Origin of the sequence: Paenibacillus sp. FSL H8-0283 (assembly GCF_045040675.1) — a bacterium.
Classification (GTDB): domain Bacteria; phylum Bacillota; class Bacilli; order Paenibacillales; family Paenibacillaceae; genus Paenibacillus; species Paenibacillus amylolyticus.
Genome location: NZ_CP150295.1, coordinates 4,725,671 through 4,841,013, shown reverse-complemented (window position 1 = coordinate 4,841,013; position 115,343 = coordinate 4,725,671). Strand labels below are relative to the sequence as shown.

Annotated in this window: 81 protein-coding genes, 3 tRNA genes and 1 other annotated feature (2 of these 85 running past the window's edge); of the genes, 78 read left to right on the top strand and 6 right to left on the bottom strand. The window is 46.9% G+C overall.

Going from position 1 to position 115,343, the window contains the following annotated elements:
* From MHI52_RS21500 to MHI52_RS21325, 36 genes are all read left to right on the top strand, one after another.
* On the top strand, positions 1-455 hold the 3' end of the coding sequence (locus MHI52_RS21500; protein ID WP_253501961.1) for a ketopantoate reductase family protein. The gene continues 505 nt to the left of window position 1, outside the view; only the last 455 of its 960 coding nucleotides appear in the window; its start codon lies beyond the left edge, outside the window; its stop codon occupies positions 453-455.
* Entirely contained in the window at positions 455-829 is a 375-nt protein-coding gene (locus tag MHI52_RS21495) for a DUF3397 domain-containing protein (protein ID WP_047843759.1), read from the top strand. The genes MHI52_RS21500 and MHI52_RS21495 overlap by 1 nt, the downstream gene beginning before the upstream one ends.
* Positions 830-982: 153 nt before the next feature.
* A complete protein-coding gene (locus MHI52_RS21490) occupies positions 983-2,680 on the top strand; it encodes an ABC transporter substrate-binding protein (RefSeq protein WP_076328093.1) in 1,698 nt (565 codons plus the stop codon).
* 189 nt (positions 2,681-2,869) lie between these two features.
* Positions 2,870-3,802, top strand: a complete 933-nt coding sequence (locus MHI52_RS21485; RefSeq protein WP_036614893.1) for an ABC transporter permease — start codon at positions 2,870-2,872, stop codon at positions 3,800-3,802.
* Between the two features lie 47 nt (positions 3,803-3,849).
* Positions 3,850-4,731 (top strand): ABC transporter permease, encoded by an 882-nt coding sequence (locus MHI52_RS21480; protein ID WP_370511422.1) that lies wholly within the window; start codon positions 3,850-3,852, stop codon positions 4,729-4,731.
* A 17-nt stretch (positions 4,732-4,748) separates the two neighbouring features.
* Positions 4,749-6,518 carry an ABC transporter ATP-binding protein gene (locus MHI52_RS21475; RefSeq protein WP_091028470.1) on the top strand — a complete coding sequence of 590 codons (1,770 nt, stop codon included), beginning with the start codon at positions 4,749-4,751 and terminating at the stop codon, positions 6,516-6,518.
* Between the two features lie 157 nt (positions 6,519-6,675).
* Positions 6,676-8,307 (top strand): bacillithiol biosynthesis cysteine-adding enzyme BshC, encoded by a 1,632-nt coding sequence (gene bshC / locus MHI52_RS21470; protein WP_405157602.1) that lies wholly within the window; start codon positions 6,676-6,678, stop codon positions 8,305-8,307.
* 44 nt (positions 8,308-8,351) lie between these two features.
* Complete coding sequence (locus MHI52_RS21465; protein WP_405157601.1) at positions 8,352-9,617, top strand: adenosylhomocysteinase; 1,266 nt, start codon at positions 8,352-8,354, stop codon at positions 9,615-9,617.
* A 273-nt stretch (positions 9,618-9,890) separates the two neighbouring features.
* Positions 9,891-10,328, top strand: a complete 438-nt coding sequence (mraZ, locus tag MHI52_RS21460) for a division/cell wall cluster transcriptional repressor MraZ (protein WP_017687291.1) — start codon at positions 9,891-9,893, stop codon at positions 10,326-10,328.
* 18 nt (positions 10,329-10,346) lie between these two features.
* A complete protein-coding gene (rsmH, locus tag MHI52_RS21455; RefSeq protein WP_036614882.1) occupies positions 10,347-11,297 on the top strand; it encodes a 16S rRNA (cytosine(1402)-N(4))-methyltransferase RsmH in 951 nt (316 codons plus the stop codon).
* 27 nt (positions 11,298-11,324) lie between these two features.
* The gene (locus tag MHI52_RS21450) at positions 11,325-11,753 is read left to right on the top strand and encodes a hypothetical protein (protein ID WP_036674831.1); all 429 of its coding nucleotides are present in this window, start codon (positions 11,325-11,327) and stop codon (positions 11,751-11,753) included.
* Between the two features lie 12 nt (positions 11,754-11,765).
* Entirely contained in the window at positions 11,766-14,108 is a 2,343-nt protein-coding gene (locus MHI52_RS21445) for a penicillin-binding transpeptidase domain-containing protein (RefSeq protein ID WP_405157600.1), read from the top strand.
* Positions 14,109-14,202: 94 nt separating this feature from the next.
* Complete coding sequence (locus MHI52_RS21440) at positions 14,203-16,155, top strand: stage V sporulation protein D (protein ID WP_036614879.1); 1,953 nt, start codon at positions 14,203-14,205, stop codon at positions 16,153-16,155.
* A 140-nt stretch (positions 16,156-16,295) separates the two neighbouring features.
* The gene (locus MHI52_RS21435) at positions 16,296-17,783 is read left to right on the top strand and encodes a UDP-N-acetylmuramoyl-L-alanyl-D-glutamate--2,6-diaminopimelate ligase (RefSeq protein ID WP_405157599.1); all 1,488 of its coding nucleotides are present in this window, start codon (positions 16,296-16,298) and stop codon (positions 17,781-17,783) included.
* A complete protein-coding gene (gene murF / locus MHI52_RS21430) occupies positions 17,783-19,195 on the top strand; it encodes a UDP-N-acetylmuramoyl-tripeptide--D-alanyl-D-alanine ligase (RefSeq protein WP_405159409.1) in 1,413 nt (470 codons plus the stop codon). The genes MHI52_RS21435 and murF overlap by 1 nt, the downstream gene beginning before the upstream one ends.
* Before the next feature lie 12 nt (positions 19,196-19,207).
* Complete coding sequence (mraY, locus tag MHI52_RS21425; protein ID WP_405157598.1) at positions 19,208-20,176, top strand: phospho-N-acetylmuramoyl-pentapeptide-transferase; 969 nt, start codon at positions 19,208-19,210, stop codon at positions 20,174-20,176.
* Positions 20,177-20,179: 3 nt separating this feature from the next.
* The gene (murD, locus tag MHI52_RS21420) at positions 20,180-21,601 is read left to right on the top strand and encodes a UDP-N-acetylmuramoyl-L-alanine--D-glutamate ligase (RefSeq protein WP_405157597.1); all 1,422 of its coding nucleotides are present in this window, start codon (positions 20,180-20,182) and stop codon (positions 21,599-21,601) included.
* 48 nt (positions 21,602-21,649) lie between these two features.
* Positions 21,650-22,747: a stage V sporulation protein E gene (gene spoVE, locus MHI52_RS21415; RefSeq protein ID WP_074095851.1), complete on the top strand. Its 1,098-nt coding sequence runs from the start codon at positions 21,650-21,652 to the stop codon at positions 22,745-22,747.
* Between the two features lie 7 nt (positions 22,748-22,754).
* Complete coding sequence (murG, locus tag MHI52_RS21410) at positions 22,755-23,864, top strand: undecaprenyldiphospho-muramoylpentapeptide beta-N-acetylglucosaminyltransferase (RefSeq protein WP_315372160.1); 1,110 nt, start codon at positions 22,755-22,757, stop codon at positions 23,862-23,864.
* Between the two features lie 149 nt (positions 23,865-24,013).
* Entirely contained in the window at positions 24,014-24,919 is a 906-nt protein-coding gene (murB, locus tag MHI52_RS21405) for a UDP-N-acetylmuramate dehydrogenase (protein ID WP_405157596.1), read from the top strand.
* 17 nt (positions 24,920-24,936) lie between these two features.
* Positions 24,937-26,220 (top strand): UDP-N-acetylglucosamine 1-carboxyvinyltransferase, encoded by a 1,284-nt coding sequence (gene murA, locus MHI52_RS21400; RefSeq protein WP_036614867.1) that lies wholly within the window; start codon positions 24,937-24,939, stop codon positions 26,218-26,220.
* A gap of 58 nt (positions 26,221-26,278) precedes the next feature.
* Positions 26,279-27,046, top strand: coding sequence for a cell division protein FtsQ/DivIB (locus tag MHI52_RS21395; RefSeq protein ID WP_017687304.1), 768 nt, complete (start codon positions 26,279-26,281; stop codon positions 27,044-27,046).
* A 293-nt stretch (positions 27,047-27,339) separates the two neighbouring features.
* Positions 27,340-28,626, top strand: a complete 1,287-nt coding sequence (ftsA, locus tag MHI52_RS21390; protein ID WP_127545343.1) for a cell division protein FtsA — start codon at positions 27,340-27,342, stop codon at positions 28,624-28,626.
* 150 nt (positions 28,627-28,776) lie between these two features.
* Positions 28,777-29,892: a cell division protein FtsZ gene (ftsZ, locus tag MHI52_RS21385; RefSeq protein ID WP_017687306.1), complete on the top strand. Its 1,116-nt coding sequence runs from the start codon at positions 28,777-28,779 to the stop codon at positions 29,890-29,892.
* A 261-nt stretch (positions 29,893-30,153) separates the two neighbouring features.
* Positions 30,154-31,134 carry a sigma-E processing peptidase SpoIIGA gene (gene spoIIGA, locus MHI52_RS21380; protein WP_036614861.1) on the top strand — a complete coding sequence of 327 codons (981 nt, stop codon included), beginning with the start codon at positions 30,154-30,156 and terminating at the stop codon, positions 31,132-31,134.
* An 11-nt stretch (positions 31,135-31,145) separates the two neighbouring features.
* Positions 31,146-31,868, top strand: coding sequence for an RNA polymerase sporulation sigma factor SigE (sigE, locus tag MHI52_RS21375; protein WP_017687308.1), 723 nt, complete (start codon positions 31,146-31,148; stop codon positions 31,866-31,868).
* A gap of 111 nt (positions 31,869-31,979) precedes the next feature.
* Positions 31,980-32,762 (top strand): RNA polymerase sporulation sigma factor SigG, encoded by a 783-nt coding sequence (gene sigG / locus MHI52_RS21370; protein WP_017687309.1) that lies wholly within the window; start codon positions 31,980-31,982, stop codon positions 32,760-32,762.
* Between the two features lie 174 nt (positions 32,763-32,936).
* Positions 32,937-33,329 (top strand): YlmC/YmxH family sporulation protein, encoded by a 393-nt coding sequence (locus MHI52_RS21365; RefSeq protein ID WP_017687310.1) that lies wholly within the window; start codon positions 32,937-32,939, stop codon positions 33,327-33,329.
* 51 nt (positions 33,330-33,380) lie between these two features.
* Positions 33,381-34,280, top strand: coding sequence for a peptidoglycan editing factor PgeF (pgeF, locus tag MHI52_RS21360; protein WP_405157595.1), 900 nt, complete (start codon positions 33,381-33,383; stop codon positions 34,278-34,280).
* Positions 34,281-34,286: 6 nt separating this feature from the next.
* A complete protein-coding gene (locus MHI52_RS21355; RefSeq protein ID WP_036614854.1) occupies positions 34,287-34,988 on the top strand; it encodes a YggS family pyridoxal phosphate-dependent enzyme in 702 nt (233 codons plus the stop codon).
* The gene (locus MHI52_RS21350) at positions 34,979-35,446 is read left to right on the top strand and encodes a cell division protein SepF (protein WP_017687313.1); all 468 of its coding nucleotides are present in this window, start codon (positions 34,979-34,981) and stop codon (positions 35,444-35,446) included. The genes MHI52_RS21355 and MHI52_RS21350 overlap by 10 nt, the downstream gene beginning before the upstream one ends.
* A gap of 7 nt (positions 35,447-35,453) precedes the next feature.
* On the top strand, positions 35,454-35,723 hold the full coding sequence (locus tag MHI52_RS21345) for a YggT family protein (RefSeq protein ID WP_017687314.1): 270 nt from the start codon (positions 35,454-35,456) through the stop codon (positions 35,721-35,723).
* A 239-nt stretch (positions 35,724-35,962) separates the two neighbouring features.
* On the top strand, positions 35,963-36,745 hold the full coding sequence (locus MHI52_RS21340; protein ID WP_405157594.1) for an RNA-binding protein: 783 nt from the start codon (positions 35,963-35,965) through the stop codon (positions 36,743-36,745).
* Between the two features lie 240 nt (positions 36,746-36,985).
* Positions 36,986-37,495 carry a DivIVA domain-containing protein gene (locus MHI52_RS21335; RefSeq protein ID WP_017687316.1) on the top strand — a complete coding sequence of 170 codons (510 nt, stop codon included), beginning with the start codon at positions 36,986-36,988 and terminating at the stop codon, positions 37,493-37,495.
* A gap of 57 nt (positions 37,496-37,552) precedes the next feature.
* Positions 37,553-37,845, top strand: a binding site (T-box leader).
* A 597-nt stretch (positions 37,846-38,442) separates the two neighbouring features.
* Positions 38,443-41,541 carry an isoleucine--tRNA ligase gene (gene ileS / locus MHI52_RS21330; protein WP_405157593.1) on the top strand — a complete coding sequence of 1,033 codons (3,099 nt, stop codon included), beginning with the start codon at positions 38,443-38,445 and terminating at the stop codon, positions 41,539-41,541.
* Between the two features lie 165 nt (positions 41,542-41,706).
* Complete coding sequence (locus MHI52_RS21325) at positions 41,707-42,066, top strand: DUF5665 domain-containing protein (protein ID WP_017687319.1); 360 nt, start codon at positions 41,707-41,709, stop codon at positions 42,064-42,066.
* A gap of 38 nt (positions 42,067-42,104) precedes the next feature.
* Here the strand turns inward: MHI52_RS21325 and MHI52_RS21320 are convergent, their stop codons facing one another.
* Positions 42,105-42,842, bottom strand: a complete 738-nt coding sequence (locus MHI52_RS21320; protein ID WP_076250774.1) for a TraR/DksA C4-type zinc finger protein — start codon at positions 42,840-42,842, stop codon at positions 42,105-42,107.
* A 221-nt stretch (positions 42,843-43,063) separates the two neighbouring features.
* Here MHI52_RS21320 and lspA point away from each other — a divergent pair, with 221 nt between their 5' ends.
* From lspA to MHI52_RS21280, 8 genes are all read left to right on the top strand, one after another.
* Positions 43,064-43,558, top strand: a complete 495-nt coding sequence (gene lspA / locus MHI52_RS21315) for a signal peptidase II (protein WP_017687321.1) — start codon at positions 43,064-43,066, stop codon at positions 43,556-43,558.
* Positions 43,551-44,513, top strand: a complete 963-nt coding sequence (locus MHI52_RS21310; protein WP_371129030.1) for an RluA family pseudouridine synthase — start codon at positions 43,551-43,553, stop codon at positions 44,511-44,513. The genes lspA and MHI52_RS21310 overlap by 8 nt, the downstream gene beginning before the upstream one ends.
* 110 nt (positions 44,514-44,623) lie before the next feature.
* Positions 44,624-45,877, top strand: coding sequence for an LL-diaminopimelate aminotransferase (locus tag MHI52_RS21305; protein ID WP_405157592.1), 1,254 nt, complete (start codon positions 44,624-44,626; stop codon positions 45,875-45,877).
* A 203-nt stretch (positions 45,878-46,080) separates the two neighbouring features.
* Entirely contained in the window at positions 46,081-46,971 is an 891-nt protein-coding gene (locus MHI52_RS21300; protein WP_074096975.1) for a decaprenyl-phosphate phosphoribosyltransferase, read from the top strand.
* 18 nt (positions 46,972-46,989) lie between these two features.
* Positions 46,990-47,622 carry an HAD-IB family hydrolase gene (locus MHI52_RS21295; RefSeq protein ID WP_036614827.1) on the top strand — a complete coding sequence of 211 codons (633 nt, stop codon included), beginning with the start codon at positions 46,990-46,992 and terminating at the stop codon, positions 47,620-47,622.
* 26 nt (positions 47,623-47,648) lie between these two features.
* Positions 47,649-47,939 carry an EamA family transporter gene (locus tag MHI52_RS21290; RefSeq protein WP_301291408.1) on the top strand — a complete coding sequence of 97 codons (291 nt, stop codon included), beginning with the start codon at positions 47,649-47,651 and terminating at the stop codon, positions 47,937-47,939.
* Positions 47,929-48,246 (top strand): EamA family transporter, encoded by a 318-nt coding sequence (locus MHI52_RS21285; protein ID WP_081746037.1) that lies wholly within the window; start codon positions 47,929-47,931, stop codon positions 48,244-48,246. Before MHI52_RS21290 ends, MHI52_RS21285 begins: the two co-directional genes overlap by 11 nt.
* A 31-nt stretch (positions 48,247-48,277) precedes the next feature.
* Positions 48,278-49,582, top strand: a complete 1,305-nt coding sequence (locus MHI52_RS21280) for a DUF6080 domain-containing protein (protein WP_282320768.1) — start codon at positions 48,278-48,280, stop codon at positions 49,580-49,582.
* Positions 49,583-49,680: 98 nt separating this feature from the next.
* On the opposite strand, the gene MHI52_RS21275 is transcribed toward MHI52_RS21280, so the two are convergent.
* Positions 49,681-52,356: a YhgE/Pip family protein gene (locus MHI52_RS21275; protein ID WP_405157591.1), complete on the bottom strand. Its 2,676-nt coding sequence runs from the start codon at positions 52,354-52,356 to the stop codon at positions 49,681-49,683.
* 710 nt (positions 52,357-53,066) lie between these two features.
* Between MHI52_RS21275 and pyrR the strand changes: the two genes are divergently transcribed.
* From pyrR to MHI52_RS21170, 21 genes are all read left to right on the top strand, one after another.
* The gene (gene pyrR / locus MHI52_RS21270) at positions 53,067-53,630 is read left to right on the top strand and encodes a bifunctional pyr operon transcriptional regulator/uracil phosphoribosyltransferase PyrR (protein ID WP_017687330.1); all 564 of its coding nucleotides are present in this window, start codon (positions 53,067-53,069) and stop codon (positions 53,628-53,630) included.
* Complete coding sequence (locus tag MHI52_RS21265) at positions 53,630-54,541, top strand: aspartate carbamoyltransferase catalytic subunit (RefSeq protein ID WP_390926083.1); 912 nt, start codon at positions 53,630-53,632, stop codon at positions 54,539-54,541. Before pyrR ends, MHI52_RS21265 begins: the two co-directional genes overlap by 1 nt.
* Positions 54,542-54,667: 126 nt before the next feature.
* The gene (locus MHI52_RS21260; protein ID WP_036614813.1) at positions 54,668-55,972 is read left to right on the top strand and encodes a dihydroorotase; all 1,305 of its coding nucleotides are present in this window, start codon (positions 54,668-54,670) and stop codon (positions 55,970-55,972) included.
* A gap of 429 nt (positions 55,973-56,401) precedes the next feature.
* On the top strand, positions 56,402-57,544 hold the full coding sequence (carA, locus tag MHI52_RS21255) for a glutamine-hydrolyzing carbamoyl-phosphate synthase small subunit (protein ID WP_047843735.1): 1,143 nt from the start codon (positions 56,402-56,404) through the stop codon (positions 57,542-57,544).
* Between the two features lies 1 nt (position 57,545).
* On the top strand, positions 57,546-60,764 hold the full coding sequence (carB, locus tag MHI52_RS21250; RefSeq protein ID WP_036614808.1) for a carbamoyl-phosphate synthase large subunit: 3,219 nt from the start codon (positions 57,546-57,548) through the stop codon (positions 60,762-60,764).
* 103 nt (positions 60,765-60,867) lie between these two features.
* Positions 60,868-61,608 (top strand): orotidine-5'-phosphate decarboxylase, encoded by a 741-nt coding sequence (gene pyrF / locus MHI52_RS21245; RefSeq protein WP_076250785.1) that lies wholly within the window; start codon positions 60,868-60,870, stop codon positions 61,606-61,608.
* Positions 61,605-62,246: an orotate phosphoribosyltransferase gene (gene pyrE / locus MHI52_RS21240; protein WP_036614805.1), complete on the top strand. Its 642-nt coding sequence runs from the start codon at positions 61,605-61,607 to the stop codon at positions 62,244-62,246. Before pyrF ends, pyrE begins: the two co-directional genes overlap by 4 nt.
* A gap of 290 nt (positions 62,247-62,536) precedes the next feature.
* On the top strand, positions 62,537-63,466 hold the full coding sequence (locus tag MHI52_RS21235; RefSeq protein ID WP_253501909.1) for an ABC transporter ATP-binding protein: 930 nt from the start codon (positions 62,537-62,539) through the stop codon (positions 63,464-63,466).
* Positions 63,429-64,538 (top strand): efflux RND transporter periplasmic adaptor subunit, encoded by a 1,110-nt coding sequence (locus MHI52_RS21230; RefSeq protein WP_036614803.1) that lies wholly within the window; start codon positions 63,429-63,431, stop codon positions 64,536-64,538. Before MHI52_RS21235 ends, MHI52_RS21230 begins: the two co-directional genes overlap by 38 nt.
* Entirely contained in the window at positions 64,538-67,459 is a 2,922-nt protein-coding gene (locus MHI52_RS21225; protein ID WP_405157590.1) for an ABC transporter permease, read from the top strand. The genes MHI52_RS21230 and MHI52_RS21225 overlap by 1 nt, the downstream gene beginning before the upstream one ends.
* A 2-nt stretch (positions 67,460-67,461) precedes the next feature.
* On the top strand, positions 67,462-68,325 hold the full coding sequence (locus tag MHI52_RS21220; RefSeq protein ID WP_405157589.1) for an ABC transporter ATP-binding protein: 864 nt from the start codon (positions 67,462-67,464) through the stop codon (positions 68,323-68,325).
* Between the two features lie 20 nt (positions 68,326-68,345).
* A complete protein-coding gene (locus MHI52_RS21215; protein WP_036614797.1) occupies positions 68,346-69,797 on the top strand; it encodes an ABC transporter substrate-binding protein in 1,452 nt (483 codons plus the stop codon).
* 106 nt (positions 69,798-69,903) lie between these two features.
* A complete protein-coding gene (locus tag MHI52_RS21210) occupies positions 69,904-70,095 on the top strand; it encodes a hypothetical protein (RefSeq protein ID WP_047843730.1) in 192 nt (63 codons plus the stop codon).
* A gap of 71 nt (positions 70,096-70,166) precedes the next feature.
* Positions 70,167-70,240 (top strand) — tRNA-Met (locus MHI52_RS21205).
* A gap of 56 nt (positions 70,241-70,296) precedes the next feature.
* Positions 70,297-70,370 (top strand) — tRNA-Ile (locus tag MHI52_RS21200).
* Positions 70,371-70,558: 188 nt separating this feature from the next.
* A complete protein-coding gene (locus MHI52_RS21195) occupies positions 70,559-70,981 on the top strand; it encodes a hypothetical protein (RefSeq protein WP_036614795.1) in 423 nt (140 codons plus the stop codon).
* 236 nt (positions 70,982-71,217) lie between these two features.
* A complete protein-coding gene (locus tag MHI52_RS21190; protein WP_405157588.1) occupies positions 71,218-72,774 on the top strand; it encodes a tetratricopeptide repeat protein in 1,557 nt (518 codons plus the stop codon).
* 139 nt (positions 72,775-72,913) lie between these two features.
* A complete protein-coding gene (locus MHI52_RS21185; protein WP_405157587.1) occupies positions 72,914-73,093 on the top strand; it encodes a hypothetical protein in 180 nt (59 codons plus the stop codon).
* A gap of 176 nt (positions 73,094-73,269) precedes the next feature.
* Positions 73,270-73,944, top strand: coding sequence for a hypothetical protein (locus MHI52_RS21180; RefSeq protein WP_405157586.1), 675 nt, complete (start codon positions 73,270-73,272; stop codon positions 73,942-73,944).
* Positions 73,945-74,060: 116 nt separating this feature from the next.
* Positions 74,061-74,174 carry a YjcZ family sporulation protein gene (locus MHI52_RS21175; protein ID WP_081746033.1) on the top strand — a complete coding sequence of 38 codons (114 nt, stop codon included), beginning with the start codon at positions 74,061-74,063 and terminating at the stop codon, positions 74,172-74,174.
* A 159-nt stretch (positions 74,175-74,333) separates the two neighbouring features.
* Positions 74,334-74,663 carry a DUF1904 family protein gene (locus MHI52_RS21170; protein WP_036614785.1) on the top strand — a complete coding sequence of 110 codons (330 nt, stop codon included), beginning with the start codon at positions 74,334-74,336 and terminating at the stop codon, positions 74,661-74,663.
* Positions 74,664-74,704: 41 nt separating this feature from the next.
* Here the strand turns inward: MHI52_RS21170 and MHI52_RS21165 are convergent, their stop codons facing one another.
* Both MHI52_RS21165 and MHI52_RS21160 read right to left on the bottom strand, forming a co-directional pair.
* The gene (locus MHI52_RS21165; RefSeq protein ID WP_405157585.1) at positions 74,705-75,928 is read right to left on the bottom strand and encodes an MFS transporter; all 1,224 of its coding nucleotides are present in this window, start codon (positions 75,926-75,928) and stop codon (positions 74,705-74,707) included.
* A 140-nt stretch (positions 75,929-76,068) separates the two neighbouring features.
* The gene (locus MHI52_RS21160) at positions 76,069-76,257 is read right to left on the bottom strand and encodes a DUF6199 family natural product biosynthesis protein (RefSeq protein ID WP_051447369.1); all 189 of its coding nucleotides are present in this window, start codon (positions 76,255-76,257) and stop codon (positions 76,069-76,071) included.
* Between the two features lie 313 nt (positions 76,258-76,570).
* Here MHI52_RS21160 and MHI52_RS21155 point away from each other — a divergent pair, with 313 nt between their 5' ends.
* Positions 76,571-77,719, top strand: coding sequence for an ATP-binding protein (locus MHI52_RS21155; protein ID WP_405157584.1), 1,149 nt, complete (start codon positions 76,571-76,573; stop codon positions 77,717-77,719).
* A 109-nt stretch (positions 77,720-77,828) separates the two neighbouring features.
* A complete protein-coding gene (locus tag MHI52_RS21150; RefSeq protein ID WP_315372938.1) occupies positions 77,829-78,311 on the top strand; it encodes a NucA/NucB deoxyribonuclease domain-containing protein in 483 nt (160 codons plus the stop codon).
* Between the two features lie 194 nt (positions 78,312-78,505).
* Here MHI52_RS21150 and MHI52_RS21145 read toward each other — a convergent pair whose 3' ends face one another.
* Positions 78,506-78,730: a hypothetical protein gene (locus tag MHI52_RS21145; RefSeq protein WP_017687353.1), complete on the bottom strand. Its 225-nt coding sequence runs from the start codon at positions 78,728-78,730 to the stop codon at positions 78,506-78,508.
* A 207-nt stretch (positions 78,731-78,937) separates the two neighbouring features.
* Here MHI52_RS21145 and MHI52_RS21140 point away from each other — a divergent pair, with 207 nt between their 5' ends.
* On the top strand, positions 78,938-79,387 hold the full coding sequence (locus tag MHI52_RS21140; protein WP_127550767.1) for a general stress protein: 450 nt from the start codon (positions 78,938-78,940) through the stop codon (positions 79,385-79,387).
* 236 nt (positions 79,388-79,623) lie between these two features.
* Positions 79,624-79,709 (top strand) — tRNA-Leu (locus MHI52_RS21135).
* Between the two features lie 331 nt (positions 79,710-80,040).
* Here MHI52_RS21135 and MHI52_RS21130 read toward each other — a convergent pair.
* The gene (locus MHI52_RS21130; protein WP_390925961.1) at positions 80,041-80,259 is read right to left on the bottom strand and encodes a helix-turn-helix domain-containing protein; all 219 of its coding nucleotides are present in this window, start codon (positions 80,257-80,259) and stop codon (positions 80,041-80,043) included.
* Positions 80,260-80,546: 287 nt separating this feature from the next.
* On the opposite strand from MHI52_RS21130, the gene MHI52_RS21125 reads away from it, so the two are divergent.
* From MHI52_RS21125 to MHI52_RS21085, 9 genes are all read left to right on the top strand, one after another.
* Complete coding sequence (locus MHI52_RS21125) at positions 80,547-80,864, top strand: PadR family transcriptional regulator (RefSeq protein WP_127550772.1); 318 nt, start codon at positions 80,547-80,549, stop codon at positions 80,862-80,864.
* Positions 80,861-81,403: an HAAS signaling domain-containing protein gene (locus MHI52_RS21120; RefSeq protein ID WP_405157583.1), complete on the top strand. Its 543-nt coding sequence runs from the start codon at positions 80,861-80,863 to the stop codon at positions 81,401-81,403. The genes MHI52_RS21125 and MHI52_RS21120 overlap by 4 nt, the downstream gene beginning before the upstream one ends.
* A 144-nt stretch (positions 81,404-81,547) precedes the next feature.
* Positions 81,548-82,195, top strand: coding sequence for a DUF4097 family beta strand repeat-containing protein (locus MHI52_RS21115; protein WP_405157582.1), 648 nt, complete (start codon positions 81,548-81,550; stop codon positions 82,193-82,195).
* A gap of 23 nt (positions 82,196-82,218) precedes the next feature.
* Positions 82,219-82,995 (top strand): ABC transporter ATP-binding protein, encoded by a 777-nt coding sequence (locus tag MHI52_RS21110; RefSeq protein WP_127550779.1) that lies wholly within the window; start codon positions 82,219-82,221, stop codon positions 82,993-82,995.
* Between the two features lie 2 nt (positions 82,996-82,997).
* Positions 82,998-85,409, top strand: coding sequence for an FtsX-like permease family protein (locus tag MHI52_RS21105; protein ID WP_405157581.1), 2,412 nt, complete (start codon positions 82,998-83,000; stop codon positions 85,407-85,409).
* Positions 85,410-85,766: 357 nt separating this feature from the next.
* A complete protein-coding gene (gene fabD / locus MHI52_RS21100) occupies positions 85,767-86,990 on the top strand; it encodes an ACP S-malonyltransferase (protein WP_405157580.1) in 1,224 nt (407 codons plus the stop codon).
* 44 nt (positions 86,991-87,034) lie between these two features.
* Positions 87,035-102,895, top strand: a complete 15,861-nt coding sequence (locus MHI52_RS21095) for an amino acid adenylation domain-containing protein (protein ID WP_405157579.1) — start codon at positions 87,035-87,037, stop codon at positions 102,893-102,895.
* A 70-nt stretch (positions 102,896-102,965) separates the two neighbouring features.
* Positions 102,966-110,741: an amino acid adenylation domain-containing protein gene (locus MHI52_RS21090; RefSeq protein ID WP_405157578.1), complete on the top strand. Its 7,776-nt coding sequence runs from the start codon at positions 102,966-102,968 to the stop codon at positions 110,739-110,741.
* Positions 110,742-110,765: 24 nt separating this feature from the next.
* Positions 110,766-115,343, top strand: the 5' end (the start) of a protein-coding gene (locus MHI52_RS21085) for an amino acid adenylation domain-containing protein (protein WP_405157577.1). It continues 6,474 nt past the right edge of the window; only the first 4,578 of its 11,052 coding nucleotides appear in the window; it begins with the start codon at positions 110,766-110,768; its stop codon lies off the right edge, out of view.

Sequence of the window (115,343 nt, the reverse complement as noted above, 5' to 3'; positions counted from 1 at the left end):
AGAAGAGAACATTTACTCTGTCGGGATCGTTGCAGCAGGCAGGATTTGACTGTACAGTGTCGAATGAAATCGATAAGCTGATATACAGGAAACTATTGATTAATTCAGTCATTAACCCGCTCACGGCACTATGGCGAATCCCTAATGGAGAATTGATCGTCAAGGAAGAACGAAAGAGGCTAATGCGGCAGTTATATGATGAAGTATTGTTAATCTACTCTGCAAGTGGAATATGTTTGGATCAGGATATGTGGGATCAACTGATATCGGTCTGCCGTTCTACTGCCACGAATACTTCCTCCATGCTTGCAGATGTTCTCGCTGGACGTGGTACAGAAGTAAGGTCAATTAACGGTCATATTGTAAAGATGGCACAGAAGTTGGACCTTGTTGCACCTACACATGAAATACTGCTTCATCTGATTGAAGGAATGCAACCGGAAGGAGTGAATTAATGGGACTTTTTATTGTGTTGAGCATATTGCCCTTTTTTCCGTTCTTTCTTGTCTATTGGGGCATGTACGTATGGAAAAAAGACAAACGGAACGCCATGCGGATGGCAATGGATGTAACCACTTTTTTTCTTGTTTTTTCAGTATCGGCGTTATTCAACTTAACATTTGATTCGAATTTTGGTTTTTATCTGACACTATTACTCATACTACTAGCACTTGGATTTATCGGAGGTGCGCAAAATCGACTAAAGGGGAAGGTCGATGGGGGGAGAATGTTCCGGGCCGTATGGCGCATGGCCTTCATCATTATGAGTTTCGGGTATGTTTTGTTTACTTTATTTGGATTATTTAGATACTTCATGAAACAGATGTGAGGTTACATAACGCAAAAGAGGCAAAAAATGTGTCGATTTTGTCGAAAACTGAAAAAAACATTACTTTCTGAAAAAGTAATGTAGATTTTTTTGACCGGTGGTTGTATAATCTATAAACATATAAACCATATCAATTTAGGGGGAACGTGTTAGATGAAAAGGAAAAGTCTATTAGTCCTTTTGACGCTGATTTTGGCGTTCGGTACCGTACTTGCAGCGTGCGGATCGAAAAACGAAGGCACAGGTAACACCGATACTGGTTCTGCAAACGAAGGAAATGGTCTTGCAAAAGATCAAATTCTGAAAATCAACCTGTCAGCTGAACCTCCTACGTTGGACCCGGCTCAAGCAAAAGACAGCCAAACCAACACAGTTCTGAAATTCTTGTACGAAGGTCTTGTACGCATTGATGCTGATGGTAAAGAACAAGCAGGCGTAGCTAAAGACTGGAAAATTTCCGAAGATGGTTTGAAATATGTTTTCAACCTGAACCCGGAAGCTAAATGGAGCAACGGTGATGCAATCACTGCCGAAGACTTTGTTCGTTCTTGGGAACGTGCTTTGAAACCGGAAACAGCTTCTCCATATGCATACCAATTGTACTACATCAAAGGTGCTGAAGGTTACAACCTCAGCAAAGATGAAACATACAAAGGTACTAAAGTCACAGATTTCTCACAAGTAGGCGTTAAAGCTACTGATGAGCACACATTGGAAGTAACTTTGGAAAACCCAACACCTTACTTCTTGGGTCTGACAGCATTCTACACGTACTACCCAGTACATGCATCTGCTGACACCAATGACAAATTCTTCACAGACTACAAAAACATGATCGTTAACGGACCATTTGTAATGGATCAATACTCTAAAGGTCAAAAAATTGTTGTGAAGAAAAACGATGGTTACCATGCAGCTGCCGATATTAAATTGGCTCAAATCGATATGTCTCTGACAAACAGCAGTGCTTCCGAACTGCAAGCTTACAAATCAGGACAATTGGACTACACTGGTGCACCTAACGGTGAAATTCCATCCGACCAAATTCCTTCTGTAAAAGCGGAATTGCCGGACGAGTTCAAAGCTACTGGTATTGCAAGTACGTACTACTATCAGTTCAACGTAAACGAAGCACCATTTAATAACGTAAAAATCCGTAAAGCATTTGCAATGGCAATTCAGCGTCAACTGATTGTTGACAAAGTTACACAAGGTGGACAAATTCCAGCATTCGGCTTTGTACCTCCAGGTATCCGTGGTGAAAACGGCGAATTCCGTGATGAGCACAAAGACGACTACTTCACAGAAAATGTTGAAGAAGCTAAAGCATTGCTTGCTGAAGGTATGAAAGAAGAAGGTTACACAACATTGCCAGCTGTTACGTTGATCTACAACACTAGTGATGGTCACGCGAAAATCGCTTTGGCGGTTGCTGACATGTGGAAACAAAATCTTGGTGTTGATGTAAAAACAGAAAACCAAGAGTGGGGCGTATTCCTTGAGAACCGTCAAAACCAAAACTTCCAAGTAGCTCGTGCAGGTTGGTCTGCTGACTACAACGATCCATACAACTTCTTGGAAATGTGGACTACTGGAAACACAAACAATGATTCCAAATTCAGCAACGAACAGTATGACAAAGATGTTAAAGAAACTGTAAAATCTGCTGATCCAGCTGCACGTATGGCTGCATTTGCTGACGCTGAGAAAATCCTGATTCAAGATGAAATGGGCGTTATGCCAATCTATTATTACACTAACGTATCTTTGACTAAGCCTTACCTGAAAGGTGTACAACTTGATTTCAGTGGAGCTATTGACTACACTCGTGCATATCTGGAAGAGAAATAAGTTGTTCTGAAGTCTAATATGAATACTTCGGGATATATATGTGGAATTCCATATATATCCCGATTTTTTGTATGTGCACCGATTTTCCTTATAATTCTTGAAATTTCCGATAAATGGATTGGACTTTATTTCTGTCTAATTCTACAATCGATTTGTATACAAAATATTGTTTGTGGAGGTGTGCAAGGGTTGGTTAAGTATGTGTTGAAAAAACTATTATTTATGCTGCTATCGCTTTTCATACTCGCATCTGCAACCTTCTTCCTGATGAAGGCTATTCCGGGTGACCCTTTTACATCTGAGAAAAAAGTATCGCCTGAAATTCGGGTCTTGCTGGAACAGAAGTATGGATTGGACAAACCGATGTATGAACAATACCTGAAGTATATGGGTGGAATCATTAAGGGAGATTTCGGAGTCTCAATGAAATATCTCAATCGAGATGTAGCCGGAATGATCGGCGAAACATTCACCGCTTCGCTGAAGCTTGGAGTGTTTGCAATTGTTATCTCCATTATCGTTGGTGTTCTGCTGGGCCTTATTGCTGCAGTTTACCATCGTAAACTCATTGATGATATCACGATGATCCTGGCTGTCATAGGGATAGCTGTTCCGAGCTTCTTGCTTGCGTCACTATTGCAGTACCTCTTTGCTACTAAATTAGGCTGGTTTAACGTTATGGGCTTTGATGGTCCATTGGATTATGTTCTTCCGGTTGCAGCGTTATCTGCATCTCCGATTGCTTTTATCGCTCGTTTGACGCGTTCGAGCATGCTTGAAGTCTTACATGCAGATTATATCAAAACAGCTAAAGCCAAAGGTCTGAAGTGGCCTGCAATTATGTTTAAACACGTTGTAAGAAACGGTATTCTACCAGTAGTAACTTATGTTGGTCCAATGACAGCGAATATCATCACAGGTTCCGTTGTAATTGAACAGATCTTTAACATCGGGGGAATTGGTAAAGTATTCGTAGAGAGTATCACAAACCGTGATTACACTATGATCATGGGGATTACGATTTTCTATGGTATCCTCCTGATGTTGGCTCGTTTCTTTACGGATATCGCTTACGTGCTGATTGATCCTAGAATTAAGCTGGAAAGCCGGAAGGGGGCATAACGTTGTCTGGCACGAATAATAAAAAGAATGAAACGGCGAACACGAACCTGACTAGTCAGGCAGCGGTTAAACCGCAAGAAAGTGTATCCCTTTTTAAAGATGCCATGTACAGACTTGCAACCAATAAGGCTGCAATGATCAGTCTGAGCGTGTTGGTTCTTGTCGTGATTTTCTCTTTGATTGGTCCAACTTCTTTGTTTACAAGTTATAATTATTATTCCAATGATTTGTTGAATGCCAATGCAGCACCGAGTGCGGAGCACTGGTTCGGTACGGACGAGCTTGGTCGCGACGTGTGGGTAAGAACTTGGGTAGGAGCACGTGTATCCCTTACTGTAGGTTTGGCCGCAGCCTTGATTGACCTTGTTATCGGGGTTATTTATGGAGCGATCATGGGTTTCTATGGTGGACGTGTAGATGGAATTATGAACAAGTTTTCCGAAATCCTCTACTCCTTGCCGTACATGCTTGTTGTAATTTTGTTGCTGGTTGTACTGGAACCAAGTCTGACAACGATTATCATTGCCCTCACCATCACAGGCTGGATCAGCATGTCATGGATTGTGCGTGGTGAAATTATGCAACTCAAAAACAGAGACTTTATTCTTGCTGCAAGGTCCATGGGAGCAAGCACAGGGCGTCAATTGTTCCGTCATTTGTTGCCCAATGCAATAGGACCGATTCTTGTAACATTGACGTTGTCCATTCCAAATGCAATCTTTGCTGAAGCGTTCCTGAGCTTCCTTGGATTGGGTGTATCAGCACCAAGATCTTCACTTGGTTCTATGATCAATGATGCACTTACAGGCTGGACGCTATTCCCGTGGCGGATGTGGTTCCCAGCAGGTCTGATGGTTCTTACAATGCTTGCATTTAACTTGCTCGGAGACGGTCTGCGTGACGCACTCGATCCGAAATTACGTAAATAGAAACAGGAGGTGGGATTATGGAGCCGATTTTAACTGTCAAAGACCTGAGTGTGTCGTTCTCAACACGTTCTGGTGAATTTGATGCCGTTAAACATGTGAGTTTTGAACTTGGCAAAGGAGAGACGCTGGGGATCGTAGGTGAATCGGGTAGTGGTAAGAGTGTTACCGCCCAAACCATCATGAAATTGATTCCCTCCCCGCCTTCGAAGGTCAAAAGCGGAGAAATTACTTTTCACGGGCAAGACCTGCTGAATAAGACAGACAAACAAATGGAAGCGATTCGTGGTAAAGATATCGGTATGATCTTCCAAGATCCAATGACTTCATTGAATCCTACCATTAAAATTGGTAAACAAATTACCGAAGTATTGCGCAAGCATCAGAACATGTCCAAACAAGCGGCGAATAAAGCGGCTTTGGAGATGTTGGAACTTGTAGGTATAAAGAATGCGGCTATCCGCATGAATCATTATCCTCACCAATTCTCTGGTGGTATGCGTCAGCGTGCTATGATTGCGATCGCGCTTGCATGTCGTCCATCCCTCCTGATTGCGGATGAACCGACAACTGCACTTGACGTTACAATTCAGGCTCAAATTCTGGATGTCATGAAAGACATGCAGCAAAAGCTTGGAACATCGATCATGCTGATTACGCATGACCTTGGTGTCGTAGCGGGTATGTGTGACCGTGTTGTTGTTATGAAGGAAGGCGAAGTTGTTGAAACAGGAACAACTGCTGAAATCTTTAGTAACCCTCAACATCCATACACGATTAAATTGCTGAATGCCTTGCCTCGTCTGGACGAGCCCAAAAAGGAAAAACCAGCTCCGGCTGGTATTATCAAAGGTAGCAATAAGCCTCTGGTACAAGTGAAAAACTTGAAACAGTACTTTAATTTGGGTAAAGGTAACATTCTCAAAGCGGTCAATGACGTAAGCTTTGATATCTTTGAAGGTGAAACACTTGGCGTTGTAGGCGAGTCTGGCTGTGGTAAATCGACAACAGGTCGTACCATTCTGCGTCTTTATGAGCCAACTGGCGGAAATGTTAACTTCAACGGAACGGATATCTACAAATTGTCTCCGCGTAAAATGAAAGAAATGCGTAAAGATATGCAGATGATTTTCCAAGATCCATATGCATCTCTTAACCCGCGTTTCAATGTTATGGATATTATCGGGGAGTCCCTCGATATTCATGGTCTGGCTTCCAGCTCTAAAGAGCGCAAGAGACGAGTGGAGGAATTGCTTGATCTGGTTGGTTTGAATCCAAGTCATGCTCTTCGTTATCCACATGAATTCTCCGGTGGTCAAAGACAACGGATCGGGATTGCGCGTGCACTTGCTGTAGACCCTAAATTCATCATCTGTGATGAGCCATTGTCTGCACTGGATGTATCCATTCAGGCACAGGTCGTTAAATTGCTTGAAGAACTTCAGCAACGTCTCGGCTTGACTTACCTGTTTATCGCGCATGACTTGTCGATGGTTAAACATATCAGTGACCGTGTCGCTGTAATGTACATGGGTAAAGTGGTTGAGCTCGCAGAAAGTGAAGAACTGTATGCGAACCCTATCCACCCTTATACCAAAACATTGCTCTCAGCAATCCCTGTACCTGATCCGGAAGTGGAAGCGAACAAACGTCGCATCTTGCTGCCGGAAGAGCATATGAGCCCGATTCAAAATGGATCTGGTGGTCCTGCAAATGACCCGTACAACCTGGAAAATGCTCAATTGATTGAGGTTTCCAAAGGTCACTGGGTTGCAGAACCTTACGTATAATAGGAATATTAATGCGATATGCTATTATTGATGTATTAAATGCCGCCGACTCGTTCGGCGGTTTTTTTCGTATTTTAATCACTTTCTTTTGACGAAGCGGCCTTGAATTCGGTACAATCAAGAAAGGCTCTTTGAAGCAGAATAGGAGGCAGACCTCATGAACGGTATTACCGAGGCACTCCGCAGCGGATCAAGACTTGCAGAAGATTATATCTGTTCAAGAGATGCTGCGCGTGGCCTTTACGAGTATGACATTCGCTGGGAATCAGGACTTCAGGCGCGTGCCGAGTGGCTGGACCAATCGGAAAACACACGTATTGATCGTCGTGATCTGGCAGAGTATTTACGTATATATAATAAGAGGGTGAACGACCATGGAGAGGTTCATGCGTCCATCACACGTCTTGCAGAACAAGATGCACTAGTGGTTACAGGAGGACAGCAGAGCGGTCTGCTCACCGGACCACTGTTCGTCATATACAAAGCCGCCAGCGTAGTGGCAGCTGCGCGTGAAGCGGAAGAAAGACTTCAACGCCCGGTAGTCCCAGTATTTTGGATTGCCGGTGAAGACCATGACTGGGATGAGGTTAACCACACATATCTTCCTGATCATCAGGGAGACATGAAGAAGGTTAAGTTACAAGGGCGATTCGCAGGAAGGGATTCTGTGAGTAATGTTCATGTGGATACGCAGCAGTGGATGAATGTACTCGAACAGGTGGAACATCTTTTACCTGATACGATACATAAACCAGGACTGATGAAATGCATCACAGAGATCCATCAATCCAGTTCAAATCTGAGTGATGCATTTGCCCGCATGATATCTGCCTTGTTTGCGAGTAGTGGACTTGTTCTAATGGATGCATCGGATCCAGATTTACGCAGGTTGGAACAGCCCGTGTTTGAGATGTTGATACGAAAAAATGAAGTGCTGCGCAGCGCATACACACAAGGTGCTTCGCTGGTACAACAAGCTGGTTATGCTATGCCTGCCGAAGTAGCGGAGGATGGAGCCAATCTGTTCTACATTCATGAAGGTACGCGTCTGCTCTTGTTGTTGAAGGACGGTTTATATAGTGATCGCAAAGGTTTGGTTTCTTTCACAGAGGAACGTTTGCTTCAGGAACTGGGTGAACATCCGGAGCGCTTCAGTAACAACGTATTGACACGACCATTAATGCAAGATTCCGTGTTGCCGGTAGCCGCCGTTATTCTGGGGCAAGGTGAAATTGCATATTGGGGTTTGACACGGGAAGCATTCCGTCAGTTCGGACTGCAAATGCCCATTTTGTTGCCGCGGTTGTCTTTCACCATTATGGAAGATATTCATCACAAACATATGAAACAATATGGACTTTCTTTTCAGGATGTTCAATATCATATGGAAGAAAAGAAGGAGCAATGGCTCGCACAGCAGGAGACGTTCCAGGTAGATGAACAATTTGACAAGGTTCAGGAGGCGTTTCTTGATCTGTATGGACCGTTGCTAGATGAGATCGCGGAGATTCATCCGGGGCTGGAACGAATTGGCGATACCAATTTGAGTAAAATCAACGAGCAAATGCAGTATCTGAAACAGCAGACTCACAAAGCTATCGAAGATAAACACAATGTGAGTCTAAGGCACTGGAACGGCATTCAGAACTCCTTATTCCCAACGGGCAAACCACAGGAACGAGTACATAATGCACTCTTTTACCTGAATCGTTATGGCACCGAGTGGATCGATGAACTGATTAAGGCCTCAAGTGAATTCCTTGGAGAGCACAAGGTTATTGCACTATAGAGCCCTTTATAATAGAAGAAACACCAAAACGAGGAGGATATGATATGACTACACCTGCATTGCAAAACAGTATTGTTAAAGATATGGGACTCGCTTCAGAGGGTCACCTGAAAATTGATTGGGTAGAAGCGCATATGCCGGTACTAAACCGCATTCGTCGCCAGTTCGAACAGGATCTGCCCTTCAAAGGTCTGAAGGTTGCCATTTGTCTTCATCTGGAAGCGAAAACAGCTTACTTGGCAAAAGTGATCCAAGCGGGTGGTGCAGAAGTAACAATTACGCATAGCAATCCATTGTCTACACAAGATGATGTTTGCGCAGCATTGGTGGAAGACGGCGTTACGGTGTATGCGAAGTACAACCCGGAGCCTGCGGAATTCAAATCACTGCAACTGCGTGCGCTTGAGGTGAAGCCTGATCTCATTATTGATGATGGTGGAGACTTTGCAACCATTATTGCATCCGAGCGCCCTGACCTCGCAGCAACCATTCGCGGAGGAGCAGAAGAAACGACAACGGGTATTATTCGTTTGAAAGCATTGGCGAAAGAAGGCCAATTGAAGTTTCCGATGGTTGCGGTTAATGACGCATACTGCAAGTATCTGTTTGACAATCGCTACGGTACTGGACAATCTGCATTCGACGGGATTATTCGTACAACTAACCTGGTTATCGCTGGTAAAAACGTAGTGGTAGCAGGTTATGGCTGGTGTGGTAAAGGTGTAGCGATGCGCGCCAAAGGTCTTGGTGCAAATGTGATCGTAACCGAGATCGATCCAATCAAAGCGGTAGAAGCACACATGGACGGGTTCCGGGTCATGACGATGGTGGAAGCCGCCAAATTGGGCGATTTCTTTATCGCAGTTACAGGCAATAAGGATGTTATCACAGGTGAGCATTACGATGTGATGAAGGACGGAGCGATCCTGAGCAATGCAGGTCACTTTGATGTTGAAGTGAATAAACCTGAACTGGCTAAACGTTCCGAATCGATTCGCACAGTTCGTCGCAACATTGAGGAATATCGTTTCAAAGACGGTCGTAAAATGTACCTTCTTGCAGAAGGTCGTCTTGTGAACCTGGGTGCAGCAGATGGTCACCCTGCCGAAATCATGGATACGACGTTTGCTCTGCAGGCGCTTGGTCTGCGTTATGTAAGTGAGAATTATGAAAACTTGGGTAAAAACGTTGTTAATGTACCTTATGATATTGACCAGCAGGTTGCCAGCTATAAACTTGAAAGCCTGCATATTGGCATCGACTCCTTGTCAGCTGAGCAAGAGAAATACCTGGATAGCTGGAAATTTTAAGCACTATCCAATAATTACAAGCTGATGAAATGATTCAATAGGTATAGAATGGTTTATTGATGATATGGCTCATGTGCGGGTAGACATACGATTGCCCGTTTAAGGGAAGCGTCTTTGATCCTGAGTGACAGGATCAAGGACGTTTTTTTATGCTGAAAAATTAAAAAATCAAGTCATGCAAGAAGGGTTTTGATTTTTTTGTGCGAATCTATTATGCTTAGGTGGTGGAAAGTGGGGCAAAGTGGGAGAAACGGGTGAGGAGTGAGTGGGCCAATGTTTATGGGGGAGTTCCAACATAGCATTGATGATAAGGGTCGGGTTATCATTCCGGCTAAATTCCGCGAATCTCTGGGACCGTCTTTCGTTGTCACACGGGGTTTGGACCAGTGTCTTTTCGTGTACCCCATGGAGGAGTGGGGGGTCATGGAACAGAAGCTCAAAGCACTGCCATTGATGAAATCTGATGCACGTGCGTTTACCCGTTTTTTTTTCTCGGGTGCAACCGAATGTGAACTGGACAAACAGGGCAGGGTAAATCTGCCGGGCAATTTAAGAGAGTATGCCAAGCTGGACAAGGATTGTGTTGTTCTTGGCGTGTCGAACCGGGTGGAGATTTGGAGCAAAGGCATATGGGAGAGTTATTTCAATCAATCCGAAGAAGCATTCAACGACATTGCCGAAAAGCTGGTCGATTTTAATTTTGATTTATAAAGTCAGGAGGGGTGCAGGTTGTTTCACCACATAACCGTACTCAAAGAAGAGGCAACAGAGGGATTAAACATCAAGCAGGACGGTATATACGTGGACTGCACTTTAGGCGGTGGCGGACATAGCTCCGTGATTGCTTCCAAGCTCGGTCCAGGGGGACGTCTGATCGCACTTGATCAGGATGATTGGGCTTTGGATAATGCTCGCGAGAAGCTCGCGGCTTATGGAGAACGTGTAACATTGGTGAAAACCAATTTTCGAGATCTGGAACAGGTACTCAAGGATCTGGATGTACCAATGAAGGATGGTGCACCACAGGTCGACGGTATTTTGTACGACTTGGGTGTGTCATCCCCGCAATTTGATGAAGGAGAACGTGGATTCAGCTACAATCACGATGCTCCGCTCGATATGCGAATGGACCAGGATGCAATGCTGACGGCCAAAGAGATTGTGAATGAGTGGCCAGAAGAAGAGATTGCTCGAATTTTGTATCGCTATGGTGAAGAGAAGTTTTCGAGAAGAATTGCCCGTGTTATCGTGGGAAAACGAGCGCAATCTACCATTGAGACGACAGGTGAACTCGTGGAACTGATCAAGGAAGGCATCCCGGCGGCAGCTCGCCGTACAGGTGGACATCCTGCCAAACGCAGCTTCCAGGCATTACGCATTGCCGTCAACGATGAGTTGGGTGCCTTTGAAGAAGGCTTACATCAGGCTGTTCGTTGTCTGGCACCAGGAGGACGTGTATCTGTTATTACCTTCCACTCCCTTGAGGATCGGATATGTAAACAGATTTTCAGCAGTTATCTGGAAAAATGTACATGTCCACCCGATTTTCCGTTGTGTGTATGCGGCGGCAAGGGGACCCTGCGTTTAGTTAACAGAAAACCGTTGATTCCAACGGAAACGGAATTGACCGAAAATTCACGTGCTCGTTCAGCCAAGCTGCGCGTAGCCGAGAAATTGTAGATCAAGAGTGGAGGAGAGAATCGGAGTATGGCATATACACGTGGTAATCTCGCTGTAAAAGAAAAAGCGTCCCAGGAACGTGTGACCCAGCAACGATACAAAGAAACCACCAAAGTGGTGACCCGTCGTACGGGTCTTCCGGCACGCGAGAAGATTTTGTATCTGATTACCCTGGTTGCAGTTATCCTTGTTGGAGGAGCCTTGATGTCTCGTTATGCTCATATCTATGATCTGAACAAGCAGGCGCAGTCCACTATTTCGGATATTAAGGGGTATGAAAAGACGATTGCAGACCTACAGGTGGAAAAAGAAACATTGAACAACCAGGTCATCGAAAATGCAAAACAACTTGGTTACGTTGAAGCTTCCGGTAAGGATGTCATTTATGTACCTCGCTCAACAAGTACGAAATCAACTGGTACTGAGTCGTCCTCGAATACAGCAAGCAGTAAGTAAAGAGGTGTTCCGATGATAAAAAGAATAAAGATGCGCACGTTGCTTATAGGGGGATGTATTACCCTCTTTTTTCTTGTACTCGTAACCCGAATCTTTTTCATTCAAGTTGTGAATGGCGGTGTATGGCAGGAACGGGCAGCCGGTTTGGTAGAGCGGGAACAGACGATTAAGGCTGCACGTGGAACGATTACGGATCGAAATGGTAATATTTTGGCTACCGATGCGCCTGCATACACGGTCTCGGTCAATCCCCTCTTGATCGATGAACTTGGCATACAGGATGTTGTCACGGAGAAACTCTCTACCCTTCTAGGGAAAAATGAGAGTGAGATGCGTGCTCTGGTAACAGCCAAAAATAAAGATGGAATTTTCTATCAGCAACGTGAAGTACGCAGTGAAGGTTATAAAATAAGTCCTGAACTTGCGGCACAAGTCAACGAATTGCGTGAAGAACTGCAAGATGAATATAAGGCGCGTAATGCAATTGTGATGGCTCAGGAGTCGAAGCGTTTTTACCCTGAAGAAACACTTGCTTCTCACCTCTTGGGATATATGAGCCGTGATGGGAAAGCTGTCAATGGACTTGAAGTCTCATATGATGAAGCACTGACAGGTACAGATGGATATTTGAATTATCAGAAGGATGCCAAAGGCATTAAACTTCCGGATTCACAGGATAACTATCTGCCACCTCAGAACGGTAAGAACCTTACGCTGACCATCGATGATACGATCCAGTTCTACATTGAGGATGCAATGAAAGAAGCCGTTGCCAAGTATAATCCACTGAGCATGACGGTCATTGCCGCGGACCCAAACACGATGGAGATTCTAGGGATGGCGAACTGGCCAACCTTTAACCCGAATACGTATGGGAGTACACCTGATCAAAAGAATTTTATCAACCATGCTACTCAATCCATCTATGAGCCAGGTAGTACATTCAAAATAGTTACTCTAGCAGGGGCTGTTGAAGAAAAACTCTTCGATCCCAATGCAAGTTTTGAATCCAAACGCATGTATATCGGTGGTTTCCCGATTAGTGATAATGGTCATTCCTATGGTTGGATCTCGTATCTCGAAGGTGTCAAACGGTCAAGTAACATTGCTTTTGTTAACTTGGGTTACAACATGCTTGGCGGCGAACGTCTGCGTCATTACATAGACGAATTCGGCTTCGGCAAAAAGACGGGTATTGATCTGCCAAATGAGGCAGCGTCCCCGATCAAGCCACTGGTTTACAAATCCGAGATTGCTACTGCTGCTTACGGTCACGGTCTTGTACAGGTAACACCAATTCAACAGGTCGCAGCCATCTCTGCGATTGCCAACGGCGGCAAATTGCTGGAGCCACATCTGGTGAAGGAGATCAAGAACCCGAATGATGGAACAACGGAAGTCATCAAACCTAAAGTTGTTCGTCAGGTGATTTCCAAGGAATCTTCCAAACTGGTGAGCGGTTATCTGGAACAAGTGGTTGCAGACCAAACGATTGGTACCGGTCGTAACGCCTATATTGAAGGTTACCGTGTAGCTGGTAAGACAGGTACAGCAAGAAAGGTTGTTAACGGAGCATACAGCAAGTCAAAAGACGTTGTATCGTTTATTGGATTCGCGCCTGTGAATAATCCGAAGATTGCTATACTTGTTGTCATTGACCAACCGGATGGAACCAACATTGGGGGAGGAACCGCAGCTGCGCCGGTGTTCAAAAAGATTGTCAGCCAGACTCTTCAATACATGGGGATACCCAAAGATACAGCCAAAACTCCTGACAAAAAGTCAAAAGAAGTCTCTGTCGTGCAAGCCAAGGCGCCTGACTTGAGTGGCAAGACAGCCAAACAGGCCAGAAGCCAGCTTCTAAGCGCAGGTATTGCTTATGTGACACTTGGTCAAGGTGATAATGTAATTCGGCAGTATCCGGTTGCTGGCGCCTCTATGAATCCAGGCCAACGAATCTATCTGCTAACGGAAGAAAGCAGCAAGATGAAGATTCCCGATCTAACAGGTGAATCTCTCCGGGATGCCCTTGAAGTACTTTCTCTCATGAAAGTGGGGGTTACGGTCAAGGGCGAGGGTTATGTCGTGAAGCAAACCGAGCAGGTCGCAGGTGAGCAGAGAACTGTGCAGTTGAACTTGCAAACTGCCAAAGCTGCAGTGACAGGTATAGCCGATGAGGCTCCGATCTCTTCTGATCCGTCGTCAGAAGCTGAAGTGAAGGAACAAGAGCCTTCGGGCGGAGAAGGTAAAACCGACGGAACAGACGAAACAGACGAAACAGATAACAACAAGACTCCTGCCAATGAATCCGAATCCTCTGACGATCCAGCAACAAACGGAGCTACGCTTCCTTAGAGAGCTCTGACAGCTTGTTCTAACCCCCGGTTGTCCTGAATATTCATGAATGGAACGAATGTCATGATTTTGGGACGAGTGGGGGGATCTTTTCGTGAAGGGATCAAGCGTAAATCTGCGACGCAGGTTGCTATGGAGTTTAATGATTTTAGTTTTGTTATTTTCGGCCCTGATGATCAGGCTTGCTTATGTACAGCTCGGGGAAGGCCCTGAATTGTCAGCAAAAGCAGAAGAATCCTGGCGGCGTAATATTCCTTACTCAGCTAAGCGAGGGGAGATCCTGGATCGAAATGGAACCTCTCTGGCCTATAATGTGACAACACCAACCATTATGGCCATTCCGGCTCAGGTTAAAGAAGCTGAAACGACGGCTAAAGCGCTGGCCCCATTGCTTGGGATGACGGAAGAAAAAGTGCTCGCAACCATCAAGAAACGAGAACTCATTGTACGACTACAACCCGGCGGCCGCAAAATTACGATGGAGAAAGCTCAGCGCATCCGTGATTTGAAGCTTCCGGGTATCGTTGTTGCTGAAGACAATAAACGTTTTTATCCTTATGATGATTTGGCTGCCCATATTCTTGGTTTTACGGGCATTGATAATCAGGGCTTAACGGGTGTCGAGAAGAAGTATGATGATAAGCTGAATGGTTTGAATGGCAGTGTGTCCTACTTGTCCGATGCGGCCGGAAGGCTAATGCCGGGCTCATCCGAGAAGTATGTGGAACCGAAGGACGGCCTTAACCTCAAGCTGACCATTGATAAATCCATTCAGTCCATCATGGAGAGAGAACTGGATCAGGCCATGGTGAAGTTCCAGGCGAACTCAGCATTGGCCATAGCGATGAATCCCAAAACGGGTGAAATTTTGGGGATGTCCAGCAGGCCGGGATACGAACCTGCCGATTATCAGCAATATCCAGCGGAGATATACAATCGCAATTTACCGATCTGGATGACCTACGAGCCGGGCTCAACATTTAAGATCATTACTTTGGCAGCAGCGCTTGAAGAGAAAAAGGTCAATCTGCAACAGGATCAATTTTTTGATCCCGGATATGTTGAGGTGGGTGGAGCCCGTCTGCGTTGCTGGAAAAAGGGCGGCCACGGAAGTCAGACCTTTTTGCAAGTTGTGGAGAACTCATGTAACCCGGGCTTTGTGGCTTTGGGGCAGAGGCTGGGCAAAGAATCGCTCTTCTCCTATATTAAAGACTTTGGTTTCGGTACCAAGACAGGGATCGACCTCAGCGGAGAAGCCAGTGGAATTCTGTTCAAACTGTCCAGAGTGGGACCTGTCGAGCTTGCAACGACGGCTTTTGGTCAAGGTGTATCCGTAACGCCCATCCAGCAAGTAGCAGCTGTGTCAGCGGCCATCAATGGGGGTAAACTTTACAAGCCTTATGTTACGAAAGCGTGGGTCCATCCGGTCACAGGAGAAGTCATGGAAGAAGCCAAGCCGGAACTGGTTCGTCAGGTGATCTCGGAGAATACATCCAAACAAGTACGTGAAGCACTCGAGAGTGTTGTTGCAAAAGGTACCGGGCGTCCAGCATTCATTGATGGATACCGGGTCGGTGGCAAAACAGGTACAGCCCAGAAGGTTATCAACGGACGTTATTCCTCGACCGAGCATATCGTATCCTTTATCGGATTTGCACCAGCAGATGATCCACAGATTGTGGTCTATACCGCAGTTGATAACCCCAAAGGAATTCAGTTCGGAGGTGTGGTTGCCGCCCCGATTGTGCAGAACATCCTTGAAGATGCTTTGCATTATATGAATGTCCCTGTTCGGAAGGATCAGGTCGCCAAAGAATACAAGTATGGTGAAACCAAAATCGTGACAGTCCCAGACCTGACAGGAGCTACTGTTGAAGATCTGTACGAAGACCTGAACATGAATTTTATGCTGGCGAAGTCTGGCAGTGGTAAATACGTGATTAATCAGGCACCCAAACCTGGGGCGAGGGTAGATCAGGGATCAACCATCCGCATTTATATGGGGAATGTACTGAACGATGCACATGATCACACAAAGGATGAATAACGGGGCTTAGGGGTAGTTTGAAGCTTCTAGCGCAACAAAATTCATTCAAGTGCGTTTCATTATAGGGTTGTATTGACGATATTAATAAATACAGACATATGTTAAAACAGAAGTATAATTGGAAAAGTGAGGTTATTCATGTGCTTTTAAAACAATTTGCATCGATGCTGACCACCGCCCGCCTCGTGGGCGAATCAAATACAGAATGCCAAAACCTTCAGACAGATTCCCGGCAGGTAAAACCGGGTGATCTGTTTATCTGTCTTCCGGGACATACAGTAGATGGTCATGATTATGCAGAAAAAGCTGTAAATGCCGGTGCAGTTGCATTAGTGGTTGAACGGCAACTGGATCTGCCTGTACCACAATTGCTGGTGAAGGATAGCCGATTTGCGATGGCTGTTTTGGCAGATTTCTTTTTTGACTCGCCAAGCCAGAAGATGAATATGATTGGTGTAACGGGAACGAACGGAAAAACAACGACCACCTATTTGATTGAAAAAATCATGAGTGATTACGGACGCAAGACGGGATTGATCGGTACTATTCAAATGCGGTATGACGGTCGCACCTACCCGATGTCAGGAACAACACCAGAGGCGCTTGATCTGCAGCGTAGTCTGCATGATATGGTTCAGAAGGGTACGGACTGCTGTGTTATGGAAGTTTCTTCTCACGCATTGGAACAAGGGCGAGTAAAGGGAACAAATTTCCGTACTGCGGTATTTACTAACCTGACGCAGGATCATTTGGACTACCACCATTCCATGGAGGAATATCGCGGGGCCAAAGGATTATTCTTTGCACGTCTAGGTAACGGTTATACGGAAGATGTCTCACAGCGTAAATTCGCTGTTATCAATGCAGATGACCCGGCAGCGGATTATTTCATCTCTGTGACTGCGGCTGAAGTGATTACATATGGCATGGGTGAAAAGGCGGATGTACGCGCATCCCAAATCTCAATCACGTCTCAGGGAACTTCTTTCCACGTAGATACATTTGCAGGCAACACAGATATTCGCTTGCGCATGGTAGGGAAATTCAATGTGTACAATGCAATGGCAGCCATCTCTGCAGCGCTGGTGGAAGGTATTCCGTTGGAAGAGATCAAGCGCAGTCTGGAGACGGTTCCAGGCGTGGATGGACGTGTTGAAGGAGTGGACGAAGGACAGCCATTTGCTGTTATTGTCGATTATGCCCATACACCGGATGGACTGGAGAATGTGTTGCGGACGGTGAAAGAATTTGCCGAAGGGCGTGTAATTTGCGTGTTTGGCTGTGGTGGTGACAGGGACCGTACCAAACGTCCTCTCATGGGGAAAATTGCTGCGAATTATAGTGATTTTGTACTGGTTACTTCCGATAATCCGCGGACAGAAGATCCGGATCTGATTCTCAAAGACATTGAACAGGGCCTGATTGAAGAATCCGTTCCTGCTGAACGTTATATGATGATTGTGGATCGACGCCAGGCGATTCATGAAGCTATTGAAATGGCAAGCCCAGCCGATGTAGTATTGATTGCGGGCAAGGGTCACGAGACCTATCAGATTATCGGCACAACCAAAACCGATTTTGATGACCGAATCATAGCCAAAGAAGCGATAAGGGGCAAATCCAATTGATAAAAAGAACATTGGCACAATTGGCCGAGATGTGTGGAGGAACATTAAGTGACGTTGCTACTCATGGCAATGTAATGGTCGAAGGGGTGTTTACCGATTCGCGTAAACCTCTGGAAGGCAGTTTATTTATCCCGCTAGTGGGTGAAAGGTTTGACGGACACGAATTTGTGCAAGCCTGTCTAGAGAAGGGGGCTGCAGGCACGATCTGGCAAAAGGATCATGGTATTCCGCCACAAGGAGCTGTCATTGTTGTTGACGACACACTTGTCGCACTGCAAGCACTCGCATCTGCTTATCTAACGGAGAATAAAGCGGCTGTAGTCGGCATTACAGGCAGCAACGGCAAGACAACAACAAAGGACATCGTGGATGCCATTCTCTCGACGACGTTTAAAGTGCATAAGACGCAAGGCAACTTCAATAATCACATTGGTTTACCACTGACTGTACTAAGCATGGACCCGGATACCGAGATTATCATTTTGGAGATGGGTATGAGTGGTCGCGGGGAAATTAACGATCTGTCGGTTATTGCGCAGCCTGATGTAGCGGTCATTACCAATATTGGTGAATCACATCTGCTTCAGCTGGGGTCCAGACTGGAGATTGCCAGAGCCAAAGCCGAGATTGTAGCGGGATTGAAGCCTGGCGGGTTACTGATCTACAACGGAGACGAGCCTTTAATTGCACAAGTCCTTGAAGAGCCCGCAACGAAACAACCCGATGGATTGCAGCGGTTTACATTTGGTCTGCAAACCGATAATGATGACTATCCTACCGGACTTATGAATGCGCAGAACGGGGTAGTTTTCACCACCAAACAGTCTGGAGAACATGCATTTACGCTACCTCTGCTAGGAACGCATAATGTCGTTAACTGTCTGGCTGCTTTGGCAGTAGCCCGTCATTTCAAAGTGACGACGGAACAGATTGCCGCGGGATTGTCTCGCTTGAAACTGACAGGCATGCGTATTGAGGTTACGCAAGGCGTTAGTGGTCTAACCCTGCTGAATGATGCATACAATGCAAGTCCAACCTCCATGAAGGCCGCAATCGATGTACTAGAAGGTCTGAAAGGATACCGCATGAAAGTGGCTGTGCTTGGTGATATGCTTGAACTCGGTCCCCAAGAGCAGGATCTGCATTACGGAATCGGAGAGTATATCACATCGGCCAAAATGGACATGGTGCTGGTATATGGTCCGCTATCAGCCAAGATTGCTGAAGGAGCAAGCAAGCATATGCCTACAGAGGCTGTGCATGCTTTTATAGATAAAGAAGAAATGACCCGTTATCTACTGGAGAAACTACATCCCAGAGACGTTGTCTTGTTCAAAGCCTCAAGAGGCATGAAGCTGGAAGACGTGGTCGAAGCACTACTAATAGCACCATTACAGAATCGAGTAGACTAGAGGGGTGAACCCATGGATTTTCAGGTATTACTGTTAACAATCGGCGTTTCATTTATTCTGGCGGTGATTGCCGCACCGCTCCTGATTCCGCTGTTACGCCGGATGAAATTCGGACAGCAAGTTAGGGAAGATGGGCCTCAGAGCCATTTGAAAAAAAGCGGAACACCTACAATGGGTGGAGTCGTCATTTTAGTTGCGTTCACATTGGCCTTTTTGAAATTTTCGGCAGTCAAGAATACAGACTTTTATGTCTTGCTTGTGGCTACGCTGGGATTCGGGCTGATTGGCTTCCTGGATGATTACATCAAAATTGTGTTCAAACGTTCGCTGGGACTGACGGCCAGACAAAAAATGCTGGGCCAATTGTTCTTCAGTGCAGTGATGTGTTTCTTGCTGATCCAGAATGGACACAGCACAGCCATCTCTATTCCGGGAACGTCATTCTCGTTTGACTGGACCGGATGGTTCTATTATCCGTTTGTCGTAATCATGATGCTTGCCATTACCAATGCGGTTAACTTTACTGACGGTTTGGATGGTTTGCTATCAGGGGTAAGTGCGATTGCCTTTGGCGCGTTTGCCATTGTGGCGATGCAAGCCACGTCGATGCCGGCAGCAGTGTGTGCAGCAGCGATGATCGGAGCCGTACTCGGTTTTCTGGTATACAATGCACATCCGGCCAAAGTGTTTATGGGAGACACCGGTTCTCTGGGGATTGGCGGTGCGATTGGTGCGGTAGCCATTGTAACCAAAACAGAGCTTCTATTTGTCATCATTGGCGGTATTTTTGTTATCGAGATCCTGTCTGTCATCATTCAAGTGGTATCTTTCAAGACTCGTGGCAAGCGTGTATTCAAAATGAGCCCCATTCACCATCACTTTGAATTAAGTGGTTGGTCAGAATGGCGGGTTGTTATTACCTTTTGGGCGGTAGGCGCAATTTTGGCCGCTCTTGGACTTTATCTCAACAAGGGGTTGTAGATCATGAACCATCCTGAATCATATCGCGGACAACAAGTCGTTGTGCTCGGATTGGCTAAAAGCGGCGTACAGGTCGCCAAAGTGCTGGATCGCGCTGGAGCGAAGGTTACAGTAAATGATAAAAAAGAGAGAGATCAATGTCCCGAAGCTTCCGAATTGGAGGCTTTGGGAATTTCTGTTGTATGCGGAGGGCATCCGGATGATCTGATTCACACTGGTGTGAAGCTGGTTGTCAAAAACCCCGGTATCCCATACCATGCAGCTCCTGTGCAGCAAGCTTTGGCATTGGGCATTGAAGTGGTGACCGAAGTAGAGGTTGCTTATCATCTATGTGCTGCACCCATGATCGGGATTACGGGATCCAACGGCAAAACAACAACCACCACTTGGGTGGGTAAAATGTTGGAGCATGCTGGCCTCAAGCCGATCGTTGCCGGTAATATCGGAACACCTCTCTGTGAAGCGGCAGAGCAAGCTTCTCCAGATAACTGGATGGTTGTTGAGCTTAGCAGTTTCCAGCTCAAAGGAACGGTTGATTTCCGTCCTCAGATTGCCAGCTTGCTTAACGTTGCAGAGACGCATCTGGATTATCACGGGAACATGGATGATTATGTGGCTGCCAAAGCGAAACTGTTCGCCAATCAGCAGCCTGACGACGTAGCCATCTTGAATTGGGATGATGCGGTATGTCGTGGTCTGATTCCTTACATCAAAGGCAGATTGATCCCCTTCTCCGTGACAGAGAAATTGGATACAGGTGTGTATGCAGATCCTCCTTATGTGGATGGAGAAGAGGATGATGTGAAGCGTCAGGTAATTTACGCGGATGAAAACGAAGATCACCACATCATTATCGACGTTGAGGACATTGGCCTTCCTGGGCGATTTAATGTGGAAAATGCACTGGCTGCTGTGGCTATTGCCGTAGCGGCAGGAGCTGATCCTGCGGTGCTGGCTGCTCCGCTTGCAGACTTCAAGGGAGTTGAACACCGACTTGAATATGTCCTGCAGCATAACGGTTCTGCATACTACAACAACTCCAAAGCGACCAATTCGAAAGCTACGGTTATGGCCCTGAATTCGTTCAAGGAACCGGTCGTATTAATTGCTGGAGGTTTGGATCGCGGGTCAGACATGATGGAGTTGTTACCCTTGTTCCAGGAACGGGTAAAAGCTGTCGTTGCAATTGGCGAGACACGGACAAAAATTGCCAAGGTCGCGGAACTTGCCGGATTAAAGCAAATTAAGGTCGTCGATAATGAGGAGGACGCTGCCCGGACGTTAACCGTTGCTGTGCAGGAAGCATCGAAGCTTGCCAGTGCCGGTGATGTCGTTTTGTTATCCCCGGCATGTGCAAGTTGGGACATGTTTGCTTCCTATGAAGAGCGGGGACGCATTTTTAAAGAGGCGGCGCATAACTTGTAAGTAGGGGGGTGGAAAAGCCCCTACTTCCATGCAAGGGGTGGCCTCCTGATGAAACAGACGCGACCGGCACCAGATATTTGGTTGCTGATTTGTATTTTGGCATTGCTTGCCATCGGCATTATTATGGTATATAGTGCGGGCTCGGTGCTTGCCTTTCATGACTATGGCGATTCATTTTATTTTGTAAAAAGACAGGCCCTGTTTGCGGTGCTTGGGCTTGTGGCCATGTTCGTAACTGCTAATGTAGACTACCGGGTGTGGAGGAAATATGCCAAGCCTATATTGATTGCCTGTTTTATTATGCTCATTGCGGTGCTCATTCCTGGAATTGGTGTGGTTCGCGGTGGTGCACGAAGTTGGCTGGGCATTGGTTCGTTTGGTATTCAGCCCTCAGAATTCATGAAGCTGGGCATGATTCTGTTTCTCGCTCACTGGCTGAGTAAGGAACCGGGTAAAATCAAAACCTTCACATCGGGGCTTCTGCCACCGCTGGGATTGATCGGGTTGGCTTTTGGGATTATTATGTTGCAACCTGATTTGGGGACTGGCACCGTGATGATGGGCGCATCGATGCTTATTATTTTCACAGCCGGAGCGCGAATGAAACATCTGAGCTTGCTTGCTCTTGGCGGCGTAGCGGGGTTTGCAGCTTTGATTGCTGCAGCACCCTATCGGTTGCAGCGCATCACAGCGTTTTTGGACCCGTGGTCCGATCCGCTGGGTGCCGGATATCAGATCATTCAATCCTTATACGCAATTGGTCCTGGTGGACTGGCGGGATTGGGACTGGGTATGAGCCGGCAGAAGTACAGTTATGTACCTGAACCGCAAACGGACTTTATTTTTAGTATTTTGGCCGAAGAACTCGGCTTTATAGGTGGAATGATTGTATTATTGTTGTTTCTGGTGCTGGTGTGGAGAGGGATGCGTGTAGCCATGACCGTTCCGGATGCCTTCGGCAGTCTGCTTGGTGTTGGTATCGTAGGTATGGTCGCCGTACAGGTCATTATTAACATTGGTGTTGTCATTGGCATGATGCCTGTTACGGGCATTACATTGCCTCTGATCAGTTACGGCGGATCATCATTGACCCTCATGCTCACAGCACTGGGCATTTTAGTGAATTTATCCCGTTATGCGAGGTGACTATGCGATGCGAGTCGTTCTAAGCGGTGGCGGTACGGGTGGACATATCTATCCGGCCGTTGCCATAGCAAGACAATGCGAGGCGGAGAACCCGGACTCTACATTTCTATACATCGGAGGAACCAGAGGTCTGGAAAGTAAACTGGTTCCCCAAGAAAATATTCCTTTTAAATCCATTGATATTACGGGCTTTCGGCGGAAATTGTCCATCGACAACCTGAAAACGGTCATGCGTTTCATTCAAGGTGTACGCAAGTCCAAAAAAATGCTGAAGGAATTCAAACCGGATGTTGTGATTGGTACAGGTGGATATGTATGTGGACCTGTGGTATATGCAGCAACAAAACTGGGGATTCCGAGTATAATTCATGAACAGAACGCCATCCCTGGTCTGACGAACAAATTTTTGATGCGTTATGTGGACACGGTTGCCGTTAGCTTTGAAGGTTCTGAAAAATCGTTTTCCGGCGCAAAAAAGGTGATGTACACCGGTAATCCGCGAGCGACTACGGTAGCCCAGGCTAGCCGTGATCGTGGTTTTGCAACGTTAGGTGTACCGATGAACAGCCGTGTTGTTCTTGTGGTTGGTGGCAGTCGCGGGGCAAAAGCAATCAATCAGGCCATGGTGGACATGGCTCCATTGCTGGAACAACTGGATGATGTACATGTAGTTTACGTTACAGGGGATACCTATTTTGATGAAACGCGTGAAGCCATTCGTAGCTCATTGGGTACGATGCCAAACCACCTGCATGTCCTGCCTTACGTGCATAATATGCCTGAGGTGCTTGCCTGCACATCCTTGATTGTAAACCGCGCAGGTGCATCATTCCTTGCGGAGATTACATCACTGGGTATTCCTTCGATTCTGATTCCGTCACCTAACGTGACTAATAATCATCAGGAAGCCAATGCTCGCACGCTTGAAGGTGGAGGCGCATCACTCACGATGCTGGAGAAGGATCTTACAGGCAAAGTCCTGTATGAAGCCATCGCCAAGATTATGAATGATGAATCGGGACGCAAACGAATGGCTGAAGCATCCCGGAAACTGGGGAAACCCGATGCAGCTGAAGTGCTTGTTCATGAAATTCAGCGTCTTGCTACACGCCGATAAAGTGCGATTGTGGGCGATTGTCACACACAAGACGGGGCTGACATAAGATACCGTATAAATCGTGACCATCGTTCCATGGCGCCAGAACACGGTCTGTAACAACAGAACATACCGTGCTCATCGGTTTTGAAGCAAAGGAGGAAGCAAACATGCTTCAGTGGATATCGTTACTATCCCAGAATAATGTTGGCAGAGTTCTTGAAAACGAATCACTAGCCAAATACACCACATGGAAGATCGGCGGTCCTGCGGATGCACTGGTCATTCCCGAGAATAAAGAGCAGATGATGAATCTCGTTCAATTGCTTCACACTTATCAGATTCCGTGGATGCAACTTGGACGGGGCTCAAACATGCTGGTGTCGGACAAAGGAATACGTGGTGTTGTGGTGAAACCAGGCGAGGGCTTTGATTATGCCGAATTTCACGAAGGCGGTGTAACCGCCGGAGCGGCGCATTCTTTTGTTAAACTCAGCGTGGTTGCTGCCAAAAAGGAATGGACCGGTCTGGAATTCGGCAGCGGTATCCCCGGCACTGTCGGTGGAGCCGTATACATGAATGCAGGCGCGCATGGATCGGATGTGTCACGGATATTCAAATTCGCTGAGATTGTACTGGAGACAGGGGAATTGGTGCGTTACAGCAAGGAGGACATGGATTTTGCCTACCGCCACTCTGTTCTGCATGATCGGAGAGGCATTGTGCTGGAAGCTACGTTTGAACTCCAGCATGGAGAGCGCAACGTCATTTCGGAAACGATGGCGGCTTACAAAGACCGCCGGCGCCGCACACAGCCACTGCAGATGGCATGTGCAGGTAGTGTATTCCGAAATCCACCGGGTGATCATGCAGCCCGCCTGATTGAAGCAGCAGGGCTGAAAGGAATGACCCAGGGAGGCGCACAGGTATCCACCATGCATGCCAATTTCATTGTTAATACAGACCAAGCAACAGCAGAGGACGTTATCACCCTAATGCAGCAGATACAGAGCACTATATCATCTCAAAACGGTATTAACCTGGTACCGGAAGTCTTCGTAGTGGGTGAGCGGTAAACCCCGGAGGTGATACATTGGACAAATTGGTGATTGAAGGCGGGAAACCCCTCTCAGGATCCATACGCATCCATGGAGCAAAAAATGCCGCTTTACCGATTATGGCCGCAAGTTTGTTGGCAGATGGAGAAGTTACACTGCATAACGTTCCACACTTGCTGGACATTGAAGTGATGCTGTATATCCTGGAACGGCTTGGATGCACGTGTCGGCATGAACAGGGAACAGTGACGATTAATACCTCGTCTATCCGGTCATATGATGTGCCAGAAGATCTAATGAAGCAGATGCGCTCTTCCATTTTTTTGATGGGACCATTGCTGGCTAAGTTTGGGCAAGTGTCAGTGTATCAGCCAGGAGGCTGTGCCATTGGAGAACGCAAAATTGATCTTCACCTCCGGGGCCTGGAAGCGCTCGGAGCTTTGATTGAAGAGCAGGACCAACAGATTATCTGTCATGGGCACAATCTGGTGGGTACAGATATTCATTTGGATTTCCCAAGTGTGGGAGCGACCGAGAATATCATGATGGCAGCCGTTATGGCTAAAGGGACGACAACCATCTGCAACGCCGCAAGAGAACCTGAAATCCAGGACCTGCAACACTTTTTGAATGCTATGGGTGCAAGCATTATTGGTGCAGGAACGGATACAATCACGATCAATGGCGTTGAGAAACTGAAACCTTGTTCGTATGAGATTATACCGGATCGAATCGTGGCCGGAACCGTAATGATTGCAGCAGCAGCAACACGAGGCAATGTTACGCTTACACACTGCAATCCTGCTCATCTTACTTCACTTATACATGTATTGAAGCGCACTGGTGTTCAAATCACAGTCTGCAATGATATAATGACGGTGAGCTGTATGAGCCGTCCAAAATCAGTAGACCGTATTGTGACTTCTCCGTATCCTTCGTTTCCGACAGATTTGCAATCGCAAATCATGGTGCTGCTCAGTTTGGCAGACGGATTCAGTGTGATGAAGGAAACGGTATTCGAGGGCCGGTTCAAACATGTGGATGAACTGAATGTGATGGGGGCTGATATTTCAGTCGATCTGAACGCAGCATTTATCCGTGGTGTTCCCCGTCTGTACGGGGCTACAGTAGAAGCAACCGATCTTCGTGCAGGTGCAGCCCTGGTAATTGCTGGTCTGGCTGCTCAAGGCAAAACGGTTGTGGAGCAAGTGCATCATATTGACCGGGGCTACGATCAGATCGAGAAGTTATTCCAAAGTCTTGGAGCATCGGTTGAGCGACAGTCGCCCGTTTCGAAACAGTTGGATTTTGCCAATTAACGTCCTTGGCGTCCCCTTCTTGAAGGGAGGGGACCTGAGGCTTTGTGGAGCGCTACTTATGCCTAAAAGTCAAATTCCGGTTCTGAAGAAGAATCGGCCAAAAGGAAACACAAGCCGCAAAATTGTAATTATTCTCTTATTATTATTTATTGTATTGCTGGCTGTATTATTCTTTCGTTCTTCCATGAGTCGGATTTCGGCAATTGAAATTACGGGTAATGTATATACAGCAACTTCAGAACTGCTGGAGAAAAGCGGGCTGAAAGAAGGCGAACAATTTTTTGGGACAAGTACAGCCGAGGTTATTGAGCGTCTCAAGACCATCAAGGCGATTTCCACCGTTACAGTGGACAAGCAATTTCCTGGGATTATCCATATCAAGGTTCAGGAATATGCCACGGTTGCTTATGAGCTTGGTTCTGACGGTACGCTCAAAGCGATATTAGCTAGTGGGACAAGCTTGACGGTTCCGGCAACAATTGGTGTTGCTGTGGAGAAGCCCATATTGACCCAATGGAAGGCTGATGATCCACTCAAAGCCAAACTGAGCCAGACACTGGCTAAAATTCCGAATGAATTGACGACGGATATTTCGGAAATTATTCCGAATCCAACGCCTTCATTTCCGGATCAGATTCGGATGTATACCAAATCGCAGTTTGAAGTGATTACAACCGTCTCTCTTTTATCGGATAAAGTGGAGTATCTGAATCAGGTGATTGAGACCGAACGGCCTGGGAAAATCACTATGCTTGAGGCAGATACCTATGTCCCTTTCATCCCGGATGACCCGGAAGATGATGCTGAACCAGGAGCAAGCCCCTGATCTTTGCCATTATGAGGCTGGACTGAATATGAAAGCCTAGGCAGGTCGGGGTTTGACCCCGTCAGAGCAATGAAACTTGTTCTTTCTGAGATGAAGAAAAAATGATACACTTGAACTTATGGCACATGAGTTGCCTCCTTCTTTTTTCTTCAATGTTTTATGTCTGGCAACCAGATTTTGACACCCAAAAACATTGTAGAAAAAAGAGGGAAAGCCTGAAGTGTGTTGAATATGTTTTAAGAGTGTTTAAATTCGAACGTAATTTACTATTGGAGTCAGGAGGTGCCACAGACTTGAGCAACAATGACATCATTGTTAGTTTGGACATCGGTACATCCAAAATTCGCGCTATTATTGGGGAAATGAACAATGGAACCTTTAATATTATAGGAGTTGGATCTGCCGACTCGGAGGGAATTCGCAAAGGTGTAATCGTAGATATCGATCAGACGGTGCAGTCGATTCGCAACGCAGTGGATCATGCAGAACGTATGGTAGGTATTCAAATATCCGAAGTGTATGTTGGAATCTCGGGAAATCATATCGGACTGATGAGCAGTCACGGCGTCGTGGCTGTGTCTAACGAGGATCGTGAAATCGGAGAAGAAGACATGGAACGGGTGTTGAAAGCAGCCGAAGTCATTGCAGTTCCGCCGGAACGGGAAATTATTGATGTTGTCGCCAAGCAATATGTTGTGGATGGCTTGGAGGGCATACAGGACCCCCGTGGTATGATTGGTGTTCGTCTGGAAGTTGAAGCAACGATCATAACGGGTGCAAAAACCGCGATACATAATCTTTTGCGCTGCGTGGAAAAAGCGGGTCTGAAAGTAAGCGATCTGGTTCTCATGTCGCTTGGAGCGGGTCAACTGGCTTTGTCCAAAGATGAAAAAACGATGGGTTCAGTGCTTGTTGATATTGGAGCAGGTGCAACAACCATCGCCATTTTTGAAGAAGACAGTCTTGTTGCAACATCAACGTTGCCTATAGGTGGGGAATTCGTAACAAATGATATCGCCTATGGCTTACGCACGTTAACGGATCAGGCAGAGAAAGTGAAACTGAAATATGGTTGCGCCTGGTTGGATGATGCTGCTGCGGATGTGATGTTCAAAGTCACCCGAATTGGCAGTAATGTAGACAAGGAGTTTTCACAGGAGGATCTGGCAGCAATTATTGAACCTAGGGTTCAAGAAATATTCCAGATGATATCCCAAGAAGTGAAGCGTCTTGGTTACAACGAGCTTCCTGGAGGTTATATACTAACTGGAGGTACGGTCTCTATGCCGGGGGTTCTGCAGGTCGCTCAGCATGAGCTTGCTGCTTCGGTACGAGTTGCAGTTCCGGATTATATTGGTGTGCGTGACCCCGGGTTTACAAGCGGAGTCGGCATATTGCACAGTGTAATTCGCAGTTTGCGCATTCGTCCCTCGATCAATAACGGCGGTGGAAATAACAACAACAACAATAATAACAACAAGAAACCGACCAACCGTCCGAAGCCAAATTCGGCACAGGAATCGGAGCAAAAACCCGGTCTGTTCGAGCGGCTGAAGAATATGTTCAGCGAATTTATATAACAGGTTGGATCCATTTCATACATTCTTGAAGCCGTCTGAATGCGCCGGTACTAAAATAAACGCTTTCGTTCGTCGATATATGAAATTGATTCGGTTCAAATCAAAAATTGGACGGGCCATCCATGCACATTGAGGGGGAGATGGAATAATATGTTGGAATTTGATTTCGAGATGGAGAGCTTGGCTCAAATTAAAGTCATCGGTGTAGGCGGCGGCGGAAGCAATGCAGTCAACCGTATGATTGAAAATGGTGTACAAGGTGTTGAATTTATTACGGTGAATACGGATGCTCAGGCGTTACACCTGGCGAAATCCGAGCATAAATTGCAAATCGGTGATAAATTGACTCGTGGTCTTGGTGCTGGCGCCAACCCGGATGTAGGTAAAAAAGCAGCGGAAGAGTCCCGAGATCTGATCATGAACACGTTGAAAGGTGCAGACATGGTATTTGTTACAGCTGGTATGGGCGGTGGTACAGGTACAGGTGCGGCTCCGGTTATTGCCGAAATCGCTAAAGAGTGTGGTGCACTTACCGTTGGTGTCGTAACTCGTCCATTTACTTTTGAAGGACGCAAGCGTTCCAGCCATGCAGAGCAAGGTATTGAAGCTCTCAAGGAAAAAGTCGACACACTGATCGTGATTCCTAATGATCGTTTGCTCGAAATCGTGGACAAAAAGACTCCTATGCTTGAAGCATTCCGTCAAGCGGATAACGTACTTCGTCAAGCGGTACAAGGTATCTCTGATTTGATCGCTGTACCGGGTCTGATCAACCTTGACTTTGCTGACGTCAAAACGATTATGCACGAACGTGGTTCAGCCCTTATGGGGATTGGTGAATCAACTGGTGAGAATCGTGCCGCTGAAGCAGCACGGAAAGCCATTATGAGTCCTTTGCTGGAAACTTCTATTGAAGGTGCTCGCGGCGTAATCATGAACATTACGGGTGGCGTTAATCTGTCCCTGTATGAAGTGAACGAAGCGGCAGAGATCGTAACGTCTGCTTCCGACCCGGAAGTAAACATGATCTTTGGTGCCATCATTGACGAAGACCTGAAAGAGGAGATTAAGGTTACGGTTATTGCAACCGGTTTTGAAGATAAACCTGCTCCACCACCACCAGGACGTAAGCCAGCTCCAGCAACAGCGGAGACGACGGATACACGTTCGCCGAACCTGCGTCCTTTCGGAAATCAGCCGAGCAATGATCAGCTGGACATTCCGACATTTTTACGCAATCGTTCACGCAATAATAACAACGATTAATACGCAAATCAATTTATTGGAAACCCGGTACTCCTTATGGAGCGACCGGGTTTTTTCTGTTTATTTAGATATCATAGCATACAGCAATGAACAAATTCTGAACAAAGGGCCTGAGCAATTCCGACAAAAAAAGTTGGAACCACACCCCCATGATTAGACAGACTTTGAACAGGGGGCTCCGTATACTTGTGAATATGCTCATGAATATCAGGATATCGGGTACCGGTATTTCGATATGTTGCGCGCAGGCAGGTGAAGACTTTGGTTGTTTATGTGGATCTAATTTTTTTGACAAACCTGTGTATTGACGGTGCACTCATCGGAATGACCGCCTGGATGCGCAAGACAAAGCTGGTGTGGTGGCGATGGTTGCTGTCAGCCATTGTGGGTGCATTATACGTGGTCATGATGTTTGTACCGGAGTTTGATTTTATGTTCACCTTTTTGATCAAGTTCGGGTTCTCGCTGGTCATGCTTACGATTGCTTTTGGTTTTAAAGGTCTGCAGGCTTTTGCGAGGACGCTCGGTACCTTCTATGTGATTAATTTTGTCGCTGCCGGAGGTATTCTGGGTGTGCATTACATGCTTCAGAGCTCCGGTGAGTTGTTTAACGGCATTTGGTTCACGGCTTCTGGCGGTATGTCATTTGATCTGAAAATTGCTTTCTGGTTCACGTTTATCGTATTTTTTTCTGTCCTGTTTTTATTCAAAGCTGTGCAGAGCTCAAAACGGAAAACGGATCGCATGACGACCTATTTGGGTAAAGTTGAGGTCTGCATCGATGAGGTAGTCATTTCTTGTACAGGCCTTCTGGATACGGGCAATCAACTTACAGATCCCTTATCGCGCATGCCGGTCATGGTGATGGAGGTTTCGTTATGGCAAGACATGTTACCCGCTTCATGGAAGGGTAGACTCAAGGACGAGGCGCCGGACAACCTTATTCTGGAGCTTGATCAGGAAAGTTTTCAGTGGCAGGATCGACTGCGGCTGGTGCCTTATCGGGGCATTAACAAAGGGACTGCGTTTATGCTGGCAATGAAGCCGGACCGGGTGAAGGTGACGATGGAGGAAACATGTTATGAGACGACAAGGGTACTTATTGGTCTGGATGGAGGTGTTTTGTCGTCGGATGGGAAATACCAGGCCGTGATTCATCCTGAACTTGTGCAAGACGCTGCTTCTGCGCAGTCTACGGCTCTCTCTGCGGGAGCAACAGAAAAGCCGCTGAATGTGGTATAGGAGGAACGTACATGCTTGTGAAATGGAAACTGGTGGCGCAGCTGCAATATTACCGTCTGTTATTTTTGTTGGGGCTCAAAAGTGAAGAGATCTATTATATTGGGGGAAGTGAGGCACTTCCGCCGCCTTTGACAAGGGAAGAGGAAGAATTTTTGTTGCAAAAATTATCCTCGGGAGACTCGGCCATTCGCGCGATGCTTATTGAGCGCAACCTGCGTCTGGTGGTGTACATTGCACGAAAATTTGAAAACACAGGAATCAATATTGAGGATTTGGTCTCCATTGGAGCGATCGGATTGATCAAGGCAGTTAATACATTTGACCCGGAAAAGAAAATCAAACTGGCAACCTATGCTTCACGTTGTATCGAAAATGAAATTTTAATGTACCTGAGACGTAATAGTAAGATCCGAACTGAAGTTTCTTTTGATGAACCGCTCAACATTGATTGGGATGGAAATGAACTATTATTATCCGATGTATTGGGTACTGAAAACGATACAATCTATCGGAATATTGAAGAGCAGGTAGACCGGAAACTTTTGCACAAGGCACTGGAAAAATTAACGGAGCGCGAGCGAATGATTATGGAGCTTCGTTTTGGCCTGACGGATGGGGAAGAAAAGACACAAAAAGATGTAGCCGATCTTCTCGGAATCTCCCAATCCTACATCTCTCGACTCGAAAAAAGAATCATTAAAAGACTCCGCAAGGAGTTTAATAAAATGGTCTGAAATACATCTTTAGTCAGAATGGGTATTACTGGCAAGGGTTCCAAGTACGAATAAAAAAGCCTGCCCCGGAGATAATGTACATTAATGTTTCTCCTTGGGAGGTAAATCACGATGACCCGAAACAAAGTCGAGATTTGTGGCGTGGACACCGCAAAATTGCCTGTCCTCACCAACACTGAAATGCGGGAATTGTTTCATTCCCTTCAGCAACACCATGATCGCTCAGCAAGAGAGAAATTAGTGAATGGCAACCTGCGTCTGGTACTCAGTGTCATTCAGCGTTTTAACAATCGGGGGGAGTTTGTCGATGATCTGTTCCAGGTTGGTTGCATCGGCCTGATGAAAGCCATTGATAATTTTGATTTATCCCAGAATGTCAAATTTTCAACCTACGCGGTGCCGATGATTATCGGTGAAATCCGTCGATACCTGCGTGATAATAACCCAATTCGGGTATCTCGCTCCTTGAGGGACATTGCTTACAAAGCACTTCAGGTCCGTGACAGCCTGACGAATAAAAATTCCCGGGAACCGACGATATTTGAAATTGCGGAAGTACTGAATGTGCCGAAGGAAGATGTTGTTTTTGCATTGGACGCCATTCAGGACCCGGTCTCGCTTTTCGAACCGATTTATCATGATGGTGGAGATCCGATCTATGTTATGGATCAGATCAGCGATGACAGAAACAAAGATGTGTCATGGATCGAGGAAATTGCACTTCGTGAAGCGATGCATCGTCTTGGTCAGCGGGAAAAAATGATTCTGTCGATGCGGTTTTTCGAAGGGAAAACCCAGATGGAAGTGGCTGATGAAATTGGCATTTCCCAGGCTCAGGTATCACGTCTGGAGAAATCAGCGATACAGCAGATGCAAAAACATGTAAAGTCATAACACGATGCAAAGGCAGAAGGACGATCAATCGGGGCAGTGTATACCGTTGGTCGTCTTTTTGTTTTGGACCGTTTCCACATTCGATGAAAAACAGGACATTTTTCGCCCCTGAAACATATATTGTATAGAAGCGTGAAGAACGGGCAGAAGAGGAATAACAGGGGGCGGGAATGAATGAAAGTAAATACGAGCGAAGTAGCGGCACGAGGCATGAAAATCTCGGACTTTCAGACAAAGGATGTCATTAACATTACGGATGGTAAACGCCTCGGTCAGATCAGTGATTTGGAGTTGGATCTGAAGCAGGGACGAATTGAAGCGATTGTTGTGCCAGGGTACAGCCGTTTTATGGGTCTTTTTGGCGGGGGAACGGATCTGGTGATTCCCTGGAGAAACATTGTGAAGATTGGTTCAGATGTGATACTGGTGAAGATGGATGAGGTGAAGGAAAATACGTATGACGAGCGTGATCGCGAAGCGCGCCTGTATGATGAACAGCAGCATAACCGCACAGAGCGAGTGGAACGCATTGAACGGTCGGAACGTAATCAGCGTCGAACGATATAAATGAGACAGAATGTGGCTCATTTGGTACACTGGAAGTGGTGAGGTGAGATAATGGAACCCTTTGTATTGGATAAAGAATTACTTGAACGGACCAAAAAACCAAATTCAGATTTCGGTCCTGATCCGTTATTATTATATGTTGAGCCCTGGACACAGCAATTTGAACAGTTGTCAGTCGGGTTTACGACGAGGCATGGTGGAGTTGGAAAAGTTCCGTATGCTACGCTCAATTGTGCTTATCATGTGGGGGATGACCCTGAAGTTGTACTTAACAACCGCAGGCTTGTAACCGAGAAGCTTGGCTTTGCAGCAGAAGCATGGACCTGTGGAGAGCAGGTGCATGGCAAACATGTGGCTGTAATTACCGCTGAAGATCGGAGCAGAGGATTACTTGATCGTCAATCTGCGTTGCAGGATACGGATGGCTTGGTCACGAATGCGCCTGGTGTGCTGTTGACTTCTTTCTACGCAGACTGTGTTCCGCTTTATTTCTATGACCCTGTGCAACAGGCGGTAGGTCTTGCTCATGCCGGCTGGAAAGGTACAGTCGCGGGTATCGCTGTATCCATGGTGGAGACGATGGAACGGGAGTATGGCAGCCGTAGGCAGGACATTCGAGCTGCAATCGGTCCGTCGATTGGGGATTGCTGTTATGAAGTGGATGAGGCAGTCATGCAGCATGTACGGGTTTGGTTTGATGATTCCCCGGTTAATGATAAATACAAGGGTTCTGCTTCTAAACAAGCATATCGAGCCGTGAATAACGGTAAAACGATGTTAAACTTGAAAGAATGTAATCGACACATTATGATGAAAGCAGGAATAATGCCGGATCATATCGAATGTACAACATGGTGTACAAGTTGTCATCCCGAACTATTTTTCTCCTATCGGAAGGAAAATGGTGTTACAGGGCGGATGGCGAGCTGGATTGGGCTGGAAGAGAGGTGACCCTCTGTGTCATTGGAGGAGCGTATACAACAGGTAAATCAGAAGATCGAGGATGCATGTCGGCGCAGTAACCGTCATCGTGATGATGTGAATGTGATTGCGGTCACGAAATATGTCTCACTTGAAACAACGGGATCGGTGCTGGATCATGGTCTTGAGCATATTGGAGAAAACCGGTGGCAGGATGCACAGGCCAAATGGGAAGCTTTTGGTCAGCAGGGTACCTGGCACTTTATCGGTCATTTGCAGACAAACAAGGTGAAAGACGTGATTGGCAAGTTTCGTTACATACATTCACTGGATCGTTTGTCATTGGCGAAGGAGTTGGATAAAAAAGCAGCTTCACTTGGCATCCAAGTGGAAACGTTTTTGCAGGTGAATATTTCGGGTGAAGAGAGCAAGTATGGATTACAGCCTGAACAGGCAAGTTCTTTTTTGCGTGATATTCGTTCGTTCAACAATCTCAAGGTCGTTGGCCTGATGACTATGGCACCTCATGAGGAAGATCCGGAGCTGACGCGTCCCGTATTTCGTGGATTGCGTGAGCTGAGAGATCAATTGAATGGACAAGCCCTTACAGCAGAGCCATTGACTGAGCTGTCGATGGGGATGTCCAATGATTTTGAAGTGGCCATTGAAGAAGGTGCAACCTGGGTACGGCTAGGATCGATTCTCGTAGGAAAAGAGGAGGGTTCACGATGGGCGTAATGAATAAATTTATGAATTTCCTCGGACTTCAGGAAGAGGAAGAGATTGTGGAACGTGAACGAATGGCTGCGCAGGAGGAAAATGAATCTGAACATCAGGAAGCTGAAACCTCCAGTCTCGATAAACGTAGAAACCAAAGGGGGAATAATGTGGTGAGCATTCATTCCCAGAAAAATGTTAAAGTTGTTCTGTATGAACCGCGTTCTTATGACGAGGCTCAGGAAATTGCCGACCATCTGCGTTCGCATCGTACCGTTGTGGTGAATCTGCAACGAATTCGCCAGGACCAAGCGCTGCGTGTTATTGATTTTTTGAGTGGCACGGTATATGCATTGGGTGGCGGTATTTCCAAAATCGGCGGAAACATTTTTCTCTGTACGCCAGATACGGTTGAAATTCAGGGATCAATTACGGAAATACTGGCTGACAGCGAGCAAGATTATAACAGAATGAGGTGAGCCGTTTTTGGAGTCGTTAGTTAATATTTTGGGTTTTGCATATCAAATTTACTTTTACATGGTCATCGTCTACATATTGATGTCATGGCTTCCCAACGCACGGGAAAGCTTTATCGGTGAATGGCTGGGCAAATTAGTGGAACCATATCTAAGTCCGTTTCGCCGATTTATACCGCCTTTGTTCGGTGTGCTGGATATTTCCCCAATTGTGGCGCTGATCGTTCTGCAACTTGCGCTTAATGGGCTGATCTCCATACTCCGGTATTTTGCATATTAGAGGTTGTTCAAAAAGTCCGCTTTTGATTACGAAGGATGCCTAGTGGCATCGTCAGCATCGAATATGGAATTCAGCCGAAATAAGCGGGAGGCTTACGAAGTATGTTTCCTTCGGAAACATTGTAGTTGCTCACGTAGTTTTTTTCTACGCTCCGCTACTCCATTTCTAGCTTTATCCCATCTTCTCGGTACTGAAAACCGGTCTTTTTGAACACGGACTATTAGGGTAGGGTGACATAGATGAGCGGTGAAATTTACGAACATTTTAGCCATGATGAGCGGGATTTTGTAGATAAAGCTTCGGATTGGGTTGAGCGGGCAGGTAAGTATCATGACATGAAGCTAACTGACTTTCTTGATCCAAGACAGGTTTTTATATTACAGACTCTTGCCAATCGCCGTAACGACGTTCAGATTCGTCTGGATGGTGGTTACGAGGTTGCTGAACGCAAGCGTGCGCTGGTTGCACCTGATTATATGTATCTGGATGATGAGGATATGGGTATGCAGGTGCTCAGTATTACGTCTGATGATCAGAAAATCTCGGAGCTGGAGCATGGGGACTATATGGGTTCCCTGCTCGGGCTTGGGATGAAACGTGGAAAGATCGGAGATATCCAAGTGCTGGAGGACGGTTGCCATACAGTGGTGGCGGCGGAAACCGGCGCTTTTTTATCGCTTCAACTGAATCAGGTGCATCGGTTACATGTGTTCACAGAGTTACTTCCTTTGGATCAGATGCGATGGTCAGAGAGTAAACTGGAGACGATGGACATTACGGTCGCTTCTCTTCGTTTGGATGGAATCTGCGCAGATGTGTATCGGCTTAGTCGCAGTAAAGTGCTGGCGCCGATCAAAGCTGGTCGCTGCCGTGTGAACTGGAAAGTTGAGGAAGATCCCTCCAAATCGCTAAAAGCGGGTGATGTCGTATCCATTCAGGGATTTGGCCGCTTCAAGGTTATGGAACAGGATGGGATGACCAAAAAAGGGCGTTGCCGAGTGAAAATCGGCAAATTTGCCTGAGTCTGTTGCAGGAAAATCCGCTTTCTTGTCGAAATGTTTATCATAAAGGTGTAGAAAATACGCGGTGTATCCGATAAACATTAAGTCAAAGCTTTACATGAACGTTGGAGGATGCAATTCTGATCCTGCATTCCGTATACGTTGCCAAGGTTAGGCATCAACGATACGGCCCCTTGGGTGGTACCCATATGCTGCAAACCTTCTCTGGACGGGAAGGAACTTTAACAGGAGGTGGACAGCATGCCATTAACGCCGCTGGACATACACAACAAGGAATTTTCCCGACGTTTGCGCGGGTATGACGAGGATGAAGTCAATGAATTCCTGGATCAAGTCATCAAAGATTACGAAGGCGTCATTCGCGAGAACAAAGAGCTGAGCAATCAGTTGCTGTCCGTTCAGGAGAAACTGGATCATTTTTCTACAATTGAAGAGACGCTTAGCAAAACGATTATCATTGCGCAGGAAGCTGCTGATGATGTGAAGGGTAATGCGAAGAAAGAAGCGCAGTTGATCGTGAAGGAAGCAGAGAAAAATGCAGACCGGATCGTGAACGAATCGTTGGGCAAATCTCGCAAAATTGCTTTGGAAGTGGAAGAACTGAAAAAGCAGGCCTCGATTTATCGTGCCCGTTTCCGCACGCTTGTTGAAGCGCAGCTTGAACTGTTGACTCAGGATGGTTGGGAAGTGCTGGAGAGCCGGGAGCAGGAAGTGCGTGACCGTGAGCGGGAGATGAAAGAAATTTATTAGTCTGTCGCCTGGTTGACTTTTGTCTGCAAAGAGGCTATAACTATATTCATAATGAATAGTGATTCCATGACGGGTTCAGTACGTTATGATCTCATCCCTCAGAGAGTTGGTGGTTGGTGCAAACCAATGGATGAGTTATAGCCGAATATCTCCCCGGAGAAGTGACGCTGAAGCGGTGATTATGATTGCCGTGTGTAAGCCGAACCGTAAGCCGTACGTTATAACGGCACCCTGCAGTAGTTTAGCGGGGCATAAGCGCTGTTGATGACAGAGCATACCCAGGCTTGCCTGGATGTGGTTTGTGATGAACAGAATTAGGGTGGTAACGCGAGTATAGCCTCGTCCCTTTCCAGGGACGGGGCTTTTTTGTGTCCAAAAAAGGCGAACGTCCCTGAGGCCCGAAGGGACCTCAGGGAGAGAGCCACCTGCCGGGGGAGCGAAGCACCCGGCACACGGGTTTTGCCAAGGCGAGCGTCCATGAGGCCCGAAGGGACCTCAAGGAGAGAGCCGCCCGCCGGGAAAGCGAAGCACCCGGCACACGGGTTTCGCTAAGGTGAGCGTCCATGAGGCCCGAAGGGACCTCAAGGAGAGAGCCTCCTCGCCGGGGAAGCGAAGCACCCGGCACACGGGTTTCGCTAAGGCGAACGTTCATGAGGCCCGAAGGGACCTCAAGGAGAGAGCCGCCCGCTGGGAAAGCGAAGCACCCGGCAACACCCGCCTCGCAGTAAGGCCATGCGGCGTTCACGCAGGGAACAGCCGCAAAATGGCCGCCATCACGCACATTAACCTTCGCCCATAAGCGCCACCGATCCCCAACGACAACCCATCCCGGGTGTCCAGAGGGCGGAGCGCCTATGGGGTCCCCCTTGGCAAGGGGGATTTAGGGGGATTGAAACGCTTTTTGTGGACGGTCCACAATCCAACCAAAGAAAGGGAAGATAATCATCATGCAACGAGTTGACGTCAAAGAGAAGGCACGTGCCAGAGAATTACGCGTGTTAGATAAATGGAAAACGGAGAATACATTCAAAAGATCCATCGAAAACCGGGAGGGCAAGCCAAACTTCGTATTTTATGAAGGGCCGCCTACAGCAAACGGAAAACCGCATATCGGTCACGTACTGGGACGGGTAATCAAGGATTTTGTTGGACGGTATAACACGATGAAAGGTTACCGTGTCGTTCGTAAAGCGGGTTGGGATACACATGGTCTGCCTGTAGAACTGGGTGTACAGAAGAAACTTGGTATCTCCCACAAGTGGGAAATCGAAGATTACGGCGTGGAGAAATTCATTAACGAATGTAAAGCGAGCGTATTCGAATACGAGCAACAATGGCGTGATCTGACAGAAGGTATCGGATATTGGACGGATATGAATAATCCGTATATCACCCTTGATAACAACTACATCGAGAGTGTATGGAACATCCTGGCGACAATCCATGAGAAAGGCCTGTTGTATCGTGGTCACCGTGTGAGCCCGTATTGTCCTTCTTGTCAGACAACACTGAGTTCCCATGAAGTTGCACAAGGGTACAAAGACGTCAAAGATCTGAGTGCTACAGCGAAATTCAAACTGAATGACAGCGGAGAATTTGTACTGGCTTGGACGACAACACCTTGGACACTGCCTTCACACGTTGCACTTGCCGTGAATCCGGATATGGACTACTCCCGTGTTCGTCAAGGTGATGAAGTGTACATCATGGCAACCAATCTGGTTGAAAAAGTGATGAAAGATACCAAGGGTGAGTATGAAATCATTGGTGCACTGAAAGGCACTGACCTCGTTGGTAAAACGTATGATCCTCCGTTCAACTACGTACAGGCTGAGAAAGCCAACATCATTCTGGGTGCAGGCTTTGTAACGGATGCAAGTGGTACGGGTATCGTACACATGGCTCCTGCCCATGGTGAAGATGACTATCGTGTATGCCGTGAGAATGGGATCAGCTTTGTGAACATGGTGGACTTGGAAGGCAAATTTGTCGCTGAGGTTACTGACTTTGCGGGACGTTTCGTGAAGGATTGTGATATTGATATCGTGCGATATCTGTCTGAGCATGGACGGTTGTTCAGCAAAGAAAAATATGAGCACAGCTATCCATTCTGCTGGCGTTGTGATACACCGCTTCTGTACTATGCGATGGACAGCTGGTTTATCCAAACAACAGCCATCAAGGACCAATTGATTGCCAACAACAGTGAAGTGGATTGGTACCCAGGTCACGTTCGTGAAGGTCGCTTCGGGAAATTCCTTGAGGATCTGGTGGATTGGAACATCAGCCGTGATCGTTATTGGGGAACTCCGCTGAACATCTGGGTGTGCGAGGAGACTGGCGAACAATTTGCACCACACAGCATTGCAGAATTGCGTGCTCGTGCGGTAGGTGATGTGCCTGAGAATCTTGAATTGCATAAACCATATGTGGATGACGTTAAAGTCATGAGCTCTTGTGGCAAATATGAAATGAAACGTACACCGGAAGTGATCGATGTCTGGTTCGACAGCGGCTCCATGCCGTTTGCCCAGCAACACTATCCATTTGAAAATAAAGAAGTGTTCGAACAGCAGTATCCTGCGGATATGATCTGTGAAGGGATTGACCAGACACGTGGTTGGTTCTACAGCTTGTTGGCGGTTTCTACCCTTTTGACAGGCAAAGCGCCTTACAAAGCGGTTATGGCTACAGGACACGTTCTTGACGAGAACGGACAGAAGATGTCCAAATCCAAAGGTAACGTTATCGATCCTTGGGAAGTGATTGAAGAATACGGTACAGATGCATTCCGCTGGGCTTTGTTGTCTGACAGTGCACCGTGGAACAGCAAACGTTTCTCCAAAGGTATCGTAGGGGAAGCAAAATCCAAAATGGTGGATACGCTGGTCAACACCCATGCATTCCTGACGCTTTATGCTACCATTGATGGATTTGATCCACAGGAGCACCCGTTCCAACTGTCCGCACACAAGCTGGATCGCTGGATTCTGTCGAGACTGAACAGCCTGATCCTGGTTGTAGAAAAAGCATTGCTGGTTAACGACTATCTGAACTCTTCCAAAGCGATTGAAGCATTTGTTGATGAGTTGAGTAACTGGTATATCCGTCGTTCCCGTGACCGCTTCTGGGGAAGTGGGCTGACAGAGGATAAACTGGACGCTTACCGTACATTGACTGAGGTACTGGTGACTACCGCGAAGTTGGTTGCTCCGTTCACACCAATGCTGGCAGAAGACATCTATCTGAACCTTGCAACAGGCGAGAGTGTGCACATGGAAGACTATCCGGTAGCTAATGAAGCGCTGATTGATGCAGGACTGGAACAGGATATGGAGACGGCTCGCCGCGTGGTTGAACTTGCCCGTAACGTTCGTAACGAAACAGGCATCAAGACACGTCAGCCACTGTCCGAATTGATCGTTTCACTCGATAAAGGGTTTGACCTGGCAAGTTATGAAGAGATCATCAAAGAAGAAATCAATGTAAAAGGAATCCGTACGGAGCATAATGATGCGGAATTCGTTGACTTTACATTGAAGCTGAACCTGAAAGTTGCAGGTAAGAAATACGGTAAAAACGTAGGGTTCCTGCAAAACTTCTTCAAGGGAATGTCAGCCGATGAGACGCGTAAAGTGGTTTCGGAAGGTGTACTGAACATCGTTTCACCGGAAGGCGAAGAGCTGCAAGTAACGAGCGAAGAATTATTGGTTGATAAACAGGCCAAATCAGGTTTTGCTTCGGCATCAGGTTACGGTCTGACGGTTGCGCTGAATACCGAAATCACGGCAGCCTTGGAACAGGAAGGTTGGGTCCGTGAAGTGGTTCGTGCTGTGCAGGATACCCGGAAACGTCTGGACCTGCCGATTGAGAAAAGAGTACGTTTGACACTGGATGTGGATGCATCCCTTCAGGAAGCTATTCAAGCGTTTGATGATGTGTTGCGTGAAAATGTTCTCGTAACCGAAGTGACATTTGGCACAAATGAGGCCATGGAACGTGTTGAAGCCGGAGGCAAATCGATCGGTATATACATCGAAGCATAATTTGGATTATGTAATATTCAACAAGGACAGAATATAGGATATAAATAAACGAGCCGCAGAGGCAGGGACATATTCCCTGTATCTGGGCTCGTTTGTTTTTTAGGCAAAAAGGCAATGATTCTATAGTGCACTCAATCTATATTGATCAAAGGAACTGACCAAAACATGAGCGAACATGACAAGCAAACCGCATCCACTTCACAACAATCAACATCAGATAATCTCAATTCCCATGACAAAATTGAAGAGTTACATACCCTGACGAACCGTCTGGCGAATGAACTGGAACGTTCACGAATAGCGCAATACACAGAATTGCTGAACAGACCATGGAAATTGATTGGACTTAACCTGTTGTCTGGAGCCGCACGAGGTGTGGGGATTGCGATTGGGTTTACCTTTTTCGCAGCAACGATCATTTACGTTTTGCAGCTACTTGGGGCGCTCAATCTTCCCATTGTTGGAGATTACATCGCTGATATTGTGCGCATTGTCCAGCGCCAACTTGATATGAACACATACTAAGCGATTAAGCGAAAAAAGCAAATGATATCAAAATGCAATTAATACGTGTCATCCGTCTCCATATCCGGTTCTAACAGACCCTCGCCCTCACGGTTCTCCAGGTACTGGCGATATTGCCGATTGCGCACGATGGAGACGTCATGACCATAGATGTCCGTGGCAACAAAGCTTTCGTACGCTTCAACGCAGCCTTCCACTTCATCGGTGGCTTCAATCGCCATAACATCATAGCTGTCGATATCGCGTCCTTCAGCCATGGCTGGTGAGTTCGATGTGCCCCAGCTTTCAACAATCTGCCAAGTGTCTTCACCATCGAAGCCATTTTGATCATCACGCTCGTCCAGACTGGTTCGACCAAATGCCGGGGCGAGGAATTCTTCCTCTACAGGACGGTTCTCAGAGACAACGGTTTCCGGTTGATGTTTTTTGCAGTATTTGGTGTAGGGGACAGCTTCCATGCGTTCATAAGGGATGGGTTGCTGGCAGACCGCACATGTACCGTAATGTCCTTCTTCGATGGAGTGCAGTGCAGAATCGATTCGTTCCAATTGGAATTCATCATGTTCCAGCAGGGAAATATCTTTCTCGCGTTCATACACCTCCGTAGCTATGTCACCAGGATGGTTATCAATTGGTGATAATTCACCTGTCTGTAGTTTAAGGGAGTCTCCAAGGCCATAATGCTCGTTTTCCGAAAGTCTATGTTCAATATCGCGCTTATCGGACATCAGTTGGGAACGTAGAAATTGTAGCTGTTCGTTAGTAAAATGTGACATGATTTTCCCCTTTCTGCTTTCATGCTGAAATCCGGATTTTGACTCTATTGTAGGATGTGCCATTGAGGGCAAGATTACAGAAGGGAAATGTTATCGTTTTTGCCATAAGCATTGCGATGTAGCGCGTCGTGGACGATTTCCAAACAGCTGTGCTACAATAAACAAGTCTGGCGTAAGCCTGGTATCGTTTGGAAAAGACAAGAACGGAGTGACAAACAAACGTGGTGTATTATATCCTCGCTTTTATCGTATTTTTATTGGATCAGGGAACCAAGTATCTGATTGCAACCCGGATGGAACTCAGAGAAGAAATTCCGGTCATTGGCAATTTCTTTGTCATCACATCACATCGTAACTCAGGAGCAGCATTTGGCATTCTGCAAGACCAGCGTTGGTTCTTTATCGTGGTTACGTTGATTGTGGTCGTTGCCTTGATTTGGTATTTGCAAAAGGTAAAAGATACCCCGCACAAATTGCTGCCTGTGGCGCTTAGTTTGGTGCTTGGTGGAGCAATTGGCAACTTCCTTGACCGGGCATTGACCGGAGAAGTTGTAGATTTTGTACAACTTAATTTTGGAAGTTATACGTTTCCCATTTTTAACATCGCCGATTCGGCAATCTGCATCGGTGTAGGGTTGATCATAGTGGAGACATTGCTTGAAGGACGGCGCGAAAAAGCAGCCGCGAAGATTGAAGGGAATGAACATCATGAGTAATCCGAATAAGGAACAGATTAACGACGAAGAACTAATGAATGGCAATGAACGTATGGAATGGACCGTTGCCGCTGAACATAAAAAAGAACGAATTGACAAATATATTACGGAAGCCGTGGATAACGTATCTCGCTCCCAAGTTCAATTGTGGATCGGAGACGGAATGGTTACGGTAAATGGTGCTGTAGTCAAAGCCAATGCCAAGTTATCCGAAGGGGATCTGGTTGAGTTACAGATTCCAGAACCAGCTGCTGTGGAGATCATTGCCGAAGATATTCCGCTGGAAGTGGTATATGAAGACAGCGACCTGATCGTGATCAACAAACAGCGTGGTCTTGTGGTGCATCCGGCACCAGGACACACGTCGGGTACCCTCGTTAATGCACTTATGCATCACTGCAAAGACCTCTCGGGTATTAATGGGGAGTTGCGTCCTGGTATTGTGCATCGTATCGATAAGGATACATCCGGCCTGATCATGGCTGCCAAGAACGATCGTGCTCATGCATCACTGGCTGCTCAGTTGAAGGAACATACGGTGAATAGACGGTATATTGCGCTTGTTCATGGTCATCTTAATCATGATCAAGGTACCATTGATGCACCGATTGGACGGGATACCAATGACCGCAAAATGTATACGGTCACAGAACGTAACAGTAAACATGCCGTTACGCATTTTACCGTTACAGAGCGGATTAATGATTACACCTTGCTGGAATTGAAACTGGAGACAGGACGTACTCACCAGATTCGGGTTCACATGAAATTTATTGGTCACCCGCTTGTAGGAGATCCAACTTATGGACGGAATAAAGGCATCAAAATGCAAGGACAGGCTCTTCATGCGGCCATTCTTGGATTTGTGCATCCAACAACGGGAGAATACCTTGAATTTTCAGCTCCGATTCCGCAAGATATGGAAGACGTGCTCGCCTCGCTACGCAGTCGTTAACAGCTCCAAGAAAGTACAAATGTTCGGATACTTTGTCCATGGCTTTGATCACGCAAATGCTTCATATTAAAGTGTAGAAATTTGCGTCAAATGAGGAGATGAACAACGTTATGAGTATCGATAAATACCAAGAAACTTACATTCAGACTAATTTTGCCGACCGTATCGGTGGCTCCAACTATGGTAAAGACACGAACATTTATAAATTCGAGAAAATCAAACGTGCCAAAGCTTCGGCCAAAAAAGATTTTCCCGATGTGGAACTGATTGACCTTGGTGTAGGTGAACCGGACGAAATGGCTGATGCAGGCATTGTAGCTGCACTTGCAGAAGAAGCTTCCAGACCTGAGAACCGTGGTTATGCCGACAATGGTATTCCTGAATTCAAAGCTGCGGCTGCTTCCTACCTGAAAAACGTATTTAACGTAGAAGGTATCGATGCAGATACTGAAATCGTACACTCCATTGGTTCAAAACCGGCTTTGGCGATGATGCCTTCATGCTTCATCAATCCGGGTGATGTTACGATCATGACCGTTCCAGGTTACCCAGTTATGGGTACACATACGAAGTATCTGGGTGGAGAAGTGTTCAACATCCAATTGACGAAAGAGAACAACTTCTTGCCTGATCTGATGGCTATCCCGGAAGACATCGCAAAACGTGCGAAGTTGCTCTACCTGAACTATCCGAACAACCCAACAGGCGCAAGCGCGACGGTGGAGTTCTTCACTGAAGTTGTGGAATGGGCTAAGAAATATAATGTTGTGGTTGTACATGATGCTCCATACGCAGCATTGACGTATGATGGCAAAAAACCGTTCAGCTTCCTGTCGGTACCTGGTGCGAAGGATGTCGGCGTAGAGCTACACTCTCTGTCCAAGTCCTACAACATGACGGGTTGGAGAATCGGATTTGTAGCGGGTAACCCGCTTGTAGTCAAAGCATTCAGTGACGTGAAGGACAACAATGACTCCGGTCAGTTCATCGCGATTCAAAAGGCTGCTGCTTATGGATTGAATCACCCTGAAATTACGGAAAAAATTGCAGAGAAATATTCTCGCCGTCATGACATGCTCGTTGCCGCATTGAACGAACTGGGCTTCCAGGCTGAAAAACCTAAAGGTTCATTCTTCCTGTATGTAGAAGCACCAAAAGGTGTGGTTGGCGGACGTCGCTTTGAATCCGGCGAAGATTTCTCCCAATTCCTGATTCGTGAGAAACTGATCTCATCCGTACCTTGGGATGATGCGGGTAACTTTGTTCGTTTCTCTGTAACCTTTGAAGCGAAGGGTGAAGAGGAAGAAAAACGTGTTATTGCTGAGATCAAACGTCGTCTGAGCGACGTACAATTCGAATTTTAATCGCATTACCCAATAGTTCAATCATGTACTTACGAAGAGACCGGAAACGGTCTCTTTTTTTATGTCCATATTAGAATTTTTTCATTTACTCCCTTTACAAAATTATACAAGCAACATATGATTAGATCTTTACGTTATTTGTTATATACAGAAGTTGTTGTTGAAGGGAGTTATTACAATTGTTATCATCACGAACAAGTACGGTGTCCTCACCGGCTACAGGAACAGGCAGTACAGTGTCAGGATTAATCAGATTGTTAAGACCCAAACAGTGGACTAAAAATCTGCTGTTATTTGCTGCGTTACTATTTTCTTTTGAAGAGATTCGGACTGAAACCATTCTTGCGACGTTGCTTGGTTTTATTCTATTTAGCCTTGTTGCAGGCTGTGTTTATATTTTAAATGACTTTGTAGACCGGGACAGGGATCGACAGCATCCGGTGAAAAAGTATCGTCCTATGGCTTCTGGGCAGGTGAATCCGAGTCATGCTTTGTTGTTTGGCATTATTCTATTAATCCTTTCCGTAGGAACGGCCTTCATGATGAACCCTCTATTCGGGGTGTTATGTATCGTTTATTTCCTGTTGAATGTATCGTATTCATTTGTGCTGAAACATCTTGTTATCCTGGATATGATGACCATTGCAGCCGGCTTTGTACTTCGTGCCATTGCAGGTGGTGTGCTGATCCATGTGCCATTCACGCCGTGGTTTTTGATCTGTACCATGCTGTTGTCGTTATTTCTGGCCATTGGCAAACGGAGAAATGAACTTACGTTGCTTGAAGGAAACACGGGATCACATCGTAAGGTTTTGGATAACTACTCCATTACGTTACTGGATCAATTCAATACAATTGTGACAACAGCTACGATTATCAGTTATTCCCTGTTCACATTCACTTCAGATCGAACCATTCATCTCATGTGGACGATTCCATTGGTCATTTACGGCATGTTCCGTTACCTGTATCTGATCCACATGAAGAACCAGGGAGGTTCGCCCGATCGTGTGCTGTTTGAGGACAAGCCTATATTAATTACGGTTATGTTGTATGTGATAAGTGTTGTTACAATCTTTGCAATCTTTGAATAAAGGCTGAGGGGGATCAGGGTGAAAAGCACGAAAGTCGCAATTTTTGATATTGATAAAACGATCATACGCAGTGATTCCATGTTTCAATTTGTGCATTACGGTGTTCGCCGTTACCCGTGGCAGGTATGGAGATTACCTGTCATTGCATTACATACCGTGTTATTCAAGGCAGGCTTTATGACGGTTGAACAAGTCAAACGATCCTACTTTCAAGAAATTGAGCGTATGTCTGAAAAAGATCTCGAACATTTCTTTGATACTCGCTTGCGTACGTCCATTTTTGCCGAGGCCAGTGTAGAGATGCAACATCGCAAAGAAGCAGGGTATCATGTCTTGCTAGTAACTGCATCTCCGCATGCCTATATGAAATACTTTAATAATTTTCCCTGGGTGGATCATGTAATTGGAACTGAACTTGTCCGTCATGAGAATGGTTACACATGCAGAGTTGATGGCAGCAATTGCAAAGGGGAAGAGAAGGTACGCCGAATTCAGGCTTATCTGAGTGAGAAGAATATGGTCATTGATTATGACCAGTCATGTTCCTACTCGGACTCCTTATCCGACCTTCCAGTCATGCAACTTGTAAGTCAACGATACTTTATTAACAAGCGTGTTCCGGACATGGAGGCATTAACGTGGGGGAAATAAAATCGCGTCATACTGGTAAATGGTTGATGCTCGTTTCCGCTTTTCTGACAGCAACGGGTCAATTGTTCTGGAAATGGGGACTAACCGAGTGGATCTACCTGGGTGTTGGTTTTCTGTGTTATGGACTTGGAGCAATTTTGATGATTAAAGCTTTTGCTCTGGAAAAACTCTCTGTTGCTTATCCTCTGATGTGTGCCAGCTACGTATTTGCCTTAATCTATGGATATTTTTTGCTTGGGGAAGAAATTACGATGCAGAAGCTGGCAGCAGTTGTGTTGCTTGGAATCGGGGTGACATTAACCAGTGTTGATCGATAGCTGGATGGTTGCCGTATTAATTGTCATGACGTTGTGTGGTGCACTGGGCGGGGCCGGACTGAAAGCTTATGCTTCCAGTCGCAATCGTCTGCATGTACTCATGGGACTTGGATTCTACGGAACGGGTGCGTTGCTGAATATTGTATTGTTGAAGTTTCTTCCATTAACCGTAGTGTTGCCTGCGAACGCATTAACATATGTGTGGACTCTTATCATAGCTCGGCTGGTATTTAAAGAGACGGTGGGCCCTTTACGCTGGATAGGTGTGGCATGTATTATGGGTGGCCTATGTTTATTGGTATTTTAGAACTTAATTAATCAGGATGTGAAATGAAAGCATGAACTTTTTAGATCACTTATTTTATAATCGCAGAGCCAACTGGACAGCCTTTTACCTGTTTGCGGGATTTGCTCTGTTCTATGGTTTAATGAACGGCTCGTATGTTCTGTACATTGAAAATAATGCAGAGATGCTTGGGGCGTATACCCCATTTAATACGACGCTGTTTCCAATTAATTTATTCAACTTTGATCCTTCAATGTATTATGGGGACAACAGTTCTTCCGTGATCCATCCGCTGATTTCCTTTCTCGCAGTCACCCTTGCGGCTGTAGCGAAACTTCTGGGAGGCAACTGGTTCTTTCTAATTTTGCAATCGCTGGTGAATGCGGGTTCGGTGGTGCTGGCGTATCTGTTCCTGAGTCAAAAAGAAGATAAACCGACCATCGTACCGCTGCTGTTTGCCTTACTGTTTGGTTTCAGTTCCTATCTGATGTATACCGCGTTGATCCCGGATTCGTATCCTTATGTACAGTTCGTTATTCTGTTGTCGGTGGTTTACATGCAGTATACTCGTGAGCGTCAGGACGTACGTTATGTACCCAATGCATTGCTTGCATCGATTAACTTTGGACTAACCTCGACCAATATCGTACCATTTGCTGCTGCCACATTCTTTAATATGAATACATGGCGCAATAAGGCGAATTTGAAAAAATACATCGGCATCATGGCACTGGCGGTTCTGATCATCGTCGTATTAACTGGGATACAGTATGTTGCATTCGGAGGTCGTAGCTGGGTTAGTAACTGGCTGTTGGGCATTCAAAATGGTGGAACAAGCTATGCAACACCATTCCAGTTCGCTGTTCATTGGAAAGCATTGAACATGTTAACCATTAATCCGATGCTGACACCGAAGATGCATTTACTGGACCCGGGCATGGCAGCCTTTGTTACGGATCTATCACGTTCCAATCCAATCTATGTGCAGATGACAGGTATCTTTGTTTTACTACTGGCATTCATGGGCTTCATTAAGGGCATTCGTGAACGTGAAGTGTGGACCATTGTGCCATATATTCTGTTTGCCTTTTTGCTTCATGTCGTCGTGGGCTTTGGTCTGGCTGTATTTCAATATGATATGTACCTGTATGCGGGACATTATCTGTTTGCGTTCTTCCTGTTGGGTGGAGGTTTCGTCATCAGCCTTCGTCCGGGATTGGGGAAAAAAGTGGTTATAGGCTTGATCATGTTATGTGTTATCGTTACGGCAAGTAACAACATCTATCGCCATGTAGAAACATTAACAACAATCAAACAATCCTATAATCAGTTGGAACAGGAACGCTCAGTGAAATAGTCAAATAGTAAATGTATCGATTCATATAATGAAATAAGAAAAGGCTATTGGATGTAAAGTCCAATGGCCTTTTCTTAATTAGTGTTGAGCAAAGTGAGTTAAGCAATAATTTTGGTCTTCTTGGCATTCTCGGCTGAACGTTTGGTGAGACTGCTGAGTGGACGTTTCAAAGCGAGAGCAACAATGAGACTCAGCGCGATGAACATACACAACCACAGAATATCCTTGATGGCAGTAGACCACAATATGCCGCCGACCGACTCACGCAACAGACTGATCGCATACGTGAAGGGCATGAACGGATTCAATGCTTGGAAAAAGGGTGATGTCATGCTGATTGGGAACGTACCGCCGGAGCTGGAGAACTGGAACACCATGAAGATAATGGCGATCCCTTTTCCGATATTTCCAAATACGGACAGCAGGGTGTACGTTATGGTGACAAATACGGCACTCACCAGCATGGCAAACAGGACAAACCACAGTTTATCTGCAACATAGGTACCCAGGATTAAGATATCTCCCAGGGTGACACATATCGCCTGAAGTAACCCAATGGTCAGAAAAGTACCGAGACGTCCAAGATACAATTCATATCCCCGGAACTTGCCCCCTGGATTTTCAGCTTCGGCACGAAGCAGAGAAATCAACAGTGTTGAGCCAACCCACAAGGACAGCACGCCATAAAATGGTGACATGGCCGATCCATAATTCGGAATCGGATAAAGCTGTTGTTCTTTGATTTGCACGGGACTCGAAAGGAAAGCACTCTCTTCTTCAATATCGCCGCGCAAAAGTTTGGCGAGCTCCGCAAACTGGTTATTACCTTCGACCTCCCGAAGTTTGTCAGCAGCCTTGCTGATGGCACTTTCCAATGCTGGCAGATCATCACGTACAAGCGCGGCAACACGGTGAACTCCTTTTTCGACCTCCGGCAGCTGATTCTGTACAAAATTGGATGCCTTGCCTATCTGTTTCTCGGCAGTAGGCAGATCATTACGAACAAAATCAGCTGCTTCGTTCAGTTTGTTTCCCAGCTTGGGTAGATCGTTTCGAATTAATGAAGAAACTGTGTTCAGAGCTTGGATAAAACCTTCACTTTTGTTCGCGAGTGTCTCTGATATCTGATGGATCTTAGATTGTATTTGAGGCAGTTCGCTCTGGATTTTTGTCAACTCTGCCTGCCCAAACGTAATTCCTTCTTTGGCTGATGCAAGAATGTCCGCAATATCCGGAATACGATCTTTTGCTCCTTGCAGAGTTTCTGCTGAAGTGGAGAGGGTAGACCTGAGCTTATCCGCACCAGCTGCAAGTGCAGGCGATATTTCACTTTCATAGGTGTTTAAGATATTGCCAATCCCGCTGCTGATGTCCTTCGAGAGAGTATTTAACTGAGCGATGACGTCTGTTGGTGGAGTTGTATTACGACGCATGGCATCACTGATGATGCCAGCCAAGCGGATCTGCAACTGAAGTTTATCTGAAACGGAGTTCAGTTGTGTGATTTTATCGGCAAGTGGTTGGCTTGGAAGCAAGTTATTGATGTTGCCCAGTAGTTCTGCCATACTGTCCACGAGTTTTACCGCAACCCCTAAACGTGAAGCAATCCGGTCGAGATCTTCTACTGTAGGAAGGTTATTAAGATCCGAATTTTGCAATTGTGCAAATACGTCTCCTGTAGCGTTAGTAATCTGCTGCACCAGCAGAAGATTTTGGCGGATCGTCGGGCCAATTGTCTGAAACGCTTCTTCACTGGAATCCACGAACTGATTTAATCCCTCTGCAAGCTCAATCCCGTTGCCAGCGATTTGTGATACTTTGTCCAAACCTTGCTCTGCTGCCGTTACGATAGACAGAGCTTTGTTGGTTTTATCCAGCGCCGTTTGGATGACATCTGATACCTGGCCAAAGTTTTCATCCACTTCTCGAATGCGTTCTACCGCTTTTTGTATATCCGGTATCCGCTCTTGAATAGCCAGCACTTCGGAAGCCGCATCATTAATTTGTGGCCAATACTCCTGCACCTTGAGCACATACTGCGCTGCTTCATTGATTTCAGGCAGTTTTTTCTCGATTTCAACGATCTTTTGAGCATCTTTTACAATCTCGGGCATGGCTTTTTCTACTTCCAGAACCTTTTGACCTGCGGCTTGAATAGCCGGAAGATTTTTCTCCAGCGTAAAAATGCCATTCTCCATTTTGCGTAATGTTGGAAGCTGGGAATTAATCTCAACCCCGGCTTCATTCAGCTTGGTCAGAACGGCCTCACTGACGGCTTCAGTGAAATTTTCATTGATTTGTGTTGTTATGGCAGATACACCAGAGCCTGTGATTTTAGGAGCAATGGCATTCACCTTCTCATTGACGGTATAGATTACTTCCGGTCGCTCCAGCTTCCCATTAACGATGCCTGTAATTTTGGATGAAAAGTCCCCCGGAATGAGCAGGCTTGCATAATACTCTCCAGTTTGCACACCCCGATTAGCCTCAGCCTGGTCCACAAAAGTCCAGCCCAGCTTTTCGTTGTGTTTAAGGCTGGATACCAGTTCGTCTCCGATATTAACATGGGTTCCTTCAACAGTCGCACCCTTGTCCTCAGTTGTCACCGCAATTTTGATCCCCTGGGTATTACTGTATGGGTCCCAGACGGACTTCACGTTGACCCAGTCATACACCCCGGGCAGTAGAATAATAGCCACAATTAGAAATATACCTGTAGGAACCTTCAGAATATGCAACCAGTCTGTTTTGTAAACGTGCCAAATGTGACGCATGACTTCCTCCTAAATGTACATAAATGTAGGGCGTAACTTATTTCTATGTCGTTAATTTGTGAATCTTATGTATATCGGTATTATTGCAGTATCTAATAATGGGTTCATGTTTATAAACTGTACCCATTTCACTTGGTACTAATTCAGAGCCTTCATAATATTGCGTAAAATGAAACTCACTGTCTGTTCTAAAAAGAAGTGTTTTATCTCTTTTGAGTACAGTAAGAGGTTTATTTTGGTTATATCAAATTTCTCATTTGCCTATGGATAAATATGCAGAAATGTTGTATAATTATGAATAACCAATGAGATGTATTGTGCATGGATGTTTTTCAGCCTAACTGCTGATTCTAAGAAGAACGTAGCAGAGGGTTTTCACCTGCGATGGTGAGGTGTTGACAGGGGGTTGTCTTTCTGTCATAATTCATGAAGACAAACGGACATATTGATTACAGAACCCTGTGAGGTCCTGCAATATGAACGACATGAATAGCACCTTTAAATCAGTCCCGTGAGACTGGCAAGGTAACGTGAACGATACATCGTTTTTTTGCTGCGGCAAATGAAGCGATGCATCCCCGAGAGTAAACTTTCTTCAGAGCGGTCTGAAGTTCGGAGACTCCTTGCCAATAAACACGGCAAGGAGTCTTTTTTTTTCTCCTCGTCACGGGGCCATGATGCTGAAGGGAAATCCTGAGGAGGCTGAACGCATGAGCACAGAGACACATGTCATTATGGATGAGACGGCGATCCGCCGCGCATTAACACGGATTGCCCATGAGATATTGGAGAAAAACAAAGGAATCGACGATTGTGTGTTGGTCGGTATCCGTACACGCGGGGTTTACCTGGCAGAACGGATTGCCGCCAAGATTGAAGAAATCGAGGGCGCCAAAGTCCCCTGGGGAGAGCTGGATGTGACTCCTTACCGCGATGACCGCTTGGACGAAAATAAAGCGAATCGCAAGGAAATGTTGATTATGACACCTGAATCACTTTCGATCCATAACAAAAAGGTGATTTTGTTCGATGATGTGCTCTATACCGGACGGACGATTCGCGCAGCGATGGATGCCCTGATGGACTGTGGAAGACCGCAGAACATTCAGCTGGCTGTACTCGCAGACCGCGGACACCGGGAACTTCCGATTCGACCTGATTTTATCGGCAAGAATGTGCCGACTTCCAAATCAGAGGAGATTGAAGTTGCACTCATGGAAACGGACGGACAGGACGAAGTCAAAATCACTCAGAACCGGGGGGAGCAAGCATAATGATTACACAGACAGCATTGAGAGACCGAAGCTTGCTTGGACTGAAGGAACTTAGTCGAGGAGAAATCGAGTCCATTCTGAACAGAGCGGCTCACTGGGAAGCGCAGAAAGAGAAACTGGTTCCTGTACTGGAATCACGCTTTGTTGCAAACATGTTCTTCGAGAACAGCACACGTACCCGCTTCTCCTTCGAAATGGCAGAGAAACGCCTGGGCGCACAAGTGCTGAACTTTACGGCAGCCGCATCCAGTGTGGAAAAAGGAGAGTCCATCTACGATACGGTACGAACACTTGAGTCGATGGGCATTGATGCAGGCGTGATCCGGTTGAAACCGGCAGGCGTTCTGCAACAACTGGCTCAGAAAGTGAATGTACCACTCGTGAACGCCGGAGACGGCAACAATGAGCATCCTACACAAGCACTGCTGGACCTCTACACGATGAGGAAAACATTTGGCGAACTGAAGGGCTTGCGTGTTTCCATCATTGGTGACATCCTGCATAGCCGTGTAGCTCGTTCCAACCTGTGGGCACTGCAAAAGTTTGGTGCAGATGTACGCTTCTGTGCACCGCAAACGATGCAGGCACCGGAACTCGCAGAGCATGCTCCTTATGTCGGTCTTGAAGAAGCGCTGGATGCAGATGTAGTCATGATGCTCCGTGTTCAACTGGAACGTCATCAACATGGCTTAATTACTTCAGCTGAGGATTATCGCGAACACTACGGATTGACGGAAGAACGGGCATCACGCCTAAAACCAAGCACCATTATCATGCACCCTGCTCCAGTGAATCGCAACGTCGAGGTAGATGACGCGGTTGTGGAAAGTGAAGCATCGCGGATCTTCCCGCAGATGGCAAACGGCGTTCCAATCCGCATGGCGGTTATGGAACGTGCGATGAAACTGTAACAGGGTCTGGCTGTGGGTCATAGGCTGACGGTACGGTAGTTCTTATAGAGCAATAAGAGAGTACACGATAAAGAAAATCATCCGGCTTGCCTGGTAAGCCGGACAGAACCGAAGCGGAGGGCAATTATGCTACAGATTATAAAAAACGCAAACGTCTTGAACCAACAAGGGGAACTTGAACGGAAAACCATCATTATAGATGAAGGTAAAATTAAAAAGATCGCTGGTCTGGAAGACCAAGCCGTACTGGATGCCGAAAAGTCAGCGCAAAGTGTGACAGACGCATCAGGCAAACTGGTCATTCCGGGATTGATCGATATGCATGTGCATCTGCGTGAACCTGGATTCGAACACAAAGAGACGATCGAGACAGGTGCCCGTTCAGCAGCACAAGGTGGTTTTACAACAATCGCTTGCATGCCGAACACAAGACCAGTAACAGATACAGCGGAAGTTGTGAAGCTGGTATTGGATAAAGCCAAAGAAGCTGATCTGGTTAAAGTGTTGCCTTATGCAGCCATTACAAAAAATGAACTGGGTCGTGAACTTACCGATTTTGCCGCATTAAAAGAAGCAGGCGCTATTGGATTCACAGATGACGGTGTAGGCGTACAAAACGCTCAAATGATGAAGGATGCCATGAGCCTCGCAGCAAGCATGGATATGCCAGTGATCGCTCACTGTGAAGATGACTCACTGGTTGTTGGTGGATATGTGACGGAAGGTGAGTTTTCGAAGCGCCACGGCATCAAAGGGATTCCAAATGAATCCGAAGCCATCCACGTTGGCCGTGATATCTTGCTCGCAGAAGCAACAGGAGTTCACTACCATGTCTGTCACGTAAGTACAGAGCAATCAGTTCGCTTGATTCGTCTAGCGAAGTCCATCGGCATTAAAGTAACTGCTGAGGTATGTCCACACCATCTGGTGTTGTCGGATGAAGATATCCCGGGCATGGACGCCAACTGGAAAATGAACCCGCCGCTGCGCTCACCACGCGATGTGCAGGCTTGTATCGAAGGTTTGCTGGACGGCACGCTGGATATGATCGTAACTGATCACGCGCCACACAGTGAAGAAGAGAAAGCCAAAGGCATGGAGCTGGCACCTTTCGGAATCGTAGGATTCGAAACAGCCTTCCCGCTGCTGTACACCAAGTTTGTGGAAACAGGATTGTGGAGCTTGGATTTCCTGGTGAAACGCATGACAGCTGATCCGGCACGTGTATTCCGACTGGATACAGGCAAACTGGAAGAGGGAGCACCAGCCGATATCACGATGATTGATCTGAACGAGGAAAAAGCAGTTGATCCTGCAACGTTTGCAACCAAAGGAAGAAACACACCATTCACAGGTTGGAAGCTGAAAGGCTGGGCCGTACAAACTTGGGTGGATGGCAAAAGCGTGTGGAATAACACGGTACAACAGTAAAACGGTAACTTAGCAAATTAATAAATCAGTAACTCTATATCTTTAACTCTTTAAAACAGTAACAGTAATTCTTAACTCTTAAATCAACAAGTCATTATAACTCTAAATTTACAACTTCTACTCAGTAACATCTTTTCAACTAACTCGAGGCAAATTATGCCGAGAGTCTAACATACGAAACAAAGCAAAGTTGAATGTCATGATTTTGAACTTGGACACCAACGTAACTGCGGAGTGGGCAGAAAGAACCCGAAGAAGCAAAGCGTTCGCCTTTATCACCGGATTACTCCATTTGAAGAATGGGATCAAAGTAATCCGGGGATAACAGCGATCAAAGGGTTTTCTGCCCACGGAGCCGCACAATCGTAACGTCCCCCATGTTCAACCCCAATGCATTCAACGTTGATAAACACAGAGGAGTGAAATGGGATGCAGGCACAGGCAAGATTATTGTTGGAAGACGGCACACTGTTCACCGGGAAAGCATTTGGTGCTGAAGGTGAAACTACAGGTGAGGTCGTTTTTAATACGGGAATTACAGGCTATCAAGAGGTGCTTTCGGATCCTTCCTATTGCGGTCAAATCGTAACCATGACGTATCCGCTGATCGGAAACTACGGTATTACGCGTGATGACTTTGAGTCGATTCGTCCATACGTACACGGTTTCGTTGTGCGTCGTCATGAGCCAACGCCGAGTAACTGGCGTGCGGAATACAGCGTAGACAATCTGCTCAAGGAATACGGCATCGTAGGAATCAGCGAAATTGATACACGCATGTTGACTCGCCGGATTCGTCACCACGGCACAATGAAGGGTATTCTCACAACAGGATCGAAGCCTGTGGAAGAACTGCTGGAGATGATGGGAGACACCACCATTGCCGAGCTGCGTAACCAGGTGCCAATGACTTCTACAGAGCATGTCTACAACAGCCCGGGAACGGCTGAGCGTATTGTGCTCGTGGATTACGGTGCGAAAACAGGAATCTTGCGCGAACTCAGCAAACGTAACTGTGACGTTGTTGTTGTTCCACACGATGTAACAGCAGACGAGATTCGTCGCCTGAACCCGGACGGCATTCAACTGTCCAACGGCCCTGGGGACCCGAAAGACGTACCTCACGCAGTTAACATGATCAGTGAATTGCTTGGCGAATACCCGATCTTCGGTATCTGCCTGGGTCACCAGTTGTTCGCACTTGCAGCAGGAGCAGACACGGAAAAACTTAAGTTTGGACATCGCGGAGGAAACCACCCGGTGAAAGAACTGGAGAGCGGACGTTGCTTCATCACATCCCAGAACCATGGATTTACCGTAAACGAAGAGTCTGTGAAGAGTACAGACCTGGAAGTTACACATATCAACAATAACGATAAGACCATTGAAGGTCTGAAACATAAATCATTCCCGGCATTCTCGGTTCAATATCACCCTGAAGCAGCCCCGGGTCCTTACGACAACAGCTATCTGTTCGACCGCTTCATCGAGATGATTCGCGAGCACAAGATCACTAACCCGCAAAAGCCGCGTCAAGCCGTATTGGCAGCCGCAGTGAAAGGAGCACAATAACATGCCGATTAACAAAGATCTCAAAAAAATCCTGGTGATTGGTTCCGGTCCAATCGTCATCGGTCAAGCGGCCGAGTTCGACTATGCCGGTACACAAGCTTGCCAGGCTCTGAAAGAAGAAGGCGTGGAAGTTGTACTTATCAACAGCAACCCGGCGACCATTATGACGGATACAAACATGGCTGACAAAGTCTACATTGAGCCAATTACACTGGATTTTGTAACCCAAATCATTCGTCAAGAGCGTCCAGATGGCTTGTTGCCAACACTGGGTGGTCAAACAGGTCTGAACATGGCTGTAGAGCTGGCTCGTGCTGGCGTGCTGGAACGTGAAAATGTGAAATTGCTCGGAACACAGCTGACATCCATCGAGAAAGCGGAAGATCGTGATCTGTTCCGTGACCTGATGCGTGAATTGGAACAACCTGTACCAGAGAGTGTCATCGTAACGACACTTGAAGAATCACTTGAATTTGCGAATGAGATTGGTTATCCAATCATCGTGCGTCCAGCCTATACACTGGGCGGAACTGGCGGCGGAATCTGTGCGAACGAAGAAGAACTGCGTGAGACGGTGGCAGCGGGAATTCGTTACAGCCCGATTGGGCAATGTCTGGTCGAGAAGAGCATTGCAGGTATGAAAGAAGTCGAGTATGAGGTTATGCGAGACAAAAACGATAACTGTATCGTTGTCTGCAACATGGAAAACTTTGACCCGGTAGGTATTCATACAGGTGACAGTATCGTCGTAGCACCAAGCCAAACATTGTCGGACCGTGAATATCAAATGCTGCGTTCAGCTTCCCTGAAAATTATCCGTGCCCTGAACATCGAGGGTGGATGTAACGTACAGTTTGCACTGGACCCACACAGCTTCCAATACTATGTTATCGAAGTAAATCCACGGGTAAGCCGTTCATCGGCTCTGGCTTCCAAAGCAACGGGTTATCCGATTGCAAAAATGGCTGCCAAAATTGCCATGGGTTACACGTTGGATGAAATCGTGAACCCGGTAACAGGCCAAACGTATGCTTGCTTTGAGCCTACACTGGATTACATCGTGAGCAAAATCCCACGCTGGCCGTTCGACAAGTTCATCTCGGCGAACCGTAAACTGGGAACTCAGATGAAAGCAACAGGCGAAGTAATGGCTATTGGCCGGACATTCGAAGAGTCGATTCACAAAGCAGTTCGTTCCCTGGAAATTGGCGTACATCGCCTCTACCTGAAGGATGCCGAAACGCTGGACGAAGCTACCCTGAACGAGCGTCTGATCAAAGCAGATGATGAGCGTATCTTCCTGATTGCCGAAGCATTCCGCAGGGGTTATACGTTGCAACAGCTACAGGATCTGACCAAGATTGACTGGTGGTTCCTGGACAAAATCGAAGGTTTGATCGCATTCGAAGATCGCATTCGCGAAGAATCCGAATTGTCTTCCGACATTCTTTATCAAGCGAAACGCCTTGGATTCACAGACCGTGCCATTGCTGAACTGCGTGCGCAAGGTCAACCTGGAGGCACATTAACAACTGAAGCGGAAGTTAGAACTCGTCGGGAAGCAGAGAACCTGCGCCCAGTGTACAAAATGGTAGATACATGTGCGGCTGAGTTTGAAGCAACAACGCCATATTACTACTCAACTTACGAGACAGAAAATGAAGTTATCCCTTCAGACAAGAAAAAAGTTGTGGTGCTGGGTTCAGGACCAATCCGGATCGGTCAAGGGATCGAGTTCGACTACTCTACTGTACACGCAGTATGGGCATTGCAAAAAGCAGGATATGAAGCAGTCATTATCAACAATAACCCGGAGACGGTGTCTACTGACTTTAATACATCGGATCGCCTGTACTTTGAACCGCTCTTCTTCGAAGATGTCATGAACGTGATTGAACAGGAGAAACCAGTAGGAGTTATCGTACAGTTCGGTGGTCAAACGGCCATCAACCTGGCAGCACCATTGCGTAATGCAGGTGTAACCATTCTCGGAACGGATCTGGAAAGCATCGATGAGGCGGAGGATCGCAAGAAGTTCGAGCGTCTGCTCTCCCGTCTGGAGATTGCACAGCCAAAAGGTAAAACGGTCATTTCCGTTGATGATGCAGTAGAAACAGCTCAAAGTCTGGGCTACCCGGTACTGGTTCGTCCTTCCTATGTACTCGGCGGTCGTGCGATGGAGATTGTATACTCCGATGCTGAATTGCTGACATACATGGAACAGGCGGTTAAAATCAATCCGGAGCATCCGGTCCTGATCGACCGTTACATGATGGGTAAAGAAGTTGAGGTTGACGCCATCTGTGATGGTGAAACGGTATTGATTCCGGGAATCATGGAACATATCGAGCGTGCAGGGGTTCACTCTGGTGACTCCATCGCGGTATATCCTCCTCAACATCTGTCCCAGGATTTGAAAGAGAAAATTGTAGAGATTACAATCAAAATTGCGAAAGAACTGAAAACGGTAGGTTTGGTCAACATCCAGTTTGTTATCCATGATGGCCAAGTGTACATTATCGAGGTGAACCCGCGTTCATCCCGTACCGTACCATTCCTGAGCAAAGTAACCAACATTCCGATGGCGAACTTGGCAACCCAAGCCATTCTGGGTGTGAAACTGAAAGATCTTGGTTATGTCGATGGACTGTGGCCTGAATCGGATCATGTATCTGTCAAAGTTCCGGTCTTCTCCTTCGCGAAGCTGCGTCGTGTAGAACCAACCCTTGGACCTGAGATGAAGTCTACAGGTGAGGTTATGGGCCGTGACCCGAATTACGCTAAAGCGTTGTTCAAAGGCCTCATCGGTGCAGGAATGAAAATTCCGGCAACCGGAGCGATCGTAGTAACTGTAGCAGACAAAGACAAAGACGAAGCAGTTCCTTTGCTCGAAGGTTTCTACAGACTGGGTTACAAAATCATGGCTACCGGCGGAACAGCAGCTGCGCTTGAAGCAGCGAACATTCCGGTAACGACTGTGAACAAATTAAGTGAAGGTTCGCCGAACATTCTGGATATGATCCGTAGCGGCGAAGCAAACTTTGTCTTCAACACACTCACCAAAGGCAAAACACCGCAGCGTGATGGATTCCGTATCCGTCGTGAAGCGGTAGAAAACGGCATTGTATGTATGACTTCATTGGATACGATTCGTGCGCTGCTGATCATGCTGCAAACGATCAACTTCTCTTCGGAAGCAATGCCTGTCTTTGTAAAATAAATAACTCTCTGATGAAGGACATCAGTCAGCCTGCGGGCTGGCGGGATGTCCTTTATATCGGGCAAAAACGGAAAAAATGAGCAAGTGGAGGGGAGCGCTGGTGATGAATCAAGCGAGTTTCAATGAAATGGCTGGCCGTCTGATGGTGGCACTGGATTATCCTGGAGCGGAAGAAGCTCAAGAATTGGTACAAGCTCTTGAGGGCATTCCCTGTTATCTCAAGGTGGGTATGCAGCTGTTCTACGCAGCGGGACCTGACTTTATTCGGGAGCTGAAATCCAAAGGTTACTCCGTTTTTCTGGATGTGAAAATGCATGACATTCCCAACACCGTTCGTGGCGGAGCTGAGAGTATCACACGTCTTGGCGTAGACATGTTCAATGTACATGCAGCGGGTGGAGCCCTTATGATGCGTGCTGCACGTGAAGGTGCTGAGGCAGCAATCGCTGCCGATCCTTCCCTTAGCAAGCCCGAGATCATTGCAGTCACCCAACTCACCAGTACAAGTCTGGAAACGATGAATAACGAGATTGGCATCCCGGGAAGTGTGGAAGCTGCTGTGGTCCGTTATGCAGGACTAGCCCAAGAGGCCGGACTGGATGGAGTTGTTGCTTCTCCACTGGAAGTGCCCGCAATTCGGGCAACGTGTGGCAGTGCTTTTCACACCGTTACTCCAGGAATTCGTCCAGCGGGTAGTGGTCTGGGAGATCAGACACGCGTCTTGACCCCAGGTGAAGCCATCGCCAGAGGCAGTCATTACATTGTTGTAGGCAGACCCATTACAGGCGCTCCCAATCCGCGAGAAGCGGTAGAAACCATTTTGAAGGAGATGTTGAACGCATGATCGAACTGAATGAGATTCCGAATCATATTGCTTCCCAACTTTTGAAAATTAAAGCCGTGGCGTTACGTCCGCAGCAGCCATTTACATGGACATCCGGCATCAAATCACCAATATACTGTGATAACCGCTTAACGATGTCCTATCCGGAGATTCGCAACGATATCGCTGAAGCATTTGCAACAATCATTCGGAACCAGTACCCGGATGCAGAAGTCATCGCAGGTACAGCAACCGCAGGTATTCCGCATGCTGCCTGGGTGGCTCAGAAGCTGGATCTGCCGATGGCCTACATTCGTGATAAAGCGAAAGGACACGGCAAGGAGAACCTGATCGAAGGTCTGATTACCGAAGGACAGAAAGTGGTTGTCATCGAAGATCTGATCTCTACAGGTGGAAGCTCGATCAAAGCAGCCGAAGCCGTACGTGTAGCAGGCGCAACACCTCTCGCCGTACTTGCCATTTTCAGCTACCAGCTGGATAAAGGTGTTAAAGCATTTGAAGATGCTGGAATTCCACTTCAGACGTTGTCCAATTACACGGCGCTGATGGATGTGGCTTTGGCTCAGGGAACGATTCAGGAGAGTGACTTTGAGTTGCTTAAATCCTGGCGTGAAGATCCTTCTTCATTTGGTAAATAATATCATTGATACCTCAAAAAAATGTTCAGGAATGAACGGTATCAAAATTGTAATGATTGCCGTCATAGCGGCAAAACCATCGAATATGCAAGAGGCATCCCGCACTTTGGGGTGCTTTTTTTGTTTGTTCATCAAAATATTAACTTTTTCTCTCTACCGTTGTAAAAAGCTTGTAACTTTTAGTTGTGATCGGTCGTTTATAATTCAGTGTAGGATGGAACAGATTTCTAATTTTAGGTTTTTTGAAGAAATGAACGGGATTTCAAGAAAGGATGAGCGTGATTGCTGGCATGAAGAATTTATTTCTCAGAAAAAGACCTGCCAAGAGCCAGTCAGGCGATGAACATCAACAGGGGGAAACGCCGTTGGAGGCATCGACGGAGTCGGGGGAAAATACATACAACAATGAACACGATTACCCGACAAGTAAACCTCCGTTACCTGAAAGTGAAATCGCTTCAGATGAAGTGGCTGCAGCTGCTGTCACTACCGTTGATGAACCCCAGAAGAAGATCAAACCAAAGAAGGATATGCTGCCTCCATATGATGGGCCTGTACTGGAGGTGCGTAACGTGCATCGCAGTTTCCAGACAGGCAGTCGCATTATCCATGTGCTCAAAGGCATTGATATGGAAGTGAATCCGCAACAACTGGTCATGCTGAAGGGGCGATCGGGCTCAGGCAAAACAACACTGCTGAATATGCTCGGTGGACTGGATCAGCCTTCAAGTGGAGACATTCTGTTCTCTGGTCAGCCTCTTCAGGATTGGGGAGACCGGCGGCGGACCGCTTTGCGGCGCAAAGAGATCGGTTTTATTTTCCAGGCATATGCACTCATGCCCTTATTATCTGCTTGGGAAAATGTAGAACTGTCGCTGCGCATGGCGGACGTTCCGCGAGCGGAGTGGAAGGACAGGGTTGGTCACTGTCTGGATCTGGTTGGACTATCCAAACGGGTGAAGCACCGACCTTTCGAGATGTCCGGGGGAGAGCAGCAGCGGGTGGCTATAGCCAAGGCGATTGCCCATAGACCCAGATTGTTGCTTGCGGATGAACCTACAGCTGAACTGGATTCCAAGATGGGCGCTCAGGTCATGGCCGTATTCCGCAATATTATTGAAGTAGAACAAGTAACAATATGTATGACTACACACGATCCTACAATTTTGGAGGTTGCGGACCATGTTTATGAAATGGCGGACGGCAGATTTATCAAGTAAAGGGGCCGCTCCGAAGAGGGGGAAACGCGCAGCGATTATTGTACTCGGTGCGATAATGGTTGCAACGATGTCCGGCTGCTCATTACTGCCGTCAGAAACAGAGGAAGAAGTGCTTCCGCCTATTACACCACCAACGATCTCCAAGAAACCGGAATATGAAGTCCGGACGGAAACGTTGGAGAAAAAAGTAAGTGGCAGCGGCAAGATGATGAGTCAGCGGGAAGAGAAGGTGTACTTCACGCTTGATGGCATGCATGTCAAAGAGTTAAATGTTAAACCAGGGGATAAAGTGAAAAAGGGTCAACTTCTTGCTGTGCTCGATGTGGAGAGTGTAGAAAAGGAGATCCGTGGCAAGAAACTGGCTATTCGCAAATCCGAAGTTCAAATGAAGGAAACACTCCGCAAGAAGGATGAGATGGACCCGGTAGAGTTCGAAGAATCAACGATTGCGTTTGAAGAACTACGCCAGGAACTCGCTGATCTGGAGGAACAACTGGGCAAAGCCACGTTGACAGCTCCGTTTGGCGGCACCGTTATTGCAGTGCAGGTAGAGAAGGGTGCAACCGTGAAAGCGTATGATCCGATTGCTACGATTGCGGATACATCCAATCTGGTTGTGGCAGCTACCTTTGCCAAGGAAGATCTGGAGAAGTTCTCCGCTGGTATGAAGGCAGAAGTAGATATTAATGGAGCTGGTAAAGTCGCTGGCAAAATTAAAGTTATGCCTATTGCGGAAGCATCGGGAAGCGGCAGTGGCGAAGGGACGGGTGAAGGCGGTACGCCTCCAACCAAGGAAACGCTGGATAAGTATGTTATCGTTACACTTGCAAAAATGCCAAAAGGCGTCGAACGTGGCACACCACTATCGGTCTCGATTGTAACGCAGCGTACCGAGAACGCAATTGTGATTCCTGTATCCGCTTTACGCTCCATCGGTTCAAGAACGTATGTACAAGTGGTGGAGAGTGATGGCAGCAAGCGTGAAGTGGACGTTGAAGTTGGACAGCAGACATCGACAGATGTCGAGATTCTGAAAGGTCTGACCGTAGGTCAGAAAGTAGTGGGACGCTAATGGGGCTGCCATTGCTTCGGTTGCTGTTCCGCAAAATGTGGAACACGCGCTGGATGACCTTCAGCACACTGATCGGATTGATTGTGGCGGTAGCGTTCACCGTCAGTATTCCAATGTATGCCGATGGTGCGTTGAAACGGGTCGTCGCGCAAACGCTGCAGGATAACAGTGAAGGGTTGCCAGCCGGTTCGTTGCTGATGAGTTATCAGGCACCTGGTGGCGTGAAGACAGACACACGGGGTCTGGATGAAGTAGATCGTTATATTCGTGAGGATGTCCCTCGCGACATAGGGTTTCCTTTTCATACTTATGTGAATTCGAGATCCATTCGCAGCACAGAAGTGAGCCCGGAAGATCCAACCAAAGTGGATGCCAGCAGGGCGCGCAGTATGAGTCTGGGCACGATGAGTGGACTGGATGCACAGGTGAATTACTCTGCCGGGGTGAAACCTGGAAACCAGGTCAAAGATGACACGATCGAGGCAGTCATGTTGGAAGAGGGTATGTACCGTAACGACCTGCATATCGGCGATATTCTGGAATATCCAGTGTATAGCGGTCTTGATATCACGTTACGTGTAAAGATTACGGGGTCCTTCAAGGCAGATGATCCGAACAGTCCTTACTGGGTACAAGGATTTGACGGCATGATGAATGGACTATATGTGGATGAATCGGTTTTTAATGATGTTTTACTGAAGGAAAAAGGGATTCCACTTCAAAATTCACGTTGGTATTATGCCTTTGATCTGAAAGAAATTCAAACCAGCCAGTTATCAGGTCTGACTTCCATGCTGGAAAGGCTGGATATCGATCTGTACCAGCGGCTGAAAGATACAAAAGTGGACATCACCTTTGGTGATCTGCTTAAGCAGTTCCGCAGTCAGAGTCTGCAACTGCAGACCATGTTGTTTACCTTGGCAGCACCGATGATTGCGATGGTCTTTTATTTTATTGCGATGAACGCCAGACAGTCATTACAGAAGCAAGAGAGTGATATTGCGGTATTGCGCAGTCGTGGAGCTTCAGCTCGGCAGATCTTCTCTCTCTACTTGCTTGAAGGCATATTTCTGGGCGCTATTGCGCTGGTTATTGGGCCGTTGCTTGGTTGGTTTATGGCCAAGAGTATCGGTTCTGCAAGTGGCTTTCTCTCGTTCGTAGATCGGAAGTCTATTCCGATCGGTGTATCAAAAGAAGCTATTCTCCTGGGCGTAGCAGCGGTCCTTGTTGCGATCATCGCATCACTTATCCCTGCGATAACCTATGCACGGGCAACCATTGTATCTGCCAAGCGGCGGCAAGCACGGACAGACCGTGCTCCAGTATGGCAACGCTGGTTCCTTGACGTTGTGTTGCTGGGTCTGGCTGGATATGGATACTACCTGTTCTATGAACGTCAGATGTTGACCTTCCAGACCGGAATGACAACCGATCAGTTGCAGGTACAGCCGTTTCTGTTTTTTGTACCCGCACTCGCGATCTTTGCGCTTGGATTATTCTTCCTGCGCTTGTTCCCGTGGATATTAAAGCTTATTCAGCTGATCGGTCGCAAGTTTCTCCCGGTCCCGTTGTATCTGACATTAACACAGTTATCGCGTTCATCTTCTTCATATTATCCGCTGATGATCCTCCTTGTACTGACACTGGGACTTGGGGTGTACAACTCGGCTGCGGCTCGGACGATTGATCTGAATTCCACTGAGCGTACCTTGTACCGTTATGGTTCTGATGTGATTATGCAGACTGTATGGGAAGGAACACCTGAGGTTAAACCCGGTGGTTCCGGACAGAACGGCGGTACGGGTGGAGGTCAACAAGGTGGTGGCAATGGAGGAGGAGGTTCTGCTGGTGGTGGTTCCGGCGGAGGCAACGGCGGTGGAGGTGCTCCAGGTGGTGGTGGCGGTTCTTCGCAGCCATCCAAAGTCATCTACTCTGAACCTCCATTCGAAGTGTTCCGCAGATTAGACGGGGTTGAACATGCAGCACGAGTGCTACAGACCAAGGGCAATATTATCGTCTCTGGTAAATCGGGCGGACAGGGGATGCTGGTCGGAATTGATAATGTAGACTTTGCTCAAGTGGCATGGTTCCGCAACGATCTGTTCCCGGCACATCCCTACAAGTACCTTGACTTGCTTGGTAAATATGAAGGGGCTGTATTGATCTCTTCCAAATTTGCTGACAAGTTCAAACTCAAAACTGGAGACCTCGTCTCCATGGGTGTACAGGGACAGGCGATTGAATTCGTCGTGTTTGGGATCATACCTTACTGGCCAGCGCAGTATCCGGATCAGATGCCATTTTTCGTGGCGAATCTGGATTATATCTATGATCAGGTGCCTTTGATTCCTTATGAGGTGTGGCTGAAAATGGAACCGGATGCCAAAGTGGCTCCACTAATGGAGAAACTTGCAGCAGAAGGCATTGAGTTATCATCTGTACGTGACGTCCGCACAGAATTGGTATCTCAGGCTAAACATCCGTCTCGAGGTGGCGTATTCGGGATACTGAGCCTTGGATTCCTGGTATCGGTTATTATCTCATTGATCGGATACGTGCTTTACTGGTTCTTCAACCTGTCTGGACGTGTTGTACAGTTTGGGGTATTGCGGGCCATGGGCTTATCCCGTGCACAACTGAGCGGCATGCTGTTGCTGGAACAGGTGTTCACAGCGGGGCTGTCGATCCTGCTAGGTATTGGGATTGGTCAGGTATCCAGTCGTTTATTCCTGCCATTCCTGCAAACGACGGATAATGTATCTGCTCAGGTACCTCCGTTCCGGATTGTGTTTGAACAGCAGGATATGTTGCAACTGTATGGGGTCACCGTGGTGATGCTGGTCATTGGTGCAACGATGTTGCTCTGGCAGATTCGCAGATTGCGGGTTCACCAGGCAGTCAAAATGGGAGAGGAGAGGTAAACGTGATCCAATGCGAAGGACTTGTCAAAATTTTTAAATCCAGCGATGTGGAAGTCGTTGCCCTTCAGGGTCTCAACCTGACTGTCAATCAAGGTGAAATGATGGCCATCATCGGTAACAGCGGTAGCGGTAAATCCACGCTGCTGAACATTCTGGGCGGACTTGATCGCCCTACGGCTGGTACGGCTGTTGTGGGAGACTGGGATTTGCTCAAGATGACAGATGCCCAATTGGTCGAATACAAACGTCATACGGTAGGTTTTATCTGGCAAAATAACGGTCGTAACTTGCTGCCTTATCTCACTGCACTGGAAAATGTGGAGACTCCCATGATTCTGGGAGGCAAGCGTGATCGTGCTTACGCGAAACAGTTGCTCGAATGGGTAGGCCTTAAGGATCGGACGCATAACAAATTGCATCAATTGTCAGGAGGAGAGCAACAACGGGTAGCGATTGCGATCTCATTATCCAATCGTCCCAAAATTCTGCTTGCAGATGAACCAACCGGTTCGGTCGATTCCGAGACATGTGATACAATCATGGGCATTTTCCGAAGAATGAACAAGGAACTCGGCGTTACGATTGTCATCGTTACCCATGACTTGACGCTTGCTGGCAAGGTAGACCGGATCGTAGCGATCCGGGACGGCTTGACCAGTACCGAGTTTGTGAAGCGCAACCCGAATCTGGATGATGAACACAGCTTGTCCGAGGCGGGTATGCCGGACATTCACGAAGCATTTGTCATTATTGACCGTGCAGGGCGACTTCAGGTGCCTAAAGAGTATCTGGAGGCCTTATCCATTGATAACCGGGCTACATTGGAATTTGACGGTGAACGCATTGTTATTACACCGCCAAGATAATTAAGAGGGGGAACTGGGATATGAAGAACAGTATGTGGGGAAAACGCGTTTTAGCCGTCATGGCTACAGCAACGCTGGCAATGCCGCTGATTGCCGGTTGTACGGCAAGTGAGGCGAAGGATACGGAGCAGCGCGTATTGCGTGTGGCTACGATGTGGGGCGGACAGGATGACAGTTACTTCCGTCAGCAATTTACCGATGCTTTTGAACTGACACACCCCAATGTAACGATCGAGATTGTGGCTGCCGTTGATCAGAGCAGCATGTATGGGTACGGTAACACAGAAGAACAGCAGGAAGCTCCGGATACGATGGAAAGTCTGAAGAAGATTATGACTGGGGATAATCCGGTTGACGTCATCGTGGCGGATACCTCTACAGTCAAATCATTAATTCAGGAGAATCTGGTCAAACAGCTGGACCCATTGATGCAGGAAGACAAGTTTGATACCAGTGATATTGTGCCTAGTGTGCTGGAGGGAATTAAGGACCTTGGGGACCAGAGCATCTATGCATTGACACCAACGTTTTCCTCCTCCGCTTTGTTCTATAACAAGGGTATGTTTGAAAAAGCAGGCGTGGAACCGCCAACGGACAATATGACTTGGGATGATATTTTCAATCTGGGTACCCGTCTAACGAAAGGTGAAGGTAAAGATCATGTATTTGGTTTCTCCTTCACGACATATCAGGGTGGTCCGCCGTACTACTCCATGCAGCAGTACTACAGCTCGTTGCAGCTGAAGACGTTTGATGACAAAGCAGAGAAGATGACAGTAGATTCTCCTCAATGGGAGAAAGTGTGGAGCACCATCAGCAAACTTGCGATTGACAAAGTTATTCCTAAAGGCGACGAGCCACAGGATCAGAATCCGAGTGGGCGTTATGATCCGGTACAGGGTGACCTATTCCTGAGTGGCAAGTCAGCCATGGTTATTGGTGATTACAGCTATATTAATCAATTAATTGATGCTAATAAAAATGCGGATAAAATGAAAGACTTTACGAAAGTGGATTGGGATGTGGTAACACCTCCAGTTCACCCGGAAGCTCCTGAAATTGGAGGTAGCATCTACCTGAGCAACCTCATGGCGATTAATAGTGCGGCTCAGAACCCGGATGATGCGTGGGAACTGATCAAGTACATGAACAGTGAGGACTGGGCTAAGATTAAAGCACGCAGCAGCTATGAGATGGTATCACGGAAGAGTTTCATTAAGCCCAAAGACGGCCTGGATTATAACATTCAAGCATTCTATTCGCTGAAGCCGATTCCGCCAACAAATACCAATCTGGATAAAATGTATCAAAAATCCCCAGGTTTATGGCAAGTGAATGAAAAAGGTATGGAATATTTCAACCAGGTACTAGAGAACAAAAAGACACCAAAAGAAGCACTTGGTGAGTGGGCAGCTAAAGGAAACGAGATGCTGGAGAAATTGAAAAAGGATCCTAAAGCTACGTTTCAATGAGATTTGATGTAGTAGTCATATCATAAGTTAAGGATAGCCGCTGAAGATTTTAATCTTTGGCGGCTATTTTTATGAAAATGGGGTATTCTACAAAAAGCAGGAATAAATGACGACTCCGGAAAGGACGAGCGGTATGCACTGGGTATATTTCAGCAAGTTGTATGCAACCAAATTTCAGGCAGGATGTCTGGCCAAACGTATGGAGCAGGATGGGTGGATTTACGGTCATAATGAACCAGCGGAAGTAGAAGTTTATCGATCACGTAAAGGACGTTATGGTGTACGTTTTATTCCCTGACATTACCCCTTGACTTATTGGGATAGAATGGTGTATATTAATTAAGTCGCTGTTTTAATATTTCTTACTGACGCGGGGTGGAGCAGCCCGGTAGCTCGTCGGGCTCATAACCCGAAGGCCGCAGGTTCAAATCCTGCCCCCGCAATTTAGTTTCACTTGGATGATTCACAGCCATCATCTGCACGTTATACATTATGTCTAGGGCCCTTAGCTCAGTTGGTTAGAGCGGTCGGCTCATAACCGATTGGTCACAGGTTCGAGTCCTGTAGGGCCCATACTCTTAAAACCCTTGCCTAGCAAGGGTTTTTTTCTGTCTGCATGTAAGCTCTGGAGTAAAAGGAAAAGGTATCTTGTTAATGGTGTCTTTCTAGTATGCCCTTTTTTTCCAATAACGATGTATGTCCATGCCATATCTCAAATCTCGCATATACTACCTTATCCCAACCCATAGGAGGTAGATTTCATGAGTCAATTTCTTGATGCAAGAACATCTCAGAATGCGAGTTTGGCTAACTCTATTGCAATACCAATCCTGGTTATTAATACACCACAATTATTCGGCCAGATTGGTCTGCAAACAGCAGGAGCAGGGGCAAACCCACGGGTACAATTCAAAGGAACGGTGTCTGTGCAACTTCCTTTGGCACTCGTTGGTGTAACCATTACAATTGTTAGGGGGACTTTGGCTACGGACCCTGTGATCTATTCCGCAACGTCTACGTTTAGCTTGAGTGTCCTTGCACCTCAGATTATTACGTTCTCTGCAGATGACTTCAACCCGCCTATCACACCTCAATTGACGTACACTGCATTTATCAGTTCCAACTTGCTCGGTACGATCCGTGTAGGCCCTGAGAACTTTGATGGAGCTGTATATTCCGACTAATGTTGAGCATCCTTGCCTAAGTAAACTAGATCAATAGTCTTCTTAATTGAAAGGCCTCAAGGACCTGCCCTAAAAAGCAGGTTTTTTTCCTGTTGAAGGGGAAAACTGAACTTCATCGAGTAGGTAGGGTTCTATGATATAATGCATTACAGAGATTGAATGGTATTGGACATCAAATAATACGTGATCATCTGAGAAACGTATGAAATTAGTGATAGAAAGCAGGTTTCCGTTTAATGACGTCAAATGAAAGTCAACGTTTTCGTTACAGTGAAGCTCCGGTCTGGGATTGGCAGAGAGCTTATTATGAGCAGAAGGGGCTACAAGCTTGGACAGAGAACCAAGTCCCTCAATATATTACGAGTAATCCGTTGATTGCCACGGCGTATGCAGAGATGATCTTTGGCTTTCTTCAGGACCTCTCGAACAAAGGAAAGATCAGCCAGACCGTAACCATTCTTGAACTTGGAGCGGGTGTAGGGCGTTTGGCACATCAAGTTCTCCTGAAACTGATTGAGTTAAAAGAATTTGCTGGAATACAGTTACCGCCTTTCAGATATGTGATGACGGATCTCGTAGCGGAGAATGTGCTAGGTTGGCAGGAGCATCCATCCATGCAATCCTTTATTCAACAAGGTATATTGGATTTTGCGCGTTTTGACGCTGTAGCGGATACGGAATTGAATCTGGTCGTTGCAGGCACGGTTATTCAGCCCGGTGATCTGAAACAACCGTTGTTGTTGATTGCTAATTACTTTTTTGACAGCATTCCACAGGAATTAATCTACATTGGGGATGGCGAGATCTATGAGTGTGATCTGCTTGTACAGTTTCCGGATCGTCGTCTTGATCTTGAGCCCGCTGAGATGCTGAAGAACATGACACTGAGTTATGAGTATCGCCGAGCGCCGGAATACAGTGCGGATAACTATCCATATCAGGAGCTTATTACATTGTACAAAGAGGAACTGGAGGATTCGCACATTCTTTTCCCTGCAATCGGGTTGTCCTGTCTCGAACGGTTGAACAAGCTGTCACAGTCAGGTTATGTGTTGATTACCGCTGATAAAGGGGATCATCGCCTGGATAACTGGAAGTTCGCAGAGCCACCAGAATTTGTTCTTCACGGGAGTTTTTCTCTAACGGCTAACTACCATGCCATTCAATATGTTCTTGAACAGCAGGGCGCTCATACACGATTCACAACACATCATTATAAAGATCTGAATGTTGGGTGTATGTTGATGGTTGAAGAATCCATCAGTTATGTGAACACTCGTCTGGCCTACCATCGATTTGTTGAACGTTTTGGTCCGGATGACTTTTTCAGCATGAAACAATGGGTAGACTCTCGAATAGAGAGTATGGAGTTAAAGCATATTTTGCCGTTTTGGCGTCTGGGTGGATATGATGCGGAGTTCTTGATTCACAGTGCTACTCACATTTCCAGTCTTCTTCCTGATGCAAGTGATGAGGAAATGCTTGATATTCAGTCTGGTATTCATACGATGTGGTCGTCCTACTATGTGATGGAGCAGCAAGGAGGTCTCGCATTTCTGGCAGGGCAGCTGTTATATGAGATGTATATGTATGAGGATGCAAAACGGTTTCTGGAGATATCGTTGGTTGCAGACCCGAGTAACCATAATCCAGCCGTCTTATACGATTTGGCTGTGTGCTGTTATGAACTTGAACTGGAAGAAGAAACCCTGTCATATACCCATAAAGTATTGGCTTTGGAACCTGATCATGAAGAGGCGGCAGCGTTGCTCCAGAGTTTCGAGTTGATATGAACGGAACAATTGAAGTCCTGTCTCCTATATGTCTAGAAATACTGATGGTTGTATATAAAATTGAAACTTAATTGGGTTGTAATCGTATTAATGGGATATTAAACCAATCATCTGTTTAAACAGAAAAGGAGACAAAGCTATGAAGAAAATGTTATCCATTGCATTATATCCACTTGCTTGGGTACTGGGGGCACTGAGTATCTTATCTGGAAATGCAAATAGTGCAGCAGGCAGCGCCCTCTTTGTGAAAGATATCGCCACAGATCGAAGCTATGATGGGCAGGCCATCTATGATAGTATTGAACATAGAAATGCCTAACTACATATCATTCAACTGTAAAGGTAATTGTTTCACCGAGCAATAACATGAGAACCAATTACTCTTGAAGCGAAGTACGGTGAGCAGGAGTTCTGTTCTGTTCGTGCAACCTTTAAGCCGGTTTCGTACCTTATTCAGGTATGAACCGGCTTTTATTTATGACTGGGGGATACCAGATGAAAATTATCATTGGACAACCGAGGCTCGAACAGCATTTGTTACAGCTTGAAGCCGAACTCAAGCAACACCCTGATGCGGATATATTGGTTTTTCCTGAAGGTTATCTGAACCAAAATGTTGAGGAAGCTTGCAGGTTGGCGGCTGAATATGGGACCATGATTGTCTCAGGTCATCGCAGACTGGACGAACGTCCAAAGGACCGATCAATTATCATCAGTAAGGCTGGAGAGGTTGTATTGGAGAAAGCTAAATATACACCTGCTGAGACGGCTCAGGAACAGGGTTGGGTAATAAGCACTTTGTTGTGTGATGAGCTGGTCCTGCAAGGATTTCGCAATGAGAATATAGGGGATGTGGACATTGTGATGCATTCCATTGGTGTGGGCATGTTCAGTGAAGAGCAGTACAGTGAGTGGGTCGAAGAGGCTCGGCAGATCGCCTTGAAGCATCAATGTATTGTCATGGGGACAAGCCATGCGGATGGTTCGTACCGTGATAGCGAGATCTCCATTCCAATCGCCTATTGCATAACACCTGATGGAGAGGTTGTTCTGGCATCCCGAAGTGATACACGTACTCGTACAATCCTTCTGGACAGAGGAAATACAGACCCTTTACCTCAGGAGTCACAAGAAAAACAACTGAAAATTTCCATAGCCCCATCCGGTTAAATCAACGGGTATGAATCCCGGATGAATGGGCTGTTGAACTTGCCGATTCGCCCGGTCACTTGCACGGAATACGCATATGTTATGGCATACCTTGAAATTCAAAGGAGGCCAATCAAATGAGTCAAGTTGGATACGGTTGTTGTAATACTGGTGGCGGATGGACTTCTACAAGTGCAATTCTTGTGCTTTTCATCCTGCTCGTGATCATCACAAAATCTTTCTGGCTGTAAGTCACGTGTAGAAACGTGCAAACAGTGGCTCCGCTGAGACTTCAGCGGGGCTTTTCCTGTTTATAAGAAACAACATATGCCATCCATGACATTTGACAACTGAAAACAATGTGCTTAAAATCACATAAGAGACTATTAACAGAGATTGAAGGGATAGCAATGCCGTTTATTCGCTTTAAAGGATTCACAGGTCCTCAGCTAGAGGAAGTTGTACCCCAAATTACAGAGCAGATGGCCCTAATTACTCATATTCCAAGGGAGAGAATGAAGGCAGAGCGTCATGATGTACAAGCGCTAACACCTTCTCCGGCTTCTATAGAGATTCTGATGTTTCAACGTGACCAGGAGATTCATAATCGGATTGCATCGTCGGTGCAAGCTATTTTGGAAGAAGCATATATGCCGGATGTGCACATTTTCTTCAATATATTGTCACCTACTTTGTATTATAAAAAAGGCAAGCCGCTTACAGATTATCGATTGGATTGAGATTGTGAGGGACGAGCAGAATGTTGCTCGTCTCTTTTGATTTACATATTTTTCGTATGTTTAGCAATGGGATGGTTTCTGTGAACTCTGCTCAACGATAATGAGCATATCGCAGATACAATAAACAAGGCTGCACCGATAAGGTATACCCACCGAACGCCCAGTTGATCGGCGACTAGACCAAAGATAACTATGGATACACTCATAACCGTGGATATCAGGACGCCATGGGTGGCGTATACCTTGGTTAGGGATTCGACAGGTACACTGTTCTGAAGCGCTGTCTGCTGAGCCACATCACGAATCTGATTAACTGGACCCATCAGTATGCATAACACCAGAGCGAGCCATGGCAGGTTGTTTAGACCATAAACGACGGTCAGAAGGCTGAAGAGAAGAGAACCCATGGTCATACTAGCGATTAGATGCTTCTGAATACGTTTGGCTAGTGCAAGAGCCAGGATACCTCCAAGCATGGTTCCAGCAGCGTAACTCGAGTTCATGAGTCCCCACCAACCTTCTCCTCGTCCCAGAGCTTCTTTTGCAAAGGCCAGCGTAACAGCTCCGATCCAGATGGAACCCGCAAGTGCTTGGGCAATGTCCATAAGCGTAATCAGCCGTAAGGATGGATTCTTCCAAAGTATACTCCAACCTTCCCTCAATACATTCCGCGATACAGCAGATTTCTGAGGTTGTTCTACATTCCGTGTGAGCGAGCCCATGGCAATCATGAAGATCAGAACGGCCCAGGACAGGCTTGTAGCTGCCCAGAAGGTCTGTGACGCCCCCCAGTTCATCACGGCGAATCCCGTCATGGTGTAACCGACAATGGTTACAGTCTGATTGGAGAAAGATAGTAGGCTATTTGCTTTTATAAGGTCTTCACCTTGAACCAATCGTGGCGTTAAAGTCTTCAGTAACGGAGTTTCCCATCCGTCCAAGAAGGATAGTACAATCACTCCGAGCAATAGAAGCGGCAGTTGTGAAATCAAGTGATTCAACGAAATGGCTATACAGGTCATGATTAATGTTTTGGCTATGGAAATGCTGATCAATAGTCTGGAGAATGGGAAACGGTTCACAAGTAATGGCAAAGTGAGACCGGCTATTATGCGTGCAATGATCTGAATAAGTGGAAACATTGCAGCAGAGAGTACCGATCCAGTGAGACCGTATATAAATGTAGTAATGACCATGATATATATGACATTAATAAGCGAGAGCAGCGTTTTGGCGGCCCAGTACGGATAAAATGCGATGTTCATGCCAATGATGTCCTTTCCGAAACGATATATCTATATTACGGGCATTGTCATCATTGCACCACAAACAAAGTTATCATTTTCCCGTCATTTCATCACAAAAAAACTGCCCAACAGGGCAGTTATCTTCTAATGCCTATAGTTCATGCCATAGCAAGTGTGAAGGCGATAAGCAACATCAGCAGGCTGGTCGTTCTGACCATAGTCATATAAGGCCTGCTGGGTTCGGCTTCGCCCCGGGAAATCCAGCCATAGCGCAGATACCAGCCAAATTTTGGGAAACAGAGATTGATGATACAGAGTACCATGAATATAAAAAAGAGGGTTCTCATACCCATCTTCCTTTCTCACTTACATAACGGATCTTATTTTAACGTTTGCGTCTGGTAAAAAAGACTACAATCAAAATAATAATGATGATAATTAACAGAAATTTCATGTATGTTCCTCCTGGTGAGTAGTTAGGTTATTGTGGAATGTTAGTTATCAACTATTACCCATAAACCACATGACTTGAATAACTATGTTACAATTAAAATATATTGATTTAATATCAACACATTCCGACTGGTTAGTTTTCTCTCCTTATAATGTACGATTGCAGAATAGATAAACATTAATGTGTGTGAGATCAAGGAGGAAGGCATGAGCCAACATAATCAACTCTCATTACAATGGGAATTTATCATCTCGAAAGTGAAATCCTCCGTGACGGTGGTCGATGCTACCTTGCCTGAGCTTCCGCTCATGTATGTAAACGAACACTTTACCCAACTGACAGGATACACGTATGAAGAGTCTGTCGGACACAATTGCCGATTTTTGCAAGGGCAGGATACAGACCCCGAAACGGTAACGCAGATTCGTGATGCGTTAAAGAAACAACAGTCCATTAAGATTGATATTTTAAATTATACAAAAAGTGGTCAGAAGTTCTGGAACGAACTGAATATTGATCCGATCTTTAATGAATCCGGAGAGTGTTTATATTTTGTAGGCATTCAATACGATATTTCAGAACGGAAGTATGCCGAACAGCAGTTGAAGTTTGCAACTTCCATGGCTGAGATGAACAGCAGAGGGCAATTGGAATTCATCGGCAAGCTGAATCACGAGCTTCGTACCCCGCTTAACGGTATTATGGGCATGATCGAACTTGCCAGTATGGGTGAAACTACGGATGAGCAGAAAGAATATCTGGAGCTAGCACGTCAATCAGGTGAGGCTCTGCTGAACATCATTAACAATAGCCTGGATATGGCGAAACTGGGCAGAGGAAAAATGGATGTCGAAAACATTGAGTTTCAACCCCTGAAGCTGATTCAACAGATTGTAAAGACACATGAACCTGCGGCACGGAATAAACAAATTCGTTTGCTCTGCCATGCTGATCTGAATGTTCCTGATGTGCTTATCGGTGATCCGCTAAGACTTCGGCAGGTACTGGATAATTTGCTGAGTAATGCGATCAAGTTCACGGAACAAGGTGAAGTGCAGTTACAGGTGGATGTGAGGCAACAACTGATGGATACCGTTGTATTGGTATTCTCTGTATGTGATACGGGAATTGGCATTCCTCAGCATCAGATCGAACAATTGTTTGATGCATTTACCCAGACCGACATCTCCCATGCGCGCCGATTTGGCGGAAGCGGTCTTGGACTGACCATCTGCAAAGAACTGCTGGAACTGATGAATGGTCAGATTTCGGTGGAGAGTACAGAGGGGAAAGGTACACAGTTTGAGGTGACACTGCCCTTGCTGCGCCAACAGGCCATTCCCAATGTAGGATAATCAATCAAGCAGAACAGCCGGGCGGTCTCGGCTGTTTTTTTATTGTATTGGATTGTTTTACGAACGGGCGTTCTGTTATAATGCAAGTGTTGAATGGGGGAGACACAGCATGAGTAAGAGACGCACAAGAAGAAAACGTAAAGGTAAACAAGGTTTCAAAAAGCAGGTTCTGACGCTGGTAGCAATGCTGCTGGTAGCCCTCTACGCCTGGGCTGGGGGAGAATGGCCCGAGGAGATACCTAATCCATTCGGTGGGACTAATAAGAGTGTAGACCATACCATTACGTTCCCTTCAGAGCGTTATCCCGAAACAGCCAAACATATTAAAGCTGCTATCAAGGCAGGGCATTCGGATGTATGCACCATTAATCGTAATGGAGCGGAAGGCAATCGGGATCTATCACTTAAGGGTGTTCCGGTCAAAAAAGGTAAGGATCGTGACGAGTGGCCCATGGCGATGTGTGCTGAGGGAGGAACAGGTGCAGATATCAAGTACATTACCCCGAAGGATAATCGCGGTGCAGGTTCATGGGTAGGGAATCAGTTAAGTACATATCCGGATGGAACACGAGTGAAGTTTGTAGTGAAGTAACAACAGGATATGGTTGGGCAGAAATAAGGATTGTAAGGCCTTTGTTGTGAGGTCAGTGGCAGCGTGGTACAGGATAAGTAGAAGAGAAAAACCAGACGTGCATGCGTCTGGTTTTTTGGTGTAAAGTGCTGGCATAAATAGATCTAGTTAACGTATCTATACGGGAACTGGAGTTTCTAGGATTACAGAGCCGACTAAACGAGTTGCATTCCGCTTAAATGATGAGACCGGATGCTTAACAGACGCGTAACATGTTCCACCTCATCAAACGGTATCCACAGACTGCCGTGGACCGTACGTAAGGAAAGAATGGATGTATCAGCGGTACGCTCGGGAAATCCGGTTACCGTCTGACCGCTTGTATTACGAACCATGATCTGTTGCTTGCGCCGGATGGCAATTTCTACCTCTTTTTTCATAAGTCATTGCTCCTGATTATGAGATGTTAAATCCATATGTCAATGTTTTCAATGGTTAATTTGTCTTCTTTATCTAGTCTATCAGAACTAGGTATAGATTTCCAGAAGAGAAATCAACATTCTTCTAGGTGATTTGTCTTAGCTGTGGATGATCCGTTTTTGAATGGGGATTACGGGGTTATATTAGGGTAAAAGGAGGGGAACGGAATGACACAATTGATTATTGGGCTGGCCCGTACCGAGAACGAGGCTATAATTATGCTGAATAAGGTCAAAGAGGAAGGCATCAAGGATAAATATTTGGGAGCGGTGGCGAAGGAGCAGCTTAATCTGGAGCTGGTGAGCGAAAAGACGGGGCTGCCCAAACCTTTGAAGGGTGCCGGAACAGATGGTGCCTTTGGCGCTCTGAAAGGCATATTGGCTGGTCTGGGGAAGCGAATGGATCAGACGATGTCGATCGGAAATGCAGTGCGTAGACTCGCTGGTAATGAGATTGGGAGTGAGACCGATGATTTGGTGCTTACACTGACTGAAGCGGGGATCTCGGAGGAGGATGCGCGGTATTACGAAGATTGGCTGTTAAAGGACCATATCTTGGTTATCGTGGAGTGCAGTGAGGAAGAAGCGGCTCGTGTTCAACCTATTTTACTTTTTTAGTTTAATTTAAGGCTGATTTTAGGTTTCTTTAATGTTGGGGAGGTATTCTTATCTCACACCTCCCTTAATATAGATTGGTTTACCGGAAGTCCGGGACCGCAACTCGGACTTTCTAGGCACTGTGAGCTGACGCTTGCAGTGCCTGTTTCATTTTTTTTATTATTTTTAATAAAAGTGTTGCAAAGTTAATTAGTTCATGGTAAGATATTTCTTGTCGCCAAGAAATACATAATCCTGCCGGGGTGGCGGAATTGGCAGACGCACAGGACTTAAAATCCTGCGGTAGGTGACTACCGTACCGGTTCGATCCCGGTCCTCGGCATAACTAGGTTTATTCCCGATAGACAGTGTTAAATGGACGATAATTATCGTTGGGTTCTGTGTACTTGTAATGAAGCATTTGCAGGTACACAGGATTCGCGCAAACACACTCGAAGCACTCCACCGTAAATTGCGGAAGGGGTGTTTTTTGTTGTGGTGAGAATTACGAAAGTTAGTGTAGATAATCGTGGGAAGCGGCGTAGCGCGGTTCCTCGATTATAAGCGTGCTGAGGGGTTAGCCGAGCAGACGCAGAGCGACTATACGCGGCACGGCTTTATTCGGAAGTATCCGAGCGCTTGGTCAACGGCAGATAGACTTGCGGATGCGGCCTTCAAGTATCTGGCGGAAGATAAACGCATTGCTCTTGTTCGGCGGTCAGAAAAGGCCGACGTCCAATAGGTGGTTCGAGTCGCAGACCGTGGATTCCCTCTCTGCGATAGGCGTTTATGTAATTGTAGACGGTGGAAAGTGAACATCCGATGAACTTGCTGATGTCCTTTTTGGACACTCCATGAAGATTAAGCAAGATCGTTTGATATCTTTCGTGCATTCGCAAGTCCTGGTCGCTATGATGGCTGTCTTCATTGCCAAAATTTCAGGATTGTTCGGTCTTCATTAAGGAGTTTTGATAGTTTCACTTGTCGTACCTCACAGGCTCATAGGGTAATGATTTTACGATATACGACATTGTTTCCGCTGTCCAAAAATATACCCAGAAAATGGAGTCAAAGGGAAAAATATTGACAGGTACCTTGCAATAAACGGTAGTAGGTGGTAATATTTGTATTAACAGCTACTGTTTATTGCTCAGTACTAAATAAAGCGTGGTGAAAAATTATGAATGTTCAATTCAAGAAGGGTGTGTTGGAGCTTTGTGTTCTTGTTTTAACATCAAAAAAGGACCGTTACGGATATGAGTTAGTTGAACAGATATCGCAAAAATTTGAAATAGCGGAGGGAACCATCTATCCGTTGTTAAGAAGACTGGCTTCGGAAGGATTATTTTCAACCTATTTATCCGAATCGGATGAGGGACCTCCCCGCAAATACTATAAGATTACCGATGAGGGAAGGAAAGTTATGAACAAAATGATTGAAGAATGGAACGCTTTTGCCGTAGGAGTGCAGGAAATGATTGGGGAGGGATCGGATTGAATAAAGAAGCCTATCTAAATGAATTGGCACAGTATCTGAAGCTGCTTCCTCCTGAGGAATATACTGATATTATGGCTGAATTCAGGGAACATTTTGAGTTTGCCAAATTAAGCGGACGGTCTGAAGCAGAGGTGATCTCCAAGCTGGGAAATCCCCGATTGGTTGCTCGTGAAGTACTTGCCCAGTCTCAAATTGCAAAGGCGGATAAATCGCCTACGCTCTTAAGCGTAACTAAAGCGGTTTTGGCAACAGTGAGTTTAGGATTGTTCAACTTAATTATCGTTATGCTGCCATTTGTCGCTTCTTTAGTTATCATTGCCGGGGGATTCGGCTTTGCAATTTTCTTAATCATTTCGCCGATCTTATTCATTATTCAGAATCAGTCGGTCGCGTTTTTCTTCAATGATATTTTTCTTATGCTTGTCTTGGTCGGTGGAGGAATTTTGATAGTCATTGGAGCATTAAAATTTACCCGAATTTATTACAATCTTGTTATCAGGTATCTGAAATATAATTTGAAAGTCATAAAAAGGATGTGAGCTATATTGAAAAATAGATTCCGGAACTTAACCAGACTTGCTCTTCTACTGATCGTTATCGGAGTAATTGGAAATGTAGTGCTGTATATGTTAGGAAAGTCGCCATTCAATTTGGGTGAGATTTCTACTGAACAAAATGTTCGGATGGACCAGACAACAAACGTCCTTATCCATACAGAAACAGGGACGGTAGATGTGGTGCCAATTAAGGGACATGAAATCAAGGCAAATTTGGAGGGAAAGACAACAAAGCAGTCGCTGAAGGATTACCGGCTGGATATCACTCAGGATCAGGGACAAACCAGAATTGAAGTTGTTCAGGACAGCAAATTCCGTTTCTTTGATATCTATACGAACCTTAAACTCACGATAGGGATTCCTGAAACCCAGTTAAACCAGCTGCAGGTTGTGACTGACACAGGAAATATTTATGTAGGCTCCGTCTTGGCGAGCGAATATCGGGTGATAAGCGACACGGGTTCTATAAAGATGGATATAAAAGAAGGGGTAATAAACGCAGAAACAAATACGGGAGCAATCACTGCTTCTTTTGTTAACATAAGTCAAAATATCCGTGCTACATCTGATACGGGAGATATTCTCATCCAAACAGCTGAAGCTCCCCAAGCACTCCGCACCAAATTGTTTGCGGATTCTGGAACCATTAAGGTGACACTGCCGAATTATCAGGATGGTTATATCGGTGAGGGAGGCCCATTGGTAGAACTTATCTCCGACACCGGCAATCTTGAGATCAAACAGAATTCAGGCGAATATCAGGAAGAAAAATAAGATTAATTTTAGGGGGCGTCCTTTTGATAACACAAAATTCCAAGAAAGAAACTTTAATCAAGACGGTTGATTTATGCAAAGTCTACACCTCGGGAAATGAACAGTTTCTCGCAGCTAAAAGTATTAATCTTGAAGTATATAAAGGTGACTTTACGGTTATTATGGGCAGTTCGGGCTCGGGTAAATCTACGTTATTATACCTCCTCAGCGGCCTAGATGGAATCACTTCCGGAGAAGTGATTTTCAAAGGAGAACGAATTGATGAATATTCAGAAAAGGAAATTACGGATTTCAGGTCCAACAAAATCGGCTATGTGTATCAATCGATCAATTTGATTCCTGATTTCACATTGCTTGAAAATGTTGCTTTCCCGGGGTACGTGGCTGGCCGCAGCAAAAAGGATGTGAATAAACAAGCATTAGACCTGTTGAATAGGATAGGGATCGGGGCTCAAGCAGAGCGCCTGCCATCCCAAGTATCTGGAGGCCAACAGCAGAGAGCAGCTATTGCCAGAGCCTTGATCAATTCCCCAGAAGTGATTTTTGCGGATGAGCCAACAGGGGCATTAAGTCAGGAGCAAGGTGCAGTTATTTTGGATCTTTTGACCGAAATGAACCAGAATGCTCAATCGATCGTTATGGTGACGCATGATATAAAAGCTGCATGCAGGGCGGATCGGTTAGTTTTGGTCAAAGACGGAAACATCGAAGGGATATTGGAACTGGGCAAATATTCCCCGGATGAATTGAAAGCAAGAGAAAACCAAATATTCATTTTTATGTCAGGTAAGGAGGGGTAGGGATGTATGCAGCATGGAAACTATGTTGGACGAACCTGAAGCATAAAAAAGTTCAAAACAGCTTCATTGCAATCATCATCATGCTGGCAGCCCTGCTCCTTTCAACGGCTGTGTCGGTTCTTAACAACACAAATCGTATGTATGAGAGTATGCATGATCAGTCCCATGGCGCCCATCAAATATTGCGGATGGAGAACGGCATCCATGATCCGATCCAGGTACACAATTGGTGGGAGAAGCAGAAAGGCGTCATTGTTTCGGATTTAATGCGGTACCGCTATCTGTCTAGTATGTCTCACGCTGGAGAAGAGATCCCTAATGTTGACTTATTCATGATGGATGCGCCAAGCGGACCTTTTCCCGTCGACCGGCTGCAGTTTGTAGAAGGAGAAGAAAAAAGCACACCGGAAGAAGGAAGCGCCTGGATTCCCACCTCTCTGGCTTATCCCAATGATATTCATGTTGGGGATCCGATTGAATTTAAGACGGACGAAGGGGTTATCCAGTTGAACGTTGCGGCCGTCGTCGTGGATATTTCATACTGTTCGCCATTTGCTACGAGCGGGAGAATCTGGCTGAATCATCAGGATTATAATAAAAATATGACCACATTGCCGGGCGACGATAAGTATATGACCGGATTGCGGTTTGATGACTACAGCCAAAACAGGGCCTACTGGGAAAGATTTGAACAGTCTCTCGGGACCCCCTATCTGGAATCGGTTAAAGACTTCGAGAGCTTGTCTTCGTATTATATGATTGCGAACCAGGTCATCAGTTTCATTATGATATTTCTTGCAGTCGTCATGATCTCTGTTGCCCTTTACACCTTGGGATTCACGATTTCCGATGCTATTCTTTCCAGCTACAGGACGATCGGGATTATAAAATCCGTTGGATTATCTTCCAGCAGAGTAATTATGGCTTATGTAGGGCAATATACCCTCTTGGCGCTCGTTTCGGTCATCCCGGGGATTCTGGTCAGCAATATCCTCTCAGGTACAATTATTGCAAATTCCATGGCTTATCTCAACACAGGGTCATCAAGTATGAATGGGCTGTATTCAGTAACAGGCATTTGGACTGGCGCGGCTGTAGTAGCGGTTATCTTCCTCTCTGCCCTGCTGTTTTCTAATAAGGCGCGCAGTGTCGAGCCCGCACAAGCCGTTCGTTATGGCATGTCGGAGAAGGCGTATTCCCAAAAATCAGGAGGGAGTGGAACATGGAAACGAAAGCTCCTCCAGAAAGGCGCTCTTCCGACTTCTATGATTATCGGGCTAAGAAGCGTCACGAAAAATATTCGGGGTTCGCTGCTGATTGTTCTGATATCGGCTTTGTCCACCTCTGTACTCGTTTTTGGTTTCCTGTTTGTATACAGCATTTCGTCCATACATGGAACCATTGCCAAATGGGGCTATGATTCGGCCGATCTGTCCGTAAGAATCGATAATCCAGCCGAATTGACCTTTGAACAGCTTAAAGAAGAGGTTCTTTCGGATCCGAGAGTTAAGAATTACTCACGTTACGGGGATGCAAATGCGGTATTGCCGATGCCTCAGGAGTCTGGGGTTGAAATGAAACAGGATACGATGGGGATATTACTGACGGTGGCTGATGGGAACTATGATGAAATTGGCTATGAAAATGTGGAGGGTCATAACCCAGTTTCTGACAATGAAATCTCGGTCGGTGTGAATGTTGCAAGAACTCTGGGCATCAAGTCAGGCGACTCATTGGACATTTACATTGAGGGTGAAAAACATACTCTGACAGTCACCGGAATTTACCAGGCGATCGCGAACATGTCCAATACGGGGCGAATTACCGCTGACGTCATCAGAAAAAGTAATCCAGACTATGGAAGTGCGATGAACACAACATTTCTTAATCTGCATGAGGGAACTTCAGTTGATCAATTCGTGAATGAATTGAATCAGCGATATGGAAGTGTAATCTGGATAGCAAGTCAGGCTACGCTGGTTGATGAGGTATTCTCCCAGGCTGTCACGATCATCGTACTGCCAATGTCGGTCATGGCGCTATTGTTTATCGTCATTACGTTTGTTATCATATACAGTATTTGCCGAATTAACATGAAGAAAGAGAGCCGTACCTACGGAATTTACAAGTCAATCGGTATGACATCCCGTCAAATCCGATTGTCGGAAACCACTGGAATCCTTGTCGTATCGGGGATCGGTGCGCTGGTCGGAATTCCATTAGGTTTAGTAGGACTCCCCCCTCTGCTTAACTTTATATTGGCAGATTACGGAATTGTTGAAGTTCCACTGATTATGAACGGTGGAGGGATAGCCTTGATGATACCTCTAAGCATCATCGCTGCTGGTCTAGGTTGTTGGGCAGCATCCAAATCTATTCAAACTACATCTCCTCGGCTTTTGACGATGGATTAATAGAAAAAGGGTGTCACAAAAAGCCATGAAATGGCTGCTTGTGACACCCTTCTTTTTTGAAGAGAGAGTATGTAAAATTGAATTGAGAACGCTCCGTCTTCCTCCGCCAGTAGTATATCTACTTTTAGAACAGCCTCTTTTTAAGCTAAATACTTACTTGACATGGAAATAAATAGTACTGTATTGTATTTTTATGCTTAAATTACAACTGTATCCTATTTTTGAGTATAACTCGAAAGCAAATTCTTCTTTTATCAACCACAAATCGACATTTTTCATCAAAATCTCCCAACATAGAGTATTTTTCATACCGCTTTAATTGTTTTAAAACAAAATACTACGAATCGAGGTTTGCTTATGCCAACTACGGCATTTTTGTTTCCGGGTCAGGGATCACAATATGTCGGTATGGGAAGAAAGTTGCACGATGAATTTACTGTAGCAAAGCGTTACTTTGAAGAAGCGAACGATGCGCTGGGGTTCAATCTTACTGAAATGTGTTTTGAAGGCAGCCATTCACAGCTTATGCAGACAATGAATACACAACCGGCCATATTGGCAGTAAGCGTTATTGCCTTCGAAATCGGCAGGAGGGAACTGGGGTGGCAACCTGATTTTATGGCCGGACATAGTCTTGGCGAATATTCCGCACTTGTATGCAGCGGTGTGCTATCTTTTCGGGACGGGCTCGGGATTGTAAGGAAGCGGGGGATGTTAATGCAAGCTGCGCATTCTTCTGACATTGGAGCGATGGTCGCTGTGACGCATGCTGCTTCTGATCAATTGGAGGAGTTTTGTCGTCAAGCTAGTAACGACACATCACAAGTTGTTATTGCTTGTTATAACTCTTTGAACCAACATGTGCTTGCCGGTCATCGAATAGCTGTACAATCGGTGGTTCATCGGCTGCAAGCGCAATTTACAGATGTAAGCGTTAAATATTTAAATGTTAGCGCCCCCTTTCATAGTCCATTGATGCAATCAGCGGCGGAGCAACTGGCCGTTGAACTGGAGAGGATTGAGACTAGGGACGCACGGTGGCCGGTCATATCGAACGTGACGGCAAGAACGTATGGGCGGCAAGAACTACTTCCGCTTCTTTACCGCCAAATGACCGAACCGGTTCGCTGGCTGGAAACGATGCATTATCTGAACAGTCAAGGAATCAGCCGAACGGTGGAAGTCGGGCCACGCCAGGTATTGACACATCTAATGAAGGGCACCTATCCCGCTGTTCAGACTTGCCAATTCGATCATCCTAAGCAATTGGAGGAGCTGCGTGCATGGTTTGACAGAAGCGAGAATAATCGTGAAGCCGTCATCGCCAGCATTCGAGAATCATTGACAGCCGCTATCATTGCGCGAAATCGGAATAACGATGCCATAGCGTACAGTGCCGGCGTAATTCTGCCCATCCAACAAATCAGGGATTTGATCGAAAAGTTGTGTGGAAATAATCCTTCGGATTTTACGCAAACGCTAAATCAGATTAAAAGTCTGTTGCAGTCAGTACTGTTCACCAAACAATTACCGCTGGAAGAACAGATGAAAATCACTGACAAGTTACCGGCAATGGATTAGGAAGCCGCACTAATGAATTTCATCATTTTTTTGGGGGGAAGAATGTGTACACAAAGCAATTTACAAGCCTGGTTGACGTATTGAAAGAAAGAGGGAACACAGCGGATCGGGGAATCATTTTTATTGAAGGGGACGATCAAGAGAAGCAGCTTACATATAAGGAGCTCTATGAAGAAGCCTGCGGATTTTTAGGCTACCTTCAAAAGCGGGGAGTGGAGACAGGGCAGGAGGTTGTGTTTCAAATAGACGACAATCGCCATTTTATTATCGCTTTTTGGGGCTGCATCCTTGGCGGTATGATTCCTGTCCCGGTAAGCACTGGGAACAATGACGAACATAAGAGCAAAGTATTTCGTATTTGGAATATACTGAATCGCCCTTATTTGCTTGCAAACTCAAAAATATTGAAAAATTTGGAAGAATTTGCGGTGAAAAGCGAACAGACAGAATTATTCGACAAGCTTCGCGGCAAGGTATCACTTTTTGACGACAATTCAGTATTCTCACGGGCATTCTCTCCCCAAATCTATAGTCCACATCCCGAAGATATTGCCTTTATTCAATTTTCATCAGGTTCGACGGGAGATCCCAAAGGGGTTATACTGACCCATCGCAATCTGATCTATAACGTTAACGGTATTATAAACAGAACTAAAACCACCTCTGAAGACTCCTATTTGCAGTGGATGCCTCTGACTCATGATATGGGAATGATATGCAACCACTTGACACCTCTGACAGCCAACTCGGATCAATATATTATTCCAACATCCTTATTTATAAGACAACCCGCACTATGGATCAAAAAAGCAAGCGAGCATCAGGTTACTGTCATCTCCTCTCCGAATTTCGGCTATAAATACTTACTGCAGTTTTTCAAACCGGAAAAAGCTGAGAATTGGGATTTATCAAATATCCGCCTGATTTATAACGGAGCAGAGCCGATTTCAACCGAGCTGTGTAATGAATTTCTGGACACCTTCGCCCCTTATGGTCTAAAACGGACTGCTATGTGTACTGTTTATGGACTTGCCGAAGCTTCTGTAGGCGTTGCTTTGCCTCCGATCGAAGATGAATTTGTGACCGTATTTGTCGACCGCCGTCATCTTAATATTGGGGAACAGGTTATTGAAGTTGATCAAGAATTACCCTATGCGTTGTCCTTTGTAGAAGTCGGTTACTCGATCGACTACTGCCAGTTGAGGATCTGTAATGAGGACGGAACAGAGTCAATGAACGGTAAGATAGGCCATATACATATCAGGGGGGATAACGTCACCAAAGGATACTACAATAACCCGGAAGCAACTGGTGAGCTATTAACACCGGACGGCTGGGTTAGAACCGGGGATTTGGGATTCCTCCGCAACGGTCAGTTAGTCGTCACCGGACGGGCGAAGGATATTATTTTTGTGAACGGGCAAAACGTATACCCTCATGATCTGGAGCGAATTGCTGAGGAAATAGACGGTGTGGAGCTCGGCCGAATAGCCGTATGTGGGATTTACAATACAGAAAATAAAAAGGAAGAAATTGTTATATTTGTCGTTTCCAAAAGAAAAATAGAGAAGTTTTATCCGATCGCGCTAAAGCTAAAGCGGCTTTTGAACGAGCGGGGAGGCTGGGAAATTGCGGATGTGGTTCCGACCAAACGAATGCCGAAAACGACCAGCGGAAAGATACAGCGGTATGTACTTGCCCAACAGTATCAGAATGGCGAGTTTACTGAGGTTTTACAGGAATTGAAGAGTATGTTCTCAGCAGAAAAAAAGGAAATGGCGGACGAGCAGCAAGAGTATCTCGATCCGAGGAGTTCGCAAATGGAAATTGAGCGTGATATCCAGCGTATCTGTCGCGAAGTCCTCGGGAAAGACGAGATCGGTGTTCGGGACAGTTACTTCGAGATGGGAGTAAACTCCCTCCATATGGCGCAAATGGCTGACCGGATCGAGAAAAGGTTTTCGGTCAAACTAGCAGTTGCAGATTTGTTCGCTTATCCGACGATTCATGACTTGGCCAAATTCCTGAAGTCTGAACCAAATTTATCCCATCAACCGGAGCAAAATGGAATTGATTCATCGAAACAGGATCATGATATCGCGATTATCGGGATGTCACTTCATTTGCCGGGTGCGGCAACGGTTCAGGAGTACTGGGGAAATTTGATGGAAGGCCGCCATCATATCGGAGAATTGCAGGGTAATCGGCGGGAAGATGCCAAAGATTATTTATCCGTGATGGGGCTGGATGTCCAGGAACCCGAGTTTAGTGCCGGAGGATATTTAAAGGAAATTGATAAATTCGATTATACGTTTTTCAAAATCACCCCTAATGAAGCCAAGTTAATGGACCCGAATCAAAGGTTATTTACTCAGCAAGCTTGGAAAACAATAGAGGACGCAGGATATGCCGGAGATAAGCTGCGCGGCCGGAAGGTGGGGGTATACGCCGGTTATTCAAAAGTGGGATATGATTACGAACGTCTGATTTCCAAAGCACAGCCGGACCAGATATCAAATTATATCGTCGGAAACTTGCCCTCCGTTTTGGCCAGCCGCATCGCGTATTTTCTTGATTTTAAGGGTCCGGCGGTAACCGTAGACACGGCTTGTTCTTCTTCCTTGGTCGCTGTTCATATGGCGTGTCAGGCGATTCGCTCTGGCGAATGCGAGATGGCGTTGGCTGGGGGGGTCAGAACTTCCATACTTCCCTTGTCTTTAGGTCTGGATATGGAATCCAAGGACGGTTATACCCGCGCCTTCGATTCAGATTCGGACGGAACGGGCGTGAGCGAAGGGGTGGCATCCGTGTTGTTGAAGCCTCTGGCTCAGGCGCTCCGTGACGGAGACCAAGTATATGCTGTCATTAAGGGCAGCGCGGTGAATCAGGATGGAACGACGGTGGGAATTACGGCGCCTAACCCTGCTTCCCAGAGTGAAGTGATCCGTGCGGCCTGGGAGGATGCGGGCGTGGATCCAGCAACCCTTACGTTTATCGAAGCTCACGGAACGGGGACGAAGCTGGGCGACCCAGTCGAGTTTTCAGCATTAGAAAAAGCATTTGCCGGATATACAGATAAGAAGCAGTTTTGTGCACTAGGCTCCGTGAAGGCCAATATTGGACACACTTTTGAAGCGTCTGGGATCGCTGGTCTGATTAAATCGGTTCTGATGCTTAAGCACCGGCAAAATCCGCCACTGCTCCATTTCAGAGAGCCAAACAAAAATATAAATTTAGAGCATTCCCCTTTTTATATTAATTCCGAGCCCGCTGCATTTGATGCAACGGAGCAACTGCTTCGCTGCGGAGTCAGTTCCTTCGGATTCAGCGGAACGAACTGCCATGTGGTTATGGAGGAATTCGTTGATCCAAGAGCGGAAGTAGCGGAACAAGAGGATGGACGATCCCATTTGTTCACCCTATCTGCCAAAAGCGAAGGCGCTCTTCAAGAGCTGCTTCGCAGTCATGTAGACCATTTGGACTTATATCCGTACCAGGCCTTATCCGATATTTGCTACACGGCAAGCACAGGGAGGGCTCATCTTGAGTACCGTATCGCATTCGTCTGCCACTCACGCGAAGAATTAGCCCGTAAACTGACAGATCTTGCTGAGAACAAAGGACAGCAGGGAATATTTCGAGGTGTACATCGGATCGTTTCCGAGTCAAACCGGGAACCCGGGCGGGGAGAAATCACTGAAGAAGAATTATACCGTATCAATGAAGAAGCAACCGGGATGATTTTGAACCTCGCTTCCACGGCGCTAGAGAGCCGGGGGTGGCAGCTTGAACGGTTATGCGAGCTGTACGTTCAGGGCGCGCGGATCGAATGGGACAAGCTCTATTCCGCGAGAAAGGTTCCCTTGCCGCTGTATCCTTTTGAACGTAAGCGCTGCTGGATTGAAATTGAACGAAGCGATCATCGAAAGGAGGAAGGACATACGAATTCTAAGCAAAAGGATTTAATGACGCCAACCGCTGAAACTTCCCATTTGTCGGCTGATGTAGAGAAAATAGTGAAGAAAATGATCGGTGATGCCTCAGGATTGGATGTGACTGAGATAGACAGCTCCGCCCACTTCCTTGAAATGGGACTGGACTCTATCATGCTTGTCCGGATTCGCAAGGAAATTGAACATATTTACCTGCTGGATATCGCGATTGAAAGGTTTTTCGACTCGATCACCAATGTCCACACATTAACCCGATATATTATCGAAAATGCCAATTTGAAACCGGCTGTGGCTTCGGCACCTAAGGAAGTCCCGAACCAGGAGGAAGAGTCCCAGAAGCAAGCGGTGCTTCAAGAAGCAGAAGATCAGCGACTTCAGGCTGCAGCGACTGTTTCCGTGGAGATGAAGGATTGGATATCTCCGCCGGTTGCGGGAGGCTCGGCATTGGAGCGGATTTTTACCCAGCAGATAGAGCTGATGACCCTTCAGCAGCAAAATGTGAATGATATTCTCGGCAGGCAGTTGGAGCTTTTAAGCGGCAGCGGGGCAAAGATGAGCGGAACTGAGGGAGACGTGCGGAATTTTGACGTTTTGCCGGGTGGATACAAGCGGGGAGAGAAAGAAAAGGTGAGACCAGACGGCCAGAGCACAGCCAATCTGTCCAACTTTGTATCCTCTCCTGATTCCAGCGTTGCTCCCGAATCGACCGAAGTGTTTCAGGCCGATCCTGCCGTTCGGGTTGCGCCAACCGGCAGCGGTGGGCAGGAGCCTAAGCCATTTATTCCCTATCAGCCGATGGTGATTGGAGAGGACGGAGATTTTACAGAGCAGCAGAAAGAACATCTGAATAAGTTTTTTGCGGAATATACAAGACGTACAGAAGGGTCCAAAACATATGCGCAGCGGACGCGGTATGTCCATGCAAACAACCGTAATGTACCGGGATTCCGTTCCTATTGGAAAGAAGCAATTTATCCGATCGTGGCCGAGCGTTCTTCGGGTTCAAGGATGTGGGACGTGGACGGCAACGAATATATTGATTTGACAATGGGCTTCGGCGTAAATCTGCTCGGGCATAATCCGGAATTTCTCGTTTCAGAGATGAAAGAGCAGTCTTCTTCTACTCTGCCTCCGTTAGGCCCGATGTCTGATCTGGCCGGCGATGTAGCGGAAAGAATTAGCCGGATTACGGGCATGGAACGCGTGGCTTTCTACAATTCCGGAACAGAAGCTGTCATGGTTGCACTGCGTACGGTGAGAGCCGCGACGGGACGCTCGAAGGTCGTCATTTTTTCCGGCTCCTATCACGGTACATTCGACGGAGTGTTGGGGGTATCCCATCCGGATTCCGATGCTGCCGCGTACCCGATGGCACCTGGCATCCAGGCAAATTTTGTTCGCGACGTTATCATGCTGAACTACAATAAGCCTGAATCGTTGGAACTCATCCGCAAGTATGGACATGAGTTGGCAGCAGTGCTCGTCGAGCCCGTGCAGAGTCGCCGGCCGGACCTGCAGCCGCGCCAATTTTTGCAGCAGCTCCGGGAGATCACTTCCGAATCGGGGACGGCGCTTATTTTTGACGAAGTCATCACCGGGTTCCGAATCGGCCTGGCAGGTGCTCAAGCCTGGTTTGGTGTAAATGCCGATCTGGTGGTGTATGGAAAGGTGGTCGGGGGAGGTCTGCCCATCGGGGTCGTGGCCGGGAAAGGAGATTTCATGGATCCGATCGACGGCGGGAAGTGGAATTTTGGAGATATCTCCTATCCGTCAAAGGCCGATCGTAAAACCTTTGTCGGAGGCACGTTCTGCACTCACCCGCTCACGATGCGCGTGGCTCTAAAAACGATCGACTATTTGGAGTCTCAAGGTCCCGCATTGTACGACGAGTTGAATAGTAAAACGGATTATCTCGTGCAATCATTGAACGCCTTCTTCAAAGAGCGGAAAGTTCCGATTTATATGGTGAATTTCGGATCTTTATTCCGCTTCGTTTCCTTCGGAGACATCGAGCTGTTCTTCTATCATTTGAACCACAGAGGACTTTATGTGTGGGAAGGACGGAATTGCTTCATGTCCACGGCCCATTCCGATGAAGATATTGGTACGATCATTCACATCGTAAAAGAGACCGTGAGCGATTTACAGCGTGGCGGATTTTTGCCGGGAGACCCACCTCCGGACGATGACGGCGGAGGAGGAAAGCGTGTCAAGCTGTCCAATGAGCAAAAACAGCTTTGGATTTCCTCCGTTGCAGGCGGACCCGCTTCGGCTTCTTTGAATGAATCCGTACTGCTTCGAATGAAGGGGTCTTTGAATATTGATGCGTTACGGCAGGCGGTCAACTTACTGATCCGCAGGCACGAGGCACTGCGCACGGTCATTGATGCCAGCGGTGAATACCAAGAGATTCTGCCCGAGGCGCAAGCACCGTTGAGGGTGCAGGATATGCGCGGTGATCTGGCTGATAGTAGTAAGGATAATCTGGATCGCTGGCTGGCGGCGGACGCTTCCGAAGCAATCGATCTGCAAACCGGGCAGCCGTTGTTTCGGATTACCGTGTTGCAAATGGACGATGAGGAATACATTTTGGCATTTGCCTTCCATCATATCGTCATTGACGGTTGGTCGATCGCTATATTTGCAGGCGAGCTGGAAGAGGCTTATTCGGCGGTCTGCGAAAAACGAATACCGCAGCTGCCGCAGCCGGTCCAATTTCGCGAATATTTGCAATGGCAGGAACAAAAACTTCATCAACCCGATGCCGACGAGGCTGCGACGTTCTGGTCGGCCCAATGCAGCCAGCCAGTTCCAACCTTACAGCTGCCTTCGATTCACGGATACATTAGAAAAAAGATGTTCAATGGTGGCAGGTATACTCTGGTGCTGGACCGGGATGAGACGAAGAGGTTAAGGGCGCTCAGCATTCGTAGTAAGAACAGTATTTTTATTACCATGCTGGCTGCTTACAGTTTGTTTTTATATCGGCTCACCTGTCAAAGACAAATTATCGTCAGCATTCCAACGGCAGGACAATCCCACATGGGGGAAACCCACCTGATCGGAAATTGTGTGAATTTGCTTCCTATATATACGGAGCTGAATGACAGTGAATCGATCGCTGACTACTTAGGTGCCGTAAAGGAAGTCATGCAGCGGGTGGACCGGCATCAAAGTTATTCGCTCGCAAGCCTGATGGAACACATGCCCGATGTGCATATACCGAACTTGAATATGATGTTCAATATGGACCGTCCTGTTCGTCAACTGAACTTTAGTGGATTAGAAACTGAGCTTCTTCCGTACCCTGTTCGCCATTTGCATTATGATTTGTTTCTTAATGTAACGGAAATCAATCAAGAGCTGAGGTTGGATTTCGATTTCAGCACCGATTTATTCGAACCGGAAGTTATGAAGATTTGGGCGGAAGGTTACCGGCATCTATTACTTTCCATGACACAAGATTCCTCCATGAGTGTATCGCAAATGTCGCTGAGTACTGAAGAGCATACGCATGCGCTATCGCAGTTCCAGAATAAACATAAGGGAAAGTATATTCTTGATTCGCAGCGGAAACCGACTCCGATCGGTTCCATCGGCGAACTGCATACCTTGAATTTAGAGAACGATGCAATGATACCTTCGGGACAGCTCGCGATGATTGTTCCTTCCGGGGCGATGATCATGTGTGGGGATACTGATCGCTGGGCGGAAATTCGCGGATACCGCATCAACTTGACACAGTTGGAAGCCGAGCTGACGAAGCTGGAAAGCTTGAAACAGGCTCAAGTGGTTGTTCGGATAATAAAATGTCATCACGCATCCACGAGACTTGCGGCGTATATTGCATCTCAGATGCCGATCGAAGTTTCGCGTGTCCGAGTGGAGATGGCCGAACGCCTGGCCGAGTATGCAATACCTGCTGATGTGGCGGTACTGGAGTCGTTCCAGCGATTGGATGACGGATCCATCGACGAAAATGCACTATCCGGTCTGGATATGTTCTCGCAGGAACAGGAGCCGTTAAATGAGATGGAGTCCAGCATTGCTGAAATCTGGAACGAACTTTTGGGGACCGAGCATGTTGGTGCTAACGATCATTTTTTTAACATTGGCGGCAACTCTTTGAAAGCGACAGTCATGCTGTCGCGAATATACCGGGAGTTCGGTATTCAAATTCCAATTGGCCAGTGGTTCCAGCAGCCGACGGTTCGCCAGTTATCCGGGTTGTTGAACGGACATGCGGAGGAATCATACGATCTGATTCCGGTACAGCCTCAGCAGGAGTACTATGGAATATCCGCGTCCCAGAAGCGGATTTATATATTGGAGCAACTTGAGGCGAACAGTCTTATCCACAATATCCCGGGTCAGATCCATCTTGCGGGTGAACTGGATCCGGACCGGTTAATTACTGCTCTTCAACAAATTGTGGACAGACATCGGGTGTTTCGAACGTCTTTTGAAATTCGGGGCCAGGAAATTGTGCAGAGAATTGGTGATGCGGTTGTGCTGGACGTTCCGTACTCGGAACTTTCTTCTGAGGAAACAACAGATGACCGGTTCCGAAATTTCGTAAAGCCGTTTGATCTGACCCAAGCGCCACTTTTCAGGGCAGAGCTTGTCAAACTGTCCGATGCTGAATCTCTGCTGTTAGTAGATATGCATCATTTGATTTCAGATGGTTATTCCATGGCCGTATTTATGAAAGAGCTAGTGGGATTGTATCAAGGAGATGCACTGCCGGAGCTTAGAGTACAATACACGGACTTCGCTGTCTGGCAGAATCAAACGGTTAACGAACAACGTATGAGAGAGCAGGAAGCTTACTGGCTTAATGAATTTGTAGGAGAGCTGCCCACTCTGAATATGCCAATGGACTATCCGCGGCCTGGACAACTGAGCGTGGAGGGGGAACGACTAACCTCCTGCTTGGACGAAGGATTGACGAAAAGACTTCGCCGATTGGCCGCGGATACGGGCACCACGTTGTATATGGTTATGCTTACGGCTTATAAAGTACTTTTGCATAAATATTCCTGCCAGGATGACCTTGTTGTTGGTACTCCGGTTTCGGGGCGTATTCATCCCGACATCGAGCCGCTGATTGGTGTGTTTATCAATACTGTTGCGATCCGTAGTTATCCGGCCAAAGACAAGACATTTGCCGAGTATTTGGAGGAAGTTCGGCACAGCAGCATCGGAGCATTCGAAAATCAAAGTTATCCCTTTGAAATGCTGGTGGAAAAGCTCAATATCCGAAGAGACCCCAGCCGCAATCCGTTGTTCGATGTCATGTTTATTTTTCAAAATATGGAATTAGAGGGTGTGTCTGGAGCGGGAGTGACATTTAAGCCGGAAGAGAAAAATCCTGGTGTGTCGCCCTATGATCTGACGCTTAGTGCTGAGGACTGGAATGAGGAATCGGTAACCTTAAACCTGGACTATAGTAAAAAATTGTTCAAGCATGAAAAGGCAGAGCGGATGCTCGTGCATTATGTAAATATTCTAAATGCTGCGGCGGATCAATCCGCATTGACTCTATCGGAGATTGATATTTTATCCGCGGAGGAGCGTCAACAACTGCTGTTTGAATTTAATGCAGCCGAGCTTCTTTATGACAAGCAGTTGACAATCGATGAGTTGATCCGGCGGCAGGCAGAACGTGCTCCTGATGAGGTTGCGGTAATTTGGGAGGATAAGTCTTATACCTATAGTGAACTGGATGCCCAATCGGACCAGCTCGCGGCTGCGCTTCGGCAAAAAGGGGTGCTGCCCGGAACGATTGCCGGGGTAATGGTTACCCGATCGATTCATATGATCGTGGCTTTGCTTGGCGTATTGAAAGCGGGAGCCGCTTACCTGCCGATTGATCCGGAATATCCGGTGCAGCGGATTGAGTATATGCTGGCCGACAGCGGTGCACAAATTTTGCTGACCGATCAAGGGCTGGACGTCCAGGTGGAATACAGTATCGCAACGATCAACATGCACGATGAAAGCTTGTATCAGGGGATAACACCGGAAGATATGTCTTCCTTACCAGTTCATACAGCCGATCACAATGCGTACGTTATATATACCTCGGGCTCTACGGGAAATCCCAAGGGAGTCATGATATCGCACCGGGCAGTCCATAACTTTATCGAAGCTACGACCAAGGAGATCGCATTCTCCCCCGGCAAAAGCATACTGTGCCTGACGACGGTTTCTTTCGATATTTTTGTTCTCGAAACGTGGGTGCCTTTAACCAAAGGGCTCACTGTCGTCATCGCAGGAGAGTCGGACCAGCGGGATCCCTTAGCGCTCAACCGTTTGATCACGAAACATCATGTGCAAATGCTGCAAATGACGCCGTCCCGTTTGAAAATGCTCCTGGGCGGTGACCCGGACATGACATTTCTAAGCAGCGTGACCGACATTATGCTCGGCGGAGAACCCCTCCCGATTTATTTTTTACACCGACTTCAGGAGGGTTCCAGTTTAAACATATTTAATATGTACGGTCCGACAGAAACGACGGTATGGTCCTGTATCAGTAACTTGACGAAAAAGGAAATAGTGGATATCGGCACACCGATTAGCAATACACAGATTTATTTACTGGATGCCAACGATATGCTGGTTCCGATCGGGCTGCCCGGGGAGCTGTGCATCGGAGGAGATGGATTGGCCGAAGGCTACTGGCAGCGCGACGATTTGACGAATCAGAAATTTGTCGACAATCCGCAAGTCCGGGGCCAAAGAATGTACCGGACCGGAGATTTGGCTAAATGGCGAGAAGATGGATGCCTTGAATATATAGGCAGAATGGACTTTCAGGTTAAAATCCGTGGGTACCGGATTGAGCTCGAAGAAATTGAGGCAGCGATGATTCGTCAGCTTCCGGTAAAGGAATCCGTTGTGGTGGCCAAACAGGACAACCAAGGAAATTCCTACCTCTGCGCTTATTACGTTCCGCAAGCGGGGAGCGAACTGGGCTCGATTCGGGAAAGCCTGCTCAAGTCACTACCTGAATATATGGTGCCTTCCTACTTTATACCGCTGGAGCAGATGCCGTTGACGCTAAACGGAAAAATCGACAAAACAGCAATGCCTGAGCTGGAAGTGAGTGCACTTACTTTGGAGTCTTATACGCCTCCGGAAAATGCAATCGAAGATCGACTGGTTCTGATTTGGGAAGAAGAACTGGACCTTGAGCAAGTCGGCATTCATGATAATTTCTTTGAACGGGGTGGCCACTCCCTGAAAGCGACGATCATGATTGCCAGAATGAACAAAGAATGGGGTGTGGGAATATCTGTGGGGGAATTTTTCCATCATCCTACGGTACGAGGATTAGCGAGGTTGATTCAGCATGGCAGCCATCGTACGTTTGATGAAATTCCCGTCGCGGAAACTCGTAGCCATTACGCATTGTCAGCGGCGCAAAGACGTCTGTTTATCCTTGAACAATTAAATGGGGCCAGCACGGCATATAACATGACGGCAGCCTTTGAGGTCGAGGGAGATCTGGATATTGGAAAGCTGGAAACCAGTTTCCGTACCATGATACAAAGACATGAGGCGTTCCGCACCTCCTTCCGGACGGTCGACGGGGAGCCAGTGCAGATCATTCATCCTGAGGTTGAATTTGCCATTGAGCTTGTCGAATGCATGGACGATGCCGATTTAGTCTCGCTTTCCAAGAGATTCATCATGCCTTTCGATCTAAGCAAAGCTCCTTTATTTAGGGCATGTCTGGCAAAAAGGGATGCAAACTGTTATGTCCTGCTGATTGACATGCACCATATCATTTCGGACGGTTCTTCCATTGAAGTGTTCATAGAGGAATTCAATACGCTGTACAGCGGCGGTGAACTGCCGGAGCTTCGAATTCAATATAAAGATTATGCCGCCTGGTATAACGAGCAGCTGCATGAGGGATCGTTTGAAGATGATAAGCAATACTGGCTCAAGCAATTTGCCGTAGAGCCTCCAGTATTGAGTATGCCGACTGACTTTCCTCGTCCGCAATACCAAAGTAATGAGGGGGCAAAACTTGAAACTTCTGTCGGTTCGGAGCTGACAGCTCAATTGCAGCAGTTAGCGCTCGAAACGGGGACAACCCTCTATATGATTTTACTTGCCGGGTACAGCATCCTCCTATCCAAATACGCGGGGCAAGAGGACATTATTGTAGGGACGGCGTCAGCCGGAAGAGATCATGTTGATCTGCGCAAGGTGATGGGCGTATTCATCAATACACTGGCGATTCGAACCAGCCCAGAGGGCCGGAAGAGCTTCCGTGAGTATTTGATGGAAGTCAAAGACATATGCCTGAACGCTTATGAACATCAGCAGTTTCCGTTTGAGAGCTTGGTAGAGGCATTGTCGATTCCGAGAGACTTGAGCCGAAGCCCATTGTTTGACGTGATGCTGACGATGCAGAATGCAGACGAAGACGATTTTCAAGTGAAAGGTTTGGCAGTCAAGCCTTATGCGCTACAGCAGAACTCATCCAAGTTTGATATCTCTCTGCTGGTCAAACGGACCGGGGATAATATTCTTTTGGAATTCGTCTACAGCACTGCTTTGTTTACTGCTGATACACTGGAACGGTTTGCTCAGTTATTGGTCCATGTGCTTCACACGTGTGCGAACAGGCCGGAGCTGGAGCTTGCCAAGCTCTCCCTGCTGTCGGGTGAGGAGAAGACAGACGGTTCGCATAGGCAGCTGCTCCAAGATACCGAAGCTGCGAAGAAACCGGCATTTGGCACAATGATTGAATGGTTCGAGTCGACCGCAAAACGGATGCCGAATCAGACGGCGCTTGTCTGCGGAGAGGATCGATGGAGCTTTTCCGAACTAAATGGAAAAGCCAATCGGTTGGCAAAAATGCTGCTGGAGAACGGTTTCGGAGAAGGCAACCGTATTGCCGGGATTAGGATGGAGAACCGGCCTGAAACGATAGCTGCCCTGCTTGCTGTTTTCAAAGCGGGAGGCACGTATTTGCCGATTGATCCCGAGTTCCCTCAGGAACGAATCAAGTATATGTTGGCGGATTGCGGCGCCCAGTTCCTGTTGACCTATGCTGCCGATCTGCTTGCAGCTGACACTGGGGGGCAATTATTCCTTCTAGATCATCTCAAAGCGACAGATGGTCTGGAGAAGAATTTGAATATTCCGGTGAAAGAAGACGACTTGGCCTACTTGATCTATACCTCCGGGACAACCGGGACACCCAAAGGCGTTATGATCGAGCAGCGCAATTTGGTGAATTATGTGCACTGGTTTGTGACGAGTCAACGAATCGACGGCACAGACAAAACAATGCTCCTTTCCTCGCCCGGTTTTGATTTGTGCTATACCGCGCTGTATCCGGCGTTAGCGGGCGGTTGCGAGCTGCATCTGCTCGACCGACACGATTATGTGGACCCGGCTTTCGTACTGGACTACATGTCACTGAACGGCATTACATTTATTAAAGTGACGCCGTCTCTGTTTCACATTTTGGCGAATCATGAACGGTTTGATACGGAAGGGCTGTTGAACTCGCTGGAACTGATCGTTCTTGGTGGCGAGAAAATGAGGATCCAGGACGTTAAGCGATATTTTGAACGGTATCCGTACACCAGATTCGTAAACCACTACGGACCTACGGAAGCCACGATCGGATGTATTGCCCATCCATTCGACCAGGATTCATTCGAGGAATTCAGCAGTCAGCCGGTAATTGGGCAGCCAATCTTTCATACAGAAGCACAAATTATGGATAATTACGGAAACTTTTTGCCGGATGGAATACCAGGTGAGTTGGTGATCGCCGGGCGGGGGGTTGGACGCGGATATTTGGGACAGCCAGAACTTACGAACCAAAAGTTCATCTCCCATCCCCTCCATTCTGAACAGCGTCTGTATAAGACGGGAGACCGGGCTAAGCGATTGCCGAATGGCAGCATTGAGTTCATCGGCAGAGTCGACCATCAAACCAAAATCCGTGGTTACCGGGTAGAGCTTGCTGAAATCGAGTTTCAGCTTGCGGCTCATCCGGATGTGCAAGAGGCCGTAGTCACCGTGAAGGAGGACGACAACGGCAGCAAATACGTTTGTACCTATCTGGTTACTACGCAAGTGTTGACCGCGCAGGATATGAGAAACTATTTAGGGGCCAGACTTCCGGCATATATGCTGCCTTCTGCTTATGTTTTCCTTGACCACATACCGCTCAATGAGAACGGCAAGGTGAACTTCAAAGCGCTTCCCGATCCGGTCATGGAAGTCAAGCTTTGCGGAGAAGACTCGACTCCAATAAACGAAATTGAGGAAGTGATGCTGCGTGTATGGGAGGAAACGTTGGGCGTACAAGGTATAGGAACGGATCATAACTTCTTTGAATGCGGCGGCGATTCCATCAAGGCACTGCAGGTATCTTCACGATTAACAGCTTACAGTCTGCGGATGGAAATGAGGGATCTGTTCAAACATCCGACAATCCGGGAAGTGAGCAAATACGTACAGACGCTGACTGTCAAAACCAGTCAGGAGCCGGTGACTGGAGAGGTAGGCTTGACTCCGATTCAATATCGGCTGTTCGAACAGAAATGGGAGCATGTCCATCATTACAATCATTCAGTCATGGTGCACAGGCCGGAAGGCTTTGTTCCGGGGTTGGTCGCCGAGGCGTTCGATCGTCTGGTGGAGCACCACGACGCACTGCGGATGAGGTTTGGCATGGAGGATGACAGGATCGTTCAGTTCAATCAAGGGTTGGAAGAACAGGAGTATTACAAGCTGAATGTGATCGATCTCAAAGGAACTGCAAACACTGTGGCCGAAATCGAGCGGGAATCTGCCAAACTGCAGACGGAATTGAATATCGAGCAGGGACCGCTTATCCGACTGGCGATCTATCATACAAATACCGGAGATTATCTGTTATTCATCATTCATCATCTGGTCGTTGACGGGGTGTCCTGGCGGTTCATTCTGGAGGACTTCTCCACTGCCTACAAGCAATTGCTTGAACAATCGGAGGTGAAGCTCCCGGACAAAACGGATTCCTTCCAAGCATGGTCGGAGAAGCTGAGGAAGTATTCCGTAAGCTCGTCACTATTAAAAGAAACAGGATACTGGAGTGCCGTCGAGCGGACTTCTGTCACCGAGCTTCCCGTCGACCATTCGATTTCTTCGAATCAGGCAGGGGATCACGCGGTTCAGAAGCTGACATTGGACACCAATGTTACCCGTAGCCTGTTAACAGACGCTCACCATGCCTACAGTACGGAGATACAAGACCTTCTTCTTGCGGCTCTGAGCCGCACGCTGAAAGAGTGGGCAGGTTCCGGTAATATACTGATCCAACTGGAAGGGCATGGCCGGGAGGATGTAATAAAAGGGGTGAATGTGTCGAGGACGGTAGGATGGTTCACATCCCTGTTCCCGTTCGTGCTCGGAGAGAAAGGGACGGACGATCTTGCCGAATTGATCAAGAGTACCAAGGATGAGTTGCGAAGAGTACCGGGTAAAGGGTTGGGCTATGAAATTATGAAATATTTGACCTTCCATGACTCGACCTCCGAACTTTCACTGGATTACCTGCTCAAACCGGAGCTTGTCTTCAATTACCTTGGGCAGTTTGACCAGGAGGCAGCGCGGACGGCGGTGTTCCAAGTGTCCGACATTTCGACTGGACCCGAGGTCGGGCCGCAGGTTCAGAAGGGATATAAGCTGGAATTGAATGCCATGGTTTCCAACGGTCAATTCAGTATGGAAATAAACTACAACAAGTATCAATATCATCAGGAAACGATTCAGCGGCTCGCTAAGCGGTTTGGAGAACATCTTGAACAAATTGTCCAACACTGCTCCCGTAAGGAGGTTAAGGAAATGACACCGACCGACTTCCAGTACAACAAACTTTCTCAAAAGCAATTGGATGCCATTTCTCGCAAGCTGAAGAAGAAGCTATAGTCCTGCCGTAGGTGGAAGCTGCCGGATTGGTGGCAATCCGGCAGCCAAAGTAGATGGGGAGTGTGTGACATTGAGCAATCATGAAATTGATAAAATATACCCGCTTACGCCGACTCAAGAAGGAATCTTGTTCCATTCCTTATTGGAACCCGACTCTGAAGCGTACTTTGAGCATGTTTCCTTCACGATTCAAGGGATGCTATCACTTCCAACAATGAAGCGCAGTTTTACAACCTTGGTAGAACGATATGATGTATTAAGGACGGTATTTATATATACGGAAGTGGAGCAGCCCTTACAAATCGTCTTGAACCAATGCGAGCCGGAAATAAGCTTTGAGGACATTTCGACCTGTCCGAAGGAAGAACAGCCGAGGCTCATCGAGGTGTTTCAAGCACGGGACCTGGAGCGAAAGTTCGATTTAGAGACAGGTCCGCTCTTTCGCATGACTGTGTTCAAACTGGATAAGGATGTCTACAAAGTCGTCTGGAGATTCCATCATATCATTATGGACGGTTGGTGTATGGGGATCCTTGCCCAAGATTTGTTCCAAATTTATGAGGCTTTGGAGAGTGGTTCCTCGCTACGATTGGCTCCGGTATATCCTTATAGCGATTATATAAGGTGGCTCGGGGAGCAAGACCAGAAGAATGCTCTGCAATACTGGAGCCAATACCTTGAGGATTACGAATTGCGTGCGACGGTCCCATCCCTGGGGGGAGGGGATGATCGAAAAGGGTTCGATCATCGCAAATACCATTTTAAATGGGATGAAGATACAACTCGGCGCCTGAAAACGCTGGCCGTCAAACATCAGGTGACGTTAAGCACGGTGTTCCATGCGATTTGGGGTGTATTGTTGCAGCGTTATAACGACAGCGAGGATGTAGTATTTGGTTCGGTCGTATCGGGCAGGCCGCCAGAATTGCCTGGTATCGAGAGCATGGTGGGACTGTTTATTAATACGGTTCCTTTACGAATCAGAAGCTATAAGGACACCTCTTTCCAAGTACTACTTGCCCAAGTGAATGATTCGATGCTGGAAGCGAACCGGTATAACTATGTTTCATTGGCGGAAATCCAGTCAAAAACAGTACTCAAAAATCAACTGATCGACCATATTCTCGTTTTTGAGAATTATCCGCTGGAGACGATGGGCGGCGATGAAGGCAGACTGTCGATAGTCGACAGTGAAATGGTGGAACATACCAATTACAATCTGGACGTGACCGTATTCCCGGAACAGGAACTCGAAGTGTTGTTCACCTATAACGGATTTCTCTATGACGAGCATTTTCTGCAAAACTTGGAAGGGCACTTGAAGCAAATCGTGAACATTGTATTGGACAATGATGGTGTGTATTTGCGGGATATCGAGATCATCTCCGAACAGGAAAAGCGGGTCATTCTGACCGACTTTAACAACACGGAAAAGGAATTCAGGCTTGACAAGCCTGCGCATGAACTATTCGAAGAGCAAGCACGACGTCAGCCGGAAAAAGTTGCACTTCGCTATCAGGAGGAATACCTGACTTACGATCAGTTGAACCGAAAAGCGAATCGCTTGGCACGCATATTCAGACAGTTCGGGCTTGAAAAGGGTGATTTTGCAACGGTGATGCTGGACCGTTCACCGCTAATGGTAGCGAGCATACTCGCCATTTGGAAACTTGGAGCTGCTTATATACCTGTCGATCCTCAATATCCACAGGAGAGGAAGTCGGGGATCGTTGCCGATTCGGATGCCAGAATCGTTGTTGCATTATCCGCACACGTGGAGGACGAGTTGAAAGCACGTTATCCAGGCCGGTTTGCGGAGCTGGACAACCTTGTCCCTCCCGAGGGTGAAGAGGCCGAAAGCAATATCGGCGTCCCGGTAGAAATGACCGATTTGGCCTATACACTCTTTACTTCTGGTTCGACGGGAAAGCCGAAAGGAGTCTTGATCGAGCACCTGGGGATGCTGAACCATATTTGGGCTGAAGCGCATGATCTTCAATTATCTGATGATATTGTGTTCGCCCAGACGGCAAATCACTGCTTTGATATTTCGGTATGGCAATTATTCGGTGCATTGGTACTTGGCGGGACCACGGTTATCTATCCAGAGGAACTGATTCTATCACCCGAGAGGTTCATCCATCAGCTCATCCGGGATCGGGTAACCCTTCTCGAAGTCGTTCCTTCGTATTTGAGTATACTTTTGGATATCGTTAAGGCACGTTCACTTCGCTTTGAATCTCTGCAGCATTTGATGATTACAGGGGAGGCCGTCACGCCTGCGCTGGCTACACGCTGGTTTGAGCTTTGCCCCGGAATCAAAATGGTTAACGCATACGGTCCGGCGGAGGCATCTGATGATATTTGCCAGTATGTTATGGATTGTGCACCTGAGAATAAGGGATATATCCCGGTCGGAAAACCGTTGTCCAATATTCGAATGTATATTGTTAACAAGCAAACACAACTGTGTCCAATTGGAATCATTGGCGAAATTTGTGTAGCTGGAATTGCAGTAGGAAGAGGCTATCTTAATGATCCGGAGCAGACTGCAAAAGGGTTTATGGAGGATCCGTTTGCTTCCAGGCCAGGCGTTCGATTGTATAGAACTGGAGATTTGGGCAGATGGCTTCCTGACGGTAATGTCGAGTTCATCGGCCGCAAGGATCAACAGATCAAAATCAGGGGATTCCGGATTGAGCTCGGAGAAATCGAGCACAGGTTAAGCGAGCACGAACAAATTCGGGAAGCAGCAGTGCTTGTCAAGGGTGGGGCCGAGAAATACTTATGCGCGTATTACACGGCTTATGTCGATCTAACGGCATCCGAATTGAAGGAGTATCTGATCGCCTGTTTGCCGGATTATATGGTTCCTACAATCTTTATACAACTGGAGGATATGCCGCATAATGCCAATGGGAAAATTAACCGCAGCCGGTTACCCGAACCTGTCATCGAGCGTAACGAGGGCGAATTTGTACCTGCACGCAATGATACGGAGGAGTCCTTAGTTTCCATTTGGACTGAGATTCTGGAAGTGAAGAGGGTAAGCATAGAAGATAATTTCTTCGGTTTAGGCGGACATTCACTAAAAGCAACGATCCTTGTTTCCCGTATTCAAGGGGAGCTGGGTGTTGACGTAACAGTGAGGGACATTTTCGAGTATCCGACCGCTGCTCTTTTGGCGGAGCGAATCCGGGAAATGAACGGAGGTGTGTACTATGCAGAGTCCATTTCACCGGCACCTGCCGATGACGCTTATCCAGTGAGTCCGGCGCAAAAAAGAATATATGTGCTACATACGCTAGAGGAGTCGGAATCAACGGCATATAACATGCCATTCGCCTACCAAGTTCAAGGCCGTTTGGATTCCGCGCGCTTACAGCATATTATCAATCGGTTGATTGACCGTCATGAAGTATTTCGAACGTCGTTCCGCTTTGTTGACGGGGAGCTGGTCCAGATCATTCATCCCGAAGCGGACTGTAAGCTTGAAGAGGTAGAAATGACCGGTGCGGGTAAGCAGCAGATCGATGAACAAATCAAGTCGTTTATCCGCCCGTTTACTTTGGAAGAAGCACCGCTCTTGCGGATTCAATGGCTTCATACCGGACAGGCCGAGGGTGTGCTGCTGATCGATATGCACCACATTATTTCCGACGGTTTGTCGGGAGTCATTCTACTGGACGAACTGGAGCGGATGTATAACGACAACGGCCTGCTACCGCTTGACATCCACTATAAGGATTATGCCTTCTGGTTGAATGAACGGCTCGGCGGGGAAGAGATGCAACGCCATGAATCTTATTGGCTGGAGCATTTCTGTGGTGAACTGCCTCTATTAAACCTGCCGCTGGATTACCGTAGACCGGCCGTGCAGAGCTTTAACGGCAAGACATTGCAGCTTTCGCTGTCCCCGGAGCTTGCTGGATCGCTTCAGAAGCTGTCTCAGGACATGGGCGTAACTTTGTTTTCCGTGATGTTAGGTGCTTACTGCACCCTGTTATCGAAATATAGCGGTCAGGAGGAAATTATCGTCGGAACGCCGGCCGCCGGGCGTAATCATCGGGACGTACAGCACATGCTGGGGATGTTTATCAACACAGTGGCGCTTCGCAATTTTCCGGAACATCATAAGACGTTTCGCGAGCTTGTCAGGGAGGTTATGGATCACACGTTATCAGCAATCCATCATCAGGATTTCCCTTTCGAGCGGTTGGTGGAGCTGCTTGATCTGAATCGTGACACAAGCCGAAACCCGCTTTTTGACACCATGTTCAATTTGACGGACCGCGAGAAACCGGAAGTTGCTATAGGCGATCTGCTCCTCACTCCATATGAGCTGAAGACCGACATCTCCAAGTTCGACTTGATGCTGGATGTTTATGCGGATCATACCGAGATCTCTCTTGATTTGCAGTACAACACCGATTTGTTTTCAGATTTCACCGCACAACAAATGGGTCGTCACTACTTGCAGATCCTCCATAACCTTGTAACGGCTCCCGATATACCGCTGGGAAGCGTGGAGCTGCTCAGTTTGGAAGAGCGCAAGGAAATAATGAGTTGGGGCCGGGGACAAAAGGCAGCCTATGACTTCAATCTGAGTGTTCCTCAACGCTTTGAGCGTTTTGCGTATGAACAGCCTGATTCGCCGGCAGTGAAATTCGCTGGGGGAGTATGGAACTACGCCGAACTCAATGCCCAAGCCAACCGGATTGGCCGTTACCTTCAAAGGTGTTTGGGTGATCTGCCGGAGGAAGCGATTGCTGCAGTGATGTTGGAGCGCTCCCCCGGATTTATTCAAAGCGTGCTCGGAATCTGGAAGGCGGGAGGCGCCTATGTTCCGATCGATCCGGAGTATGGAGTAAAGCGTAAAGCGAGTATTTTGGAGGATTCCGGGGCACGAGTTCTTATAACCCGCTCGGAATATGTCCGGGATGGGTTGGAAGAGCAGTATGAAGGGGTGATCCTTTGCCTTGACTTGGTGCTGGAGGAAATTGAGAAGGAAAGCCCGGTGAATATCGGGAAACTGCAGGGTGCGGACAGTCTGGCATATATATTGTTTACCTCTGGCTCGACCGGAAAGCCCAAAGGTGTAATGATCGAGCATCGGGGTTTATTGAATCACATCCTTGCCGAAGCCGATGCTCTTGCTCTGGATCATCATATGGTCTTTGCCCAGAACGCCAATATCTGTTTCGATATTTCGGTATGGCAATGCTTTGGTGCTCTTGCATTGGGCGGGACGACTGCGGTGTATCCACAAGATATGGTACTTGAAGCAGAACGTTTCCTGGAGGCAATTACAGCCGATCGCGTGACGCTTTTGGAAGTGGTCCCATCTTATTTGACAGTCATGCTGGATGTGCTGGAACAGACAGGGATGAAACTAGATTTTCTAAGTCACTTGATGCTTACGGGAGAGACCATAAAGCCGGATTTGGCCCGGAGATGGCTGAACCTGTATCCCGGAATTCCAATCGTAAATGCGTACGGACCTGCGGAAGCTGCCGATGATATCAGCCAGCTTGTGATCCGCGACTTGCCTAAGGAGACAGACTTCGTCCCGATTGGTAAACCGCTGGCGAATTTAAATTTGTATGTGGTCGATAACCAAATGAAACTTTGTCCGGCAGGCGTTTACGGAGAAATTTGTGTATCCGGTGCGGGTGTAGGGCGTGGATATATCCATGATCCGAAAAGAACGGACCAGTCCTTCGGGAAAGATCCATTTGCTCCTTGTATCCCGGAATCGGGTGAAATCCCTCGTCTGTACAAGACCGGTGATTTAGGGCGCTGGCGGCATGACGGAAATCTGGAGTTTTTCGGACGTAAAGATTTTCAGGTCAAAATCAGAGGCTACCGCATTGAGCTGGAGGAAATCGAAGTTTGTATTATGCAATCCCCGCATATCAAGCAAACGATTGTATTGGCTAGAGAAGATGATACCGGAAGCAAATATTTGTGTGCATATCTGGTTCTGGAGTCTTCCGTGCAAGACAGCGAGGAGAATTGTCTCTTCGAGTTAAAAGATGAATTGGCAGCAACATTGCCCGGCTATATGATACCGGCCCACTTTATCATTCTTGCAGAAATGCCGCTTTTGATCAGCGGGAAGATCAACCGGGATGCACTGCCTGCTCCCGAACGCAGCGCCGCGTCGAGTGGGAATTATACGGAGCCCCGTAATGAAGTGGAGCAAATCCTGGTGACGATTTGGGAAGAGGTTCTCAGCGTCCACAAGATCGGGATTGATCATAATTTCTTTGAGCTCGGGGGGGATTCGATTCGAGCCATTCAAATTTCTTCGAAGCTGAGCAATCAAGGTTATAAGTTGAAAATGAAGGATCTGTTCCAAAATCCGGAAATTCGGAAGCTGTCCAAATATGTACAGGCGGACCACCGCGAAATTGATCAGGGGCCGGTCGAGGGGTTTGTGAAGCTTACTCCAATTCAGAAGTGGTTTTTTGAATGCGGATTCTCACCAGCAAATCACTGGAACCAGGCTGTCGTTCTGCATAAGCGTGGAGGATTCGATGCGGATCTGTTAAGGGAGGTCTTCACCGGGCTGATCCGTCATCATGATGCGTTAAGAATGGTTTATAAATGCGAGGAAGGATTATGGATGCAGTATAACAGGGGGGAGAACATTCGGGAGGAGCACCCGTGGTTCGAACTTTTCATCAAGACAATGGCCGATGAGGATGATGGCCGGATTGAGATGGCCCGAATCATTGATGAGCTGCATGGCAGTCTCGATTTGGAAAACGGACCGTTGGTCAAGGCGGGATTATTCAAGACAGACCAGGGTGATCATTTGGCGATCATTATTCACCATTTGATCATTGACGGTATTTCCTGGCGCATTTTATTCGAGGATTTGACGCTTGCGTATCATCAAGCAGAGCGGGGCGAACTTATTGCACTGCCGTCCAAGACGGATTCCTTCCAAACGTGGGCGAACCGACTGACGGAATATGCAAACAGTGAAATGCTGCAGAAAGAGAAGTCCTACTGGCGACAAATCGAATCGCAGAACATTAAGATCCTGCCCAAGTCTGGCCTTTTTGAGGGCACTGCAACAGTCTCGGATAACATGTCGTATTCCTTTAAGCTGTCTGCAGCCGAAACCGGGCAGCTTCTCGGTAAAGTGCATAAGGCCTACAATACGGAAATCAACGACATTCTACTCGCTGCATTGGGACGGGCCGTAAGGGAATGGACAGGCGAGGACAATGTTTTGATCTGTCTTGAAGGCCATGGCAGGGAAGACATCATGAAGAACGTGAATATCAGCAGAACGGTCGGTTGGTTTACTTCCATTTATCCAGTCGTATTGAATATCCCGAGTTCAGCGGATATATCCTACCACATCAAATCGGTCAAAGAGAACTTACGTCGCATTCCGAACAAGGGTATTGGCTACGGAATCCTGAAATACCTTGGTGAGAACCGGCTTGAGGAAGAGATGCAATTCCGTCTGGTGCCTGAAATTAAGTTTAACTACCTGGGGCAATTCGACAACGATGTGAATACAGAGCTGTTCAGTGCTTCCGACGTGCCATACGGTCAAACCGTCAGCCCGGAAGCCGAAAGGGAAGTGGCTTTGAATATTACGGGCCTTGTGGAAGATGGCTGTCTGACGATGTCGATCGACTATAATCTTGCGGAATATACAGGAACGGAAATCAGCCTCCTGGGCGGCCGTTTTAAGACACAGTTGATGGAAATAATCAAGCATTGCACGGAAAAAGAGACTCAGGAACTGACGCCTTCCGATGTGGGGGGAGACGATCTGTCCATTGAAGAGCTGGAAGCCATTATGGATTTTTATAACCAATAAAAATGAATTTAGGGAGAGATGGTCTTGAGCGATAAGCTGACTATTGCGGGGGTATACAACTTAACACCGATGCAAGAAGGAATGCTGTTTCATTCCTATTTGAACCCAGATTCCGCCGCATACTTCGAACAGTTTTCCTGCACCGTCTCGGGAAGGCTGGATGCCTTGATATTGGAAAAAAGTTTTAATGTCCTGATCGACAAATATGATGTGCTTCGGCTTAATTTCATCCATGAGAACACGAAAAATCCAAAGCAGGTTGTATTCAAAAAGCGCGTGATGCCTGTGTTTTATGAGAACTTGTCGTCGTTTGGCGAAATGGAGCAGGAGCAGTATATCCGCCGCTATATCCAAGAGGACCAGAAGAAGGGGTTCGACCTGGCCAAGGATGTGCTGCTTCGTGCGGCCGTGCTGCAAACCGGTGATCTCAGTTATAAGCTGATTTGGAGCTATCATCATATCATTCTGGACGGTTGGTGTTTAAAAACAATCGTTCAGGAATTGTTTGACGTCTATAAATCGCTCAGCCAGGGTACGTTTTCATCAGTGGAAGAGGCGCCGCCCTTCTCCCGATACATTCAGTGGCTGGATGGGCAGAACCGCGAAGAAGCCCGAAGCTACTGGGCCGGATATTTGGAAGGCTACGAATCAGATATTGAACTGCCCTCCTTTGGCATGAACACCCAGGTAGGCCGGAATGGCTATGGTCGCAGGGAGGTACGGCAAAGAGAGCAAGCCGTTCAAGTGGACCGTGCCTACAAAATAAGCCAGGAAACGACACAAGGGCTGGAGCATCTGGCCAAAAGTCATCAGGTGACTTTAAATACGGTGCTCCAGTCGGCCTGGGGCTTGTTAATGGGCCGCTATAACGGAACCGAGGATGTGGTTTTCGGTACCGTCACCTCCGGCCGACCGGCTGAAGTGGAGGAGGTTGAGAACATGGTCGGGCTGTTCATCAATACGGTCCCGATCCGGATCGCCTTCCATGGCGGGATGTCGTTCTCTGCATTAATTCGGGAGGTCCAGCAGTCCTCCTTAGAAACACAAAGCTACGACTTTTATCCGCTGGCTGAGATTCAATCCCTGACTTCCAAGAAGCAACATCTGATCTCTCATATTTATGCCTTTCAAAATTATCCGGTGAGTGCGGACCCTCTAGATGAAGGAGAAGAAGCGTTTGCAATTACTGAGCTTGAAGATTTTGAGCAGACGCATTATGACTTTAACCTAATTCTGATGCCGAACGCTGGGCTCGAAGTCAAATTTAAATATAACTCAGCCCGATATGTCCAGGCCGCAATGGATCGTTTGTTCCAAAATTTTGAGCAAGTGCTCGATCAGGTCGGCCGGAACGCTGACATTCTGATTCAGCATATTTCAGTCATTACAGACGACGAGAAACAGCAAATCCTGCACCAATTTAACACCGTCGGCGAATATCCGAGGGATCAAACGATCGTGCAGCTGTTCGAGCGTCAGGCCGGGATGATACCGGGAAACATCGCTATCGTGAATAAGGAACACAAACTGACTTATGCGGAGTTGAATGTGCGAGCTGATCGTCTGGCATCCCGACTGAGAAGAAAGGGTGTTGAACCAGATAGCGTCGTGGGCTTGATCGGCGACCGTTCAATGGAGACGGTAGTGGGTATGCTGGGTATTTTAAAGGCTGGTGGCGCCTATTTGCCTATTGATCCGGAATACCCGGAAGATCGCATTGCCTTTATGTTGAGGGATAGTGAGACGAGATGGATCGTTACGTCGGAGTGTTATGCGGACAAGCATATGGACGGAGTCGAATCCATCATTCTGGATCGGGAAGAGGATGAATGTACTTCAACTGTGATAGAGGACCGTGCAATCGATGCGGAAAAGATTCTTACGCCCTCAAACCTGGCCTATGTGATGTATACCTCCGGTTCGACGGGACGTCCCAAAGGGGTGATGATCGAACATCATAATGTGGTACGGCTCGTCCAAAACAGCAACTATGTCCCTTTTGAACCAGGAGACCGCATTTTGCAAACCGGAGCACCTGTATTTGATGCCTGCACATTTGAGATTTGGGGAGCACTTCTAAACGGCCTGGAACTTTATATCATCGATAAGCACTCCATTCTGGATGCGCAGCTGTTGGGAGAAGCGATTCATGAATACCGCATTACAACAATGTGGCTCACCTCTCCCTTGTTCAATCAGTTGTCTCAATTGGATCCGACGTTATTCCGTCCCCTTCGCTTCTTGATCGTCGGGGGGGATACCCTTTCCCCTAAGCATATTCAGCTTGTGGCGAACCAATGCCACAATACGACGATCATTAACGGGTATGGGCCGACTGAAAATACGACGTTTTCCTGCTGCTACACGATCCGCTCGTTCGAGGAAACAAGGATTCCGATCGGCGGACCGATTGCCCATTCTACTGCTTACATCGTCGATTTATACGGGCATCTGTGCCCCGTCGGTGTTTCGGGAGAACTGTGGGTTGGCGGTGATGGCGTCGGGCGCGGATACATAAACAATCTGTCCCTGACTTCGGAGAAGTTTATTGCAAGCCCTTTTATCGAGGGAGAACGGATTTATCGTACGGGGGATCTGGTAAACTGGCTCCCGGACGGAAGCATCGATTTTATTGGCCGGTTGGACAATCAGGTGAAAATACGCGGTTTCCGCATCGAAACCGGGGAAATCGAAAGCCGGATTCAGATGCATGTAAGCGTGAAGGAGGCTGTAGTCACAGTAAGAGACAAGGGTGACGGTCTGAAATCATTATGTGCTTATGTGGTTGGTGCGGAAAATCTCGATGCGACGAGTATGAAACAGTATCTTTTGAATGATCTGCCGGATTATATGGTACCTGTTCATTGGGTATTTATGGACCAACTACCGCTTACTCCGAACGGCAAAGTTCACCTGCAGGCCTTGCCGGAGCCCGTGGAGGCTAATGCTCTTGGTAACGAAGCGTTTGTTGCGCCTCGGAACGAAACGGAGCAAAAGCTGGCGGACATTTGGAGCGCTGTACTGGCCATTCCTTCGATCGGGGCGAATGACCATTTCTTTGAGCTTGGGGGTCATTCCCTGACAGCGTTAAAGTTGGTCACGGAAATGAAAAAGCAATTTGAGATCCAACTCCCTTTAAGAGATATATTCCAGACGCCGATTCTAGCAGAGATGGCAGCGAGGATCAACAGGAACGAAGATGAGGAATTTGTTGGGATCGAGCCTGCTCCCCTAGCCGAGTTCTATCCAGTGTCCTCTGCGCAAAAGCGCCTGTATGTTTTGAATAGTATGGCAGGAATTACAACAGCGTATAATATGCCGTTTGTCCTGCAAATCGAGGGTAAACTTGATGTCGACCGGCTGGAACAGTCTTTTCAAATCTTGATTTCCCGCCACGAGTCTTTACGAACCTCTTTTGCGTCTTTGCATGGGGAACCCGTCCAGGTGGTGCATGAGAAGGTACCCTTTGCTATAAAGGAATTGGAGTCTCATCCTAGTGAGGATATTGAGAAAACCGTCGACCGATTCGTAGTTCCGTTCGACCTCGGAAGCGCACCTTTGCTGAGGGCGGGACTATCTACAATAAGGGAAGAATGCTGTCTTCTGATCATTGATATCCATCATATCGTCGCCGACGGTGCTTCCATCGGAATCATCGTGCAGGAATTCTGCGAAGTGTATAACAGCCTGGGTAAAGAAGCAGTTGCAAAAACTCATGCAGGGCATTCGGTTCGACGTGTTCAATATAAAGACTTTGCCGTTTGGCAAAGTAAACAGTCCGGCCCCAGGGAGCAGCAGGAGCATTACTGGCTTAATCAATTTGCCGAAGAGCCACCCGTGCTTAATTGGTTGACCGATTATCCACGACCGCAGATTCAAAGCTTTGAAGGAGCTTTTTCCTCAGTGAATCTCGATGAAGAGCTGACGTCCCGGTTGAAACAGCTGGCTAACGAAACGGGAGCCACCTTGTATATGGTTATGATGGCTGCCTACAGCATATTGCTTTCCAGATATGCCTCCCAAGAGGATATTGTGATTGGATCTCCAACGATGGGCAGAACTCATGCAGACGTGCTTCAAACGGTAGGTATGTTCGTCAACACGCTTGCTTTGCGTGTAAAACCGGAAGGAACAAAAACGTTCGATCAATTCCTGTGCGAAGTGAAACAAACGACACTTCAGGCTTTCGAGCACCAAGACTATCCATACGAGGAGCTTATCGAGAAGCTCGGACTCAGACGCGACTTAAGCCGTAACCCGCTGTTCGACACGGTGTTTACGCTTCAGAATCTCGGTATTGAAGAGTTGGCTTTAGACGGACTTACCGTAAGTTCTCGTTCCTGGGACGGACGGATGTCGAAGTTTGATTTGACATTGACGGTAACGGAAAATGACCGGGGAATGTCCATCGAAGCGGAGTATGCTGCGAAGCTGTTAAAAGCCGGGACGATCGAGCGCCTGATGACGCACTACATTGAGGTTTTAAGGTCAGTGGTTGTTAGCAGACATATCAAGCTGGAAGATATAGAACTGCTGCCGCCGGAGCAGCGGAGCTGGATTCTGGAACAATTCAACGGTTCGAAAAAGGACTTTGCCCATAAC

What these genes read in the sequence shown, in the direction of transcription:
- MHI52_RS21140 (WP_127550767.1), top strand. Translation starts at nt 78,938, where the DNA reads ATGACACAATTGATTATTGGGCTGGCCCGTACCGAGAACGAGGCTATA.
- pyrE (WP_036614805.1), top strand. Translation starts at nt 61,605, where the DNA reads ATGATCGAACTGAATGAGATTCCGAATCATATTGCTTCCCAACTTTTG.
- MHI52_RS21195 (WP_036614795.1), top strand. Translation starts at nt 70,559, where the DNA reads ATGAGTCAATTTCTTGATGCAAGAACATCTCAGAATGCGAGTTTGGCT.
- MHI52_RS21365 (WP_017687310.1), top strand. Translation starts at nt 32,937, where the DNA reads ATGAAAGTAAATACGAGCGAAGTAGCGGCACGAGGCATGAAAATCTCG.
- MHI52_RS21260 (WP_036614813.1), top strand. Translation starts at nt 54,668, where the DNA reads ATGCTACAGATTATAAAAAACGCAAACGTCTTGAACCAACAAGGGGAA.
- MHI52_RS21335 (WP_017687316.1), top strand. Translation starts at nt 36,986, where the DNA reads ATGCCATTAACGCCGCTGGACATACACAACAAGGAATTTTCCCGACGT.
- carA (WP_047843735.1), top strand. Translation starts at nt 56,402, where the DNA reads ATGCAGGCACAGGCAAGATTATTGTTGGAAGACGGCACACTGTTCACC.
- fabD (WP_405157580.1), top strand. Translation starts at nt 85,767, where the DNA reads ATGCCAACTACGGCATTTTTGTTTCCGGGTCAGGGATCACAATATGTC.
- MHI52_RS21305 (WP_405157592.1), top strand. Translation starts at nt 44,624, where the DNA reads ATGAGTATCGATAAATACCAAGAAACTTACATTCAGACTAATTTTGCC.
- MHI52_RS21445 (WP_405157600.1), top strand. Translation starts at nt 11,766, where the DNA reads ATGATAAAAAGAATAAAGATGCGCACGTTGCTTATAGGGGGATGTATT.
- MHI52_RS21130 (WP_390925961.1), bottom strand. Translation starts at nt 80,259, where the DNA reads ATGCACGAAAGATATCAAACGATCTTGCTTAATCTTCATGGAGTGTCC.
- MHI52_RS21115 (WP_405157582.1), top strand. Translation starts at nt 81,548, where the DNA reads ATGGACCAGACAACAAACGTCCTTATCCATACAGAAACAGGGACGGTA.
- MHI52_RS21225 (WP_405157590.1), top strand. Translation starts at nt 64,538, where the DNA reads ATGGGGCTGCCATTGCTTCGGTTGCTGTTCCGCAAAATGTGGAACACG.
- MHI52_RS21170 (WP_036614785.1), top strand. Translation starts at nt 74,334, where the DNA reads ATGCCGTTTATTCGCTTTAAAGGATTCACAGGTCCTCAGCTAGAGGAA.
- sigG (WP_017687309.1), top strand. Translation starts at nt 31,980, where the DNA reads ATGACCCGAAACAAAGTCGAGATTTGTGGCGTGGACACCGCAAAATTG.
- MHI52_RS21235 (WP_253501909.1), top strand. Translation starts at nt 62,537, where the DNA reads ATGAAGAATTTATTTCTCAGAAAAAGACCTGCCAAGAGCCAGTCAGGC.
- MHI52_RS21265 (WP_390926083.1), top strand. Translation starts at nt 53,630, where the DNA reads ATGATTACACAGACAGCATTGAGAGACCGAAGCTTGCTTGGACTGAAG.
- MHI52_RS21325 (WP_017687319.1), top strand. Translation starts at nt 41,707, where the DNA reads ATGAGCGAACATGACAAGCAAACCGCATCCACTTCACAACAATCAACA.
- MHI52_RS21495 (WP_047843759.1), top strand. Translation starts at nt 455, where the DNA reads ATGGGACTTTTTATTGTGTTGAGCATATTGCCCTTTTTTCCGTTCTTT.
- MHI52_RS21490 (WP_076328093.1), top strand. Translation starts at nt 983, where the DNA reads ATGAAAAGGAAAAGTCTATTAGTCCTTTTGACGCTGATTTTGGCGTTC.
- murB (WP_405157596.1), top strand. Translation starts at nt 24,014, where the DNA reads ATGCTTCAGTGGATATCGTTACTATCCCAGAATAATGTTGGCAGAGTT.
- MHI52_RS21290 (WP_301291408.1), top strand. Translation starts at nt 47,649, where the DNA reads ATGCTCGTTTCCGCTTTTCTGACAGCAACGGGTCAATTGTTCTGGAAA.
- MHI52_RS21165 (WP_405157585.1), bottom strand. Translation starts at nt 75,928, where the DNA reads ATGAACATCGCATTTTATCCGTACTGGGCCGCCAAAACGCTGCTCTCG.
- MHI52_RS21190 (WP_405157588.1), top strand. Translation starts at nt 71,218, where the DNA reads ATGACGTCAAATGAAAGTCAACGTTTTCGTTACAGTGAAGCTCCGGTC.
- MHI52_RS21340 (WP_405157594.1), top strand. Translation starts at nt 35,963, where the DNA reads ATGAGCGGTGAAATTTACGAACATTTTAGCCATGATGAGCGGGATTTT.
- mraY (WP_405157598.1), top strand. Translation starts at nt 19,208, where the DNA reads ATGGATTTTCAGGTATTACTGTTAACAATCGGCGTTTCATTTATTCTG.
- carB (WP_036614808.1), top strand. Translation starts at nt 57,546, where the DNA reads ATGCCGATTAACAAAGATCTCAAAAAAATCCTGGTGATTGGTTCCGGT.
- murG (WP_315372160.1), top strand. Translation starts at nt 22,755, where the DNA reads ATGCGAGTCGTTCTAAGCGGTGGCGGTACGGGTGGACATATCTATCCG.
- MHI52_RS21475 (WP_091028470.1), top strand. Translation starts at nt 4,749, where the DNA reads ATGGAGCCGATTTTAACTGTCAAAGACCTGAGTGTGTCGTTCTCAACA.
- pyrR (WP_017687330.1), top strand. Translation starts at nt 53,067, where the DNA reads ATGAGCACAGAGACACATGTCATTATGGATGAGACGGCGATCCGCCGC.
- MHI52_RS21275 (WP_405157591.1), bottom strand. Translation starts at nt 52,356, where the DNA reads ATGCGTCACATTTGGCACGTTTACAAAACAGACTGGTTGCATATTCTG.
- MHI52_RS21105 (WP_405157581.1), top strand. Translation starts at nt 82,998, where the DNA reads ATGTATGCAGCATGGAAACTATGTTGGACGAACCTGAAGCATAAAAAA.
- MHI52_RS21125 (WP_127550772.1), top strand. Translation starts at nt 80,547, where the DNA reads ATGAATGTTCAATTCAAGAAGGGTGTGTTGGAGCTTTGTGTTCTTGTT.
- MHI52_RS21155 (WP_405157584.1), top strand. Translation starts at nt 76,571, where the DNA reads ATGAGCCAACATAATCAACTCTCATTACAATGGGAATTTATCATCTCG.
- MHI52_RS21160 (WP_051447369.1), bottom strand. Translation starts at nt 76,257, where the DNA reads ATGAGAACCCTCTTTTTTATATTCATGGTACTCTGTATCATCAATCTC.
- murD (WP_405157597.1), top strand. Translation starts at nt 20,180, where the DNA reads ATGAACCATCCTGAATCATATCGCGGACAACAAGTCGTTGTGCTCGGA.
- MHI52_RS21215 (WP_036614797.1), top strand. Translation starts at nt 68,346, where the DNA reads ATGAAGAACAGTATGTGGGGAAAACGCGTTTTAGCCGTCATGGCTACA.
- bshC (WP_405157602.1), top strand. Translation starts at nt 6,676, where the DNA reads ATGAACGGTATTACCGAGGCACTCCGCAGCGGATCAAGACTTGCAGAA.
- sigE (WP_017687308.1), top strand. Translation starts at nt 31,146, where the DNA reads ATGCTTGTGAAATGGAAACTGGTGGCGCAGCTGCAATATTACCGTCTG.
- MHI52_RS21310 (WP_371129030.1), top strand. Translation starts at nt 43,551, where the DNA reads ATGAGTAATCCGAATAAGGAACAGATTAACGACGAAGAACTAATGAAT.
- MHI52_RS21350 (WP_017687313.1), top strand. Translation starts at nt 34,979, where the DNA reads ATGGGCGTAATGAATAAATTTATGAATTTCCTCGGACTTCAGGAAGAG.
- MHI52_RS21230 (WP_036614803.1), top strand. Translation starts at nt 63,429, where the DNA reads ATGTTTATGAAATGGCGGACGGCAGATTTATCAAGTAAAGGGGCCGCT.
- MHI52_RS21145 (WP_017687353.1), bottom strand. Translation starts at nt 78,730, where the DNA reads ATGAAAAAAGAGGTAGAAATTGCCATCCGGCGCAAGCAACAGATCATG.
- MHI52_RS21395 (WP_017687304.1), top strand. Translation starts at nt 26,279, where the DNA reads ATGCCTAAAAGTCAAATTCCGGTTCTGAAGAAGAATCGGCCAAAAGGA.
- MHI52_RS21185 (WP_405157587.1), top strand. Translation starts at nt 72,914, where the DNA reads ATGAAGAAAATGTTATCCATTGCATTATATCCACTTGCTTGGGTACTG.
- pyrF (WP_076250785.1), top strand. Translation starts at nt 60,868, where the DNA reads ATGAATCAAGCGAGTTTCAATGAAATGGCTGGCCGTCTGATGGTGGCA.
- MHI52_RS21280 (WP_282320768.1), top strand. Translation starts at nt 48,278, where the DNA reads ATGAACTTTTTAGATCACTTATTTTATAATCGCAGAGCCAACTGGACA.
- MHI52_RS21150 (WP_315372938.1), top strand. Translation starts at nt 77,829, where the DNA reads ATGAGTAAGAGACGCACAAGAAGAAAACGTAAAGGTAAACAAGGTTTC.
- spoVE (WP_074095851.1), top strand. Translation starts at nt 21,650, where the DNA reads ATGAAACAGACGCGACCGGCACCAGATATTTGGTTGCTGATTTGTATT.
- MHI52_RS21180 (WP_405157586.1), top strand. Translation starts at nt 73,270, where the DNA reads ATGAAAATTATCATTGGACAACCGAGGCTCGAACAGCATTTGTTACAG.
- MHI52_RS21450 (WP_036674831.1), top strand. Translation starts at nt 11,325, where the DNA reads ATGGCATATACACGTGGTAATCTCGCTGTAAAAGAAAAAGCGTCCCAG.
- MHI52_RS21320 (WP_076250774.1), bottom strand. Translation starts at nt 42,842, where the DNA reads ATGTCACATTTTACTAACGAACAGCTACAATTTCTACGTTCCCAACTG.
- ftsZ (WP_017687306.1), top strand. Translation starts at nt 28,777, where the DNA reads ATGTTGGAATTTGATTTCGAGATGGAGAGCTTGGCTCAAATTAAAGTC.
- MHI52_RS21175 (WP_081746033.1), top strand. Translation starts at nt 74,061, where the DNA reads ATGAGTCAAGTTGGATACGGTTGTTGTAATACTGGTGGCGGATGGACT.
- ileS (WP_405157593.1), top strand. Translation starts at nt 38,443, where the DNA reads ATGCAACGAGTTGACGTCAAAGAGAAGGCACGTGCCAGAGAATTACGC.
- mraZ (WP_017687291.1), top strand. Translation starts at nt 9,891, where the DNA reads ATGTTTATGGGGGAGTTCCAACATAGCATTGATGATAAGGGTCGGGTT.
- pgeF (WP_405157595.1), top strand. Translation starts at nt 33,381, where the DNA reads ATGGAACCCTTTGTATTGGATAAAGAATTACTTGAACGGACCAAAAAA.
- MHI52_RS21210 (WP_047843730.1), top strand. Translation starts at nt 69,904, where the DNA reads ATGACGACTCCGGAAAGGACGAGCGGTATGCACTGGGTATATTTCAGC.
- MHI52_RS21465 (WP_405157601.1), top strand. Translation starts at nt 8,352, where the DNA reads ATGACTACACCTGCATTGCAAAACAGTATTGTTAAAGATATGGGACTC.